Origin of the sequence: Anabaenopsis sp. FSS-46 (assembly GCF_029891665.1) — a bacterium.
Lineage (GTDB): Bacteria > Cyanobacteriota > Cyanobacteriia > Cyanobacteriales > Nostocaceae > Anabaenopsis > Anabaenopsis arnoldii.
The window spans coordinates 1-115,343 of sequence record NZ_JANQDG010000080.1; the positions used below are offsets into that span (position 1 = coordinate 1).

Genomic DNA, 115,343 nt, shown 5'->3' on the forward strand with positions numbered 1-115,343 from the left:
TTGCAGTTGCTCATCCCGCCTTAACTCCCTCACCGCTTGGCGTAATTTATCTTCCCTGCTTCCACCCTGTAAAATTGGTACGAATGGCAATAGGGTTGATATGTTCTGCTCAAACACCAGATTAACATCCACTTCCCACAGATTAATCACCTGGTAATCTTGATGAGCAGTTATCCCTAATATCTCTGATTCGTAACGTTGGGGGATGGTTTGTTTACTACTTGGGGGGAGGATGTTAATTAAGACTGGATATACTCTTAAGTTATAACGTTCTTCTGCTAAAGCTGTATAAGCCCGTATCCTTCGGGGCATTCTCTTATTGTACCGTAACTGTAACTCATTGAGCAGCAAAAATTCCCCTATTTCCGGCGATAGAACCTTCAATAAAACATCACTTTCCCGCTCTATCCACTGAAATTCTGTGTTGAGGATGTCTTGTACTTGTAAGTCACTGCGCTGGGTAATCCACTTTACCCAGGTGTTAGGTGCGAGACTGATTAATCTTTTTCCCCCTATATCTGCTTTTTTCGCCACTGTTTATTATCATTTATAAGTTGTAAGTTCTCAGTATATTTGTTTTGTGTGAACGGCGATCGCGAATGCTACAAGCCGATCGCCCCTTCTTACAGTCAACCGTCAACCGTCAACCGTCAAGACTGAATTTATTTGGTAATAATTTAATTACAAACTCTAGCACTGTCCCAGCCATCTGTAAAGCTTCTTCAGCTTCATACCTTTCCGGCTCAATTGTGTCGCCTGGGTAGCGAAATTCCGTGGCGTAAGGTGTTAGAGTGTCCGCCATATCTTCCAAATCCTGAAAATGTGGTTCAAAAACTGAACACATCTCCACTAAAACGCTCAGATCATGGGTTTTTTTAAATACTACATCTTGATGTGTCAAATAAGCTTTTAATGCTTTCTCAGCACTCTGTTGACAATGATAAACAACAGCATCTAATAATGATACTTCATTTTCAATGAGGATACGGGCAACCTTAATATCTCGCTGACTTTTAATTATCCACTGCCTAACCTCCTCATCCTTAGGACTATCCATAAAGGATTTTACCTTGACTGAGTGCCTGACTAACTAATGAACTTGCTACGGTGGCCTTTCTTTCTACTTCTGCACGGGTCATAACCAGAATATCTTTTGGTATACCAATCCCATGGAGAGCTTTATATGCTTGACGCGCCCGACGATAGCGGGGTTCATCGGAATCGGAGATAATCACCAACAAATCAATATCACTATCTTCCGTAGGTTCACCATAAGCATAGGAACCAAATAAAATTACCTGTTCTGGATTCAGGGCATAAACTAGTCGTTGGGTAATATCATCCAATAACTCGCTTGTTATTATTTTTACAGGTATATTTTCTGTATTCATACAGTCTCTAATACAAAACTAGCAAAAAATGATAATAACGGTTCTAAGTCTTGCAGTTGCTCATCCCGTCTTAACTCTCTCATGGATAACTATCAATTATACCTCCCATATCGAATAGCGATCGCGAATACTACAAGCCGATAGCGCTAGCGCTGCTGCTAAAGCCGATCGCCCCTTCTTACAGTCAAACCTGGTCGGTGAGCGAAGTCGAACCCTCCTCTCAGTCGGTTTTTAACCGACTTTAGCTTTCAGACAGGGAATTTATTCCCTGGCTCTGTGCGGATAACTGTGGATAACTATCGATTATACCTCCTATATCGAAAGGCGATCGCGAATACTACAAGCAGATCGCCCCTTCTTACAGTCAAACCTGGTCGGTGAGCGAAGTCGAACCCTCCTCCCAGTCGGTTTTTAACCGACTTTAGCTTTCAGACAGGGAATTTATTCCCTGGCTCCCCCGTGCGGATAACCATCAATTATACCTCCCATACCCAATACCGATCGCCCCTTAATACCCCCAAACCCGCTGGTTGAGCGAAGTCGAAACCCAGCGTAGTCGAAACCCGGCGCAGTCAACAGTCAACAGTCAACCGTCAACCGTCAACAAATCCGTCAACCGTCACCAATGGCACCTGATCCATCGGTAATTGTCCCATACTTTCCCCATCCTCCTGAGCTAAAACAATCCTCCCAGTAACTTGGGGTAACAAAGCCTCCCACTCTAGGGGGGATAACTTACCAACCACCGAAATTTGTAACCCCTCCTCCTCCTCCTCACATAACTGCTCCGTGAAAGCTTGGGTCAAATGAGGCGGAAACTTACCAGCATTCACCAGTAAAGTCATCTTTCCACAATCGGGATGATTTTCTAAACTACTAATCACCCTTACCAACTCTTCATATATAGACTGTTCCGACTGCTCCGGGTCCGGGAAGATGATAAAATTAGTATCTCGCAGGTGTAAAGATTGTTTGAGGTTTTCCCTTAATTGTAATCTTCTCAGTTGTTCCTGAGTATTTTCTAACAGCAACTGATATTGCTGTAATGCTTGGTATGCTTGCCATAGATTTTTACTATTTATAAAATCTAAATTTTTGGTTATACTATAGAACTCAGTTAAGCTGAAATTATACTTTTGTTGAGCAATATTTAGGATTTGTTCATTTTGTAATAATCTAAATAGTTTTTCCGCTCCCACAGCCCTGATATAATGTAAATTATGTTTTAAATATATAAATGCTTGTTCTAATTTATATTCAATGTGTCCGCTAAAGTTTATGTTTCTAATTTCATTAGAAAATGATTGCTTGAACATTTCTACAGAAACATTATTGAAAATATCCTTATATATTTGATATAATTCAAACTCTGTCCTGGGCTGATTGGCAGGATTCATACAAAGATTAGCTTGATTATCCCTGATTCTATATTTAATTAGCTTTTCAGGCAATATATGTATTTCATACTTTTTCACCAGTTTAATCCACATTTCAAAATCCTGTAACTGGAGTGATGCTAAATTAAATAATCCCGCATCTACAAGTAAATCTCGAATTATAAAGCCGGTAACAGCATTAATGTAATTACAGTTAAAAAACAAATATCTGAGTATTTCTGTCCTGCTCCTATTAGGATGATTAGAGGAAGTCTTACTAATATGTTCACCCAGGTGTATATTGCTGTTATCATCAATAAATTCTACCCATGAGAAAACAATTTTTTGCCCTGAATTTAACAGATAATTATATTGTATTGCCAGTCTATTAGGATAACAAATATCATCTCCAGACATGAAGGCAACATACTTTCCTCTAGAAGCTAAAATAGCTCGATTCAATGCCCTACTGGTTCCTTGATTTTCTTGATAGATATAAGTAATACGCTCATCTTTAAATTGTTGGATTATTTCATGTGTTCTATCATTTGAGCCATCATTGACAATAATTAATTCAAAATTACTGAAAGTTTGGTTAAGAATACTTTCTATGGCTTCACCTATATATTTTTCATGATTATAGGTAGTCATAGTTACGCTAATTATGGGGTTAGATTGTGTCATCTTTTAATACCTTTAATAAAGTTTCAACAACTATTGTAGTCTTTGTTTGCTCTAGATGAGGTCCAATAGGTATGCTCAATATTTGGTTAGATATAGCTTCCGTTATCGGGTAAATGTTTGTTTTCCAGTTTGATTCTAAACCTCCTGTGTAAGCATCTGATAAATGAGGTGGTATAGGATAGTGAATTAAAGTACCCAGTCCAAATTTATCTAAATAATTTTTAAGTTTATCTCTTTGAGGATGACTAACAACAAATAAATGCCATACAGGTGTAACCCATTCCGGTACATAGGGTAGTTTTAAGTCAGTTTGAGATAACCTATCTAAATAGTATTGTGCTGCCAGTTTACGTCTTTCATTCCATTCATCTAATTTAGTAAGCTTCACCCTCAGGAATGCCGCCTGTAACTCATCCAGACGGCTGTTAAACCCCTGGACTTCGTTATAGTACTTTACCCGTGAGCCATAGTTACGCAAGACTCGTACCTGATCTGCTATATATGGATCATTGGTGACCACAGCACCACCATCACCAAAAGCCCCCAAATTTTTGCCGGGGTAAAAGCTGAACCCCGCCGCATCCCCTAACCCGCCAGTGCGTCGCCCCTTGTATCGAGCACCATGGGCTTGGGCAGCATCTTCGATAACTTTTAACCCATAGTGATGGGCTAGATCATTAATTGGATCCATATCAGCCGGTTGACCATAGAGATGTACCGGCAAAATAGCTTTAGTTCGTTCCGTAATCGCCACCTCGATTAAGTCGGGATTAATGTTGTAGGTCATCTCATCCGGTTCTACAGGTACAGGGGTAGCCCCGGCATAGGAAACGGCTAACCAGGTGGCAATATAAGTATTAGCGGGAACAATTACCTCATCCCCAGGGCCAATCCCTAAAGAGCGCAGAATAAGGTGCAAAGCATCTAAACCATTACCAACACCTATACAATATTGCGCCTCACAATAAGCAGCAAACTCTTGTTCAAAAGCCTCAATTTCTTTGCCCAGGATATACCAACCTGAATTCATCACCCGTTGGTAAACTGCATCAAGCTCTTGCTGTAGTTCTAAGTAAGCAGCTTTGAGATCAAGAAACGGAACAATCATGAGTTAGCCTTTACAGCTTGTAAAAATTCATTATGGTCACGGTAGTAGTCTGATTCGTCATAGTAATCAGAGGCTAGCACCATACAAACTGAACCTGATGAAAAATTATTTAAGTCTCCCCAAATCATTGGGCAGACATATAAACCGTAGTAAGAACGATTTAGATGGAAAGTTTTGGTTTTATAACCGTCATCCAAAATCATATCAAAACTACCTGACATAGCTACAAACAGCTGACAAAGTTTTTTGTGACCATGACCAGCTCGCTCTGCACCACCAGGTACGTCATACAGGTAAAAAACACGTTTTATATCGAAAGGGACATGACGACCTGCCTCTAAAAAAGTCAAGTTACCTCGGGGATCTTGAATGCGTGGCAAATCAATAATTCTACAATCGTTCAGGGGCATGATAATTGAAAATAAATACTAGAGGAATTAACCAAAAATCAACCTAGTAATTAACCTGGTTCAAAAACAATTCTTAAAATTATTTATAACAAAAAGCGAGAATACTTTTTCCTAAAATTCAAATACGACTCCTGATCTAAATTAAAATAAAAGTTTATACCATCCTCATTAACTATTTTTGCACCTGTCTTTAAATAAAATTCAATTACTTTTCTATTTTCTTTTCTAGCATCAAAATGACTGCGAGAAAAGTTAAGTTTGTCAAAGGCTAGTTCATAAATTGTTAACAGAGATTCTAAACCAGCAGTTAATGGTGCATCTTTGGTTGTAATCCAACTTCCCCAGCAAAAGGAATCACCAATAAAGTCATACATTCTGATTGTGCCAACGCTTCTTAGATATTTATCTTGAATAATAAAGTAATATTCCTCACCAACTGCCTCTCTTTCTTTATAATTTGATATCCACTTTTTCTGGGCAGCAACACTACCTTCAATAGCTGATAAGTATTTATTTCTATCCTCATTTAAGCGAAGAGAAAGGATAAAATCGGCATCTTCAATATCAACTAATCTAAAAGATATATTTCTTGTGAATTGTAACTTATTAACAAATATAACAGAAGATTCTTTCAAACCATCCAGTAATAAATTACCTAACTCCTCCTTCAAACCATCCACCCCACAGCTACGCACCTGATCCATCGGTAATTGTCCCACACTTTCCCCATCCTCCTGAGCTAAAACAATCCTCCCAGTTAACCGAGGTAACAAAGCCTCCCACTGCATCCGCGATAACTTACCAACCACCGAAATTTGTAACCCCTCCTCCTCTTCCTCACATAACTGCTCCGTAAAAGCTTGGGTCAAATGAGGCGGAAACTTACCAGCATTCACCAGTAAAGTCATCTTTCCACAATCAGGATGATTTTCTAAACTAGTAATCACCCTTACCAACTCTTCATATATGCACTGTTCCGACTGCTCCGGGTCTGGGAAGATGATAAAATTAGTATCTCGCAGTTTTAAACTAGAAATATCAGACTGAGAACTTACAAATTTTTCTAATCTCCCTCCCATCTCCTGAATAGAATTTAGCTGTAAGGCTTTCAAATTTTTGATAACTACTAAATTTACTTCACCTTGAGTTAATGATTGTTGGGAAATACATTTAGCATTATCGTGATATCGATAGGCTGAAATTACCGTATCTATAGTAATTGGTTCGGCTAGTAGGAATAATCGCAGCCAAAAATCAAAATCCATCGCATAATGCAGAGACTCATCTAATAAGCCAGCTAAAGACCACAAATGACGATGCCAAAATGTAGATTGTTGTGGAAACCAGTTTTCCAACCAATTCCAGCATTTGGCATAAGAAATACCAGTTCCAGACTTCATGAACAAAGGAACAGAAATTTCATTGGTTATCTCACACCCCCCAATTAACCAAGTGGGAGTTTGAGAGTTGCTCAGGGTTTTTGCTACTATTTCCAAGGCACCCGGCTTCAAAAAGTCATCAGAATTAATCCAAGCCAAAATGTTCCCTGTAGTCTTTGCAAAGCCTTTGTTAATAGCATGAGATTGTCCCCGATCAGGTTCACTCACCCAATGACACAAAAATTGCTGGTATTTACTAATAATATTCACACTATCATCTGTGCTAGCTCCATCCATAATCATATATTCCAAATTAGGATAACCTTGGAGCAACACGGAACGAATAGTTTCCTCAATAAACTGAGCTTGGTTATAGCTGGGAGTAACAATACTAATCTTTGGCCATTCCCCACCATCCGGCATTGTATCAGCTAATGGTTCGGTTTCTTCAGTCCAAGGCCACCCAGTTTTTCCCGGTGGGGGTGGTGGGAGTTGACTTAAGCTAGGACAACGCATATTCATTCTATCTCATCCAATTGGTAGTATGATATATTCTTTACTTGCAATTCTGCCACACTTTCCCCATCCTCCTGACCTAAAACAATCCTCCCAGTTAACCGAGGTAACAAAGCCTCCCACTGCATCCGCGATAACTTACCAACCACCGAAATTTGTAACCCCTCCTCCTCTTCCTCACATAACTGCTCCGTGAAAGCTTGCGTCAAATGAGGCGGAAACTTACTAGCATTCACCAGTAAAGTCATCTTTCCACAATCAGGATGATTTTCTAAACTACTAATCACCCTTACCAACTCTTCATATATACACTGTTCCGACTGCTCCGGGTCCGGGAAAATAATCAAATTAATATCTCGCAGTTTCAACCCCAGTAAACTTGCATTAATTAAACTCCAGCTTACCACCCGCCCCATTTCCCCCCAGGAAAACTTTTGACTTTGTGCTAAACCCCCACTAATTAACGATTGGCGAACACCGGGCTTTTGTACCTCACATAAAGCATTCGCCATACCATCAATATCATCATCATTCACATATATCACCGCTGTTCCCCCTACCTCCGGTAAAGAAGCATTAGGACAAGTAATTACAGGACAACCACAAGCCATTGCTTCTAATATCGGCATTCCAAACCCTTCATATTTAGAAGGAAACACCAAACACACCGCCCCAGAATAAGCCATTGCTAATTCCTCATCACTCAAGCGCAACAGGTGTACAGCACTCCCAGACGTATATTCTCTTAACTCCGGTGGAAACACCCCCCCAAAACCAGTCATAATCAGATCAAATCCCTCACTGTTAGCTAGTTGAGAGAATGCTTTCAAGAATAACATCCCATTCTTCTGAAGAGAGAAATCACCGGATAACAAAAAGTATGGTTTACCAATCCCATATTTATATTTAAATGCCCTAATTTCTTCTACTGTCCCTGGCGTAAAACTCCGACTAACTCCACAGTGAGCCACCGCTACAGACTCCAGAGCTATCTGGGGAAAATACTTAACCAAATCACGGGCTGTATTGTGAGAAATTGCTATATGTGCAGATGCGTATTCAATAGCATGGTGTTTTTCTCTCCACATCGGGTGATCCAAATCCGCCCCCATTACCTCCGGTATCATGTCATAAGCCATAAATACAGATGGTGTAGTGATGGGTGTGGTGTAATAAGAGGAAATAAATAAATCTGCTTGTTCTTGATTGCAGACTTGCTGCAGCATCTGTTTATCAGCCGCTGTATTCTTATAGTCGTATCCAGGAATCGTCAGGTAACGAATACCACTAACTTTAGGTGCAGTGTTAGCCCTATCCAACACTAAAATATGATCAGCAAACTCCGTATTTGCCCACTTTTCTAACAAACTGCGCCACACCCTGGCTACTCCTGTGTTATAGAGTTGGAAAAATACCCCGTCAATAATAATCTTACGAATAGGCGCTGTTTTAGCTTTTTCCCTCGCTAGTTCGTAAACCTGGATAGTTTCATCAATAAATTTATCCCAACTAAACTTTTCAGCCTGTGCCAGAGATTTTTTAGCTAAACTCTCTCGGTATTCTGGGTGAGAATATAACTTAAACATAGCATCACAAAGCCCGATTTGATCATCAGGGTCAAGCATAATTCCAGCATCTCCCACCACTTCCGGTAAAGAAGAACTATTAGAAGTAATTACTGGGGTTCCACATTGCATTGCTTCTAATGGCGGTAAACCAAACCCCTCATATAACGATACATACATAAATGCTAATGCACCTGAATACAAAGGAGCTAAATCTTCATTGGGAACATAACCAGTAATAATAATTCTCTCCTTTAACTCCTGAGCGTTATCTATTTCCCCAAAAATTTCTCCATATCCCCATCCCTTAGCTCCTACCAGCACTAAATTTAAATCATCAATCTGGCGATTTTTCACCAAGTCCACAAAACAGCGGATAACATGAGCTATATTCTTTCTTGGTTCTAGGGTAGCTAAACTTAACAAATAAGGCCGATCCGGTATCTGATATTTTTCTTTTGTTTGACTAATTAACTGCTGATCCGCACAAGGATAAAATTTTTCTGGGTCAGCAGCTAAATATGTAACAAACACTTGTCCCTCATCAAGGTTTGGCTTGTATTGACATAAATCCTGTTTGGTTGCTTGGGAAATACAACAAACTAAATCATAGTTATCTATATTAGAGATAGCGCGTTTTAGGATATCAGCTTCATTATAACTAAAGTATTCTGGGAATAAAATAGGAATTAAATCATAAATAGTGACAACTCTCACAGCAAAGTTAGGCAGTGGAATATAATAGGGAGAATGATAAATATCTATATTTTGATATTTTAGGTCTGATAGATGAAATAAATAAAGATTTTCATCGGGCAAATTTTCCTGGATATAGGTTTGACAAGCATCAAAAAATTGAGGAGTACTAACACACAGATAAATATCACACTGGGGAGCTTTAATTAATCCTTGTACAAGATGTTCTGTAACTCTAAATATTCCTGTTCTTGCCCTTTTATCCCTCATCCCCATACCTAGTACAGTAATATCTAAGGCGATTTTTATCGGTGTGTTTTGCTCAAATTTTTTCCCCCTATTGGTTAACAATGCTCCTTCAATCACCTCCAGAGTTTCCTCAATCATCCGGTGTTCTTGAAACATTTCCTCTGCTCTGGCTTTGCAAGCTTGACCAATTGACCGTCGTAATTGCGGATTTTCTGCCCACTCTGTAATTGTCGCTACCAGTTCCCTCACCGTCCCTTGGGGGTTAATTTTAGGATCAGGGACTAATTTACCCGTTTCTCCCAATTCTTCAGGAATACCACTCACCGCAGCAGCCACCACTGGTAATCCTTTAGCCATCGCTTCCATCACACATAATGGCATCCCTTCCAACAAAGAAGGAAATACAAAAATATCCCCAGCATTTAGCAACTCAGCCACATCAGTCCTATGTCCCAACAAAATTACCTGGTTGCTAATTCCTAATTCTTTGATAGTGTCTTTAATTAGTTTTTCTAGCTCTGGTTCGTAACACGCACCAGCCCAAACAAAATACAGTTTAGACCATACAGGACTAAACATTAATTGTTTAATTGCCTCTAATTGGTAAATATAGCCCTTTCTTGTTTCTATCCGACCAGCAGTCAAACATACCACACTATCATCAGGAATACCCCATGATTCTCGTAGCTGTTGACCCCTAGCTACATCACGCCCAGTAAAATATTCTGCAGGTCTACCATAATGTATCACTTGTCCCTGATGCTCAGGTAAGCCAAAAACTTGATGTAGTAAATTTAAATTATCCTGGGAAACCGCAATCACTGAATGAGCTAAATTATATTGTCGCGATAGTTCATTTAAATATTCAGGATACCTCTGAGCTAAATCAGGCTCAACCAACCCTTCAATCACAATATATGGTATACCAAACCCCAGAGCTAATTTCTTAATTTTAAAATTTGCCAAGGTATTAATATTACTGCAAATAATTAAATCTGGTTTATGTTCAGCTTGGGCAAACAGTCGCTGTAATCCTAAAATATTATCCTCTATCATCCAAAGATGGTGAATACCTAACTCTTGTTCTTTGGCAATTACATCATTATCAACTGCTTCCGGTTGTAGTGATGTCACTCGATAACCTAATTTAGCTAACGCACACAATAAAGAGTGATTATATTGAGCAACTCCACCCAGACCTGGATCTGCTGTTGATAGTAAAATATGTTGATTCATATTGATTACCCCTGATTAACTTTTTTGACCTGTCATTAATGAGATGAATTATTAACCGATCGCCCCTTAATAGACCCGAAACCCCGCTGGTTGAGCGTAGTCGAAACCCAGCGTAGTCAACCGTCAACAGTCAACCGTCACCAATGGCACCCCATCCATCGGTAACTGTCCCACACTTTCCCCATCCTCCTGAGCTAAAACAATCCTCCCAGTTAACCGAGGTAACAAAGCCTCCCACTGCATCCGCGATAACTTACCAACGACCGAAATTTGTAACCCCTCCTCCTCTTCCTCACATAACTGCTCCGTGAAAGCTTGGGTCAAATGAGGCGGAAACTTACCAGCATTCACCAATAAAGTCATCTTTCCACAATCAGGATGATTTTCTAAACTAGTAATCACCCTTACCAACTCTTCATATATGCACTGTTCCGACTGCTCCGGGTCTGGGAAAATAATTAAATTAATATCTCGCAGTTTTAAACTAGAAATATCAGACTGAGAACTTACAAGTTTTTCTAATCTCCTTCCCATCTCCTCAAGCGGCGTAAAACTCGGAACCACCCGACTGAGATGATCTAAAGCCTCTTTTAATACAGCAACTTTCTCCAGACGTTCTGCTACCTGCGCTAAATACCAAAATACCCGCCAATGATTACAGCCTAAATTAATCGCCTTGGCAAAACATACCAGAGCGTTTTGGGTTTTCCCTTCACTGTCCCAAACTAACCCTGACCATAATTGCAAATAACCATCATCAGGATAAAACATTGCATATTGCACCACTCCCCCCTCCCCTAAACCCAAAAGAGTAGAAGATCCAGCAATTTTCTCATCAGCAGCAAACAATTCCTGAATATCTTCCCCAGTTAAACTAGTAAAAAATTGCGGCGCTGTCTCTCCTAAAGACTCAATGAATGTTTTTGCACCCGCAAACCGGGGGGGAATATCAACCACATCCAGCACAGATACCGGTTCATCTAACAAACTACCATCAACAGGAATACCCCACTGTCTACTGCGCTTCTCCTGCAACATCAAGCGGTGATAAATCGGATTTAACTGTTTAGCCGCATTTTCCGCCCCAAAAATCTGCCGGGCGTATTCCTGAGCATTTTTCCCCAGTCTCAATCTTTCCTGGGGATGATGATAAAGGTATTCTAAAGCTTGGCTATACTCTAACTCACTCTTAACAACCAAACCCGTATAGTTATCAATCACTAACTTTTTAATCCCCCCATAGGGAAATACCACCGGGGGAACACCCGCATACATCACTTCTTGTAAATTTAATTCCGCTGCTGCATAGGTATCTTCACACACCGGATAACCATAAATATCAAATTCCCCAATAGCTCCAGCAATATCCTCCACAAAACCACGAAAGTCAAACTTACCCAGAGAGTTTAATTCTAAAGCCTGTTGTTGCAGTAATGGCACATTACCACCACCACATAAAATAAACTTCACATTGGGAATATCAGCCTTAGCACTCATCGCAATATAACTAGGGTGCATCTTACTAAAAGATAACGCCCCCATGTAACCAACATTAAAAGTATCGTGGGGTTGGGGTTGAATATTCTTCACCCGCTCAAAATCCGCCGCATCATAAACCATCCCTACTTTTTTCTGTCTCATTCCTGCTGCTAATTGTCCCACCACCGGTAAATCATAGGAATGGGGATTGCAAGGAATAGCAAAATCAGCATAGTTAATTAAATCCCGGGTAATTACCTGGGGGGCGTTATCTCCTGAAACATGAAACCAGATAATTAACCGCGAGGGGGGTAATTCTGAATGCACAAATGCAAACATCTGGGGATTATTCCAGTAGTGAATATGCACTATATCTGCTTCGGCGATCAATTCATAACGTGCAATTTCATCTACCGGGTCAATAAATTCCATCCCCCCTAATTTTGCTAATTCTACCGCTTCCGGTTGGGCTGGTTTCAGCGAAATAACCTGATGTTGCACTTGTTGATCCAATTGCTGAGAATATTTAGATATAGCAATCATCGATCGCGCCGCACCACCAAGACATAAAAAATCAATAATATGTAAGATTTTCATTATATAGTCATCCTATTTGACTTGAGAAATTATCAGTGAGGAAAGGGAACAGGGAACAGGGAACAGAAATTGTTCATGAATCATTGAGGATTGCTATAGTTAATTGGGTTAATTGAGGTTGTTATTTTGTTGTTCTATTTTCCCCCCTCCCTGGTCAAAGTGCTAGGAGTGAGGATGTTTCCGATAAATTTTTAATGAAGAAAATAGCCCCGGAATAATTGGTAAATGGGCTTGGGTTTGGGTAGGATCATCGGGATATAACAAAGGTAAATCTATTACTTCGCAATTGTAACTATTTTCCATTAATTCTTCACAAGCTTTTCTAATACCTGGTTCTTTCCCGCCATGATGAAACAAAATTGATGAACTATTTTGCTCATCCAGGGGTGGTAAATAGTCATGAAAAATCATTAAGCCACCAAGAGCAAGTAAAGGATAATAGTTGATAATATCTTGTTTGACACCTTCATAAGAATGATCACCATCCACAAAAATATAAACTGGATAATTACCATCCTGCTCAAAAGTTTGTTGTAATTGACCCAGAGCTTCATGGGAAAACATCTTGAGATGTACAATCTCTGATGGTAAATTATCAAGTACAATTTTTAATTGGGGATGTAGTCCTGGGTCAATTGCCCAACCTTGTAATTTACTATGATTACGGGTTAAAGCATGATAATTGAGGAATAGAGAACTACCAGCAAAAGAACCTATTTCCACAAACCGCAGGGGAGAAGCAGTTACAGGTAAAAATTGACGCAGCCCATAATACAGTTGAAACCGTTCATTTTGAGACATTTGACTTTGAATACCCTGTTTTACAGGATCATCTTGGTGAAATTCTGCAATTAATTTAGGGTCAAATAGGGGATTCACAGCAAATTTATCAGCACAATCAAACCAAACCCCCGTATCATCTATTTGATGCAGATTAAATTTTAACTGACCCTCGGCTTCAAACTCATGTAACGCTTGACGACAACCTTCCCAATGACCATAATTATCTACTTGGACTAATCCATCATTAGAAATGCGATCGTATAGATGAGTCAAAATAGTTTTAGTAGACTCATACCAGTCACCATCCATATGTAAAAGTGCAATCATCCCTACCTGATCTCGCATTTTAGGTAAGGTATCTTGAAAATAACCTTTCACTAACAACACAAGATTACCAACCCCCAGTTTATTGCAGATTTCCTTAACGCTATCCTCCGGTGCGGCGCAAGTCCCCGTACCCCATCCGGTCATCTCTGCCAGGATACCATTAGATTTATCTTCCTGGGTGGGTGCTGGCATTCCATCAAAAGAGTCAAAAGCATAAACCCAACGTGGCTGTTTAGTATAACGTTTAATCACTGCAGCCACAAGAGCAGTAGAACCCCCCGCTGCGACTCCACACTCCACAAAGTTACCGGGGATGTTTTCTATACAAACTTTTTTGATCAGGGTAAACAGAGAATATAACCGCGCCTCACTCAACATCGTATAGGGTTTAATTAATCTATATATTTGTTGAAATTCTGAATCTTGAATCTCACCCACTTGAGGGTATTGATTTAATAATTGATTAAGAAAAACCTCCCCTAAATGATTTTCAGGAAAGTAACGTAATTCTTCATATAATGCTTGAATAGCAGTTGGGGCGCTACCAAATTGTAAAAAACATTTGGCGCGGAGAAAATCTAACCCCATAATTGGCTGTTTTAAAGCCTTAGCATCATTGAGAACCTTAAAAGCCGCTGCAATTTGATTAGTTTCTAACAGATGATTAGCTTGGGCAATAATAGGATGGGCTTGACTATCTAAACCCAGATTTGCGCTTAATTCTTTTTTTAGTCCTATCGCCTTAATATGGGATGGATGATGGTTAAGTAATATTTCTAAACTACCCAGAGCGGCGCTGACATTTCCCATTTTAGCTAAAGTAACAGCTTTACCGTAATTCATCGCCACAGGTACTTTAGCCCCAGAGTTAATTAAGTTTAAAGCATCTGTATGCTGATTGAGATTAATTTTTTCCACAATAGCTACTGGAGAAATGGGAGATATTACATTTAACTCAACTCCAGCAGAACTTTGACTAAAAATTGTCGCCTCAGTAAAATTATCAGCCCCACTATTCCTCTTGACTGCTACCGGATGTTGAAGAGGAAAACCCATAGCTTCCACCGCCATATTAGCCAGGGGACTATCAACCATAGTTGTATGAGTCCCAGATTCACCAAACCCAATATTAGTCACCAAATTCACATGGGGCAAAATACTTAAACCCCCATTCAACCACATACTATATAGCCAAATAACATCCCAAGTATTCAGAACACCATCATATACAGATTCAAATACCTTTGACCACCAACCAGCAGCTTGGTCATTTTCCAACACCTCAGACAACCAACCACTATCCCTTAACCCTGGCCATAGCGCCATACCATGATCATACTTCCTCCAAGCCCGCCGCCAACTAGCCCAGCCCCAAATATGACCATAACGGGAAAAATAATAACTATATTCTGTGCGGCGATCGCCTTGAAAGTTATTCCCAGAAATCATCATAATCCGTTCATCATCATGATATTTCTCCAATAACTCCTCACAGTAACGGAAAAACGTCGGATGAGGTAAACAGTCATCCTCTAAAATAATCGCCCTCTCCACCTGCTCAAACACCCAATCCAAACCACTGCTCACCCTCTCACGACAACCCAAATTCACCTCAGAGTAATTAGTTAAAACCTCACACTCCCAATCAACTTGATTAATAATTGCTCTAGCTTCCTGACATTTTTCCCCCTCCCCTGGTTTATCCCTTCTCGGTCCATCCGCAACAACCAACAACCTCGGCGGTTTAGCCTTCCGAATAGCTGCAAATACCTTTCCAGTCGTTTCAGGGCGGTTAAATATCAGTAACGCCACCGGCGTATTTAATCGCCAACTATCATCATATTCAGCAGTTTTCATCTCCATCGGTTTAGGGTTAGTAATTTGCATACAAGATACACCTAAACAAGACCTTTTATCACTCGGTAAAGAATTAGTTTCTAATATTGCAGTTGACTTAAAAAATACAGAAGTACAATTTTTATAAACATAACCCGGAATTAAACCCCAAAAATCAATCCTTTTATAACCTTGAGATAACAGTAAGCGTAATGATGAATCATAGTGATAAACATCTGTATTATCAAAAATAATCAAACCATCCTCTTTCACTTTGCTTAAACTATTTTCCAAGCACCTATTACGATTAATCCCATCCACAATAATCACATCAAAATATTCATCAGGATACGACAGAATAAAATCCGCGTATTTACCTTCATCGGACTCTAAATTTAACTTCACATTACCCGGCATTTGCTGATTGATTTCCTTAAACCAACCCCCATCACTTTCAACAGAAATTACCTCTTTAACCCTTCCTCCCCACCATAAACTTGAATGTCCCGACCCAAATTCAAATACTAAAAAATCACCCTTAACCTTATCCTCTATAAACTCTATCGCCGGGTAAGTGTACCACGGTATCGGCTGATTATCCCCATTAATAATCTGATTTTGGGAAACAGAATTTAACCATCCAGAAACCTTCAGATAGTTCAATTGATCATTAATATTAAAAGAATTATTCATATATAATAACAAACCCCTGATAATTAACTACAACTAACAATCTCCTGTGTTTGCCTTAACCAGAATTAAACTAGGGTAAAATCCCCTCCCCTACTCCTGACCACCCTCCTTCCCCATTCTCTGCTCCAAAGTCGCCAACCCAGAGCGATAACTTTCCCGCTCAGGATGCAACTCAACCAACCTTTTCATCAACTCCATAGCCCCCTGATTATCCCCCAGCTGTAACCGCAAATTAACCAACTTCTCCAAAGCCAAAATATTATTTGGTTCCCGCTGCAAAACCAACTCATAACCCCGCGCCTGATTTTCTAATTGACTGGTTGGTGACTGCACCACCGGTTGCTCCCGTTGCTTTTCCACCTCAGACAATATGCTTTTAATCCCACCAAACACAATAGAACCAAAAAACCCCCCCACCCCCACTACCGTCATAATTCGTGTTTTGAGCTTGACCTGCTGAGTCCGCTTCGCAAAATATTCTTTTTCAGAAATACTCATATTTAGTGTAGATGTAACATTTTTTATGGGAACAGGGAACAGGGAACAGGGAACAGAGAAGGGAAGAGCGGGAGCGCAAGAGCGTAGTCGAAACCCGGTGGTTGAGCGCACTCGAAACCCAAACCCCGGTGGTTGAGCGCACTCGAAACCCGAAACCCGGTGGTTGAGCGTAGTCGAAACCCCAAACCCCGGTGGTTGAGCGTAGTCAACAGTCAACAGTCAACAGTCAACAGTCAACGGTTCGACTCCGCTCACCGACCACCGTCAACCATCACCCCTTAATCCAAACCAGCAAAAGTATTACCTTGCCAAGCCCTAATAATATTAATCACATCACCATAACGATTACTATTCACACCAACATCAATAGCACGCGCCACCGCCGCCTCCAAAGTATTAGACAAAACTACAGAATCAGCGGTAACATTTGCCCCCAAAATTACCACCTGACCAGAACCTTCACCCACAGAGCCATAATTAATATTCACTTTCACCACACCACTCGGACCCACAACCCCTTGGGGAAACACCGTTTCCACCGCCAAAGTATTATTAAGTCCATTGGGTGAAATACTAGTTACCGCCACAGAAACCCGCGACTCAGCCAGAGCCGGTTTCCCCCAAATAAATGCCCCCGTAAATGACCCTGCAACTGTTAACAAAAATGCCACCACCGACACCCGCGATATGTGCATACAGTTGGCTTTCATCATTGGGACACTCTACTTATTGACCATCCCACTATTCGCCAACCCTCAGCCTCACATCCGGAGAAAACCAGATCGCATATTTAATCTCATCAGCAGTAGAATCATCTTACGTCCCCCTATGGCACATAGGGGGAAAGAATGCAGTTAGTTGACGATTCCTTCAACCGCCAATCAGGAGGAATCGCCGACTTTCCCTAACTAGTCCAAACTAGCAGCTTCCACAATCCCAATAATATCGCCGAAACGAGTTAGCGCTTTAGCCGCATCAATAGCCCGCGCCGTAGCTGCAGCCACTGATTGTACGGTTGTTGTTGGAGTATCACCGACATTCAGGGTCGCGGAACCTAACAACACATTGTCAGGGGCACCATTAGCAGTCACATAGCCAAGCTGTAAAGTCACCGTACCATCAACAATTGTATCTGCTAAAGGCATAACAACTTCTCCAGCGAAGGTGACAGTGTTACCATTACTTAAAATATTGGTCACCGCCACACTAGCACTGTTAGCAGTTTGAGCCTGTGCTGGTTGCGCAGCAATAAAAGAACCTGCAACCGCGCCCCCTGCTAACAGAGAAGCAATAGCCGCAGCTTTGGAGAGTTTTTTTGCGTTTGTATCCATGATTGAAACACCTGATATAAATATTGAGACCAAAGCTAGTAAATACTTACTAACTTAACTACACTGATTAAACACCCCACCAATGGAAACGGGGGTAATCTAGAACAATTCACTACTTGCGGATCATGTGTATTTAAATACACATGATTAAACCTACTGTTGCTAGTGTTGTAAATATAGTTTCAGCTTCACAAGTAGCATTTAAATTATATTGGTATGCAAGCCGATAACATACCTATATTTATACACTGTAATATATAACTAGATAGTTGTCAACTCCATAAATCCTTATTATTTGCATAGAATTTCACAGTAAAAATATTTAGGGTTAATAGTATAATATCAATACATTGATATTGCTTTCACAAACTTAAGGTAATTAGAGACGGTTGACGGTTCGACTTCGCTCACCGATCGCACAAAAAACAACAAAATCTAGTCCCCTCCCCTTACAAGGGGAGGGAGAGGGTGGGGTAAAAGAATATTCGATACAATAATCATGACTTGACAAACATCCTCTTAGGGAACACACCGAACACACCGGAACACACCGTAAAAAAGTATAATCCTATAATATAAATTAATATTCCTTGATATTCCTTTCACAAACTGATGCAAATTGTTGTATAAATATCAATAGGACGATCATCACCCTCAACCGCCCCCACAATTGACCTGTGATGAGGATGTTGATACCAGATCAACTACCAAAAAACCCCCACAGTACCCCTGGTCTCTAACTATGGGGGTGTAGTGCGCTGTCAGCTTTTAGACTCTTAATTCATTCCCCATCAACCGTCAACCCTCAACCGTCAACCCAGTCGGTTTTTAACCGACTTAAGCTTTTAGCCAGGGAATTCATTCCCTGGCCCCCTGTGGATAACCATCGATGATACCTCCCCTGTGGATAACCATCGATGATACCTCCCATCCCCACCTCTTACCTATTCGGTGTGTTCCCTTGATGCGTAAACAAGATGTTGGGATACTTATAACTTTGTGCCTATCCGCGATCCTACCAAACAAAGCGATCGCCCTTACACCACAACCAACCATACCTGGTAGTAATTATCATGACCCACAACCAACAGACCCCAACCTTGAGGAAACATATCTTACCCATTTCCCAGATGCCAATCATACCCCATCGGGAATTTTTCCTGTATCTTACCGTCTCATAGTTAATTTAAACTTCCCCAACCCCCCAGTTAACAATCCAAACCAAACCACACCCACACCCAAAACTAACCCACAACTATTACTAGTACAGAATAGAGAACAAAGACAAACTCAACTCCCCCCAGAACAGGATGACCCCAGATTACCCGTACCCATAGTTCCTGAAGAATTACCCCCTCTACCTATCCCAGAAACACCAGCACCCGAACCCACACCCACACCACCCACACCACCCACACCCCCCACACCAGAAGAAAACAGAAAACTGACCACAGCCTTAGTGCGTAACCTTTTAGAAAGTAGCGCCTCCAGATACCCATACCTAGTCAATACCAGTGATAAACTCGCCATTAACCCCCGCAACTTTCAACCTGCAAAATTTAGCTTCTATTCCAACATCAACTTCAACCTAGGTAAAATTCCCAAAGACGATACCCGGCGAGATTCCTTCATCCAATCAGCCAACATTTCCTCATATCCCCAAGAAAAACAACTTTACTGGGTCTTAGACAATAACCGAGTAGTCATAGAAACCCAAGGTAATCATTTCCATATCGGTTACCAAGGTTCAACCACACACCAAACCACCACACAAACCATCAAAGCTTCCACAACCTTTACAGGGACACAACTAGCTGTAGCTATTCCGATAAACTTTAAAAAGTTAGTAGGAGTCAATAAACTAGAAGAGGTCAACTTTACCGCTGGGGTTGCACAAATCACCCTACCCCCCGGAACCAACCCCGCCAATACCCCAGAGTTCAACCTCAATATCATCAGACCTAATGGTACTGTTACCCAAGAAAGATACTTACTAGATGCAGTTAAGACAGCTACCACCTATGAACCTTTAGGAGGGGGTTCTTTCTTTGAAAACTTAAAATTTGATAATGCTCCTCAATTCTTACAAGGATTCCCCACCATCAATTTAAGTCCCCTATTAAATAACGGTGTCACCTTAGAACCTGGCAGTATTGTCCCACGGGAAAACCTCATCGCTGCGGGTATCACCCCCGGAAATATTTTGACCGGACAAGGCTTTTCATTTCAACCCCAACTTACCTCTAAACCAGGAGTGAAAAATTTACGCCTAGGAGAAACAGACAATGATAGTTTAGTCGCCCTTCTGAGCAATCCTTTTTTAACACAACAAGAAAAAGACGTATATTATCTTAACTCCCTCATGTGGAATAACCTAGGTCAAAGCAGACCACAAGTTACCACATCCACCCAATCCCATGGGAGTGAATATTGGTCAAGATATACACTCACATCCTCCCACAACCGCACATCAATTGACTACGACCCAGAAAAAATTCAATTAAATTACAGCAATGTTTTTAGTAATCCCGGCCTATCCTTAACTAGCGACCCTTGGAAAAATACAGACCTCAATCAAACCATCAACTCCAGCATAGGCCTACTATCCGGGAGCCTATTTAGCCTCATTAATCCCCATAATTTAAACCAAAGTCTGGAGGAAGCAAAAAACAGATATCAAAACCTCCAACCCCTAGGGAGTCTGAATACCAAAGCTACCTCTGGACAAAGAAGACAAATGAATCAACGCCTAAATAGTACCCTAGGTTATGCCGACAGCAATACCAACCTCTCCCAAGTCTCAGGAAGTTACACCTTTACAGGAAACATCACCCCCAACAGTTCCTTATTATCCCAACTCAGAACCGGACTCTATAAAAGAACAGTCCAATTTACCGGTCAAATAGTCAACAATTGGAGTCCAGACCAGAGCTTTGTCATCGAGTCTGTGACCCCTTCCACCCTCAACCCCTTAGCCTACATAGGTATTAATATTAGCCCTCGTAATGTTGGTAATAATAATACTAATAATACTAATAATACTAATAGAACCATCGGTGTCAGCTTTATTCAAGCACAAAACAGTAACGGAGACAATTTATTTAATCAGTTTGAAGTATTCGATTCTAGTGAAATCCTCACTGCTGTTCCCATCCCCGGTGGGGGTAAAACCTTTGCTAGAGGGTCTGGACGCATGGTATTGAGTACCACTCAAGACAGAACAATTGAAACATACTCCTACATAGGAGATGTTTACCTCCCCACCCTGGAACTACTAATGGCTGGGACTGTAGATAAGATCAATTATGCTCTATCAACAGCAATGTGGTTTAATCTCTCCCCAGATTCCGCACCCATAGTCAACACTAACTTAACTAATTCCAATAGTACTGAGGAAACTTCTATGGGGGGTACATTCAAATTTGCTGCCAAAACAGATTTTACCAATGTAGCCTATGACCAAAACAACCAATGGCGGCGAATTATCAGCAACTCACCCTTTATTAACTTTAACTATAACACCAGTCCCAATATTTTAAACCTGTCAACCATTTCCCTAGGCAATGTATTTCAATACAACCAACGGGATTTTAACCTCGTCTTCTATCCCGTCTTAAGTTTTTCCCCTCCCATCCTCAACCCCGGTGTCAACAACGACAACCTAGGTACTCCAGTTAGTTTAGTATCCCTCAACTTCTCCCACAAAAGTAGTTTAAACATCAACGCTTCTGTATCCATGACCGACCAAACAATCTACAGAATGGAAGCCACATATAATGTATTCAGCAACGCCCAAAGTGGAACCCTAACTATGGGTGCTTCCTATCTCAACTCCCCCAACAACCGATACAGTAACTTAGGTCGTAATATTAATAGCGCCATAGAATTACCTGAAATAGATATTCAGTCCAGAAGTAGTTACCTAGGAATGATCGTGCGTTATCAAAGTCCTAACTCTAAAATAGCCATCGACTCTCGCATTCAAAACAGTGAAAGTGGTTGGCGAGGACAACTCAATCTGCAAGTTAAATTATAAAGTGTTGACTGTTGACGGTTGACTGTTGACGGTACCAAGGAGCGATGGTTATCCGCAGAGGAGCCAGGGAATGAATTCCCTGTCTGAAAGCTTAAGTCGGTTAAAAACCGACTGCTCCCTGCTCCCTGCTCCCTGTTCCCCGTTCCCTAAGATAAAAATTACCTGTTTAATACTTTCCAAACAACCTCTAAAGTATTTTAATCTAAAGTAAAAGTAAATGTTCCCTCTCCTGTTGGTAACGGAGGTTGGGGATCAACTAAATTACCATTAAATCTCACCCCTGATTGTAACCCCGTAGTCCCGGGTACATTCACCGACGGTTGGGTAATGGAGATATTTGGTCTTGTCACCCTGGGTAAACTAATGGTAGAGTTAGTGGTTACCGAGGGTCTACCCACAACGGGAGGGTTTACCGAACTACTGGGTACTGTCACCCTGGGTATATTAATTATCGGTCGAGTAGTCACATCAATTTCAGAAATATTCACAACATCCGTTGTAGTACGTTCACTGGGGATAGTCACAGAGGGGGGAGTAACTCGGCGGTTATTAATTGACGGTGAGGTAATATTGGGAACTCTGGGAACCGTCACATTAGGACGGGTGATTGTAGCTGGAACTGTTTGACCCTGAACCCCAGGAGAGATTAACACCCACAGCACCACAGTTAAAACTAAACCCTTCATGGTTTCCCCTCCTTAACACCGCTAATTCTTAAAACATCCCTCATGGTTGCACAGTAGTTTGGCAAACCCCAAATACCAGGATTAATCACATGATCATAACTAAAGTGACGATAGTTCATACAGAATCTATCCCAAGCCGCCATTTGAATGCGAAATAGTGCAATAATTAAGTTAGCTAAACCCAAAGATAGGGGAATGCGAAAATAAATTTTTTTCTGGAGATAGCCGCACACATCCGCCACCGCTTGGTTAGCTGTTAAAGCTGGCTGTCCTAAAACAAACTGACGGGGTTGATTTCCTTGGGGTGGGTAATCTATCAAATATTCTACCACAGTGGCAATATCTTGTCCATGGATAAAATGAAAACTGCCATCTACCTGCAAAAAGCGAATTAGGTTAATATATTTAGTGACTTCTGCAATCCCCCCTGTTAGATGGGAATAGGGCTTAGTCTCATCCCCACCCAAAACTAAGGTAGGGAAAACCTTAGTAATTTTCCCGGCGATTTCTAGCTGGGACATCTTTTGCAGACAATCATATTTAGAACGAATATAGTCAGTACCAATTTCCCCCGCTTCCGGGAGGGGTTGGTTATGGCGGTCTAACACACTAGCTGTGGAAAAATAAATCACCTGTTCACAGCGTTGGGGGTCGAGCATTTTGATTAACTCTAGGGTCTTAGAGACATTCACATCAAAGGTCTGGTCACCTCCCCAAGCGGTAGCGGTCAGGACTGCTGTATCAATTGTGGGTAACAAATCAGCCAATAAGTCAAGTTTTTGCATATCACCCTCAATCACATTGATACCCGATCGCACACCAGTATCAACTTGTAATTTTGCCCGGTTCCTCACCAGTAAATATAACTCGTGACTGGTATTTTCAATTAAAGCTTCTGTGATATAATGACCTATACAACCACTGGCACCAGTGACTAAAATCCGTTTTTTTTGCATATAATTTCTGGTAAATTTTCTTAATAAAAAGCGGCACTATGCCCACCCCCTCAACAGTCAACAGTCAACAGTCAACCGTCAACCGTCAACAGTCAACAGTCAACCGTCAACAGTTAACCTCCCTAAACTCCTACAGCTTTGAGTTGCTTTGCTGTTTCAAAGAAGAAAGCCACATTTTCCTCTGGTGTTTCTGGTAGCACACCATGACCGAGATTGAGGATATGACCCCAATTACCAGCTTTACGCACTGTATCAATAATGCGATCGCGGATGAAATCCTGAGAACCAAATAAAACACCGGGGTCAAGATTTCCCTGAACCTTGACCTGTTTACCCAATCTCGCCCGAGCTTCGGCCATATCCACAGCCCAATCTACGGTGACAATATCAGCACCTGATTTTGGCATTCTTTCCAACACCCCCGCACTACCGCTAACTAACAAAATTAACGGTGTATCAGGATGAGTTTGTTTAACTTGCTCAAACACCCGTTGCTGATAGGGCAGAGCAAAGGTATCATAATCTTGGGGACTGAGTTGACCCGCCCAAGAGTCAAACATCTGCACCACTTGAGCGCCGCAATCAATTTGATAGCGAGTGTAAACAGCGATCGCGTCGGCCAATTTAGCCAACAGCTGATGTAACATAGTCGGGTCTGAGAAGGCCATATTTTTAATTACGGAGTAGGTTTTAGAACCCTTACCCTCCACCGCATAAGCTGCTAAAGTCCACGGTGCGCCTACAAAGCCTAAAACCGTAGACTGATTACCCACTTCCTGACGTAAAGCCTGCAAGATAGTCTTAATAAAGGGTAGACATACTTCTGGTTCTAGGGGACGCAGCTGATCAATTTGCGCTTGGCTCCGTAGGGGGGAATGAATAATTGGACCCTTACCCTCTGCAATATCCATTTCAATACCTAAACCAGGTAAAGGGGTAACAATATCGGAAAATAAAATTACCCCATCTGGGCGGAATGCTTTCCAAGGTTGTAGGGAAACTTCGATCGCCACTTCGGGAATTTCCGAGCGATCGCGGAAAGAAGGATATTTTTCCCTTAAATCTCGATATGCTTTCATATATCGTCCTGCTTGTCGCATCATCCAGACGGGAGGACGATCTACTACTTCACCACGCGCAGCTCGGAGGAGATGAGGAGCCGTTAACGAAACACCCATTTAACACTTCTTCCTAAGTGATTATTTTTATGCCACTGTTTAGCTTATCATTCACTAGATAAGCTTTTTCCAGAGGGTGACCTCTCAGCATAACAGTTAATGCTGTACTTTCATCATTCAATCCATGTTGCATCTACCCCCCCACTCGAAAAATTTCTTAATACCCCCACTGGAAAGACGCAAGTTTTTTCTTCAGTTTACCTTGATCACTATCTGCGGATGGTTTGTAGCTACCATAGCCAGCATAGCTTTAGAAGGGATCATCCTGGGCAATTTAGCTGCTACCGATTCTTTCCCTTGGGTCAAAATACTCAGCACCATCATATTTGCAGTAGTTTTTGCCGCCAATCAAGCCCTTGTCCTAGGTAGCTATATTTCCGGTAGGCTATGGACAGTAGCTACCAGTGCAGGTTGGTTGATTGCCTACACCGCTGCCATGAACTGGGTAAGATATATTTTTCCTGAGTTTGCCATCACAGGACTTTTGTCAACAATTCTTTATATTTGCAGCGGAATCTGGCTAGGACTGTGCCAATGGTTAGTGTTGCGACGCTACGCCAAACCAGCCTGGTTATGGATTTTCCTGCCTTCTGTATGCTTTTTAGGTATCAGTCTTTTTACTGGGTTTCTTTCCCTGGTACGAAATTTGATGCCCCAAATACATCATACTCCTATATTGTATTGGAGTGAACAATCATTTACAGCTATCATTCTCGGAGTAATACCAGCACTTGGCTTATGTAGTTTAAAGAGAAACTCTCATCGCCCAACTAAAATTTCTAGCTCATCTTACCTGAGGAATAGCTAGTGAGTACTTGACCATAGGTTAAACATTAATGAATAAAGACCAAGTTTTAAACAAAATAGTCACACCGCCCATTGCTGAGGAACACCCCCAGGTTTTAGAATTGCATGGCGATCGCCGTCTAGATAAATACTTTTGGATGCGTGACCTAGACCACCCACAACTCATTCCCTATCTAGAAGCAGAAAACGCCTATACAGCAGCAATGATGCAGCATACAGAAGCGCTGCAAACCCAGCTTTACAATGAAATGCTCTCCCGCATTAAAGAAACAGATTTATCAGTTCCATCCCGAAAAGATGAATATTATTATTATTCTCGTACTGAAGCCGGTAAATCCTATCCCATTCATTGCCGGAAAAAAGGTAGTTTAGAAGCACCAGAAGAAATCATCTTAGATGAAAACGAATTAGCTCAGGGTCACGAATTTTTTGATTTAGGTGTATTTGCCATCAGCCCCAATCATCAAATATTAGCTTATTCCTTTGATACTACAGGTTCAGAGGAATATCTGTTGTGTTTCCTTGACCTCAACACACATCAGTTATATCCAGAAACCATTCCCAAAACTTATTTCTCCTTGGCCTGGAGTAACGATAATCAAACAGCATTTTACACTAGAATTGATGATGCTAATCGTCCCTACCAACTCCTAAAACATAAATTAGGAAATTGTCCGCAAGAAGATGTATTGATATATGAAGAAAAAGATGATATCTATCATTTACACGTTGAGAAAACCCGCAGCAAATCATATATATTCATGGTGATGCAAAGTAGCATCACCACAGAAGTTCACTATTTAGATGCTAATAATCCTTATGGTAATTTTCAGATCATTCGTCCCCGGACTACAGGAGTAGAATATAATGTAGACCATCATAATAATAACTTTTATATTGTCACCAACGACGCAGCCACTAATTTTAAATTAGTCAAAACACCTGTAGCTAAACCATCCCTAGAAAATTGGGAAACCATCATTCCCCACAGAGAAGATGTGCTATTATTAGGGGTCAGTCTGTTTGCCAATCACCTGGTAATTTATGAAAGAAAAGGCGGATTGCAAACTGCAAGGGTACAGAACCTATCTACAAGAGAGGAAAATAATATAATTTTCCCGGAACCAACCTATGAATTTTTTGAAGGTAGTAACCCAGAATTTAACACTCAAGTACTGCGGTTTAATTATACTTCTTTAATTACTCCCCAATCTGTTTTTGATTACAACATGGAAACAAATCAGCGGGAATTAAAAAAACAGACGGAAGTTTTGGGAGGATACAACCCCAGTCAATATGAAAGTCAATGGCTCATGGCCACGGCCACGGACGGGACAAAAGTCCCCATCTCCATTGTTTACAAACGGGGAACCAATAAAGATGGTAAAAACCCTTTGTTACTCACAGGATACGGTGCCTATGGTTCCTCTTACCCCCCATCATTTTCATCCACCAGACTAACACTATTAGAGCGGGGAGTAGTATTTGCCATTGCTCATATTCGTGGTGGTGAAGAAATGGGGCGCAAGTGGTATGAACAAGGCAAATTTTTACAAAAAAAGAACACCTTTACAGATTTTATTGCCTGTGCAGAGTATTTAATTAGTCAAGGTTGGACTACGTGCGATCGCCTAGCAATTACCGGGGGTAGTGCGGGGGGTTTATTGATGGGTGCAGTAATGAATATGCGTCCTGATTTGTTTAAAGTAGTTGTAGCTAACGTTCCCTTTGTGGATGTAGTCACCACAATTTTAGATACTTCCCTACCCCTATCAGCAATGGAATGGGAAGAATGGGGAAATCCCAACGACAAAGTTTATTATGACTACATGAAATCCTACTCCCCCTATGATAACGTCGCCGCCACAGATTACCCAGATACATTGATTACCGCCGGTTTAAATGATTCCCGGGTCAAATATTGGGAACCCGCCAAATGGACAGCCAAACTCCGGGAACTGAAAACAGATGATCATCTGCTGTTGCTCAAAACCAACATGGAGGCCGGACATGGCGGCCCTTCTGGACGTTATGAAAGCTTGCGAGAGCTAGCTTTTGAAGACGCTTTTATTTTGGATAGATTGGGTTTAGCATAAACTCATAGGGGCTTTTGAGTCGGTATACCAACAGCGCGGGGAAAACTAGCTGCGGTAGTTGCAACTTTCCGCAAATATAAGCAATGACGCATGCTGTTACTTAAAGGTGTGGTAAATTGATCAACTAATTCAATTACCCCACCTAATTGGCTAACAGCATTTTGCAAAGCTGTAGTTTCCTCTACTGTCCAATTACCACGATAAATTACAGCCAAACCACCCTGTTTAAGTAATGGTAGAGTATACTCCGCACAAACCGCCGCATTACCAACAGCCCTAATTAAAGCTACATCGTAGGTTTTGCGGTGCTGGGGATGATGACCTATTTCCTCCGCCCTCCCAACCACAGTTTTGCTATTGCTAAGAGTTAATTTAGTCAATACCTCGTCAATAAAATTAACTTTCTTCCTGGTTGAATCTACCAGAGTAATTTGACAATTAGGGAGAGCAATTGCTACGGGAACACCAGGAAAACCCGCACCTGTACCAATATCAATTACAGAAGCATTTTCTAAAACAGATGGAATCAATCGCCCTTGTGGTGCAATTCCTCGGAGTGAGTCCCACAGATGTTTTTCCCAAAATTCTTGTGGTTCGGTAATGCGGGTTAAGTTTAATTGCCGATTACCTTCTATAATTAATTCATACAACTGCTGAAATTTTTGTTGCTGCTCTTCCTGGGGTAGCCAATTCAGGGTATGCTGCCATATATGTGCCATTCCTGGCAATGAGTTAGTCATCAGTCATTATTTAACTGTTTTATACAGGTGTTTGGGTTTCTTTAATTTTCGCTTTGAGTATCTCCGGTTCTACTGACTGTAGTTCACCGTGGTTCAGTGTCCAACAACGATCAGCGATCGCCAGCATATCCCCAGCATCATGGGTGACAATCAACAGCATCCAATCTTCTTTGAGTTTCGCTAATAAATTAACTAATTGCTGACGCATTGACCAATCTAAACCTGCTGTGGGTTCATCCAATAATAATATATTGGGTTGACGAATCAATTGCACAGCCAAAGCCAAACGCCGCTGCTGTCCACCACTTAAAGCATGGGGTGCTGCACTAAGGGATAAATGCTCTAACCCCACGGCGCTTAATGCTTGTCTAACTCGCTGTGAACCTAATTCAGGATGTCCTAAACGCAATTCTTCTAAAATTGTACCACCGCAAAAGTGCCGCTCTGGGAACTGAAACACTAACCCAGCTAACTGTTGTAGCTGTTCGGGGATAAGTTCTTGTTCCCGCCAAAAAACTGACCCTGAAGTTGGTTCAGCTAGTCCAGATAAAATTTCTAGTAAAGTACTTTTACCCGAACCGCTAGGACCAATAATCATACCCAGCCGCTGGGGTGCTAATTCTAGATTAATCGATTTCAGAATCGCCACCGGGCTGGCTGTAGGATGATAACTGAGATTTCTAATATAGAGCATTTGTCAGGACTAATAAAAAGTTGGCGAATCACTTGTGATGATAATTTTCCATAGCTTAACCGCTCTTCTCCTTTTCTAGACTCTGACAGACTTCACCTGCAAAAAAGACAAGGGACAACGGGAACCAGCCATGACAACCACAGTCTACCTTTGTACAATATTGAGGTTGAAGTGCGATAAGAATTATAGTTAATTTTCTCGGGATTTTAAGTATTACTGGCCACGATGTTAACAATATTTATTTTTTCAGGGTGACCATGAATAAACGCCTTTCTCAACTCACCAAGTTAGCTCAGACAACCTTTACAGCAGTCATAGCACTTAATTTATGGGTTAATCCCTCTTTAGCCGGAGACCCATTCCGAACCAATGAACCTCGTAATATTGGAGACAATACAGAAGCCGCTTTTCAGGCAATTTTCCAAAAAGGTGATTATCTAGCCGCCCAAAGTTACCTGGAAAAAGCAATATCCAGCGAACCCAACGAACCTTTAGCTTACGCCATGAAGGCCTCTTTAGCCTACGCCAATAAAGATTTAGCCAAACTGGAGACCTATAGCCAGAAAACCCTAGAAGCCGCAGAAAAACTGATTGCTACAGACGAATTACGTGGGAATATATACACCGCTGTGGGACACTTTTTTCAAGGAGCAACAATTATTACCCGTGAAGGTACCCTCAGAGGTGCGCCACAAGCTTTAACTCGCCTGCGTCAAGTATATCAATATTTAGACAGGGCAGAGGCGATCGCCCCTCAAGATCCAGAACTGAATTTACTTAAAGGCTATATGGACTTGATGCTAGCTGTAAATTTACCCTTCGCCAATCCCGATGATGCAATTGCTAGATTAAAGGTCAATGCTGGACCTAAATACCTAGCGGATAGAGGTATAGCCGTTGCTTATCGGGACTTAAAACAGTATTCCCAGGCTTTAGAATATGTCAACAGTGCTTTAAAAACTACATCTGAACATCCAGAATTGTATTATCTCAAAGCTCAAATCCTCAGAGAACAAGGACAACAACTTAAAAGTCAGTCAATCATCCAAGAAGCTGTAGTTAACTTCGACAAAGCCTTGGCTAAAAGATCCCAACTTCCAGCGGATTTGGTCAAACAAATAGAGCGGGAACGTAATAACACCTTTAACACCCTGAATAGTTGGAATAATTAACTGAAAATGCGGAATAATCATATACAGGCGCGATTCGTCGCGTCTCCCCATTCCCTAAAAAGTAACCTAAATATTCCCCCGCGATGCAAATTCAGTTCCGTGAAATTAACCCTTTTGATGTGTGGATTTGGTTAAAGTTCAGTACAATTCCATCTGAAGGTGAAAAGCAATACGTAGAAGAAGTTTTTAACTCTTGGTTCTATCTGGGAAAATTAGGCGCATTTAATGCCGAAAATCTCCAAGTTCAAGAAACAGGACTGGAAATCAGCTATATGAATTATGACTCCCAAGGGTATGATAAAAGCTTATTGGCACTCATGCACAATATGGGCGAGTTTGAGTATGAAGGACAATGGGCCCGTTGTTGGTTTGACATGGGAACCGCAGATGCGATCGCTCTTGACATTTTAATCAATGCTCTCAAACAGTTAAATGAGGAATATGTGACCATAGAAGATTTATATATTGGTGGTGAAAATGAGGATTGGCCTGTGGAGGAGAGTGATAACCCCAATCATTTCATGTATGATAATTAACTCTATCACCTGAACTTGTCCAGATTCCCGGAGATTCTCAAATCAGTAAACTAGGCAAAATTCCAGTATTCAGTTTGATTAGCTGCAGGATTTATCCGGGATGGCGGACGTATTTTTGTTTGTAACAGCGTAGCATGGCTTAAGCTATAGGGGTTTGACAATGTTTATTCGTACCTATCTTTCTTTGACTTAATCACTTTAATCACATCATCATGTTGTTGACCTTCGATGATGTCTTTTAAATGTATTTTTCCTTCAATATATTGAATATGGATGCGCCATCCTGATATTTTATCGATGTCTGCTCTATATATGGCTTGTTTAATACCTGTTACTTTATGGAGTCGGGTTTTAGGAAAGTTTCTGGTTCTATGACACTCATTATCCTGCAATTCCGCCAAAGCTTCCAGAAAATCAAGTTTCAAATCTTGTGGTAAAATCTTAATTGCTTCATGGATGACACCATACTCATCTAAAAGGGGCTTAATTTTTACCATTAGCAAGTAGGAACCTCAATCTCTTGATTCTCTACAGTGAAATCTTGATAAAGAGTTTCTGCAACTGAATTATATGCTTTTGCTGCATCTTCAGCCTTAACTGCTCTAAATAAAGTGATTACAGTTCTGTCAAAAATAGGATCATCATCAATCGTGAGAATAATTCTCAGATTTTCATTAATCCTCAGAGAATAGATAGAAGAATCATAATTTTCCTTGAGTCTGATATTTATTAACTGTGCGCTATGTTTGTAAAACAGATTTTTGTCTATTGAGAGCAACTCAACATAGCTATTCAATTTTTTAATAATCTTAAATTTTTCTGTATTACTAAATTGCTCTAAATCCTGCTCAAAATCCCTTGTAGATTCAATCAGCACATCCATAGCAATAGCTCCTGGGATTAAATCACCTTACTTCAAACTTAACCTAAAGATGGAAAAATTGCAGCGAATAGGGAATAGGGAACTTGGTGTCTACTCCATTAGGATAAAAAAGGCTTAATCACTGAGCATACAGAACCAAAAACCCTATGAAACACAAAAAAAACTCAAAATACTAATCCCCAACCTCTGGTGAGAAGCCAGGGAAATGGGTTTTAACAGCTATCCTATAAAGGACGGTAAACCCGATAGTTGATGTCAGGGAAAATATTATCCATTAATTCCACCTTTTCTAACCAACCACTATCAACCTTACCAATTTTCACATCTTCATAGAGCTTATTAAAACGCATCAAGTGCGATCGCGTTCTGCGTACAGCATAAGGTACCATAGTTCCTGTCCGCATAATAAAAGCCCAGTCAGAAGACTGTGCTAGTAAAAGTTCCCGCGCAGCTTGGTTGAGAGCCTTTTCCTGCAATTGGTCTTCAGCTTCCAAGCGGGATATTTCAATCATGCGTTCCGTTGCTTTGTGTAAATGTGGATAAATCCAAGCATTTGTTTCATTTAACCAATACTCATGAAAACCCTTATAACCCCAACTAGACTGGGAAGGACGACAAACCTGCTGAGTGGGTTCTGCGCGTAAATAGTCAGCTAGATGAGTCATTTTATAAGTTTCTTGATCATACCATGACTTGCGGAACAGGTAATCAATAAACCAGGGACCCTCATACCACCAGTGGCCAAATAACTCTGCATCATAGGGCGAAACGATAATTGGCGGACGACCCATGATACCGTGTAAATGCTCAGATTGCCGCTCACGATTATACATGAAATTCGCAGCGTGTTCTGCCGCTTTTTCCCTTGCCCAATAAGGATCATAAAGTGCCTTGTCGGAAAGTCCTAAACCCCGCCCGGTGATCTTATGATACTTAATGCCGGTATTTTTGCGTTGACCATTGGGCATAATATAGGGCTTAATGTACTCATATTCAGCTTCCCAGCCCAAATCCTTGTAAAATTCCCGATATTCTGCTGCACCCGGATAACCCACCTCAGATGACCATACCTGCTGAGAAGATTCATGGTCTCGACCAAAAGCCGCCACACCAGTTTCTGTAAAAATTGGCGCATAAGTACCAAAGCGGGGACGGGGACGGGCGTATAAAATCCCATGTCCATCCGTGAGGAAATAGCGTAAACCAGCATCCGCCAGCATTCGCTCCACACCTTCATAGTAAGCGCATTCTGGTAACCAAATACCTCTGGGGGATTGGCCAAAGGTTTGCTCATAGTGTTCACAAGCTACTTGAATTTGCGCCCACACCGCTTGGGGGTACATTTTCATTAGTGGTAGATAGCCATGGGTAGCACCACAAGTAATAATTTCTAAGTTATTAGTATCTTGGAATTGCTTAAATGCTGTTACCAAATCACCCTTGTACTTTTCCCATACCTGACGCGCTTCGTTAAACTCAGTGGCGTAGTGTTCAGCTAGGTAACGAAGATGGCCATTATTGATATTATGCTCCGCTTCTAGTTCTGTCAGTTCTTCTAATTTGGCTAAGTGTGCGTCATAGCGTTCTTGCAGTAGGGGGTCACGCAGCATGGACACCAGAGGCGGCGTCATACTCATGGTAATTTTAAAGTCGATACCGTCTCTCTTTAAGCCCTCAAATACTTTTAATAAAGGAATGTATGTTTCGGTGATGGCTTCATAAAGCCATTCTTCTTCTAATACATAGTCACTTTCTGGGTGACGAACGAAGGGTAGATGCGCGTGAAGTACGAGGGCGACGTAGCCGATAGCCATAGTTATTTAAGGGTATTACTGTAAGTTGAAGGAGGAGGGATGAGGGAAATTAACAATATTTTAGGACTTTATGGGATCGTGAGTTGAGTTTTCTGTTTACCTTTACCTTTCACAATATTTGCTCACGGCTAATGATAAAAAACCCTAGTTCTAGAGATGGAGGTAATTTTCCCCCATGCTTCCCAGGTATCTAACTCTTTTGTAAATTCTATTGACTTTTTATAAAGTATTCGTTACACTTGTTTACATAAGTTAGCAAATACCTCAAACCATTTTAAGTAAATCAGTATCAATCAAGTTGCTTTGGACTTGAGCTAAAATTTCGCTTCTTAGTATTGTTGTATCTAAATCGTCATTCTTACTTCTGTGAATCAGAAACCTCAGTTGCCAAGCTGAGGTTTTTTGTTGCTTACTGAGCGTGAATTTAGATTTTGTTGATATTTTGGCATTTTCTTGCGGCTAAATCACGCAGCGATCGCTACATTAGAAAATACATGACGAGATTTATTGATAGGTGACTCACACAAAACCATGAGTGAAAATGTAACGATTTTTCAAAATCCTTTACTTAAAGGTTCTGGCTTACCCCCCTTTCAGGACATTCAACCAGAGCAAGTAATACCAGCCTTCGGGCAGCTACTCGCGGAACTTGACCAGAAGCTAACTATTTTAGAAACTAATATCGAACTTACTTGGAAAGGCATAGTAGAACCACTAGAAAAGCTCACAGAACAGCTCAACTGGACTTGGGGCATAGTTGGCCATTTAATGGGTGTCAAAAATAGCCCTGAACTAAGGACAGCATATGAAAGCGTACAACCACAAGTAGTACAGTTTCTTAACAAGCTTGGTCAAAGCCAATCAATTTACAATGGTCTCAAGGCACTGCGCGCCAGTGAGAACTGGGCTACCTTAGAATCAGCCCAACAGCGAATTGTAGAAGCCGCCATCAGAGATGCCGAACTTTCCGGTGTGGGCTTACAACCAGAAGCGAGAGAGCGTTTCAACACCATCCAAATGGAGTTAGCAGAACTAGCTACCAAATTCTCAAACCATGTCCTAGATGCGACTAAAGCCTTTAGCTTAACCCTGACTAAAAAAGCAGAAATTGACGGCTTACCCGATAGCTTATTGAGTTTAGCAGCACAGGCTGCCCGTGATGCGGGAGATGAAAACGCCACCCCAGAAAATGGCCCTTGGCGGATTACTTTAGACTTTCCCAGCTATGGGCCATTCATGCAGCACAGCACCCGCCGAGATTTACGGGAAAAACTCTATAAAGCTTATATAACTCGTGCTTCATCCGGAGAGTTAAATAATCAGGCACTAATTGAGCGTACCTTGGAGTTGCGCCAAGAATTAGCCACATTACTAGGCTTTGAAAATTATGCTGAGTTGAGTTTAGCCAGTAAAATGGCTCCCAATGTGACAGCAGTTGAGTCACTATTAGAAGAACTACGTCAAGCCAGTTATGATGCAGCCGTTAAAGACTTAGAAGAACTCAAAGCCTTTGCTTCCTCTAAGAAAGCAGCGGAAGCCGATAATTTACAACACTGGGATACCAGCTTTTGGGCCGAACGTCAACGGGAAGAAAAATTTGCCTTCACCGCCGAAGAATTACGTCCTTATTTTCCCCTTCCCCAAGTCTTAGATGGGTTATTTGGACTGGTGAAGCGGTTGTTTGGTGTGACCGTCACTCCCGCCGATGGTCAAGCCCCAGTCTGGCATGAGAATGTACGTTATTTCCAAATTGCTGATGAAAGTGGTAGTCCCCTAGCTTACTTCTACCTAGACCCCTACAGCCGCCCGGCAGAAAAACGCGGTGGTGCTTGGATGGATGTATGTATTAATCGCAGCAAAATAACTGAGAATGGTGTGACATCGATTCGTTTACCTGTCGCCTATTTGGTATGTAACCAAACTCCTCCTGTGGATGGTAAGCCTAGTTTGATGACTTTCTATGAAGTAGAAACTTTATTTCACGAATTTGGCCATGGCTTGCAGCATATGCTCACCAAAGTAGACTATACTGGGGCCGCGGGTATTAATAATGTAGAATGGGATGCTGTGGAACTACCCAGTCAGTTCATGGAAAACTGGTGCTATGAGCGACCCACCTTGTTTGGTATGGCACAGCATTATCAAACTGGTGCAGCCCTACCAGAGCATTATTACCAAAAACTCCTAGCGGCACGTAACTATATGAGTGGTAGTGTGATGTTGCGGCAAATCCACTTTAGCAGTGTCGATTTAGAACTACACTATCGTTATCGGCCTGGTAGTGGGGAAACAGCCGCAGATGTGCGTCATCGCATTGCCAAAACTACTACAGTTTTATCACCACTACCAGAAGATGCTTTTTTATGTGCCTTCGGACACATTTTTGCTGGGGGTTATGCCGCAGGTTATTACAGTTATAAGTGGGCTGAGGTATTGAGTGCTGACGCATTTGCCGCTTTTGAAGAAGCTGGTTTAGAGGATGAACAGGCGATAAAAGCCACAGGGAGACGTTACCGTGATACGGTACTGGCTCTGGGTGGTAGTCAACATCCTATGAAGGTGTTTGAATCTTTCCGAGGTCGTCAACCCAGTACAGCGTCTTTACTCAAGCATACTGGTTTATTACCAGATGCAGCTTAGTGACATCCCGGCAGTTCTTCTCATCTACAAGGCTGTGTTAGCCGATGGCATAACATACCCCCAATACCTGAATTGAGTTAAAAAATGGTAGGTAAATTCTGATCACAAATCCAGATATAGCAATCCTAAATGATTCATGAACAGTTTCTGTTCCCTGTTCGGTGTGTTCCCTTTCCTCACTGATAATTTCTCAACTCAAATAGGATGACTATAGTTATATGAAAATTATTGGCAATACTTAAGTATTGCCAATAGTTGAGAAATATTAACATAGATTATTAAAAAAAATAACTAAGATTATAGTTTATAAACTTTATTACGCTAAATTAAAACTATACCCAGCCTAGTATAAATTTATGTAAATCAGAGCCAAAAAACTCAAGATTAATTAACTATCTGTCACTTTTTCCAGTGACAATGGTCATTAATTAAAAGTTTGTACCGACTTACTGACTAGGTTGTTTGTGCTGAAGTCGAGATGTTCAACTCAGCCAACTAATAAGAGTAAACACCAAAGGAACTTTAACGGCGAGAAGTAACAATGATTGCAAGAATTTTACTAGCAGTTTCTGGCTTAGGCCACGCAGAAGAAATGCTGAAAGTCTTAAAAGAGATGCCCTCAATTAAATCTGCCAAAGTGACGGTTCTCCATGTTGTACCTGCCCAAAGTACTGCGGCTGCTATGACAGATAAATGGGAAGAGGGCGGTAAAATCTTAGCTAGTGCTATTCAATCTCTGAATTTAGACCCTAGTCAGGTGTCTTCCATTCTGCGACAAGGTGACCCCAAAGACCTGGTTTGTCAGGTAGCAGATGAAATTGATGCTGACTTGATTATTATGGGTTCACGGGGACTGAAACGCCTACAATCCATTTTATCTAATTCAGTTAGTCAGTATGTTTTCCAGCTATCTTCTCGCCCTATGTTGCTGGTCAAAGACGACATTTATGTGAAGAGAATTAAGCGCGTTATGGTGGCCATGGATAACTCCGAGCCAGCCAAAAAATGCTTAAGTTTGGCGCTATTTTTGTTACGAGATATCCCCGGTAGTCAGTTAATTTTAACCAATATTACTACAGATTTACGTACAAAACAATCTCAGGTCACTGAAATTACCCCAGATAAAAATTCCAATTTGGCATGGGCGGTGGCTGAAGCGCAAAAGTACGGTGTACAAACTCGTTGTTTCACTAGTAGCGGTAAACCAGGTGAAGAAATTTGCCGCATAGCAGAAGAGTTAAATATAGATTTATTATTGCTCGGTTCTCCAGACCGCCGCCCATCTGTGGCTAAGAGTTTTGTGGATATAGACAGACTCATCGGTGCTTCTTTGTCTGACTATGTTCGAGTTAATGCAACTTGTCCTGTGTTGTTGGCTCGGACTGTCGCCTAACATCAGGTCAATAAAGAACCCCCGCACCTGTGGTGTTGGGGTTCTTGGTCTTATGCACAAATATCAAGAATCTTTTCCACCTTCACGGCTAGCAGTTTGGATGTAAAGAATTATTAAAAACACTGCGGGCACTAGAACGAACAGAATGCTCGCTACGAACCCTAGGTCATTCACTTGCATAGCAAGAAAGCCTCTCTTTAATTTTAGTTTTTAGTGAACAATTTTAGAATAGCATTATCGATGCCAGTGTTACCTCAAATTTTTTTGACGTCGCGTTGGTCTGAAAATTTAAATGTTAAGGTTTGGTGACTACACTCACTGGTCCATTGACTAGGGTTTGACAGGCCAGGCGGTAATTATCAGGTTTTTTCTGAAATTTGCGGTTCTCTACATCTGTGCGGGGGGAAAGATTTTCTATTCCTTCGACTATCTCCACAATGCAGGTGCCACACTGACCATTGCCGCCGCAATTGGTCATTTTACCAATAAATTTATATATGTCAATGCCATTTTGCATGGCTTTGAGCCGAAGATTAGCCCCATCCGCTGCTATTACTTCTTGGTTTTCTTTGACAAATTTGATGTTACCCATGGCTTATTTATACCTTTTTGACTGTAGGCGTTTTTTAATAAAGCTGATTTTGGCATAGAGCGCCCACACTATCTTACTTAATTTCTGGCCAAATATTACAAAATACTAAGGGATATCAAGTTTAGAAAAGAAAAAACTGCCAAATAAATAGGACAGGTAGGATACCTGTCCCAAAAATTGGTCATAGGTTGGCTTACCTGAAACCAACAGCTGCTTGCCATACAAACGCCAGCAACAAGAAAAAGACGGGAATAATGGGGAGAACATCTACCAAAGGATCGAAAATTTGGTAAGCTTCAGGCAATTTGGCTAATAACAATGCTGCTTCCATGTTTGTTTAAATCCACCTATCTAACACAGACTTCATAATTGAAGTGTATCTTAACATGGTTTGGGGATGGGGTATTTAATATTTTTAGATAGCAAAATTCTTTCCTGGGTTCCCATTCCCCATTTTCTCCCTAGTTAAGCCATTGTGCGAATTCCCTGGCAAAGCGATCGCTTAATATTGCTTCACGAATCTTCTGGGTAAAGCGAATTAACTCCGTAATGTTGTGAATACTCAACAACGTGTAGCCTAATATTTCCTGCGATCGCACTAAATGAGAGATGTAAGCACGGCTAAAATTTTGACAAGCATAACAAGAGCAAGTTTCATCTAATGGTGCATAATCTTCACGAAACTTAGCATTCTTTAAATTCCAGCGTTCCCCTTGCACAATTGCTGTACCGTGTCGCGCCCAACGGGTAGGAATCACACAATCAAATAAATCTACACCAGAAGCGATGGCAATAGCCATTTCCCGATAAGTACCCACACCCATCAAATAACGAGGCTTTTCCGGTGGTAATAGTGGCGCTGTAGTGCGCACAATATCAGCCATGAGTTCTGGTGGTTCTCCCACACTCACACCACCAATAGCGTATCCTGGCAAATCCAACTCAGCTAAAGCCTCAGCCGCTTGGACGCGTAAATCCAGATACACCCCACCTTGGACGATACCAAACAAAGCTTGATCACTGCGTTGATGAAAAGAAATACAGCGTTCTAGCCAACGATAAGTCCTCTGAGTCGCCGCTTGTACATCTTGGCGGGTAGCTGGATAAGGGGGACATTCATCAAAAGCCATGATCACATCAGCCCCTAGAGTATTTTGGATCTCTATAGAGCGTTCCGGTGTTAAATGAATAATTTGCCCATCATGAGGTGAGCGAAAAGTTACACCATCTTCAGAAATTTTCCGCATTTCGCTCAAGCTGAATACTTGAAACCCACCGGAATCTGTGAGCATTGGTCCATTCCAGCCCATAAATTTGTGTAACCCACCACCTCCAGCTACAATTCTCTCCCCTGGTTGCAGATGGAGATGATAAGTATTAGAAAGTATCATCTGCGCCCCAGTACTCATTAACTGTTCTGGGGTGACAGTTTTGACATTTGCCAGAGTCCCCACTGGCATAAATCTTGGGGTTTCCACAGATCCATGAGGGGTCATAAACACCCCAGCCCTGGCTTTTGTCTGGCTACATTTAGCCAGGGATTGAAAAGAAAAATTTTGACTCAAAGTAAAAGTAATGCTATTGCGCTAAATGTATAAACAAAAAACCGAAATCCTGGCAATTGATTCTTCATGAACACTTAAGCACTCACAAATAAACCATTACCAATTTTTTGAGTATATGCTAATCAAAAGGAGTCGGAACCATCATCGTCAATTTCCGCATCCCATTTAGCAGAGAAAACCTGCTCCATCATCGCTTCTATGGCCTTGAAATTCAAGTTACGTTCTTTTCGCTCTTGTAAAGGAGTCGAAAGTGGAATCAGCCGTAAACACATATGTTCTTGGAACAAATCAAAGTAAGTTTGTTGTTGCGGGGACTGTTTAAGTTCCAGGTAATCAAAGCTATCAAGATTTAAGTAAAGCGCACAGTTAGCAACGACTGTAGACCTTTGGGGATTAACAAAAACTTCCATCACATCTCCCTCACCCTCGCTCTGTAAGCCTTCTTGGGTGTAGATATAGCGGACTCGCCCTAAATCAGACAGCAATCGTCGCATATCAAGCTTATTTACAATTATTCCCGTATTAACAATACACGGAGCTGGTATCCTGGTGTGCGGTAGATGGTGACTCATAGGAAAATAGGAGATAAGCAAAGGTCAGGTATAAAAAAGCGAAACTGTGACTTTAACAGCTTGTGGCCTGCTTTTGAAAACGTCTAAATTAAGTCTAAGGTAATTTATTAATTGCAGAATGCAAAATTCAATTATTTGTTTTACTAATTGAAGTTGCTCATGTCACCGGTATTCCCTCACGGTCAAAATTTAAAAAAATATACAAAACTTACACGTAATTTTAATTATCAAAATGTATCAACTATTATTGATGTTATGGTGATAATATCTTCTAGATTTGGTGTAGGCTGTTAAAGCGCCTTAGTTTTGGCATGAGAATATGACCAGACAACGTACCTCAATCTCACTTTTCAGCGGTATAGCTGGTTTAGATTCAGGATTGCATAAGGCAGGTTTTGATCCGATTTTTTGTGCTGAAATTGACCAAAACGCACAGGCGACTCTTAAACTGTGGCTGTCAGAACAAGGGATAGAAAGTGTTGTTGCTTCCGATGTGACCCAAATTAACCCACACAATTTGAGAAGGGATTTGGAGTTAATGCCGGGTGAACTCGATCTCTTGGCTGGAGGATCTCCATGTCAATCGTTCTCTCTTATTGGGAGGCGTGGCTCATTAATTGATGAAAGAGGGTTGTTGCTGTTCCAAATGGTGAGATATGCAGAAGCCTTTATGCCCAAAGTGGTGCTTATTGAGCAAGTGAAAGGGCTGAAAAGCGCTCCGTGCCTTAAGAATAAAAAAGGTGGCGTATTAGAAAATCTTATTCGTAATTTTCAAGAGCTTGGATATACAGTTAGTTATGAAGTGCTCAGATCTGCTGATTTCGGCGTTCCACAAATCCGTGATCGATTGTTTTTAGTTGCATCTTTGGAAGGAAAATTTTTCTTTCCTCAGCCTACCTATTTTCGAGCTACAAGCACAGAAGTACCTGGTACATTTTTTGATAAGCTACTGAATCCTTATAAGACTGTTTATGATGCAATACACGATTTGCCTGAACCCGTCCTGAAAGGGCAGAGGGAAAATATATCTAATCACATTGATATTACACCTAACAGAGACAGAGAACGAATTAATGGTGTTCCAGAAGGTCAATGCCTTGCCCGTCAGCTACATTTGCCCCTTGAACAGAGACAACGATTAAACCCGGAAAAGGATACCACCAAGTTTAGAAGATTAGCATGGCACGAACCAAGCTTGACCCTACGAGGTGGAGAAGTTTTTTACCATCCCTCTGAAAACCGTTACTTAACACCGCGTGAATGCCTAAGACTTCATAGTTTTAGCGACGCTCATGTGCTTGTTGGCCCAATACGAGGACGCACTGGTAGCGTCAAAACATTAGATCAGCACAGATTAGTTGCTAATGCAGTTCCTCCTTTACTAGCAGAGGTTTTGGGAAAAAGTATTGTTACTCAGTTTTTTTCAAGATAAACGTAAAACACAAAACTTTGTCTTACAGCCTGACTATTGCTGCCAAATTTCGCCTTAAAATGGACTTAAGCAACTCTTTTTTGTGGGGCAGCGCTTTTGGTAACAAAATATCAACAGCCGCATTATTTTTAGTAAAACTAATTCCTGAATAGTTGCAATAAACTTGCTTGATTTTAATTATTGGTTTGTTTGACCCTAATGAATCGTAAGTCATAGAAATAAAATTGATATTTTCTTGGCTAGCAGTTTCTATTTCTCCTACGGATAATTGGGTTGTTTTTTCAATGTTGCTTAAAAGCTCATCTTGTACAACCCAAAAAGTTTCCCCTCCCCAAGCCTCTGCCAAAGCTGACTTTGCAAATAATTGTGTTGCCATTCTTCCCCAAACCTGCCGCTTGTTAATACCAGGACTTATCGGATCATTGCCGATCATTGCGGCAGTGAAAGCAGATGCAATGTCAGTACCTTTTTCTGTGTTAGAGCCACTGGTACTTGCGGTCATGACTTCAAAAATAATCGGGTGCGAAAGGTCAGGGCTAATATCAAATCTGATCTTAGAACCTGGTATTCTATGACATACACCACTCCGCCTAGCACTTTTTATAATCTCTCTTTTGTCTTGTTCTTCTTGGATTTGGTGCTGAATATAGAATTCTTCTTCGCTTAAATCTCTGATAATCGGGGCAACAATGAAGTCAAAGTGATAGTCAACTTGGCTGTTGGTATCATTATCACCATACTGTAAATAAACTTCTGGCCATATACCAATTTCCTGATCTTTAGGAAGATTCGCAAGGTTTAGAACTTCTCGTTCATGTGGTTGAAGTCCACGATTTACTTCAGGGATTGCTGGAGCAATGTTTTTAAATCCAAGTAATCGTCTTGGGCAAACAACCCAGGTTTCTTGTGTACAGTTTTGCAAAGGAGACTCATCCGCCGTATATTGAATTGAGCAAACAGCGGGAATAACACTTTTTAAGTCTCCATTAAAATAATCACGTAAGGGGTGATTATCACTAAGTTTTATTTTAGTTTGGTTTCTGTTGCCTCCACCATCGCACTGGCTTTCTGTAAAGGGGCAGATAGCTTCATAGAAGATTGTTTTGTCCTCAACAGTAGCAATTGGCTTGCCAAAGATTTCAAAAATTCTGGGCATGAACAGTGATAGTGGAAGGTTATTGTACTCTGTTCTAAATTAAACCAGACTTAGAGGATGTTTGATAAGTTTTCAACAGGTAATTTTTATCTTAGGGAACAGGGAACATGGAACATGGAACACACCCAACACACCGAAACAATCAAATCCAGTCACCTTTGGAAATGTTTCCATTCGATTGATGTCCCCAGCCATTGGGGACTCTTCTCTTACATTTTAAACACATACCCTGTAAGAAGTCTAGAGGCACTTTCCGATAGCGATAGCGTGGCGTTAGCGATGGTTCAGAAAAAGCGATCGCCCTGGACTTTAGCATACTAACAAAACCCCTGAAACCCTTATACAACAAGCAACCGAGGTTAATCGGCACTCGCTAGATTGACGATGTCAAAACATTAGAATCACTATTTCAGCTTTTTTGATTGAACTTCGGTAATAGTTAACTGGTGCATTAAAACAGTATTTAGGCGATATCAAAATGTATCAACCTCAGTGGTGGAAAAGATTATTCTTTCATGTATTTGCCAGTATTACTTTTTATACTGCTATTCCTCTACCTTATGTCAATGGGCTAGACTTCCGCAGAGCAGCGTATTTTGCCCCCCTGGTAGGGGTGATGATTGGCGGTATTTTAGGGCTATGTGATACCGCGATGAATTATCTGGGGATACCATTGCTAACTCGTAGCGCTTTAGTAGTGGTTATCTGGATTGCTATAACTGGAGGATTGCACTTAGATGGGGCTATGGATACTGCTGATGGTTTAGCGGTGGCTAACCCGGAAAAACGCTTAGAGGTGATGACAGACAGCGCTACAGGGGCTTTTGGGGCTATGGCAGCTATGGCAGTAATATTACTCAAAACCACAGCTTTAACGGATATTTTAGACCACCGTTGCCTACTGCTGATGGCAGCTTGTGGATGGGGACGCTGGGGACAACAACTCGCCATCGCCCGGTATCCTTACCTCAAACCCACTGGTAAAGGCGCATTTCACAAACAAGCCATTCGTTCATATCCCGATTTATTACCAGGACTGTTTTTACTCTTGAGCTTGAGTGTGTTAATGACGTTATTCCATAGCCAGTATCTATTTTTTGCCCTCAGTATGAGCGGGGTGGGAAGTGCGATCGCTCTCCTGACCGGTTTATGGTTCCATTATCAATTAGGCGGACACACAGGAGATACTTATGGCGCGGTAGTTGAGTGGACAGAAGCCTTATTTCTCTGTGTTCTCACCATTTTTTAAGATTTTTTAATTACTTCACCGCTTGCAGTTTTGTTACCTTCAGTTCAAAAAGTCCCACCCCAGTTTCCCCAAAGGAGCGGACGCGGATAATATACTTTCCTGTTTCCTGAATGCGGGTAAACAGTAAGGAATTGGTAGTACCATCAGGTCCATCATCATTTTCCGCCACTGTGGCTCCATTAGGTCCCAAGAGTGTAATGACGGTATCAAAACTCTCAGAATTCAAATCAATCACTAGCTTATCACCCTTATTCAGGTTGACTATATAATCCCGGCCAAAGCCACCTTGTCCCGTGGGGATATCTTTTTCTGAAAGGGTATCGGACAGTTCAGTACTGGGAGTTATAGGAATAGGATTATACAATCCGTTTTGAGCATATCCCACAGTTGTATTTATGCCCATGACCAACAAGGTGGTAGGAATCATCATTAGTTCTCTTAAACCCACCAGAAAAGCTTTACTAATCATTAGTGTTCTCACAAAACAGGTCGCCACATTTAGGATAGATGGATGAAAGTAACTTTACCTATCAACTTTGAGGTATTTGTCTTTGACCGCAGTAGTAACAGCGGCTAAACCTAAGACAGGAATACCATCCTGATTGAGTGTTTGCACAGCAGACCTGAGGGTGGCACCAGTGGTATAAATATCGTCAACTAACAATATGGGGACATTTATACGACGACTGTGTAATTCTCTCCCAACGCTAAATGCTGACGCTAAGTTACTTTCTCGTTGCGATGCTGATAACCCAAATTGTGCCTCAGTTTCCTGCACTCTTTTTAAACCATTGGCTAGCAATTTTAACCCAGTTGTTTGACAGAAACTTTCAGCTATGAGTGCAGCTTGGTTATAACCGCGTTTTTTTTGCTTATTGGGATGGAGTGGTATGGGGACGACTACAGGGCGTGGTTTACTTTTCGATACATTTGATAACAACCATGCTTCCCCTAACCATTGACCTAACGGACGGGCAATTTGGGGTTGATTTTCATATTTCATCACCGCGATCGCCCGTTTGACAATACCGCCATAGACTCCCCAACCAAATACAGGTATTGCTTGTTGCCATAAAGCAGCAGGATCCCCGTGCTGGCAGTTTTTAAGTTGCTTAATACAATAGGGGCAAAATTCTCCAGATGTCGTTCTTTGGCATAAAAGACAACTTGATTGGAGAAACAGGTTGAGAAAGTTGTTAAAATTTTGCTTCCAGGTTGGCATTTCCAGAATGGGAGAACTTAGACTTTGATATGGTTAACTTTTACAGACAAAGTATAATTTTACTTGTAAAATTTATTTCATGGCATTTTATGCTTGAGGAGTTATAACCAGTGTGGCATCACTTAACACTAGGAAAGTGACCAGTCCATGTCCACAAGACTGATAACTTGAGTAGGAACATATTATTTGACGCTCCCAAAACTTACACAATCCTCTCACGAATTCAGCTACGTGAGTAAGGTCTGTAATGTTTAAGCTTGAAAAACCCTGCCAAGGTTGCCAGTAGCACTATATACTGTCTACCAGGACTGTAGATATCACTATTATCAGGCATTTTTTAGCCATTCACTAAACCATGAAACTTGAGGATATATATCAATTCTTTGAGGATCCTCCGCCAGCTTATCTCTGTCAGGAACTAGCAGTTTGTTACATTTTGTACGTTTTAATACAACATGAATCCTATGGCACTGAATTGATCCAGCGACTAGAAACTGAATACCCAGACTATCGACTTTCGGATACCGTACTTTATAGTGCGATCAAATTTCTCGAAGACGAAAAGGCTATTACTGGGTATTGGAAGAAACTCGACGGGCGAGGAAGGCCCAGAAGGATGTACGAACTTTCTCCACAATGGCAAGAACAGTCGCAAAAGTTGGCCCATCTTTGGCAAGATTACATAAAGGAAAGGAAAAATTCATGAATATTTGCTCATAAATTCAGTCTCATCCTATGAAAACAATAATAATTTTAGTTATGAATAATGCAATTGTGCCATCTACGCTCTTGCTCACTTTGTTGTTATCCGTGGGTCTATTTTTCTTTATTCGGGCCTCAACCAAAGACCGCACAACAAAAGCAGAACTTGTATCTGAACAAGACGAAGCTGCTTTAATGCCGAAAGTTAAGGAGTATTTTCGCCAGCGTTCTTACCAAGTAGTCGCCATAGATAGAGAAAAGAATCAAGTGATTTTCGAAGGTTTTGTTCAACCCAGCTTATTTTTAGCCCTGTTTTTAACGCTGTTAGCATCTGCTGGTATGGCTTGTCTAGCATTGGTTTTGTCGCTACTTTTTCCGAACTTTGGCAATTGGTTTCTGGGATTGCTACTATTGTCACCTTTAAGCGGTGTATTTTATTGGCAAAAAGCTGGAAGAATTGAGAAGGTATCCTTGCGCATAGAAGAAGCAACCCAGGATAAACTAGGGTTTATAAGTAAACTAACTATAATTGCCCATCGAGATGAACTCATGGAGTTCCAGAGGGCTTTACAGTTAGAATCCGCTGATTGATCACAGCAAGTAGGAAAACCTAACCGGGATATACTTCCCTACGAAATTGGAGCGCAGGGAAAGGATTATATCCGGTTACAGAGCCTCTTCGGCAATCCATTGCAGGAGAAGGCGACTCAAGTCTCAGGGGATGTGTTTTGCTCTATCTCACTCTCCTGTAGAGCATTTGAATAGAAACAAACCTATACAAACCAATGTTTGAGCCGAAGTTAATTTCTCCATACAGTCGAATTAACTGGACTCCATATCGATGTACTAGCAACTTAGTCAGAAACTAAAAAAAAACGAAAATTTTTCATAAACTGAACCACTTTACCAGTTAAATGATTGACGTAACTCACATTCCAAATCTAAAGACAACCATGAAGAATTCAGCGGCTAGCCACAGCCGCTGGCTCCACACCTGTCGGAGATTCTAATGACCGCAGGCTGGGAAACAAGAAATGGTTTTCTTCTACGTATTGAGCACCAAACAGCCCCTTCTCTGCCCAGAAATAACGGTCTGTGGTATGCTCATTTCGCTTGACAAGTAGCAATGCGGGTGGGGCAATGCCTTCAGCTTGAATAAATTTTCTTGCTGCTGTGACAGGTTTTTCTTCGCCACTTTCAATGCTATATTGAGGCACGTGTTCTAGAATCCGTCGTCCTTCTTGACGACGACGACTTTTCCGCTTCCGTCTTCTAGCCAAAGTATTTTCCTCCTCTTTCAAGCTATAGATTGTAGTTATAGCTACAAAATCAGTGGCAATTATATAAGTTCTAGTTTAAAATATCAAGAGTTTTTAAAGTTTCGATACACAGAAGTAAAACATGAAATTTGTAAAGCATATAATTCCCTGGTGCAACCCCTCACCCAAAAGATTTAGTTAAGCTTTATTTAAAGAGGGATAAAAAATAAAGCAATGCTTTTCTATCTTCCCTGAAATTCTGTAATCCTGAGCAAAAGCTAAAAAAATGTTAATGTCTGCCAGTTCAGATTTTGTTGCTCTATGCCGAGAGCAAATAGCACTGCTAGCCGAAGGGCTGGGAGCATCATTATGTGTTGTTTATCTAACAGAAGAACTGGTAGATGCTCCTGCTGGTAAAGCGAAACTCATTCCTGTGGTGGTTTACCCGGAGACTGCAGTATTACCTCGAGGGAAAGAAATGACGGGAGCAAGACTTGGCGATGTTTTGGTCAGACATGACCAACAGGGTAAGTTATTGCCAGAGGGTACAGGATCAAGGATTTCATTAGACGAGACAAGGAAAGCAGATGCACAAAAAGCAAATTTACACGAGGAATCTCGACTCAGTGAACACCAAATTGTCCTACCTCTGATTCATCAAGGTGTGATGATGGGTCTATTGATTACAGGTAGAGAAGATAGGGACTGGAATCAACACGAACAAAGCGAAATTGAAAAAATCCTGCAAACCATAGCCATCGCGTGTTTCCTAGACCAACGTCGAGCCTGGTTACAGCATCAGCTACATCAACAACAAATTCTGCAAGCACAGCAGCGAGATTTGCTTGATAACCTACTACACCAGTTTCGTAACCCATTGACCGCCTTGCGCACCTTCGGCAAACTGCTATTAAAACGCCTGCGTCCAGGTGATCCCAACCGAGACGTAGGAACTAATATTGTCAGGGAAAGCGATCGCCTCGAAGAATTACTGCGACAGTTCGAGCAAGTAATTGATTGGTCAGAGGGTAATTTCGCCCCCTTGTCATTGCCTGAAAACGAAGTATTTGTGGAAGCAACTGTCGAAAAACAACCCAAACCCGTACTCTTATTGCCAGGAATAGGAGAGAAAAACATTGATTGCTTTGTAGTTGACTTATTAACACCATTATTGGTATCAGCTCAAGCAATAGCACAGGAGCGTCATCTAGAACTCATAACCGAAATTCCCGCCCACTTGCCCCCGGTAAAGGCTAACGTCAAAGCATTACCAGAAGTATTCAGCAATATTATTGATAATGCTCTAAAATACACTCCTCATGGTGGCAAAATAGTCATTCAATTAGGGCAAGAAAAACCTAATTTTCAGGGAATCGCTATTAGTAATACCGGCGCAGGAATTCCACCACAAGACCTAGCCCATTTGGGAGAACGCCATTATCGGGGAGTGCAAGCCCAAAGTGAAATTCCTGGTAGTGGTTTGGGACTAGCGATCGCCAAACAATTAATAGAACAAATGGAGGGCGAAATGGAAATTTTCAGCCCTGCAATTAACTCGAGTCTGGTTTCACCCCATACACCGGGCACTACATTTATAATTTGGTTACCAATCACTAATCGCCAATGATTATCTCACCGATTAATGCCCTAAATTTCAGTTTTTCTCCTAGGTATTCAGACAATTTGCGTCATTAAAAGTTCCTGAAATGTTGATTTTTAATCCTGACAATATTAACTATCATTTGTTCTTTAGGGAATAGGGAATAGGGAATTGGTGTTTACTTCATGAGCCTGAAAAAGGCTTTATAGCAGCTAAAAATAAAGCGATCGCCTGCCATATATATTTGCACTGGCTATCGCTCATGGGAAATAATTAAACTCACAGATCAAATATAGTCAATCTGATTACAGGTTTATGACTAAATTAGAATTAAGTCGCAGCGTCAAATCTTGTTCGGGTCTTAAAACGAATGCTTCAACTTGTTGTTTCCGTAGCAATACACTAGCTAAAGCACCAGCAGCAGCACCCCCGATAGGTTCTAAAACTTCAACTCTGCGGTTTCCTGTAATTAGTGAAATTGCAGTAGCTGCACCAGCCCCAATAGCAGCATCTGTTAATACTTTACTGCTATCATTTTTACTAATTGTTTCAGTTCTGGTAATTATCTGAGAGGAAGCATTAATTAATTGCTTAGGACGGCCATCAGTAAAGACTAACTCCCTGGCCACGAACCTCACACCCCTAATATTGTCATTGTTTCTGCTTCTGTTATCGAAATATACGGGTTCTAGCTGTCCTACAACTTCAGTGTTTCTGGGAATTAAGATATTTCTGCGATTATCGATGATGTCATTTGATATTTTCAATGTCAGGTTCAATATTTCCCCACGAACCACAACAACTCTTTCTTTTTCGTGTGTGACAGGAAGACTCACGTTAGCGTTACCTGGAATTGTTACCGTTCTGGTTTGCCCAATAGTATACTGGGCATTAGCAGGAGTAAAGGCCATCATCGGAGTAACAGTACTAGTAATTGCCATTGCTACGAGTGCAGCGGTGTGATATTTCCATTGGTGAAGAGTATTCATAATATGCTTGTGCTTAATGTGTGTGCTGTATGATCTGACGGGCTATTGATTATGATTGTTTCTGGTTGTGTTTTAATGTGACTATAGTTATATATTCAAACAAAAAAAACTTAAGCCAGAAGTTTTTCATATTGTTGCAGCTAGCACTTTTGATACTAGGGACAGGTGAAAATGATGCTATGGCAATAGATAACTCACCAATTGCAGCACTCTTCAAGTAAATAGAATACACATCCTCATATGATCAATCTTGTGCAGTGGCGAGGAAAGTCCCCCCTTGCATAGCGCAGATGAAATGCTTGTAAATATGCATCTGACATTCTTGCTCACCAGATAAAAAAGATTGATTAAGATTTGGTAAAGGAAAATGTTCAAACCATATCAATACAACTCCCACAAGCAGGATGATTTTCTTTTAGGTAAAATTAGCAAAATAATTTGCCTAATATGAAAAATTGCGTCATCATATTGTTAAGTTTAGTAAAATTACGGACTTAAATACTACAATAGTAAGAAGCACATAGCTAAACTATCAAATAGTGCATCTGTACTGCCAAATAGGAAAACACTTAGATGTGGTGCTGTAGCCTCAATGATTCCAGTACAACTTATCCTCAAAAACTTTCTCAGTTACCGTGATGCAAGTTTAGATTTTAGCGGTTTGCATACGGCTTGTATTTGTGGTTCTAATGGTGCCGGTAAGTCTTCTCTGTTAGAAGCAATCACATGGGCAATTTGGGGTGAAAGCCGCGCTGGTGTTGAAGATGATGTGATTCATTCAGGGGCGAAAGAAGTTCGGGTGGATTATATTTTTCAATGTAACCAGCAAAAATATCGGGTGATTCGCACAAGAGTTAGGGGTGCTAGTGGTGTCCTAGAATTTCAAATTGAAACAACTTCTGGGTTTCGCGCCCTAACTGGTAAAGGTGTCAGAGCAACCCAGGACTTGATTTTACAACACATCAAGCTTGATTATGATACGTTTATTAATTCTGCCTACCTGCGTCAAGGTCGTGCTGATGAATTTATGATCAAGCGTCCCAGTGAACGCAAGGAAATTTTAGCAGAGTTATTAAAACTCAATCAATATGATCAACTCGAAGAAAGAGCAAAAGATGCATCTCGCCAGTTTAAAGGTAGGGCTGAGGAGTTAGAGCGTACTCTGGAGTCAAGTCAAATTCAGCTGCAACAACGGGAAGTAACCGCAGCCCAAAAAGCAGAATTGGAAACGCAACTCAACCAACTGCAACAGGTTCAGGCCTTTGAGAAGATTCAATTACAAAGTTTGCAACTTGTCCAGCATCAGCGCCAAAATTGGGAGCAACAACTTAATTTTTATAGGCAACAACAGCAAAATTTAACTCAAGATAGCGATCGACTGCAACAGGAACAATCAGCAATTCAAACTCAGCTATCAGATTTAGAAGCAATATTAAATCAGGAACCTGAAATACATAACGGCTTTAGGCACTATCAAAATCTGGAGTTGCAAGAAGAAGCCTTAGCAACTAAGTTTCAAGAATACACCCGTGCAACGGCACTGCTGCAACAAAAGCAACAGCAACTAACTAGCCAAATTCACGAACTAGAAAGGGAACTACAACAAGTTGAAGGACAATTAGTAGCCTTAGAACCCCAAGAGCGAGAAATTCAGGAAACTCTTCATAAATCTGCTGAAGTAGAAGCTGCTTTAGCACAACTGATATCCGCCCGTCGGCGTTTAACTCAATTAGATCAACTGCAAATGCAAGTTTCTCCTTTGTTACAACAACGGCAAAACCTGCAAACTCAACTGGATAAAGTTCATGCGGGGGTTGTAGCACGTCTAGAACAGTTACAAGCTAGAGAAAACCAACTAAAAAGCTCCTCACAACGTCAACAGCAACTACAACAAGCGGCCAGAGACTTAGAAACCCAGATTTCCCAAATGGAGAAAGATAAAGTTTACCTGCAACGAGTACAGGAAAAAGGACAGGAAAGACGGCACTTTATGGAACGTCTACAAGCTCAAGAACGGGAATATGAAAGATTATTGGGGGAGTTGGAGCAAAAATTGCAAATGCTCCGCACCCCTGATGCAATTTGTCCCTTGTGTGAGCGTCCTTTAGATGAACATCACTGGAATCGTGTCGTAGATAAAACTAAAGATGACTACAAGGATACTGAAGACCAGTTGTGGGTATTCCGGGAACAAAAGGCAGTATCAGATCGAGAAATTCAACTACTCAGACAGGAATATCGGGAAATACATCATAAATTGTCCCCTTATGATAATCTACGAGAACAAAGAGGTCAGTTAGCTGCACAACTGCAATCTATTAAGGACACTGAGCAAGAATTACAACAATTAGCTACTGAAAGGCGGCATTTAGAGCGATCGCTGGAAGTGGGTGATTACGCCCCAGATCAACAGGCGGAACTGCGACAATTAGATGAATATTTACAACAACTGAATTATAATGAGCAAGACCACGCTCTGGCTCGCAGTGAAGTAGAGCGGTGGCGGTGGGCAGAAATTAAACAAGGGCAAATTAAAGACGCAGCCAAGCGACAGGCGCAAATAGCCGCCCGCAAACCAGAATTACAAGGGAATATTGCCCAATTACAAACTAAAATCCAGCAGGATAAAACTGATTCTGACTGTGCGAAACAAATTTCTCAACTTGAGCGTCAGATTGCCGAAATCGGTTACAGTTCAGAGCAACATAACAGCCTGCGCCAAGCTTTACGCCAAGCTCAATCTTGGCAATTGCGTTATCAGCAACTTTTATCAGCCCAGCAGCAGCATCCCCAACTCCAGCAACGATGGCAGGATTTAGACGCTTCTAGGAGGGAAAGATTGCAAGAACGGGAAAAACTCCTGACCCAAATTGCAAATATTACCGAACAGTTAGAGCAATCAGCCAATCCCACGGAGCAAATCAACGCTTTAGAGCAGAAAATTCACACACGCCGACGAGAGCTTGATGATTATATATCACATCTGGGGCGTTTAGAACAGGTGATGTTACAATTGGCAAACCTGCAAACCCAGTATGAGGAACAACAGCAGGAATTACAAACTTGTAAGCAGCAACAACGAGTTTATCAGGAATTGGCGCAAGCATTTGGTAAAAATGGTATCCAAGCAATGATGATTGAGAACGTCTTACCTCAACTGGAAGCTGAGACCAATCAACTGTTATCGCGGTTGAGTGCTAATCAATTGCACGTACAATTTATTACTCAAAAAGCTGGGCGGAGTAGTAACGCCAAGAAGAAAAGCGCCAAGCTGATTGATACCTTAGATATTTTAATAGCCGATTCCAGGGGAACACGAGCCTATGAGACTTACTCCGGTGGCGAAGCGTTTAGAATTAACTTTGCTATCCGTTTAGCCCTAGCAAAATTACTGGCACAGAGGGCTGGTGCAGCGTTGCAATTATTAATTATAGATGAAGGCTTTGGTACACAGGATGCCGAAGGATGCGATCGCCTAATTGCCTCCATTAATACTATCGCCTCTGATTTTGCCTGTATCCTCACAGTTACCCATATGCCCCATCTTAAAGAAGCTTTTCAAGCCCGCATTGAGGTGAATAAAACTCAGCAAGGTTCCCAGGTAAGCTTATCAATTTAACTCTGAAAAAGTTCTGCCCACACCCCTGTGCCTAAAGTACGAGAAACCTAACTACGTTGCTGTTTCTGCCGCGGTTTTCAGCATTTTCATGATAAATTAATCAATTCGTTCCGTATTACCTATTCTTACCCAACCTTCCTGTTGGCTTTGAGTGCGAATTTTTTGCCATCTTTTATCCTGGCTTTCTTCCAAGATAATCAGTTCTTCATTCACCCCCACCCCAGCCACACGGGGAGCATCCAACGTTGGTTCAGCTCGCACACTTAAGCCTTCAGTCCATATCACACGGCCTCGGTAAGCCCCCGGTGGTAATGTTTCCGTGGGAGTTTCCGGGGGAGTTTCCGGGGGAGTTGGTTCAGGGGTGGATATAATATTTACCTCAGTTGTTTGAGGAGCTTCTTGTGGTAAAGACGTACCGTCATTTGCAAAAATAGGTTTAGGCGGGGAGATTAAATTTCGATTAATGAAATAAAATGCAACGGTAACACCGCTACCGATTAAAATAGCGATCGCCATGACAAAGCCGAGTATCAACTTAAGTAAATTAGAAAGCATCCTTATCACCTCATCACCAGTAATCAATAGTCAATAGTCATTTAAGATTAAATACCGACTATTGACTAATTATCATAGCTGTCGCCGAATGTGTGAACCCGGCTTACTATTCGCGGTAGCGTCTCGAAGACAAAGTATCACTCAAAGGATTGTGTTTCGAGGCTAAACGAGCCCTCCCAGATGCAGCCCATTCTTGTAATTGTTGAATTTGCTCCACAGCCGTTCGCGCCAGGGGTATAATCTGGCTCGCAGCTTCCAGAATATCATCAGTAGTAAAATCGCGGTTTTGACTAAATCCAATGTGCATGGCTTCAATCAAAGTTTGCTCAATTTCGGCTCCTGAAAAATCCGGCGTTTCATAAGCTAATCTCTCCACATCGTAACCTTTGATTTTATGGGGGCGCAGTCGGGATAAATGAACGTTAAAAATTGCTTTTCTTTCATCTTGAGTAGGTAAACCCACAAAGAAAATTTCATCAAATCGCCCTTTACGCAACATTTCCGGGGGTAGGGCTTGGATATCATTAGCAGTGGAAACAACAAACACAGGCGAAGTTTTTTCAGCTAACCAGGTAATAAAAGTACCAAACACACGGCTAGTAGTACCTGCATCACCTTTACTACCCAGTCCGGAAAAAGCCTTATCAATCTCATCAATCCACAATACACAGGGGGCGAGGGCTTCTGCTACCTGAATCATTTGGCGAGTCCGTGATTCTGACTCACCCACTAAACCACCAAATAAGCGTCCTACATCTAAACGTAACAGGGGTAAATGCCAGTGATGGGCGATCGCTTTTGCTGTTAAAGATTTACCTGTTCCTTGAATACCTAACAACATTAAACCACGAGGGTGGGGTAATCCGTACTGTCGCGCCTTATCAGTAAACGAGCCACCCCGACGCAGTAACCAATCTTTGAGGTTATCTAGTCCCCCTATATCAGAAATTTGCTCAGTGGCTGGGTAAAAGTCCAGGATTTGGGTTTGGCGGATAGTTTGGCGCTTTTCCTCTAAAACTAAGTCTACATCCTCTGGTTGTAATTCTCCATGGGATGCGATGGCTCGCGCCAAAACCCGCCGTATCCGTTCCATGGACAGACCTTGACAGGAACGCACCAAGTCATCGATAACTTTCACCGATAGGGAATTATTACCAGTGCTTTGTACTAACCTTTCCACCTCAGCTTTAATTTCCGGCGCTGCGGGTAAAGGAAACTCCACCACCGTGAGAACTTCGGTTAAATCGTCAGGAATAGCAACCCGCGGCGACAGCAATACCAGATTTTTCGGTTGGGACTTCAGGAGTTTAGCTAAGTTGCGAAGTTTGCGGGCGATCGCCACATCATCTAAAAATCGATGATAATCACGTAAAATCAAGACAGCAGGGGCAGAAGCTGGCAACTTTTCCACAAATTCCAAAGCTTGCAACGGGTTACGCTTGCCAAACCCTGTATCATTGGGGTTTCCCTGGTAGCCATCCACAAAATCCCAGGTGTATACAGGACGGTTTCCTTGGTTTGCAGCTTCTTCCCGGATTGCGGCTTCTACCCGTTCCTCTTCATAAGTGGGGATATAAATCAAAGGGTAGCGGGCGCGTAGCAACAATTTAAATTCTTCACGAAAGTTCATAATTTTTCAAAACTTAAAAATATTTATTTAAAAAACCCGGCTCTCAGAAACCGGGTGTATTGATCAATGGTTAAACTAATAAATCCCTTTTCAGGCTGATCACAAGCACTACAACTTAAAACATTTACTCACCCCGGAAGTTGCTTTTTTAACGCCTCCAAAGAAGCCCAACGACTATCAACGGGCTTGTCTGAACTATCAACCTTAGCAGTCAAAATACCCGGACAATTGAGGTTACAAAGCTGGCGCTGAGGCAATTCCAAGCACATCTGCTCATATAACCACTCACTCGGATAAAAATAACCATCAGGTGAGAGGGTTTCCAGCAAATCTTCCATCACTACTTCCCTCTCTAAAGGTATATCCTGTATTTGATTAGCAGCTTCATCTAACCAAATAACTTCTTTGGTATTCACTATTAAACGATGGTTATATTGCTGCAAACAGCGGTTACAAGTACAAGTAACAATTGTTTCTGCTTTCCCAGATACTTCTAGGTAATTGCCATGATGCTCTATCCGCAACCGACCACGAACCGGTGTTAAGCTTTCCAGACCAGGGAGAAACTCTTTAACTTCGATTTCCTCTCTCCGCTCCGGGGCTTTGGTAAGTTGGGGAATAAAAATTGCGTCCATAGGATTTCGATATAATCACGAACAGTTATATTTTGCTGTCACAAAAACCATAAAGCCGTCCTAGAAGGACGGGGTTTTTAACCCAAATTTCTCATAACTCTGTTTTAGCTTTTGAACAGAAGAGAAATTTTGTATTGACAAGGTTTTTATGATATAATCCGGTTTAAACCGGATTATTCAACTGTCGGCGCTGGACAGACCACCAAATGACGGTGCGGCTCTCGTCCACGGCTAAAAGTTTGCAAATCTGCAAATTCTTGGAAGAAAGAATGGATTTGTCGCCTTTCAGCAGCACTGAGAGACTTTATTTCTACTTCCCTACCAGAAGCGCGTACCTCCTCCGCTGCTGCTTCTGCCAAAGCGCGAATTTCCCCTTGTCTTTTGAGGCGGTACCCATTCAGATCAATGGTATAAGAGGCTTGTGACCCTGGGGGCTGGTTGAGGTTTAGCACCGAGTTGGCTAAATACTGAATCGCATCTAGCACTGAACCGTTAGCGCCAATTAAAACTTGGATTTGTTTCTGGGTCAGGTTAGTTTCATCAATAGTCAACCAGTAGCTATCTGTTTCTGGGAAATTGTCAAATTGAGAGGGGTCAGTTTCTAAATTCCCTTGAATCTCCGCAGGTGTTCCTGTTAGTCGCAGCAGGGTTTTTAACCACTGCTGCCCTCTGTGCATCCCACTGTCAAGCATCATCAACCTGTAGTCTTTTTCTTAGAACTTTTGGGCTCAAATGGTAAACTTCTCTGTTCTGCTGCGGCTTCTTTCTCTTGGGTGGCTACAATTTGTTGTAGTCCCTCCGGTAGAGGTTCACGGGAGAGAATATAAGTTTGGGCAGTTTGGAAAATATTACCAATCACCATATACATTAATACCCCAGCTGGTAGGGGGAAGAACAAAAACATTCCAGAAAATATAACTGGTGTGATTTTGTTAACTGTATCTTGTTGGGGGTTACCACCACCAGAATTCTGCCCGGAAATCATTTGGCTGACATAAAGGCTGATGCCGAAAAATACGATCATCGAGACAATATCCCAGTGGACTTTACCATCAGGATCTATAGCACCAACTCTACCCAAAGCTTCTATAAACAAAAATCCTTTTTCTGCTGCTAGTCCAGGAATTGAGCCTTGAATGGTCACGTCTCCTGGTTCCAAGGCTTCTATATTGCCCTGGGCATCTATTTTGACCCTCTCTTCCCCTTTCATGACTTTCCATTGAGGAATCAGGTTATTTTCTGGGTGTTCTGCTAAAAGCGCCTGAAATGGTTTACCATCAAGAGTTTGATATTGGATCTTAGTTTTTTCTCCTACGGCTAATTTGTTACCCCCAGGTAGAATGGCAGTGACACGAACGTGCTCTCCATCAGCAATGTAGATGTTTTGGGGAGCGGTAGCAAAGGCCTGGGGTTGAATTCGTTCAATTTGTTCAGCCGGAAAAATTTGCAGGTTAACGCTGTAGTTTGCACCAGCAAAAGGTGAACCCCGCAATGTGGCAAACAGCGCTAATAATACTGGCATTTGCAGCAATAGGGGCAGACATCCTGCTAATGGGTTACCAAATTCTTTTTGGACATTGACCATTTCCTCTTGCTGCTTTTGCTGATCGTCCTTATACCGCTCTTTAATTTCTGCCATCCGCTTCTGCATCAGAGGTTGCACAATTCGCATTTTCCGCATATTACGAATTGAACCAGCACTCAGGGGATAGAGCGCGAAGCGGATTATCAATGTCAAGGCAACGATCGCCAATCCATAGCTAGGCACAATCCCATAGAAAAAATCTATGATTGGCAGCATCACGTTGTTTGAGAGAAACCCGATACCAAAATCCATTATTCTGAATTCAACCTGAGTTACTGTAAACTAATCTGAATGTGACATACTCCTACACTTGTGTGCAGGCCGCCCAGAGAATCCCGCTGTTGCACAGGAGGCTCTCGGCTCTAAGAACGGAATGCCATCCCGATCTATTTTTTATATTTATAGCTTACTAGATTAAAGTAAGTGTTGCCTTCGCTAGTCCCTACTATTTTGTAGAAACGCGACGAATCGCGTCTCTATTACTGCTATATAAAACATAGACAAAGCTAGACTTTACTTTCTACTTCAACGGGAGCATGGGAGCGGTTATCCCTTAGTAGACTTCCACGCCTTAGCCAGACGCGATATTTCTCAAGTTAAGATTTACAAGAAAGACTACCGCTATCATTGCTTGGTTTTCGCGTTGGCAATAGTCTTAATTCAATACTTGATATCGTAGGATTATATATCAATTGGGCGATTTTCTTAACTCACTTATATCAATGCTTGTCAACATAAGTATAGTTTTGTTTATAAAATAGTCAGCTTAGGACTAGCTCATTTTTTGGGAAATGCTGAAAACCACAATATTTTTAGCTCCCATGGGTACTGTGTTTTTATTATACTATACAAGTGTTCGATATTCCTGGACTTTCATATCACCCCCATGCAAAAATTTCCTCTGGTCTTCTTTCTCAGGTGACGTTATATGTTTTCTTTTATCCCCATTCCTTGACTAATTATGGTATATTAAACGGAGTCGTTATGAGTTTATTTAACCCCTATGACTAACCCGACTGTAGAAAATTTGGTAATTATTGGTTCTGGCCCAGCAGGATACACAGCGGCCATATATGCAGGACGAGCAAATTTAAAACCGGTAGTATTTGAAGGTTTTGAAATGGGGGGTTTACCCGGGGGTCAATTGATGACAACAACGGAAGTAGAAAATTTTCCGGGGTTTCCCCAAGGTATTACCGGACCAGAACTAATGGATCAAATGAAGGCGCAAGCTGAACGGTGGGGGGCACAGTTATATACTGAGGATGTAATATCTGTGGATTTGAGCCAACATCCTTTTATAGTGCGATCGCAGGAAAGGGAACTAAAAACCCATAGTATAGTTATAGCCACTGGTGCTACAGCCAAGCGTCTAGGTTTACCTAGTGAACATAAGTTTTGGAGTCGGGGGATATCTGCTTGTGCAATTTGCGATGGTGCAACACCAATTTTCCGCGGTGCAGAATTAGCTGTCATTGGTGCTGGTGACTCGGCGGCGGAGGAGTCTATTTACCTGACTAAATACGGTTCTAAGGTAAATCTACTGGTGCGTTCTGATAAAATGCGAGCATCTAAAGCCATGCAAGACAGGGTTTTAAGTAGCCCAAAAATCGAAGTACATTGGCACACTGAAGCTGTGGACATCTTCGGCGATGGTCAGATGTCCGGGGTAAAAGTACGTAATAATCAAACTGGGGAAGAAAGGGAAATCCACGCCAAAGGTTTATTTTACGCCATTGGTCATAGTCCCAATACAGCCTTATTTAAAGGACAGCTAGAATTAGACGATGTGGGTTATATTGTGACTAAAAATGGTTCTGTAGAAACCAGTGTAGAAGGTGTATTTGCAGCCGGGGATGTGCAAGACCACGAGTTTCGTCAAGCAATTACCGCGGCGGGTACTGGCTGTATGGCGGCCATGTTGGCAGAACGCTGGTTATCATCACGGAATTTAATCACAGAATTTCATCAATCAGCTACAGTAGAGAATGAATTGGAACCCCAAACCACCAATAAAACTGAAGCCCAAGAGGAGGCTGGATTTAATTTACAGGCCACACGCCATGAAGGGGGTTATGCTTTAAGGAAATTATTCCATGAAAGCGATCGCTTGCTGGTGGTGAAATATGTATCCCCTGGTTGTGGTCCTTGTCATACTCTCAAGCCGATATTAAATAAAGTCGTGGATGAATTCACAGGCAAAATTCACTTTGTGGAAATTGACATTGACAAAGACCCTCAGATTGCGGAGAATGCTGGGATAACTGGTACACCCACGATTCAGTTGTTTAAACATCAAGAATTATTGAAAGAAGTCAAAGGTGTGAAGCAAAAGAGCGATTATCGTCAAATGATTTCGAGTTATCTTTAGAGAAAAACTTCACCCGGACTCGCTTCTAAAAGTATAGGGAAGCGGAAAAACTTTGATCGCAGATGGGTTTCAAAGCCTCTACTCTCAAAGAACCTGCTCCTCTTAGCTCTCAGCCAAGAGGAGCGTTTGTTATATCTTGCTTGATGCGTGGGCTCCCTCATGGCCATAAATAAACCTCAGTTACCGAAATTTATCCGTTTCGCCCAAAATTCCCACCTGTCCCAGAAATTAATGGTCATTGGCATCGCCATTACCCTATTGTTCCTGTTTTTAGCATTTTTTGCCCCTGTGTTAGAGGCTTGGGGATGGTTACAAAACCCCAGAGAGTTCCTTTCTAACCCCATCCAAGAACCACCATCAGCTAAATATTGGTTTGGTACGAGTCGCTTGGGACATGATGTATTTTCTCGTACATTATTTGGTGCCCAAGCTGCGCTGCAAGTAGTGATATTAGCTACAGCAATTAGTATGATTATTGGTGTGCCATTGGGGATGGTGAGTGGCTATCTGGGGGGTAAGTTAGATCGGGTGTTGCTGTTCCTCATGGATAGTATTTACACATTGCCGGGGCTACTACTGTCTGTGACACTGGCTTTTGTCGTGGGGCGGGGAATTTTCAATGCGGCGATCGCCATTAGTATTGCCTACATTCCCCAATATTATCGCGTAGTACGTAACCACACTGTGAGCGTTAAGAAAGAGGTATTTATTGAAGCGGCTCAAGCCATGGGTGCTTCCACTTGGGTTGTACTATGGCGCTATCTATTTTTTAACGTCATTCAAAGTGTACCCGTACTATTTACTCTCAACGCCGCCGATGCCATTTTAGTATTAGGCGGTTTAGGCTTTTTGGGACTAGGACTTCCCGAAGAAGTTCCAGAATGGGGACATGACTTAAGACAAGCCTTAGAAGCCCTACCCACGGGAATTTGGTGGACTACTCTCTTCCCCGGTTTAGCCATGACATTAATGGTAGTAGGGTTATCACTACTAGGTGAGGGTTTAAATGAATTTGTCAATCCTCGATTACGGCGAGAAAATAGAATGCGGAAATAGTTACTATTTCCCCTATCTAAAATATTGTTGAAGTTATTACCAAGAGGTTAGAGTGAAAGATAATATTTCTTTAATTGCGGCTGCTACTGGTGGGTTTATGCTATCCGTCGCCCTGTCCGGCTTATTACGGGGTACACCGATGACAGCTTGGTACGACGAACCAAGGAGTTTTCATTCAGTCATGGTTAGTAGTTCACCTATGGACGCACAGAAAACACCAAACCCAGGATTTTTTGTTCAATAAAACCCAAAAAAGCTAAATAATATTTTTTCAGGTGGTTAATTCACAATTAATTGGTATTGATGTGGGGGGGACAGCCATTAAGCTGGGACGGTTCAACCCGGATGGTACTTGCTTAAAATCTTTGACTGTAGCCACTCCCCAACCATCGACACCAAAAGCCGTTGTAGCTGTAATTATAGATGCGATCGCTCAAGTTGACCCATATAATCAAGCTATTGCCATTGGTGTGGGTACTCCCGGTCCAGCTGATAAAAGTGGACGCATTGCCCAAATTGCCATCAACCTACCGGGATGGCTAAATGTACCTTTAGCGGACTGGTTAGAAGCCAAAACAGGTAAACCTACGGTTATTGCTAATGATGCCAACTGTGCCGGTTTGGCAGAAGCTTGGTTGGGCGCTGGTCGCCACTTTGACAATCTAATTTTATTGACCTTGGGAACTGGGGTTGGTGGTGCGATTATTTTCAATGGCAAACTGTTTGTAGGACATGAAGGCGCTGCTGGGGAACTGGGTTTGATTACCTTAAACCCCGATGGGCCTGTGTGTAAGAGTGGTAATTCCGGTTCTTTAGAACAGTATGCTTCAGCTACGGCAATTCGTCGCCGCACTGGACAGGAAGCATGGGAATTAGGCGCGCTGGCTGCGGCGGGAGATAAATTTGCCTTGACTTTCTGGCAAGAATATGGTATGTGTTTGGGTATTGGTCTAACTAGTTTAATTTACGTTTTAACTCCCCAAGCAGTTATTATTGGTGGTGGAGTTAGTGCTAGCTTTGAGTTTTTTTACCCCGCACTGAAGGCAGAAATTGAGCAGCGAGTCATGGCTACGAGTCGCGCAGGGTTAGAAATTTTACCGGCAGAATTAGGGAATTATGCGGGCATGGTGGGCGCTGCAAAGTTGGCATCATTACTTCTTGGGAAGGGGAATTAGAATTACTGCGGTGAATGAGCAAATACCCGACTTCTCGAAGAAGTCGGGTATCTATTTCCTCATCGTTGTATTTATTGAGGTTGAAACTTGTCTGGTGTCTCAACAAGACTTTGAAAATATACTCAAGAAACCTGTACAGGTGTTGGTAAGTTGGATACAGGATGAGTTCTGTTAATAGCGGCTTCCATAAATCCTTGGAATAAAGGGTGAGGAGTGCTAGGACGCGAATGAAACTCGGGATGAAATTGACAGGCTAAAAAGAAGGGATGCTGGGGAAATTCCACAATTTCTACCAAGCGTCCATCGGGGGAAGTTCCACTGATCACATACCCAGATTCTAACAACATCTGACGATAACTATTATTAAACTCATACCGATGCCGGTGGCGCTCGTCAACTACTTCTTGTTGATAAAGACTAGCAGCTAGAGTATTAGGGAGCAAATGACAAGGATAGAGTCCCAGTCGCATGGTACCGCCCAAATCAACTACATCCTGCTGTTCTGGTAATAAGTTGATGACTGGATACTTGGTTTTGGGGTCAAATTCCGCACTGTTTGCACCCGTTAATCCTTGTACGTTTCTCGCCCACTCAATTACGGAACACTGCATTCCTAAGCATAAACCTAAAAAGGGTATTTGGCGATCGCGAGCGTATTGAATAGCTGCAATTTTACCATCCACCCCGCGGATACCAAAACCACCCGGGACTAGAATACCATCCACACCTGCTAAATGAGTTTCCGGCGATTGGGTTTCTAAATCTTCCGAGTTCACCCATCGCAAGCGCAAATCACCATATGTGGCAATAGCTGCATGACGCAGTGCTTCTACTACGGACAAATACGCATCACTTAACTGTACATATTTTCCCACAATGGCAATTTCCACACTGTACTGAGGACTGTATAAGCGTTCTACCATTGTTTGCCAATGGATCAAATTTGGTGGGCGTTGTTCCATTTGCAACAACGCTAATACTTGTTCTGCTAATCCCTCCTGTTCTACAATTAGCGGTACTTCATAAATACTCCCAGCGTCTTGGGCAGTAATGACGCATTCCTCTGGAACATCGCAAAATTCCGACAACTTGCGTTTTAATCCCACAGGTAAGGGGCGATCGCAGCGACAGACTAAAATATCTGGTTGAATGCCAATTGATCTTAATTCCTTGACAGAATGCTGTGTGGGCTTGGTTTTCATTTCCCCGGCCGAAGGTATCCAAGGTACCAGGGTAACGTGCATATACAACACATTTTGCCGTCCCACTTCCTTGCGTAACTGGCGAATAGCTTCCAAAAATGGCAGTGATTCAATATCACCGACAGTCCCACCTATTTCCGTAATTAATACAGATGGATTTGTAGCCTCAGCCACAGTCAGAATCCGCTCTTTAATTTCATTGGTGATATGGGGGATAACCTGTACAGTCCCGCCATTATAGTCTCCCCTCCGCTCTTTATTAATTACTGCTTGGTAAATTAAACCAGTGGTAACACTGTTTAGCCGCGACATAGAAGTATCAGTAAAGCGTTCATAATGTCCCAAGTCTAAATCTGTTTCCGCACCATCTTCGGTAACAAAAACTTCCCCATGCTGAAAAGGGCTCATAGTACCTGGGTCAATATTAATATAAGGGTCCAATTTCAAAATCGACACCGAATAATCTCGCGATTTGAGTAAACGGCCCAGACTTGCTGCTACAATGCCCTTACCAATACTGGAAACTACACCTCCAGTTACAAAGATAAACTTAGTCATAAGTTAGTAGTTAGAATTTTTAGCAACTTCTCAAAAAACATCCCGTCATTGTGCCACATTTGCTGTGGTGAAATATTTTGTGCTTTTGTCGTGAAAAAACTTCTAGGTTTAGTAATATTAGGGTTTATCGTTACCTCCTCTGTAGTCGCATTGGCCAGACCATCACTATTAGTTGTTTATCCCCCAAACAACCACCAAACAAACTCCGAAAAAATCTTTTTCATTGGGACTGCGCCACCAGATGGAAAGGTTCTCATCAATGGTAAGGCAATTAACCGCAGTCAAGCCGGGCATTTTGCGCCCAGTTTCCCTTTGCAGTTAGGAGAAAATCTCTTTACTGTCAGTCACCAAAATCAGCAACTAGAAATTAAAGTTACAAGGCTGGCGACGGTAGCCGAGTTACCTCAAGGATTAGCCTTTGCCAAAGATTCTCTGATTCCTGTAGCTGACATTGCCAAACTACCGGGAGAATTAATTTGTTTTAGCGCCATTGCACCCCCTAACGCCAGTGTATCTGTCAATCTGGCAAATCAAACTATTGCTCTTGTACCCCAACCTCAGCAGATAAGACTACCAAGTAATTTAGCAGCACTTACAGGAAACAACCAGCCTTATGCTGAGTCGATCCCGGTAAGGTATGAGGGTTGCACTACGTTTCAACAAGCTGTTTCCCTAACCCCAATTGATGGTAATAACATGATTGCTGATGGGAAAAGCGTAGATTTGGGGAAACCAGAATTTCAACTAACACTCAACGGCGAGACGATAACTCAACCAGGAACTGGCAAAATTCAAATTCTCTCACCTGCAAACTTAGAAGTTGCCGAGGTAGTAGTAGATGCAGGGGTAGCGCGGACAGGACCAGGTACTGATTATTCCCGACTTACCCCACTCCCCAAAGGTACACAAGCATCAATTACAGGCCGTGAAGGTGAATGGTTACGCCTAGACTATGGTGGTTGGATTCATAGCAGGGAGACTCGTGTTTTACCAGGTGCAATTCCGCCACGCACAACGATTCGCAGTGTCGGATATCGCCGGATTCCTGGTACGACAGAGATAGTTTTCCCTCTACAAGTTCCTGTACCCGTGAGCGTGCAACACAGCGATGATCATTTCACTATCACACTTTACAATACTACAGCCCAAACAGACATAATCCGTTTGGATGATGACCCTTTAATTTCTCGTCTAGATTGGCAGCAGGTAGCTCCAGAACAGGTGAAATACGCCTTTAACCTGAAAAAAAGTCAAATGTGGGGGTATAAGCTCAGATACGACAATACAACCCTGATTTTAGCTTTGCGTCATCCGCCAACAAGGGGACGGAAAAGACGAAAACCCCTATCTGATATCAAGATTCTACTCGATCCCGGACATGGTGGCAAAGAATCCGGTGCTGTGGGTCCAACTGGATATACAGAAAAAGAAGTTAATTTAGTCGTCTCCCAATTATTACGGGATGAGTTGGTAAAATTAGGGGCTACTGTTGTAATGACTAGGGATAGTGATATTGAAGTTTCTCTGGGCGATCGCATGGCTATGATACATCGAGAAGAACCAGCCATCGCCCTTTCCATACATTACAATGCCTTACCCGATAGTGGTGACGCTGAAAACACCAAGGGAATCGGCACTTTTTGGTATCATCCCCAAGGCCACAGCCTAGCTGTATTCCTGCACAATTATTTAGTCAAAAAGCTGAACAGACCCTCCTATGGTGTGTTCTGGAATAATCTGGCCCTGACACGTCCCACAGCTGCGCCATCGGTGTTATTGGAATTAGGTTTTATGATTAACCCCCAAGAGTTTGAATGGTTGACAAATTCTCAGGAACAGAAAAAATTATCAAAAGCCTTAGCTCAGGGAATTGTAGAGTGGTTTAAAAGTAGGGTGGGTTAGACGGCGATCAATTATATTTTCTTGAAAAGGTTTGTACCGTTGTAATATCAATTTACAAAGACTAGCACGTGACCCATCAACGATAACAAGGTGGTTACAGAAATACCGACTCTTGGATTAGCTGGGTTACTGAAAATGAAAAAACCACCCGGACAAGAGCCAAAAATCAAAGGTGAGGTACTCGAATCGCTCAAAACTCAATTAAATTCGTCCGCTGGTTTTGCGAGTTACAAAGAAATTGTGAGTTGGCTCAATGACAATTATGGATTAGATGTAAGTTACCGAATGGTACATTACCTAGTGCGATACAAGCTCGGTTGCAAGCTGAAAGTACCAAGACGATGCAGTGTCAAGCAAGACCCACAAGCAATAGAGACATTTAAAAAAACATTGCACAAGCAGTGATAATTTGGCAAAAACTATTTGGTCAAGGCAAACGGTTACGTTATCTATGTCAAGAAGCTCTTTTTTATGCAGCTTCAATGTAAATTGATATAACCCACCAAAACATTTTAATCATGCGATCGCTTTTAGGATTAATCATTCTTGGTTCCTTCACAACTCCCAGCCTAGCTTGGGCGCAAGAAAACACGCTGAAAATAGTTTATCCGCCAGCAAATCACCAAACTAATACAGATAAAATATTTCTTCTGGGAACCGCACCACCAACAGGACAAGTTTTAATTAATAATCAACCCATTAAGCGCAGTAAATCTGGACATTTCGCCCCTAGCTTTCCCTTGGATGTGGGAGAAAATCGGTTTACTGTGACTTACGACAATCAACAACTGCAAATACAGGTAACTAGAGTTGATAATCAGCCTAAAATCCCCCAAGGATTAGCCTTTGGAGAAAATACCCTTACGCCCCAAGTTGATATTTATCGACTACCAGGAGAAGAAATTTGTTTTAGTGCGATGGCTTCGCCCGCCGTAGGCATCGCCTCTCCTAATGCTAATGTAAGCGTAAGATTGGGAGAGCAAACTGTTAAGCTATCACCGCAACTAAAACAAATATCTCTACCCAGTAATTCAGCCATATATATAGATGGTAAAAATCAACCCATCACTCAAATTATCCCAGGGAAATATCAGGGATGTACAAAATTAGGAATATTACCAGATGGAAAAAAACCAGAATATCAATTAACTCTCAATAGCGAGACAACAACTCAAGTCAGTTCTGGTAAGATTCAAACCCTTTTACCAGCCAAACTTCCAATAGTAGAAATCATAGCTGAGGCTGGTGTGGCGCGGACAGGCCCCAGTACCACTGATTCACGGTTAACGCCTTTACCCCAAGGTGTGAGAGCATCTGTTACAGGTAAAGAAGGTGATTGGTTGCGTTTAGACTATGGAGCTTGGATTCATAGTCAAGAAACTCGGATGATTCCAGGTGCAATTCCACCACACTCGATGATTCGCAGTATAATTTCGCGGGAATTACCGAAAACAACAGAAATAGTCTTTCCTTTGCAAGTTCCTGTCCCTGTCACTGTAAAACAGGGGGATAAAACTCTTACCCTGACTTTACATAACACCACTGCCCAAACAGACACAATTCGCCTAGATGATAACCCTTTAATTTCTCGTCTAGATTGGCAGCAAATAGCTCCTGGCAAGGTGCAATATACTTTTAACCTCAAAACAAATCAACAGTGGGGATATAACCTGCAATACCGAGATACAAGCTTAGTTTTAAGTTTGCGTCATCCTCCGGTTCTTACCCGCAGACAAACACAACCTTTATCTGGGGTAAAAATTCTGCTGAACGCCGGACATGGTGGGGAAGAATTAGGCGCAGCAGGACCAACAGGTTATTTAGCGAAAGATTTAAATTTGGTAGTGACAAAACTTTTGCGGGATGAATTGCGGCGACGAGGTGCAACAGTGGTAATGGCTAGAGAAGATGACCGGGATTTGTCTTTGGTGGAACGTCAGAAAATGATAGAAGAAAATGAACCTGCGATCGCACTGACTTTTCATTATCGATTTTTGGCTGATGATGGTGATGCGGAAAATACTAAGGGAGTTAGTAGTTATTGGTATCATCCCCAAGCGCACAGTTTAGCTGTGTTACTGCAAAATCGGTTAGTGCAAAATTTGGGTAGGTCTTCTTTTGGGGTGTATTGGAATAATTTAGCGCTAACACGTCCCCATTCTGCGCCATCGGTTTTATTGGAGTTGGGTTTTATGAGTAACCCTGATGATTTTGAGTTGGCGATGGATGTTCAGGAACAAAGGAGGTTAGCGAGGGTTTTGGCTGAGGGTGTTGTGGAGTGGTTTAAGAAATGATTTTTATCACGCAAAGGCGCAAATTCGCAGAGAGAAAGAGGAGTTGGGATTTTAGGTTGGTTCATCATTCAAAAAATCTGGATTATTCATAATTCCGTAATTGTACGTATGTAATTTGGCTTGTTGGTTTAAAATCAAGCGAGTGTAAATGTAATGTCAAGTCAAGCAGACTCTCCAAATCTCTGCTACTCTGCGTGAAATAAACCCCCAAACCAGTATAAAATTAGAAAATGTATAGCGATCGTAACTAACCCGAAACTGATATGCTTTACAGACATGGTGACTGACTTGACGCATTGAACAATAATGTCTTGTTCATGTGGTAACTATCGGTGAGCTTCTTTTTTAATTCTATGCCATTGGCTGCTGAAATTTGTCCGTTTACCTTGTTGCCAACCGTGCAGAAGCGGCATAGTAAATAAACCCCAAGCCAAACCCGTAATTAACCCAAAAGGTGTAACTAAATAATTATTAAAATCCCACAACCCAAAAACCTGGGCCGCTAATTCCAAGGGGTAAGCCATCATCAAAACGCTAGCTAAGGCTGCACCATTCCAGCCGTATTGACTTAACCAGTAAAAACCTTTACCACCGGTTACCCCATACAACAAGCGAGTCACTAGCAACCCCGTCACAGTACCATAGCAGCGCATACACACAGCCATAATAAACGGGGGTGCTAAATCTAGTCCCATATCAGGTTGCGGACAGACATGATTACCCATGAAGTAAATAATATCCGCAATCCTGCCGAGCAAAGACACATCAGACGCAGCCAAGAAAGGAGCAAGAGGGGGGCCAAAAACCATCCCCACCAACAGGAAATCAGCAATAAAACTCACCCAATTAATCTGTACATCTTGCTGAAACACTACTCTGGACATCTTCTTCTTTGCGCCTTTGCGACTTTGCGTGCAACATTTCTTAACCTACACTAGCTACATAGGGACTTGTCAACTTATCCAACTGCTGAATTAACAGACTCAGGAATAAACCCACATCTGTCACTACACCTACTGATTCTACAGAACCGCGATCGCTTAGTTTAGTCACTACAGCCGGATTAATATCTACACAGACCATTTTCACCCCAGCCGGAGTCATATTTCCCACCCCAATAGAGTGCAGCATACTAGATAGCATTAAAACCATCTCCGCACCTTGAATGAGTTGGGCGTATTCCTCCTGGGCTTTAATCAAATTCATTTGGGTATCAGGTAAAGGTCCGTCATCCCGAATCGAACCAGCTAGGCTGAAAGGTACGTTATTAGTGACACATTCATACATTACACCACTGGGAATCACTCCAGCAGCCACAGCCTTGGCAATGCTGCCATAACGGCGGATAGTGTTAATTACCTTCAGGTGATGGCGATGTCCCCCCAGGACGGCGACACCTCGTTTCATGTCCACACCCAAGGAAGTTCCCATCATGTTTTGCTCGATGTCGTGGACGGCGATCGCATTCCCCCCTAAGAGCGCCTGTACATATCCTTCCCGAATTAACCGCGCTAAGTGTTCACCGCCCCCTGTGTGAATCACTACTGGGCCTGCCGTGACAACTACTTTACCACCAGCGTCCCTAATTTTACGTAACTCCCAGGCTACTTGCTCCACCACTAATTCTACACGTCTTTCGCTGGAAACCCCCGAAGACATAAAGGTAAATTCTTGACCGTGACGCTGTTCCCGTGATTCAGCTTTGCGAATGCTACGGATACCTTGCACATCTACAACTACCCTGTCGCCAATCTCCAACTCACGTAAAAGTTTACACCGAGCCACTAAGCCATTGGGAGTTTGAGTGATGGCGATCGCGCCATCCATGCGCTGATTGTGCACCTTCACCCACTCACCATTAATCCGTACTTCCGTGGGATAAATAGTACTGACGTAGAAATCATCAGGAGCCACCCCGGCTTGAATCACAGGGCCCAGTTTAGCATCCCGTTCATCTTGGGGTAAATCCACAGCCCCCAAATCAATTAACTCAGAGATGATTTCTTCCATCACCTCATGGGAGGGGGCTGAAACTCTCACCTCAGCTGCTGATGTACTCTGGCGTTGTTCTCCCAAGGTGAAATTCATCACTTGGAAACTACCACCACCATCTACAATTAAATCTAGAGCCTGGTTAATCACACCAGAGTCCAGTAAATGCCCTTCTAACCGAATCATCCGGCTTTCTACGGAAACATTAGCATGAATATTAATATCTATTGGCTCAGTAACACGTAGGGTCAGACATTTAGCAGCACCACCGGCCTTGAGAAATTCTGTCAGTGGCGTTTCAATAACTCGGAAGCCCGCCTCTGCTAAACTTGTTTTTAAAGCATTGCTGGCTTTATTCATAATCACAATGCTTTCTACATTCACCGCATTACAGGCAAAGTTGACAGCATCAGCTTCGGTAATTGCTATGCGCTTTTCTGGTGCAACCCGCATTTCAATTAAACGGTTAGAATAGGCATCAAAAGCACCAGGATAATATAATAAATAGCCGTTAGCTAAAGGACAAAAGCAAGTATCTAAGTGATAGAAACGCTCATCAGTTAAACGCAGGGATAACACCTCAATATCTAACCATTTAGCTAAATAAGGGTGAGAATCTAATTCCGAACGAAAACCATATCCCGCCCATAACCAACGTCCTTCCCGATCTAACAGTGCATCTCCAGCACCTTCAAAGGGTAAGTCTTTAGGGAGTAAATGAACTGTGTAACCGTTTTCTTCAAACCAAGTTTGGAAGAAAGGCTCCTCACCCTGACGTTCTTTGTGCAGAAATCGGCTGAGGACGACATTTTCCCCCAAGACTAACCCAGCATTGGCGGTAAACACCATGTCAGGCCAACCTATTTGGGGGGTTACTAAATCTACGATAGCGTGTTGTTTAAGGATGTTATACAGTTTGTGCCACTGTTCCACAGCGCGATCGCGCGAAGACTTATGAATATTCCCTTCCATCCAGGGATTAATCACATAATCTACATCGTAGTGGTCAGGAGCGCACATCAAAAAACGAATCAGGGAAGTCATAAAAATATTACCAGTGTTGAGATCCTACAAGCCTACTTCAAAGATAGTTTTTTGTCCTTTTAATTTCTCTAACGACCAGAAATTAATGAAAGTCTTTCTTGAGGTGGTCAGCATTCTATCGGGAAATACAGATACAGCAACTTGCACCGAATGTCAAGTACAGATTGAATCATAAAACTTATGTGGGGTAGGCATCTTGCCCGCCCTTGTACCTACTCAGATGAAATATGCTGTAAGTTAGCACACAGACTTTAAACCTATTCTATTCACAGGATCAAGATTAGGGGGACACCAACAAGATGAAATTGCCAAAATGGCATAAAGTTGACCCATGGAAATAGACTAAGATAAATAGGCTAGTTTTTTTGAGGAATGCCCTATTTGGTGATTACGTTTTTTTAAGCTTACGTATAGTCTAGCTTCCTCCTCCCTGGCAAGAAGTGGTAAGATTACCAGGTAACTGAGAATAAGTGGCAATAGGCTATGAGTTTTTCTGGCATTACCTTAGAATATCGTTCACAAGAAGTTAAGACTCTCAAGTATTTTCTGATTTATAGTCTCATTGGTTCTCTAGTACTTCATATTGGGGTACTGTCATCACTGTTAGCTTATCTCCTGCGGAGTACCCCGCACCTAGAAGATCAACCAATAGAAGTGGTGATGATTGATTTTCCCATTCCAGAAGTAGAAAAACCATCTGCACCAATTCCCCAAGCAGAGACATTACCAGAACCTCGCCAGATTATTACCAGTAACGATACCTCACCCAGTGCAGCTAGAAATCAGACTGTAAACCAGTCTCAACCAGAAATTATCCAACAGCAACCTATAGTTACACTCAGACCAACCCCAATCACCCCACCACCTGTAAAAGTCGAAAGTGTCAAAACTCCCCCAGTTTCACCGCCAACACCAACAACCACAGCTACCACAAACACCCCACAAGTCTCACGCCAAGCAGCTGTATCTAGGCTAGAATCTGTACTGAGTTCACAAACATCAGAAGCAATAACTGCTACTCCCCCCACTCAAACTAGTGAAAAAAATCCAGGGGTATTGACTGGTACAAGAGATTCTAGAGCTACACAGGGAAATAGTGATAGTGTTAATAGGGGAGAGTCAAATCAACCAAGTGGCACAAGTTCAGTCTCCACAGCAAATACTGGCACGAACAGCAATAATAAAGTATCAGTACAGCCTTCCACACCCCCAGCTAATAGCAGATCAGAACGTACTAATCGTCGTGGTAATTCCCGCAGATCATCTACTGGACGTGCAGCTTGTGTTAGATGTAATACTAACTATCCAGAATTTGCCAGACGGCAAGGTATCGAAGGCAGAGTAGAAGTTGCTGTTGATATTGATGCCAAAGGTGATGTTACCAATGTCCGTATTCTCAGGTCAAGCGGTAACAGAAGATTGGATGAAGAAATCAGGAAACAAGCGAATAATTGGAAATTACAACCGTCCGAAGGCGGGAGAGAAGGGATATCAATAGCTACTGATTTTACCCTGGAAGGTTCACAGCGACACCGCCAAGTCCAAGAACGGAAAAAAAAGCAAGAAACCAGCCGTTCCAGGGAAACAAGTCGCCAAACAGAATCATCTAGTTCCAGTCCTACACCGACTACCAGCACTCCCACCAGGTCAAACCCAGTTAGACGCGTCAGACGAAAACCTCAGACTGATCAAAACACAGCCGCGGGTTCATCCTCTGGACAAGGAAAGACCCCTACACCGGGAAATGTGAGAGATTCTTTGCGCAATACCCGCAGTCAGGAAACCTCTACTAATTCTGTCACACCAGCAGGGGAAACAAGTACAAATCCCCCGCTGACCACAAACAATACTTCTTCTAGTCAAAATCGGTTACGAGACGCTTTACGCCGTAGTCGCCAACCTGCTGAATTACCCCAGTCCACCTCATCACCAGAGTCGCAATGATGAGTAGCAAATGAACAGTTTTTGTTTTATTGCCATAGAATAGAAATAAAGTTTATATGCTTAACCTTGACTCAGCATCATTGCCCATGATTACTTCTAATCGCCGTTACCATATCATTACTTTCGGTTGTCAAATGAATAAAGCTGACTCAGAGCGCATGGCTGGTATTTTAGAAGACATGGGCTTTGCATGGTCGGAAGACCCTAATGATGCAGATTTGATTCTTTACAATACTTGTACAATACGAGATAACGCTGAACATAAGGTATATTCTTACCTCGGTAGACAAGCGAAACGTAAACACGAGCAGCCGGATTTAACCTTGATTGTTGCTGGTTGTGTTGCCCAGCAGGAGGGAGAAGCCCTGTTACGACGAGTGCCAGAATTAGATCTGGTCATGGGACCACAACACGCTAACCGTCTCAAAGATTTGCTCACCTCGGTATTTGATGGTAATCAAGTGGTGGCTACTGAGTCGGTTCACATTATGGAGGATATCACCCAACCTCGAAGAGATAGCAGTGTCACGGCTTGGGTGAATGTCATTTATGGCTGTAATGAACGCTGCACCTATTGTGTGGTTCCTAATGTCCGTGGTGTGGAACAATCTCGCACTCCGGAGGCTATCCGCGCAGAAATGGAAGAACTAGGGCGACAAGGTTACAAGGAAATTACCCTCCTGGGGCAAAATATTGACGCTTACGGTCGAGACTTGCGGGGTAAAACTCCCGATAGTTTGCGGAGCGTACCTATAGGTCGTCATCTGTATAATTTCACGGATTTACTTTATTATGTCCATGATGTCCCAGGTATTGAAAGGTTGCGATTTGCTACTAGTCATCCCCGTTATTTTACGGAGCGATTAATTAGGGCTTGTGCTGAATTACCCAAGGTGTGTGAACACTTTCACATTCCCTTTCAGTCAGGGGACAATGACGTGTTAAAGGCAATGTCACGAGGTTATACTCAGGAGAAATATCGCCGGATTATTGATACTATTCGGCAGTATATGCCGGATGCTTCTATTAGTGGTGATGCTATTGTGGGCTTCCCCGGGGAGACGGAGGCACAGTTTGAAAATACCCTGAAGTTGGTAGAAGATATTGGTTTTGACTTGTTGAATACAGCTGCTTATTCCCCCCGTCCCGGTACACCAGCTGCTTTATGGTCTAATCAACTCAGTGAAGAGGTGAAAAGCGATCGCCTACAAAGATTAAACCATTTAGTTAATATTAAAGCATCCGAGCGATCGCAGCGTTACATGGGACGCATTGAAGAGGTTTTAGTAGAAGCCCAAAATTCCAAAGATACCACTCAAGTCATGGGACGTACTCGCGGGAATCGTTTAACTTTCTTTAATGGGGACATAAATACATTAAAAGGGCAAGTCGTCAAGGTAAAAATTACTGAAGTTCGGGCTTTTAGTTTGACAGGTGAACCCTTAGAAGTGCGGCAAGCAGTCGCTGTGTAATTTAAGACTTACTCCTGGTCTCCTAATGTTGTCAATTAGGTAGCACTGTCCTGCACTAATTGGTCTAACTCTTCCTGCATCTGATTGACAACTAATTCATAGCAATGATTGACATACTTATGATCGCTAGCTGCTTCCCGACCGTAGCGTTCAAATACAATGGGTTTACATACCCTCGTATGAATAGAGATCGGCAATGGGATATTAGGAAGAGGCCCAATTGCTAATCCCCAGGGTAATCCCAAATAAATAGGAAATACTACCGGGTCAACTCCAAACAACCAAGGCATTCCCCATTTATGGAGTTGCTCTAGAATTTTATACAAGTCAGCTAACACGATTAAGGTATCATGAGCGCCCGTAGAAATCACAGGTACAATCGGTACATTTTCCCGCAGAGCTAACTTGATGAATCCTTTCCGTCCGGCAAAATAAATTTTATGGCGCAAATAATGCGGTCGAAACACGTCTTGTGCTCCACCAGGGTAAACCAGTAGGCTCGCACCGGAACGCAAAGCGGAGTAAGCCATTTTCGGGTGAGCTATCACGGCTCCAGTCTTGGCAGCAATTTTTGCTATTTCTGGGCTGAGTTCCCATACTTTGGGGTGCATGAGTCCGTAAACCGGTTTCTCACACCCAAATTTTCGGAACCAGTCGTACATGATCATTGACATATCAGGGGTCGCCAGTCCTCCATTGTGAGAACCAACAAACAGTACTTTCTCTTCCGGTGGAATATGCTCCCAACCACTGGTTTGAACTCGAAAGTAGTAATGATATAAAAAACTCAGCAATGGCATGAGATTGGCGATGAAATTTGGGTCTCGTTCATCTAATGACCAGCCTATTTTTTTTTCGCTTTTATGTTTCGCTTGTAACATCTATGAATATTAACAGATTTAGTAAAAATGTAACTACAGCAACTATCCTAGTCAAATGAGACTAGTATTGACACCTATATTTTAATCTATATCCATAATATATCTTAAGGAAAACAGTTTCCCTTGAATTAGGGCTGCTACTCTTGTCTTACCACTTCTGATCAGCATTATATAGGTTTTTTTCATACAGATACATCTGATCACAAGAAAATCGCAAAAAAGGCACGGAAGCCACTTGGCTTTAGACATAGGCATCCCCCTGTGCCAGTTGCGTAAGTCCTAAATTTCATAAGTTCAAGTATTTTTCTAGCTAGGAATAATAAAAGAGGTTTGGCTGATGGCCAAACCTCACTATAAATCCAGTGCATAACAACATCCCGGATTAATGTACCTGTTATTTTTGTAGTTAGTCATCTTCCTATGGGATCTGTCCAAATTTAATAAAAGCTGATATGGCTGGAGTGGAATTTTTGGCCATACATGGGAAAAACGATAGATATGAGATATTGGTCACACTAAAAGTCTGGCTATGACAGAGAATAGTCTTAGCGGCTACCCCCGCTCCCTATTTGTGCCAGTTGCGTAATTCCTGATACATATAGTCATCCTATTTGAGTGGTTTATTACCATACTGATAAAAAGTAAACAGTTATGGTGTGGTTTTATTAATTAATAAATTAACTCCAATCATAATAGCAAGTATATTTGGCAACCATAGGCAGGAAAAAGAGACAACATCTGATATAATGAGAATACCGGATATTATTTGAACAGCATCGTAAATTAAAATAATTCCTAGAGTCAAAGCAAAGCTATTATATCTAACTCTGGGTTGTAAATTAATGCCGATCGCCCCACCCAAAAAAGCAAAGACAGTACAGGAGACAGCAGAACTAAATCGCTTGTAAATGTGAAACTTGAGATTGAGGAACTCACGGCGATCGCCTGCTGTTTCCAGAACAGACAATCGCTGATAAGCTTGATATATATTCATTTCTCGGTCATCAAGCTTTTCTCTGTCTGCTTGAAACTGTGAAGATATATGAGGCAGATATAAGGGCATAGTATCAAACATAACCCTTTGACCATAGGAGCCATCAGCATTAATCAGACTGTGGGAACCATGATAAAAATAGCAATATTCTTGTTGCTCATAGCATTGGGCAAAACTAGAAGTAATAATTATCTTCAGTCTTTGCGCATCGCGAATTAATAGAGTGACTGATTGCAGCTTGCCATCAATAAACTTATCTGCATAAAATAGATACTTAAGAGACCTTTGATTCTGTTCTCCAACATAATCTTGATAAAACTCCTTGTAAAAGATATCAGAGTTTTTCAGGTTTGACCTATTAATATTTAGAGAAGTTTCTAAAGTGATCGCAGCTTGATAATTAGCGGGGGGAACAAATATTTCATTAAATGTAAATTGGATGAACGTTACCAACAAACCGGTAATAATAGCGGGATAAGTTAACCTGTATAAACTGACTCCACAGCTTTGTAAAGCAATAATTTCACTATTGCTAGAGAGTTTCTGATAAGTAAAAATAGTTGCCATTAAAGTGGCAATAGGTAAAGCCAATACAATAAACTCAGGTAATTTAAGGATATGTAGATATATTAAAACTGGAAAAGATAACTGTTTATTAATTAGAAATTTAAACTGCTCAAAGGATATGCCAATAGACTCAGCTACCACAGTCACAATGATAATGCTAAATAATAAGGGGCGAATCAACTCAGAAATTAAATAATAGTTCAATAATGATATTTGAGGAAAAAAGCTGATTTTTTTCATTTATCATTTTGTTGGTTATGTAATATTGGAATCAGCCAGGGAATGAATTAAGAGTCTCATAGCCGATTATCTAGATAATCAGCTATTGTGGTTTTTTGGCGTAGGTTAGCTTCCCCTTTGGGTCAAATTAATTAGAGATAGCGGGTTAAGATACCCGCACTACTACATAGAATCGCTGTTTTAGTTAGAAGTTTTGATCCTTCCACCTTTGCGCACCTTAGCGTTAAAGAATAGTATTGAAAAAAGTTTGATGGGTGTGTGAGTAAGAAATCCTAGTCTTTAGTTTAAATTTAAGGAACCCCACGCAGATCAAGATCACAATTTAAGCTAGGATCGCCAATCCTAGCGCAATCAGCGTAAGTATCTGCCGCATTTTGTCGCAACAGATTACGATAAGCATCATTAGATCCAGTAGATGAATTTCCATTTGCAGATGTTGCTCTTAGATATTCATCTTGAGCTTGATTCCATTGCTCTCGCTGTTCACTGGTACATAGAGAATAAGAGGAGAGGTTATTTTTCAAATTGTCACATCGAGATAAATAACTTTGTAAGGATGGAGGAGGAGTAACCGTGGTATTAGATGTGTTACTAGTATTACCCCCACCACCGCTATTATTATTACCACCACCTCCATTAGAAGTGTTACTAGAAGTACCGTTAGGACAAGCAGTAATCATTAAACCAATGAGTACAAGCCCAAAGATTCTGGGAGTAGAAAAAATCGCTGACATAAAGTTAACCTGAAAAACGTTCTACTTATTACAAGAAGCTGGAAGCAAGTTTTCGCAGGTTAACTGATAGAAATTAGTTATTCTATGCTAGTAATCTATAAATAATCTAAATATCGAGCGAGTTTACGAATTTGGTTGATGGTTGACTGTACCAAGGGGCGATCGCCCTTAAGGGAGCCAGGGAATAAATTAAGAGTCTCATATTTTTATCTTGAAAATGAACCACCTGAGCAACCTAGAGAGTAAGCTCCTTTATAGTGATATGAAGGTTTCAGCAGATTCGCCTTGCGCGTAACGACTGCGAAGATGCAAGGTGATTTCCGTATCTAGTCGCTTGAGGAAAATCAGCAGTTTTCCCTCGCTGAACCGTTGAAATTCTCCTTTCATTAAATGAGATACTTCTGGCTGGGTAATACCGAGAAGTTCGCTGATTTCGCGCTGTTTGAGGTGGCGTTGTTTCAGAAGGCGAAGTACCTGAATCCCTATCTTTCCCCTAGTAAAAAGTTCATCTGCATTCGATAAACCCAGATCAGCGAATACGTTACCACTGCTTTCTTCAAAAACGGAGTCTTGTGTCATTGTTGTTTCTCTCTTGCTACCGCATCCTGATAACGTTGTTTAATGAGGTCAACATCAGCCTGTGGGGTTTTAATTCCCTGCTTTGATTTCTTTTGAAAAGCGTGTAGGACATAAATTTTTTTTCCAATCTTTACTGCATAAACAGCCCTGTAAGTATCGGTATCGTAACGTTTGACGATCTCATACACGCCACTACCAACCCCCTTAAAAGGCTTGGTATCCATTGGTGTTTCCCCTGCTTGTACCAATTGCAGCGCATAGCCTAGTGATGCACGCACCTCTTCAGGAAATGATCGGATATTTTTCAGAGAGTCTCCCATCCAAACAAGAGTTCGTAGAGGAATTTCCATAATATCCTGGTCTTCGTCCATTTTATATAAAATTTCCTATAAAACCAATCGGAGATTACCGTAAAATGTCCACCACGCCACCTCAGAGGACAATAAAATATATCAATCATAAATAGCAAAGTGGGTTGACCCCAGCCTCACCCACCATTGCATGAATTTGATTGATCACCCAATCAGATTAAGAACATCTAGACATACAGTTTGGATCAGTACTAGCCAGACAATTGTCCATACAGCCAGATACCCTCCGATACTCTGCGTTTTCTCTTTCGCTATCGGCTCTTTGTTGTTCCAACCACTGACTGTTGACAGTTGATGGTTGACGGTTCACAGTGGGAGTTGACTGTTGACGGTTCACAGTGGGAGTTGACGGTTGAATATAACTAGAAGTATAGCCACGACAGGAAGTAATCATTAAACCAATGAGTACAAGCCCAAAGATTCTGGGAGTAGATAAAATCGCTGACATAAACTTAACCTGAAAAACGTTCTACTTATTACTAGAAGCTGGAAGCAAGTTTTCGCAGGTTAATTGATAGAAATTAGTTATTGTGTGCTAGTAATGTATAAATAATCTAAATATCGAGCGAGTTTACGAATTCGTTATAGATAATTGGCTATTGTGGTTTTATTGACGTAGGTAAGCGTCCCCTTTGGGGTTAAATTAATTAGAGATAGCGGGTAAGATACCCGCACTACTAAATAGAATCCCTGTTTTAGTTACAAGTTGTGAGCCTTCCACCTTTGCGCACCTTAGCGTTACCTTAGCGCCCCTTTGCGTTAAAGAATAGTATTAAAAAAGTTTGATGGGTGTGTAAAAATTGGAAGAACTCCCAGGAGCATTACTGTTTAATTAAACGAATTCCTGTTTGTACATTTACCAAACCTTCCTCTATAATTTCATATTTCCTGGTACCAGATAACCCTGATGAAGTTCTGACTTCAACATAAATAAAGTTCCCGCTACGTCTCCATCTACCTCGTACATCTACCTGGCGTGTGCGCGGACGAGTATAACCACTGTTAATAAAAGATGTACATTTTTCTACTAAGTCACCACTGTCATAAAAGTAATGAACACAGCTTTGGTCTATCCCTACTTGGCGATCGCTCTTTTGAGAAGTAAATGCTGCGAGTAATTCAGGGCTATTTTGTGCGGGAGCTAGGTTCATATTCCCGCCAAATATAAATACTGTGGCGGTGGTAGTCATAAGTAATTTATGCAACTTGTTCATAGTTACCTCACCAGAGGGTAATTGTTAACTTCTAGTTATTACTAGAAGCTGAAACCGAGTTTTCGCACCTTTAAGGATTAGTATTACTTATTAAGTAAGATGATTTATATAAGATATACATATAAAAATAACTGCGAAAAATAGCTGTCAGCGTCCCATAGATAAATGTGTGGGTTAAACGAAAATACATATTTAACCTTATGTACTACATTCAACCTGGAAAACTTGTTTATGAGTGATATCAATGAAAAACTATGTCAACTGATTAATGAGGCGATCAGATTACCCCCAAAAAGCAAACAAAAGTATCAAAAAATCAATGAAATATACCTATTAGTAACCGCATCTGGGGAACTTTGGCGAGAATATAAACCCTACTATGAAGACGCATTACAGGACATGTGGAGATATTGCTGTCAAAATTTACATGAATATGATTCTACACAAACCCAAGTAATTACCTGGTTCAACAGACATTTAAAAAATGCTTTGGCTAGATATCGACATAATGAAGAAATCAGAAACAAAAAAATCTATCCCCTGATTAATAAACCATTATCTCACAAAGACATTGAACCATCACTGGATATATGGGAGGAAACTGCTAAATGGGTAAAAAATGACCCTGAACAAGTATTACGTAATGTCCATTTTCCCCATCATCCAGCAATTACGGCTCAAGTGATTATTTTACGGAGATTACCCCCTCATATTCCTGCTTGGAAAGAAATCGCCCAAGAGTTTAATTTAAACGATGCTGAAAGCAAAAATTTACCGAAGTGGTATAGCCGTAATTGCTTACCTTTATTACGGAAATTCGGTAATGAGCAAGGGTATATCTAAAAGTAGATTTTAGTAAATCTCCCATCCAATTATGAAAATTACAAGGTAGATAACAACTATGTCCAATCAAAGTTATGTGCAACAAGCAAATATTGCTATCCCATTAATTATTACTCAACAAGCAATTAATACTGCTGTAAAATTTGCTCAACAACAGCCTAATCTTAAAGCACAGCAAGTTTATCTCAATACTTTAGCTGTGTACTTAGTAAATAATTACTTAGGTATTATGGGAATTGAGACGGATTTAACAGCGGGAGATAGTTGGAATCCGGTGGTACGTTTCGCTGCTGATGTTGCTGATTTAGAAATTACAGGTGTGGGGCGTTTAGAATGTCGTCCCATAACTGGTAACCAGGAAAAATGTCCTATTCCTTTAGAAGTCATGGATGAGAGAATCGGTTATGTAGTAGTTGAGATTAATCTAGAAGAAAGTTCGGCGCATTTACTGGGGTTTACCCCAGAAGTGACAACAGAAGATATATCTGTTAATCAGTTACTACCAATAAAAACGTTATTTGAGCATATCAGTCAATTAACATCAGAAACCCCTATGGTTCAACTCAGTGACTGGTTAAATCATGTTTATGAATCTGGTTGGGAGTTATTGGAAAATATTTTCACCGATCCTGTCCATCAATTGAGTTTTGGTTTTAGAGATAGCAACACAATTATTAGGGGTAAAAAGTTAGATTTTATTCAAGGTGAGCAGGGGGTGACGTTATGTGTAGCGGTGACTCCAGTATTTAACTCAGAAATGGCGATATCTATAAATTTGTATTCCTATATACAAAAAAAATTACCTTCTGGATTGCGGTTAATGTTATTTGACGCACAGGGAAAATTAGAAATGCAGGTAGAATCTGGGGAGAATGATCAGTTTCTCCGGTTTCAATTTCATGGGGAAATACAAGAAATTTTTAGTATTAAAATTTGTTTTGGAGAGCTAGAGATTACAGAGGAGTTTATTGTATAATTATGAGTCAAGTGATGAAAGCACCACCATGAGTAAAGTAGTAACTCTTGACTTGAATGGTCACCTAAAACAGGGATTTCACGTGAGTTTGGAGATTAAGGAGGAGGGTTACAGCACCATTATTTGTGGTCGCCAAGGAAACTTACCTCCTGCTCCAGAACTACACCAGGGATGTGAATCTCACTGGAAAATCTACCGGAGTTTAGCAGCATCCTATCGCATTAAAAATAAGCAAATTATCACTCAAACATATGTACAATCATGCTTAGAACAGTGTCATCAATCTAGTATTGAGTTAAAAAAGAGTTTAAATCAATGGGTGAAGTCCGAAGGGTTTCGGGAAATTCATGATTGTATTAAAGAACAGTTAAGCCCAACTGAACCGGCGCGATTTTTGATGCGTGGTCATGATGAATGTTTACAAAAGCTACCTTGGTATGAATGGGATATGTTTAAATCCTATCCCTACGCCGAATTGGGTTGGAGTTATGGAAATTACCAAGCAACTAAATGCATAAATACCAATCCTGGAAAAGTCAAAGTTTTAGTAATTTTGGGTAGTCCTCAAGGTATTGATATTAATATCGATAAAAATATATTACAGGGTTTACCTGATGTTGATGTATGTTGTTTATATCAACCCCAACGCCGGGAAATTAATGACCAGTTGTGGGAAGATCAATGGGATATTATCTTTTTTGCCGGACATAGTAGAACGGAATCCCAAGTAGGTAAAATTGATATTAATCCTGATGATAGTATGACTATTGATGACCTATGTAAGGGATTAAGGAAGGCAATTGACAGAGGTTTAAAGTTAGCAATCTTTAACTCCTGTGATGGATTAGGATTAGCTAAAAGTCTTTTTCAGTTGCAGATTCCTCAAATAATAGTGATGCGGGAGTTGATTCCTGATGCAGTAGCTCATAAGTTTGTGGAATACTTTTTACAAAATTTGGCTGGGGGTAATTCTCTATATCTTTCTCTCAGAGATGCTAGGGAGAAATTACAAGGGTTAGAAGATAAGTTTCCCTGTGCAACTTGGTTACCGATGATGTTTCAAAATCCGGGAATAGTACCACTAACCTGGGAGGATTTACGCGGAGAAAAAACCCCCACCCGAAAATTACACAGGGTGAATGTTATCCAATTATTATTAGCCAGTTTTGTGTGTACTGGGTTAGTGATGGGGGTGCGATCGCTTGGTTGGTTACAGGATAGGGAACTCAAAACTTATGATCAAATGATGGGGATGGGAAGGGAGGAAAAAGCAGATACTCGTATAGTAATTGTCAAAGTCACAGATGAGGACATGAAAAATTTTCCTGGTTTATTCAACACATCTAAAATCACCGATGAATTATTATTAAAAGCGTTACAAAAAATTAATCAACATCAACCCGCAACCATAGGTTTAGATATCCTCCGGGATATTCCCACCTACTCAGTTAATCAAGTAGATATTTATCCCCAATTAACTAGTTATTTGCGAGAAAATTCCCATATTTTCCCCATCTGTAAAGTTGGTGAACACATAATTACCACCTCTGATGATTACGGTTATTCTCCACCCCAGAACAGCAGAAAAAATAATCTTAGCTTTAATGACTTTGTAGTTGATGGCGATCGTGTCCTGCGTCGCCATCTTATTTATATGGACCCCCCTGATAGTTCTGTTTGTCAAGCTCGCCATGCTTTAAGTTTACAACTAGCGCGGAACTTTTTAAGCAAATCAGCAGGAATAAAATTAGAAGTTATACAAACTCCCACAGGTAAGTTATTCCAACTGGGTCAGGTAATTTTACCGGAGTTAAACAACAAAGTCGGCTTTTATCAAACAATAGATGATGGTGGTTATCAAATATTATTGAACTATCGCTCTACCCAAAATATAGCTACAGAAATCAGTTTACACAGGGTAATTAATCATGATTTTCCTGCGGATTTCTTCCAAAATAAAATCGTTCTGGTAGGTTATATATCCAGAGCCAAAGGTAATGATTTCTATGCTACCCCTGTGAGTGATAAACCTGGTGAAGAGATGGCCGGAGTCCAGATTCATGCACATATGACTAGTCAATTAATCAGTATTGCTTTAGGGGAGAGAAAACTATTGACCTTTTTACCTTGGTGGGGTGATGCTGCTGCAATTTTACTGATTACTTTCATAGGGGGTATACCTATTTTATATGGAGGAAAATCATTATCTGTAATCATCATGCTTGGGGAAATTATCATCATAACCGGTATTGGCTATTACGTTTATATTACAGGTCCATTCATCCCCACGATCATCGCATTAGTTTTCATCACAATTTACGCCTATGTTTCACCAATTACCAGAATAAATCATGTTAAGGAAAATAAGTAAAATTAACTATAGATATATCTCAGTATTAATGCTGGGCTTAATCAGCTTCCCACTGATATTACTGAAAGTACAAGGGGAATCTCCCCCCAATCAGGTTTCATTAATTCAATTCCTGCAAAAAAAAGACGAACCACCCCCAGATTTAGGAGACAAAGGCGCACCAGTGGGTAGGGTACAAGGAGGTCCACGTAGTCCTAACAATTGTCCTCACATCCAACCCCCCCTAACTGCTATAGTACCCAGTATTCTTGAACCCAGTCTTTTAACTCTTGTGTGGGGAACAACTATAAAATCATCACCCAGTCTCTGGTTTTATGTTCCCTACTCACCTAGAGATGTGGAGAGCAGTAAATTAATTATCTGGGATGGGGTTGCAGATAGACGAAAACATCAACCAGTTTATCAAGGTAATGTTACCTTAGAAGCAACTCCCGGAATTATTCGCCTATCCCTGGTAGACAAAATCAAACTAGAGGATAATCAGAAATATCATTGGTATTTGTCAGTTTCTTTGAAATGTAATCCCCAAGATGACATTGGTGTGAATGGGTGGGTATGGATAGACAAAGAAAAACTCAATGCTTTAACCCCAACCTTAGCGGGTAAGTCGAAACAAGAGCAGGCTTTTATTTTAGCCCAAGAGGGTATTTGGCAGGATGCTTTTACTTTAGCGGTGGAAAATTCCCCAGCAGATTGGCAAAAATTGTTAATGGATATTGATTTACATGATATAGTTAGGGAAAAGGTAGTAGATTGTTGTAGCCTGGTGGAGTGATCAAGCTATAACCAGTTTCCCACCAAAACAACGTTACCCCAATCACTGGGTGAGAAGTTGTTATTTAAAAGATATAACTGTGCTTTTTGCAGAGCTTGGGCTTTGGTCAAATCAGGATAATTAATTAATTCCTGATAGAATCCTTTGATTAAGACTGCAGTTGATTGATCATCTACTGTCCATAAAGTCGCTAAAGTGCTACGTGCGCCAGAACGGACTGCTAACCCTGCTAATCCTAAAGCTGCGCGGTTATCTCCTGTGGCTGTTTGACAAGCACTCAGAACTAGTAGTTCAATATTCTCAGATGTTAGTGGCTCTCTATTTGCTAATAAATCCCTTAATTCATTAATATTAACAGGTTCATCCCAAGCATATATAACAGTGTCTTGAGGATTAGAGCTAAATTGTCCATGAGTTGCTATGTGAATAATCTGGGGACGAGTTTGACTAACTTTCAGTTGTAAGTTCTTTTTAGTGAACTGTTCCTCACGCAGTTGCTCCCCTGGGAATAAAGACTTGATCTGATCGAGTTCTAACCTGACAAATGGTAAGGGTCCCAAGTTATTTTCATCTGGAAAACTGGGAGCTTGATCTGTACTGATTCCAGCAGATAAGGTAATTGGGGACTGTTGTTTGAGGGTTTGGGGCTGAAGTAATTTTAAACCAGGACTGTAGGCGATCGCATATTTTTGGATTAAATACTTTTCTCCATCATCCAAAACCGCCATCGGAACATTACGTAAGTATCCATCTACAACAAACACCACAGTCTGAATATTATTTGCTGTTAACACAGGATCAACCTGAGCAAACAACCACTGATAAACCTGTTGAGATAACCGGTTTAACTGGGGATCTGGGTAAGATTTTTTGACAATTTCCTGTAATTGTTCTAATTTACTTTCCCATCTCTCCTGAGTAATTTCCGTAGTATAGTGTAATAAAGGTTGTTCAGGTAGAGTGACAATCACCTCTAGGCGTTGGGGTAAAATAATCCCATAAAATATAGCTGTAGGTGATTTAGCTTGGGCTGATTGCTGGACAAAATCATCAATATTAACGGTATTATCTTCTATACAAGCATCTCTAAAAAAGTTTTCTAACTCTGCTAATTGCAAAGACTCAATCACATCACGGGCTTTTCTTAAATCATCTTGACTGGGATGGTCGGTTAAAAGTAAATCTATATATTTCCGATATACTGGTTCAACACTTTCCCTAAAATCATACTGTACATCTGGATTCAAAGTTACCAAATCACTACGCAAATTTTTCAGGTAATTAACCGCATTACCATAAGCTGTGATTGCTGCTGGTTTTTGATGGAGTTGAAGATATAATCTACCTAACTGCCATTGGATTTGATAATCTAGTAGAGAAATATTAAAAGCTGTTAATTGTTGAGTGATATCTAAAGCTAACAGAGTATATTCTTGGGCTTTTTCCCATTCTCCCAGTTGCTCATATACCCTTCCCACCAGAGCTAAAGTATGAGACTGGGTGCGTTGATCTCCTAATTCTGCTGCTGTCTGAGCTATGTCAATTAGTTTTAACAATGTTCTGGAAACTAAATCTTGATTCCAATTATTCTTGGGATCATTTTCCTCCCTGGGTTGCAGACAGGTTAACTTTGTTGCTTCCTGACAGAATTGATATTCAGTTAACTTAATTTCTGCATATAGCCTAGATTGACTCAAGGGTACATTACCAATCAGTTTTTCAGCTTCCTGAATTGGGGATATATCTTGAGATAATTCTATCTGATTGAGAATTGCCTCTAGTTTAATCTGTCCTACTGGTGCTTGACTAGCTGCTTGGCGGTAATCTTGCTGTGCTGGTTGACAAAATTTATCTTGGTTTTCTTCACATAAACTGCGTTTGGTATTACCTAAACTCAGTAAAATATAACTTTCATATTCAGGAAAAGAACCTTGGACAAGGTGCTGTGTCATCTCTAAAACCCCTTGAGACGCAGCCAAATTACCCACACCTCTCAAAGCATTGCCTAAACTATGTAATCCTTTAACTTGAATCAAGTTAACATGATCTAAACTAGGGATTAATGTTTGTAAATTTCCCTGGCAATTTTCAGCATTGATCTGAAAAGCAGTGAGTAAAATCCGACAACTCCTCGGATAAAAGCCCAACTTTTGCATCCCTTGGGCTTGATTGACCTGATTAGCAAATAATAACCCTGATTCACCAATCTCACCATAAATTTTAGCAGCATCTTGCCAACTTTCCACAGCCCGTTCTGTTTGACCGATCATTAACTGATGCTGTCCTTGAATATCCCAAGTTTGGGCTAAAATTCGCTGTTGTTCAGTTGTCTGTTCCAGAGTACCTAGAATATTTAAACTTTCATCTATATATATTGCTGATTTGGGCCAATTTGCTAATTGTTGATAAGTTAAAGCCAGATTACCTAATACCATAGCTCGATTGAGTCTATCTCCCTGGACAGCATAAGCATAATCAGCTTGTTTCCACTTACTTACCGCTGCGGTAAATTCTCCCTGTTGGTATAAATCTTGAGCTTGTTGGACTATTGCTAAGGGATTATTTTGACTCTGAGCAACCACGGGGGAAATGGTCATGGATGTGATAAATAGTAATACTGTTATCAATCCCATATTTTATTAGCACCACAAAATATTACAAAATATTAATATAAATGTAAATGATCATACATCCAGGCGATCGCCAACAAATCACTTTCAGTAAAACCAACTCTTTATGAACAACTTCCTGGTAAATTGATATTATTTCCTGGCCGTTGTAACCCCCTATTCCCAGGGTCATAACCAACCAAGATCACACTACCATCCTGATTAACCACCATACCCCTAGCTGGGACAATTTCCCGGCGATATTTTTTGAAATTGGACTGAGAAACCACTCTCACAGGAGAACTGACCACCGGTTTAACTAACCCCACATCAACAGTATGGGTTTCTAAAACCTGATTGGGAGTCACAGGTAAACCACCCCTACCAGTGCGGTAAAATTCGCTATCACTTCCCTGATAACAGACATTTTCAGCAATTAACCTACTCCCATCTACTATAGTTTCCGGTAGTTCAATTAACCCTTGAGTCGAGTCTACCCCCAGAATCTTAGTTTCAACCACTCCATCAATACCCAATTGTGAACTAGCGCTAATCATACTTTCCGGGGTAAAAAATAGGCGGTTAGTGGTAATTTGAATATTACCTCCATTACCCTCAACAGCATTAGCACTAATTTGACTATTATTTCTCCCCACTAAAAAGCCAGCATTAATATTGATATTACCACCATTTCCCGTACCACCTGCTGCAGTGGTAATCTCACCATTATTCAACCGTAAAAGATTATCAATATCCAAAATAATATTCCCACCCTCACCGCTAAATGTCCCAGCAGACAAAGCCGAACTATCATTAACAGTCAGATTTCCCGCCCTTAAATTAATATTACCAGCATCTCCCCTACCCTCACTACTAACCCCAATTCTAGAACCATTATTTAAGGTAAAAAACATGGGGTCTATGAGAATATTACCCCCCTCTCCTGTAGAGTTAGGGGTTGTAGTTGCTAAAATATTACCCTGATTCAGGTTAATACTTTCAATAATATTAAGGACAATATCCCCAGCCTTTTGCTCACCTTCAGTAACAGATAAAATACGCCCATCTTCCTTAATCTCCAGCTGACGAGCATTCATCACAATATTACCAGCTTTACCTGCTCCCAAGGTGCTAGCATTAATTTCACTACCATTACTCAAAGTCAACACAGATGTATTCACCTCAATATTACCAGCATCCCCTCTACCCGTAGGTTTCACCACAGTAAATACACCACTTACTTGCTCCCTACTTCCCCCCTCAAAAACTACCTGGTCACTAGCAATAATTCTCACATTTCCTGAGTTTCCCTGTCCCCCAGTACTAGCAACCAGTTGAGCCTGATCTGTAATAGTCACCGATGGCGATATAATTATGATATCATTGCCATTTCCCACTGCTCTTGGTTCTACATTAGTGGAAATATTAGCTTTACCGGAAACTTCCACCCCAGCACCAGCATTAATTTCTACCTTACCCGCGTTTCCTTGTCCTCCGGTTTTAGCTTCTATAACCCCATTGTCGGACATTCTGAAAAAACTAGTTGTGATCTGAATATCACCACCATTTCCCGTACCATTTAAAATATCAGAAGAAACCCGACCTAACTTTTGAATATCAACATTATTAGCAGCATTAATAATTATATTTCCCGCCTTTCCTTTTCCCAGGGTAGCTGTAGTTAAACCGCTAAAAGTGCCGATATTTAAAGAATTTGTATTAATGATAATATCACCAGCATTACCCACCCCAGTCAGACCGACATTACTAGATGCACCTGTCAGCGCTCCATTAGCAAATGTTACCTGTTCTCTGGCGTGAATATTGATATTTCCCCCATTACCTTGTCCCGATGTAGAGGCGTTGAGATAGGCATTATTTGTCACTTCTAAAGACCCAGTAGCAATATTAATATTACCTGTATTTCCTACCCCAGTAGCAGAAATCAGATTTTCAGCTACACTCCCAAAACCATCAAATTTCACTAAATTATCAGCATTAATATTAATATTTCCCCCTTGACCCTCCCCTCCTAAGCTAGCTAATAAACTAGCACCATTTATCACCTCTAAAGACCCAGTATTAATATTAATATCACCTGCATTTCCCCGACCCAAGATACCTGCTCTGGGAAAAATTCCGATGACATTTCCTATTGCGGTTCCCACACCGTCAACCTTCATAGTTTGGGTATGAAAATTTAGATTTCCACTATTACCTACACCAAAACTATTAGCTTGAATTTGAGAACCATTAGTAACCTCTAGGGAGTTGGTTTTAATGGTAATATCCCCACCGCTACCTCTAGCTTGACTATTGACACGACTAGAAATTAAACTATCATCTATGCGAGTAGTACCATCGGCGAGAATCTCAATATTACCAGCATTACCAATACCCGATGTACTAGCAGATATTTGAGACCCCTCTGTAATATCTATATGAATGCTGGTAAGATTAATCTTACCAGCATTCCCTATACCAGAAACACCAGCATTAAACACAGAAGAATTGTTGATAGTTAATTGATCAGCGATAACATTAATATTACCCCCATCACCAACCGTATTAGGTTGAGTATAACTCCTCAAATCGCTATAATCGAAAGTAATATTATCCTTGACTGTGAGATTAATATTACCAGCGTTTCCCCTACCTTGATTATTTTCTAAATTAATCTCAACATTTTTAGCTACTAAGGAGCCATTCTTGACACTAATATTTACATCCCCTGCTTTACCTTGCCCATTAGCTGTATAAATGCCAGTATAAATTACCGGTGAATAACCGGTATTCTCAAAAATCACATCTCCTCTTAAAGCCAGAATATTTATGTTACCCGCATTTCCATGACCACTGGTGCTAGTATCAAGATAAGCGCTATCTTTGACAGTTAAAGAACCTGTGGTAATATTAATATATCCGGCGTTACCTGTACCTAAATCTCTCACCAGATTATCAATAACACTGAATCTACCAACTAAATTAATTTGATTTGTATTATTAATTTGAATATTTCCTGCTTGAGTATCTACTGAACCCGAACCTGATGCTATTCCCCCACGCAGTTGACTACCTCTGGTAATATCTAAGTTGCGGGAATTAATGGTGATACTTCCACCACCACCCCCAGTAACATTGACCTGAGCGCCATTGGTTAAACTGACATTTCCTTTGGTTATATCTATATCTGCGCCACCTGAGCTATCAGGAAAACTCAGACGCAAACCCTCATCTAAATTAACTGTACCCGTTTGGGTTAAACCACCTAACTCTACCTGAGTTCCCGGTGATATAATCCTGGCATTATCAATGCTCACATTACCACCGATTAAAGCTAAGGTTTTACCTTCAGGAATGGTGAGATTTGAATTATTCAGGCTAATATTACCAGGATTGTCCCGAAATCTTAACCCTCTGGGAATATTAATATTTAATAAAGGTGGCTGTGTGGGATTAGTAGTATTAAACTCATAATTATCAAATATAACTTTATCGGCTGTAGAGGCCACAAAAGAACCTTTTACATCTAAATTAGCATTAGCTCCAAAGGTAATACCATTGGGATTAATTAAAAATAAGTTCGCATTTCCCAACACTCCCAAAGTTCCCAAAATATTGGAATGACTGATCCCAGTCACCCTGGTTAAAATATTACTAATATTATCTGGGTTGCTAAAATACACCCCCTGGTTTGCACCAACGTTAAAATCTGTAAAACTGTGGAATAAATTAATACCCCTAATTACGCCTCCTTCAATAATATCACTGCTATTTCCTTTGATTGTCTCATTCCTCACAGAAGAATTGAGGGTGTTATCTGGTATCAGTTGAGCTTTAACTAACCGAGGATTTACAGTTGTAATTAAGCTCAAGATGATTGGTAAGATCAATTGACAACTAGAGTATTTTTTGCAACTGTTCATTTTCATAACTTTGAACCCATGGCGATCGCAATACAGATCCCCGACTTCTCACGTCATGATTATACTCTCATCTAATTTAGCCAGAAGTTGGCGCAAAACTCAAGTAAAAAATAGGGTGTTCTGGTGAGTTCACCGCTAAGAGGATGTTTGTCAAGTCATGATTAGTGTATCGAATATTATTTGACCCCTCCCTAAACCTCGCCTTGTAAGGGGAGGGGACTGGATTTGATTGTTTTTTGTGTCTTCCCTGTTCCCTCAGATAAAAATTATAGCATTTCCCATGCTCGTGAGGTACAATTTTTTTTAGTTTGAGGGAACACCGGAACAGGGAATAGGGAATAGGGAATTGGTGTGTACTTCATGAGCCTGAAAAAGGCTATATCAAACATCCTCTTAGTCTGGTTTGATGAGTGTAGATCAGGGCGATCGCCAAACTACCAGTACTGTATCAATTAATTAATACAAGTATTGATTAATTCCTCAACCCCAGCAACTGGCAAAATTTTTGTATTTAATTTTGCAGCTACCTCAGCAACACTCATATCATCTAAAAATATTAATTCCCCATGTTTTAACATCACCTTTGGTAATAAAATTCCATCTCCTAAATCCTTTCCCAGAAGATTTAAAACTAGGTCATGACCCGTAATTAACCCAGTGACAGTAATATTTTGTCCCCAGTAATCACTTGCTAAAGCCTCCATCTTCACTTCTAAACCCTCAACAGTATTGAGGCGTTGTAAAATCGGTTGGAATGCTTGTTCCACAGCATTACCCACCACCCAAGTCAATTTTTTCGGTTCATCTAGCTTTGACGGTAACAACTGCGCTGCGGTAGATGCAAATTGCTGAATAAATAAACGAATGGAACCCACACCGTTATCAATCTGTGGATACTCTTCATATTCTGCTGCGCTGGGTAATTCCTCACCCGCAATCAAAAACCACTCATCTGCTAACCAAGCAAAACCCGATCCCAATTGGTGGCGAAATTTCTGGGACATGGTTTTGACTTGGGAAATCACTTCTTGAGCCTTTTCCCTTGTTACCGGTATCAGCTCATCTGCTGCGGGGCGAAACCGCGTCAAACCCAGGGGAACTACTGCTACTGATGCCACAGCGGGTAATTCTCCAGTATGAAATACTGCTAAGTCTTTCAGTGTTTGTTCTAGGTGTTGACCATCATTGATCCCAGGACAAACAACTACTTGAGCATGAATTTGTAGTCTGCGGTCTTGGAACCATTTAATTTGTTGTAAAATTTTGCCTGCACGTTGATTTTTTAGCAGTCTAATTCTGATTTCCGGTTCCGTAGCATGAACAGAAACGAACAAGGGAGACAGGCGCATTTGTTCAATCCGCAGCCATTCTCTTTCGGGTAAATTGGTCAGGGTTAAATAGGAACCATATAAAAAGCTCAGACGGTAATCATCGTCCTTTAAGTACAAGCTGGAACGCTTACCGGGTGGTTGCTGGTCAATAAAGCAAAAGGGACAACGGTTATTACATTGAATTAAACCGTCAAATAAAGCAGTTTCAAATTCTAGCCCCAAGTCTTCATCGTAATCTTTTTCTATTTCAATGTGATGAGTTTTTCCAGATGGGTCTAAAACTTCTAGTTCTAGCACTTCGTCAGCACAGAGAAACTGATAATCAATTAAATCACGGGGTTGTATGCCATTGATGGCAACTATAGCATCCCCCGCTTCAAAGCCAATTTCTGCGCCTATAGAATCGGGTAATACTCTGGTGATTTGAGCGGGACGGATGGTAGACATGATGAGAAACCCGGAACCAATGAATATCAACTATTGTTCAACAATCCGGTGCTAATTGCACCTAAGATTGCTACACCAAAGGCTAGGCGATACCAAATAAATACCCAGGTGCTTTGGGTTTTTAGGAATTGTATCAACCCAGCGATCGCCATATATGAAAATATCCCAGATGAAATGACTCCGACAACCATAGGAACCATACCCACATTACCTACACCCACTGCTAAAAAATCTTTCAACTCCACTAATCCTGCTAGGGTAATGGCGGGAATTCCCAGCAAAAACGAAAATCTTGCAGCTGTATCCCGCTCTAAGTTCATAAATAGTCCACCAGTCATAGTGGAACCTGAACGAGATACCCCAGGTATTAAAGCCAAGCATTGAACTAAACCCATCCATAACCCATCTTTCATGGTCAGATGCTCAAAGTCACGTTGACGTTTACCCAGTTTTTCTGCTATTCCCAATAACAGCGACATGAATATAGAGGCTATGGCGATCGCTGCTAGACTTCTCAGGGGTGAATTATCGTAGTCTGGGATTAATCCTTTAATTAACAGTCCTAAGAAGATAATCGGGACTGTTCCCAAACTAATTCCCACAAATAGCTTGAAGTCATGGCTTTGGTAGTCTTTGACGGCGATCGCTTTTGCTGCTCCCTTGATGATTTGGGTCATATCACCCCAGAAATACCACAGCACAGCCACAATACTACCCAGTTGAATAATCGCCGTAAAAGCTACCCCCGGATCCCCCCAACCCAGCACTACAGGTACAACCTTTAAATGTGCTGAACTGCTGATGGGAAGGAATTCAGTCATTCCCTGGACAAAGCCTAAAAAAATAGCTTGCAGGATATTCAGTTGCTGTACCTCCCCTGACCCCAGGAGAGTTTCGGTACTTAAAACCTTTGCTGGAAATGCTGCAACCGAGTAAATAGCAGATGCTGCACTTAGGAATACGAACCATTGCCGTTTTGATAAAACCATTTAATTTATTTGTGATAGCCAAGCGCTAGAACCAATTATAAAAACATCTGTTTGGGCCACTTGCCAGGAAAAAGTCATCAGCACAGTTTACCCTGCTGCTAGTCAATTTATGCAAAAATTAGGTAAACTAAAAATCCCCCCCCAGGGCATTTTTAACTGTGATATCTTAATTAACATAAAGTTTAGTAACAAATATTAAAAACTTTGATTAACAATACTTTGTCTTCCTATGGCTGCACCACGCCAGCCATCACTACTCCCCAGACTCCTATAAATACTGATTTACCCCCCATTGACCAGGGGCAAAATAGTATCCATAAGTTAGAATCTACACTTGGCTTATCTGCTTCCCTACTCATATCTACGACCAAGGGACAGACTTGGTTAATCTTGGCTGCGGCTGTGTTTTTGGTATCAGTACCAGTATTTATAGAAGCGCCATTAGTGCGATCGCTACCAGTGCTAAGTGTAGCCCTGACAGGATTTTGGGTATGGCTGAGTTTTATTTTAATGTCGCGTCCTCAAACTTATATATGGGGAGATTTGCTTTTTGGCTTTAGCTGGAGTTGGTTAGCAGGAGCCATTTACTGGGGTTGGTTACGTTGGGAACCTTTATGGCATTTACCAGTAGAATCAATCGGTTTGCCATTTGCCGCTTGGTGTCTCCTTAAGAATTGGGGGCCAATTGGTAACTGGTTTTATTTAGGTTCCTTACTCGGTACAGCTTTGACTGATGTATATTTTTATATAGTAAACTTGATGCCTTATTGGCGGCAAATTATGCAGGTAGACCCGAATAACGTGTCACCAATATTACAAAATGCCTTAATCCAAGTACAAACGCCCTGGGGACAAGGCTGGGCAGTAATGGGGCTACTAATGCTATTAACCGCAGGGGTTTTACCCTTACGTACAAAATCAAAACATTGGTACGCCTTTAGTGGCGCAGTTTTAAGTACAATTTTGGTAGATAGCCTGTTCTTAATAGCTGCATCTGCCGCTTAAAAATTCTCTCAATATGTTGCTAGTATAGAAAAAACCTATCTATAGGTTTTGCCAAAATCCCAGTCATCTAGATAACTTTTTGTAAACATCAGACCCAACCCAGTAGCAGCAAATATTGGGGGTATTAATACACTGTATATTAGTTTTTGATGACTGCTATGTGCTGACTAGGCTATGAAGCTCCAATTTCAGGTAAAGGAAGATCATGACGATCATATAGATATACTCAACCTATCTATGGTCAAGAACCGAAGATGAGACGCTGACCAGTATTCAACGGTATGCTTGACATCTTTGGCCTGAATTCAGCTTATAGTTGATAGCATTTAGCAAAACATGATTATCTTATTTTCATGGAAAGAGGGAGAAAAATTGTGAAAACATTGGTGCGTTTATTAACAGTATTTAGCTTGGTAGTCGGATCCTGGGGATGGCTGGGAACAACTCAGATAGCTGCGGCTGCTAATATAAACAGTGTGACTTTTAGTCCAGTGGCAGTTTTGGCGGTGACACGGCAGAATAGAGCAGATGCTAAGTTAGGCACAGAATTTGGTCAAAAAGTTGATTTGAATAACACCAACGTGCGAGCTTTTCAACAGTATCCAGGTCTGTACCCCACCCTAGCCAAAAAAATCGTACTCAATGCTCCTTACGATCAGGTGGAAGATGTCTTGAATATTCCGGGATTAAGCGATCGCCAAAAAGAACTTTTACAAGCTAACTTAGATAACTTTACAGTCACCGAATTAGAAACCATCTTCAACGCTGGAGACGATCGCTTTAACAACGGCATCTACAGATAACTGTCTCAACAGTTAAGCTAACTAAATATACTCAATAGCAGCCAACTTCCTAATTTTAGGGAGTGGCCGCTTTTTCTCAAAATGGGAGAGACCCGTCCCACTACTCCCTAATTAAAAGCCCCTGCTACCCAAATTAGACTTTGCTGCAAATAGATATTCCTAGCCAATTTGATGTTTTAGTAGTCGGTGCTGGTGCTGCTGGACTATATACAGCACTGTGTCTACCAGAGAAATTGCGAGTTGGCTTAATTACCAAAGAAACTGTCTGTTTATCTGCCAGTGATTGGGCCCAAGGAGGTATTGCGGCCGCCATCGCCCCAGAAGATTCGCCTTCATTACACATTGAGGATACATTACACGCAGGTGCAGGCTTGTGCGATCGCACAGCCGTAGAATTCCTAGCCCAAAGAGCAAGTGAGTGTATTCAATCCCTGGTAAACTTGGGAGTAGCCTTTGACCGTAACGGTCAAGCTTTGGCTTTAACTTTAGAAGCCGCCCATTCTCACCCCCGCGTTCTCCATACCGCCGATAGTACAGGTAGGGAAGTCACCACCACCCTGACAGCACAAGTATTGCGTCGCCAAAACATTCAAGTGATCCAGCAAGCTTTGGCTTTGAATTTGTGGCTAGAACCCCAAACCGGCAGATGTCAGGGTATCAGCCTATTCTATCAAGGTAAAATCACACCCATCAGAAGCTCTGCCGTGGTTTTGGCAACCGGTGGCGGTGGCCAAGTCTTTGCCCAAACAACTAACCCAGCCGTCAGTACAGGGGATGGGGTAGCTATGGCCTATCGAGCCGGGGCTATTCTGCGAGATTTAGAATTCGTGCAGTTTCACCCCACTTCCCTCACCTTACCGGGTGCAGACCACTTTCTGATTAGTGAAGCTGTACGTGGCGAAGGCGCACACTTGATTGATGACACTGGACGGCGTTTTGCTTTTGATTATCATCCCGCAGGTGAACTAGCACCCAGAGATGTAGTTAGTAGAGCTATTTTCAGCCATCTTAAACACACCGCCGTTGATCTTGCTACCGCCCACGTCTGGTTAGATATGCGCCCCATATCTCCTGAGAAAATTCGTCATCGCTTTCCTAATATCATTAAAGTTTGTCAATATTGGGGAATTGATGTCTTCCACGAACCCATTCCTGTAGCCCCAGCTGCCCATTATTGGATGGGTGGTATTGTTGCTGACTTAATGAATCGCACCAACATTCCCGGTTTGTACGCAGTGGGAGAAAATGCCAGTACGGGGGTACATGGTGCCAATCGTTTGGCGAGTAACTCTTTGCTGGAATGTATTGTTTTCGGAGCCCAGATGGCAAATATTGATCTCCAAGATATGACACCATCCTCAGAAGTGCCAATAGTGCCAGCAGAAGAATTCAGCCTCGATATCAGTGAATGGCAAAGCCAAAAAACACAGCTAGAAATACTGAGAAAAAATTTACCAATTTTGCTGTGGCAAAGTGCGGGAATTTGTCGGGAGCAGTCAGGTTTAGAATCAGCCATTGCCATTGTAGAATCTTGGCAAAAAGATTTTGCCGCTTTACCTTTGAGTCAATTCCTAGTTTCTTTGAGTCCTAATCAATCGGTGAGTTTCCAGATCACAGATGTGGAACAGCAATTGCGACTTTGGGCAGAAACCCGGAATTTATTAGATATAGCGCATCTGATTCTCAAAAGTGCCGCATTTAGAACTGAAAGCCGGGGTGGTCATTACCGCCTAGACTATCCTCAACCAGACCCAGATTGGCAAGTCCATACTCTAGTACAAAAATCCCAATACCATAAATCTATGATTTGGAAAGATTAGTCATTTTCCATGGCAAAAAAAAGTCAACAATAATGTTGACTGTTGATTTTTGATGGGTGTTGATTTGACAGTCAGTACTAACAGCCAACCTTGATCAATCATCGAAAATACTGAAAGTTCTTAGGTCCAGTGTAGCCGGAAATTCTAGCCAGTTCGTCGAGGTTTTGAACCCCGCTATAGACTTCACCATTAATGATCCAAGTAGGGAAGCCTTTAATGTTGGCAGCTTGACACACTTCTGGTTGACCTTTAGGGCTGTCAGCAGCACACTCCACCATAGTATTGTTCTGTTCAAGAATCTTGTAAGCTTCTTTACCGAAAAGTTGCTTTTGTTCATGACAGTGAGGACACCAATAGGCAACATATTCCTTAGCATCTATGGTTGTTAGGTGTCTTGCTAGTTCAATTTCTGCCTCACCAGATGTAGTGGTGATTTCCCAACCAAAAGCTGGGTCAGGATTTACTTGGGGTGTAAACCTAATTCTTTGAGGTTCTCCAGAAGTTGTACCTGAAGAATTCACCCCAGCATACACACCCAAAGTACCAATCAGTGTGATCATGGCCACAATAATAGCGGTAAACAAAATTTGCCCCCAGTCCTCCCAAGGCCGACCGATAATGGTCAAAACTAAAAGACTCACAGAGAACACAGCGGAGGCAATACAGTAATAACAAACAGCTTGGATTTGGAATGCCAGTAGGTACATTAAATAGCCACTGAAAACAGACATAGCCACGGATACTACCAACAGTAGCCACCCAGTTGAGTTTTCCAGTTGTTTGACAGTATTTTTATCACTTGGTTTCCAAGCTAAGGGAGCAACAGCCAAAATCACCATACTCACATACGCTAAAAGCCCAAATAAGGCTAAGGGCGCAGACAGGTTAAGAATGGTGATGGTTGCCCAAGGACTGGAAAGGACATCATTACAGCCCCTGGCACCAGCTTGGGCTACACAAGCGGCACTGCCTCCTGTTAACTTTTCTATGGTGATGTAACCTGTGGTCAAGGCACCAAATCCAGCGATCGCGGCCATCAATGGACGCGACCATTTATGAATCCAAGGAGTAGAACGGCGGCGAATCATAAACTGCTAATTGGTGATTGGTCATTGGTGATTGGTCATTAGTCATAGTCTGGGAAAATTACTTCCCGAACCTTCCCTTGGAGTCTCCTAAGAATGTATTTTCACAGCCCCAGAAATAGACTGAATCTTGCCGTTGGGATGCCAACGAGTATGGGCAGCTTCCACAAATTGACTGACGCGAATCGGGTCAATTGGTTGCTCGATGCGACCATGGCGCTTCAGGGAACTGGAAACAATCACCCCATTTGCTGCCTGCATCAGTGTAGCAATATTTTGCCAGTTCGCTCCACTACCTATAAACACTGGAGTGCCATTTGCCTCTCCAATAGCTAGTTCCAGGTCTTCTTGGTTAGGAGGACTACCAGTAGCCCAGCCAGACAAAATTATGGCATCTGCTAAACCTCTTTCAATGGTGTCTTTCACGGCAACTGTGAGATTAGGGGAACCCAAGGGGCGGGCATGCTTCACCAACACATCAGCTAGAATTTTGACATCACAGCCTAATTCTCGGCGATAACGCAGTAATTGATGAGCTTCACCTTCAATTAATCCTTGATCCGTTGCCATCACCCCTGTCAATACATTGACGCGAATGAATTGTGCTTGGGTGGCGTAGGCGATCGCCATTGCACTTTTGCCGTCATTGCGCAAAACATTTAAACCAATGGGCAATGTCACTAAATTTTTGATTCGTTGTACCACCACAGTCATGGCACTTACAACAGCTGGATCAACTTGGTTTTTGGTAAAAGGCGCGTCAAAAAAGTTTTCCACAATAATGCCGTCTACTCCTCCACTGGCCAGGGCTGCTGCTTCTTGTTCGGCACGCTGAATTACCGCTTTGAGATTACCTCCCCAACGGGGCGAGGTGGGTAGTGGTAGTAGATGAACCACACCAATAATTGGTGTTCGAGTTTTAAATAACTGATATAAGTCCACGTCTTAGTTTTATACCTAATATTTGGGGTGCTTTGCGGGGTCTAGTGTCCACCAGTCTAGAGTCTATAATTTATTTGACTGTGCCAATTTTAGATTTTGGATTCCTCAATTTCGGATTTGTCCATTTCAGTTTTTTGAGATTTTCAATCTAAAAACTCAAAGAAAATTCTTTGATTCCCTCCGCCCAGCCGCTTTTGGTCCGCACAAATCTCAAATCCTCAACGTCTCTACTACCCTCTACCTTGACCAGAGTCAACCTCATAGGGTGGTAGTGCGGGGTGGCATAGGAGAAGGTAAATCTCATATCCTTAACCTGTATGCCCTTGTGGGTGCAGTCAATCTAAAATTGCCAATCTCAAATCCAAAATTGTTTGACTGTTGACTATTGAACGCCAGTCACCTGAAGTCCGGGAACCCGATCATGGCGCTGGCTCCTCTTGACTTTTAACTAACTAGTCAAGTGTTTTTTGAGTTGGTTGTCTTACTACCTCTTCCCTAGGTTGGAAATTATCGTAAAACCTCCTCTAAGATATGTTAAGATAAAAATAGGCTAGAAGAGGAGTTTGCCACTCACAAGACGCAAGGCAACTTCCCCCGGTTTATGCGCCCCGCCCACGCACCGTCGTCGGCAAAGCCTGACCGTCAGGGTAGGTTTACTGCTTTATTAGGCGTTGTCTCGTACTCCTGGGTCCTAATCACCTACCCAGAGAGCGCGGTTTCCCTGAGGGTAGCGACTTTTCAAAACCAGCCATTTGGGCGGCTTCCCGACGGGTAAATTAACACAGGCGCTGCGGTAATCAAAAATACCAACAGACAAGTTAAAAAAATATAAGTGTTAAACATACTCAAAGACACTTAACCTACCCTGGGAAATAGACTAAGTAGTACATATATAATAACATGGCCGGAAAATCTCCTATGGCACTGCACCCGCGGGCAGTAGGTGGCAGTGAAAAACTGTTGTTCTAGCCCCTGACTGTGTAAAGGTGTATATCACAAGAAGCGAAACCATCGCTGCTTGTTTATCCGACTAGAAAAAACGGAAAATGTTTTCAAAATATGGGTGAAAAGCCAACCATTGCCATTTCGCACCTGGGTTGCGAGAAAAATCGAATTGATACAGAACATATGCTAGGACTGCTTGTAGAAGCAGGCTATGGTGTAGATACAAATGAAGAGTTAGCAGACTATGTTATAGTTAATACTTGTAGTTTTATAGAAACAGCAAGACAAGAATCTGTCAGAACTTTAGTAGAACTGGCAGAAGCCAACAAGAAAGTTGTGATTACTGGCTGTATGGCCCAACACTTCCAGGAACAATTATTAACAGAGTTGCCGGAAGCAGTGGCACTAGTAGGCACAGGTGATTATCACAAGATTGTAAGTGTAATTGAGCGTGTAGAACAAGGAGAGCAGGTCAAAGAGGTTAGTCCAGAGCCGACCTACATTGCAGACGAGACCACACCGCGTTATCGCACTACAACTGAAGGCGTTGCCTACCTGCGAGTGGCCGAAGGATGTGATTATCGTTGTGCATTTTGTATTATTCCCCATCTGCGAGGGAACCAGCGATCGCGTACTATTGAATCTATAGTTACTGAAGCAGAGCAGTTAGCCAGTCAAGGCGTGCAGGAAATTATTTTAATTTCCCAAATCACCACCAATTACGGCTTAGATATCTATGGACAACCAAAGTTAGCCGAATTGCTTCATGCTCTAGGTCGAGTAGATGTACCGTGGATCAGAATGCACTATGCATATCCCACCGGGCTGACCCCAGATGTCATAGAGGCAATCAAACAAACCAAGAATGTATTACCATATTTAGACTTGCCCCTACAACATTCTCATCCAGATATTCTGCGCTCAATGAATCGTCCCTGGCAAGGACGGGTAAATGATGGGATTATTAAACGCATCAAAGCAGCCCTACCAAACGCCGTACTCAGGACAACATTTATAGTTGGGTTTCCCGGAGAGACAGAGGAACATTTTGAGCATCTACTAGAATTCATCAAGCGCCACGAATTTGATCATGTGGGTGCATTCACCTTTTCGCCGGAGGAAGGAACACCCGCCTACAAGCTAGCTAATCAGTTACCCCAAGAGGTGATGGATGAGCGCTGGCATAGATTAATGGCGCTTCAAGAGCCAATTGCCGCCAAAAAAAATCAACAGGAAATCGGCAAAATCGTTGATGTGTTGATTGAACAAGAACACCCTGAAAGTGGAAAGCTCATAGGTCGCTCTGGCAGATTTTCCCCAGAAGTCGATGGTCAGATATATGTCGATGGGGCGGCAAAATTGGGAACCATTGTGCCAGTAGCGATTCACGGTGCTGATACATATGACCTCTACGGTGAAGTTGTCAGTAGTTAGCACAAGTAGAAGTAGCTTTCACTGAGTGCAGTACTGCCATCTCCCAGGGTATCGACTAGAAGAGAAGTCATGTCAGAGCGGCAAAGGGTATCGCTGAGTCTACTTTCCAGAGTATCCCTCGGCGTTAGTTGACTGCGTAGCATCCTCACCTAAAAGAGGGTTGCAGACACTTTTTTTAAATCTGGCAAACCAATACAACTGCCGTCAGATTTACCAAACCAAAACCAAAAAACAAAATCTAGGAGAATTAATGACTCTTTCGTTCCAAGAATTAGGTATTTCACAAAAACGTGTTGAGCAATTAGAAAACATTGGCTTTACCACACCTACTAATATTCAAGCCCAAGCCATACCCCAACTGCTAGCAGGTCGGGATGTAGTCGGTCAATCCCAAACTGGAACAGGCAAAACAGCAGCATTTTCTCTGCCAATTTTAGAGCAGCTAGATGTGAATCACAAAGCCGTACAAGCGATGGTATTGGCACCAACCCGTGAGTTAGCAATTCAAGTTCACGATGCCATCAACCAATTCGCAGGTAACGAAGGATTACGGATTCTGGCAATTTATGGTGGTCAGTCCATTGAACGCCAAATGATGCAACTAAAACGTGGTGTTCACATGGTTGTAGGTACACCAGGGCGGATGATTGACTTACTAGATAGGGGTTGTTTAAAACTCGATCAAGTCAAGTGGTTTGTCTTGGATGAAGCCGATGAAATGTTGAGCATGGGCTTTATTGATGATGTGATCAAAATCCTATCTCAAGCCCCCAAAGAGCGGCAAACAGCTTTATTCTCAGCAACCATGCCACCGTCAATTCGCATGATTGTTAATAAATTCCTGCGAAACCCCGCCACAGTCACCGTTGAGCAGCCAAAAGCCACACCCAACAAAATCAATCAAGTAGCTTATCTTATCCCCCGCCACTGGACAAAAGCTAAAGCATTACAGCCAATTCTAGAAATGGAAGATCCAGAAACAGCTTTAATCTTTGTGCGTACCAGAAGGACGGCGGCGGAACTCACCAATTTACTACAAGCAGCCGGTCATAGCGTGGACGAATACCACGGCGACTTGTCTCAACAAGCACGGGAGCGATTATTGACCAGATTCCGTAATCGTCAAGTGCGATGGGTAGTAGCTACTGATATTGCAGCACGGGGTTTAGATGTCGATCTGCTCTCCCATGTCATTAACTACGACTTACCAGATAGCGCCGAAACCTATGTTCACCGCATTGGTCGTACCGGTCGCGCTGGTAAAGAAGGTACAGCAATTTCATTAGTACAGCCCTTTGAGCGGCGTAAACAACAGGTATTTGAGCGCCATAACCGCCAAAATTGGCAATTGTTGTCCATTCCTACACGGGCCCAGATTGAAGCGCGACATATCCAGAAATTACAAGAACAAGTTAAAGAAGCCTTAACTGGCGAACGCCTAGCTTCATTCTTGCCCATAGTTAGCGAACTACTTGAAGAATATGATGCTCATGCGATCGCCGCAGCCGCATTACAAATTGCTTATGATCAAACTCGTCCGGCTTGGTTGCAATCAGGGGTAGACCCCCAAGATGATGAACCGTCCTCCTCCAAACCGAAGTTAACCAAGCGTCGTAGTGGTGAATATTCCGGTGAGAGAAACCGCTCCTCCTGGAACAAATCGGACAGCAATGGTGGAGACGAAGGTAACCGAGGGACTCCCAAGCCCAAGCTGCGAACCCGCCGTGACGCTTCTGTGTCATCCTCAAATGCACTTAGAGAGTAAGGTTGATTAACTCAACCAAGGACGACTGACCTGTTCTAGTTGTCCAATTTCATCGGTGTTTAATCTCCAGCCCAAAGCGCCTGCATTTTGTTTGACATGTTGGGGAGTCTTTACCCCAGCAATGGGAATCACATTTCCTTGAGCAATTAACCAATTCAGGGCTACTTGGGCAGGAGTGCGACCATACTTTTCTCCCAGACTGTTGAGTAAAGAAATGACTGGAGCAATTTTCTGTAAACCTTCTTTACTAAACCGCGGATCCATCTTCCTCACACCACTGGGAGTTTCGGCGCACTCAGGTGTGTATTTACCTGTCAGCAATCCCTGAGCCAGGGGACTATACGCCAAAATAGTCACGCCCAATTCTTGGGCTGTGGCTGAAATTCCATTAGTTTCAATTTGGCGGCTTAATAAAGAGTAGCGGACTTGGTTCACAACTAAAGGTATTCCCCGGGACGCTAATATTTGATGGGCTTCTCGCATTTGAGTAGCTGAATAATTACTTACCCCCACCGCCGCAATTCTACCCCGCTTCACTTCATCGGCTAGGGTATTCATCAAAGTTTCTTGACTTAAAAAGAAAGCAAAGGGCCAATGGACTTGATAGAGTTCAATGCGCTCTAGTTGTAACCGTTTGAGACTCTCCGTTAAAGCATCTGAAACAGACTGACTTGTAAACCGCCAAGGTAAAGGGCCGAATTTCGTAGCTATTTGCACAGGTTTTGATGCTGTTTGCATGAATTGCCCTAATAATTTTTCTGACAGTCCCATTCCATAAACTTCAGCAGTGTCAAAGAAAGTCACACCAGCCTCCAATGCTGCTGTAAACGCTCCTTCCAACTCTTGGGTACCGTAGCCATTGCCATAATTCCAGAAAAGTTTATCACCCCAAGCCCAAGTGCCAATACACAGGGGTGTAACACTCGGTCCATTTTGTCCTAATGTGATGTTTTCCATGTTGAATATTTATTTTATTTACATTTCTTTACTTCTTTAGTTTACCGTCACAATATTTTTTCAACAGACTATTGGCGGTTTTGAAATGAAAATCCTTGCGTTGATCAGCAACTTTTTTATGTTGCCTACTCAAACCAATGTTTAGCTGTGAGATCATGTGAATGCAATGGCAGTATTATGAAATCGTTTATGAGATTCTAAACTGTGTAACCCATCTTGAAAAATAGCTATGGCAAGCGGCGAAGTATTTGATTCTCAAACCAACTCCCAGATTGTACCTAAAGTTAATGTACTGACCATGTTTCGGTTAGGCTTATTTCAAATGGGATTGGGCATCATGTCACTTCTAACTCTGGGGGTGCTGAATCGAATTATGATTAAGGAATTAGCACTTCCAGCCACTTTGGTAGCTGGAACTATAGCCATGCACCAACTGGTTGCACCCGCCAGACTCTGGTTTGGTCAAATGTCTGATGCAAAACCTTTATTAGGATATCATCGCACCGGTTACATTTGCTTGGGCGCGGCTGTATTTGTCACTACATCTTTTTTAGCAGTACAAGTAACTTGGCAATTAGGAGCCAGTTTTTATGCTCAGGGTTGGACATTACCAACCTATGGTTGGGTGGCTTTGCTGGGGGGGATTTTTGCTTTCTATGGATTGGCTTTGAGTTCTAGTTCTACTCCTTTTGCGGCTTTGTTAGTAGATGTTTCCGACGAGGACAATCGCTCTCAATTAGTGGGTGTTGTCTGGTCAATGTTAATGGTGGGTATTGTCATTGGTGCAATTATCAGTTCTGTGTTATTACCAGCACCAGGCAATGAGGCACAAGTGTTAGACACAACTTTAACATCTCTGTACAGTCAACCTGAACAGTTAGCAGCATTACAAAACTCAATTAACCGCCTATTTTTCATCCTCCCATCTGTGGTTTTTGGTTTAGCTGTATTATCCACATACAATGTGGAAAAAAAATATTCTCGTTATGGCTTGCGTTCAACTGCGATCGCACGAGAAGACAAAATTACTCTGCAAACAGCATTTAAGGTACTGACTGCTAGTCGCCAAACAGGTTTATTTTTTAGCTTTTTGTTGGTTCTCACCATCAGTTTATTCATGCAAGAACCTGTGCTTGAACCTTATGGTGGTGAAGTTTTTGGTATGTCTGTGGGGGAAACTACTAGACTTAATGCTTATTCGGGAGTAGGGACGCTCATTGGTCTGGGTTCTACAGGATTCCTAGTTGTACCACGCTTAGGTAAACAAAAAACTGCTAAGTTGGGGTGTTTTTTGGTGGCATTTTCCTTTGTATTGATCATTTTAGCGGGATTTACTGCCAATCAAAAACTACTTCAAGGCGCGTTATTTTGTTATGGTCTCACCTCTGGTATGACGACAACCGGGGCGATTAGTTTAATGTTAGATTTAACCGCAGCAGAAACAGCTGGGACATTTATCGGCGCTTGGGGTTTAGCACAAGCAATTTCCCGCGGTGTGGCTACTGTGAGTGGCGGTGCTGTGTTGGATTTGGGGAAAGGAATTTTCTCACAAACATTAATGGCTTATAGTTTAGTTTTTGGAATCCAAGCACTGGGAATGCTGCTGGCTGTGTGGTTTCTCAACCGCGTTAATGTTAGGGAATTTCAAACCAATGCCAAACAGGCGATCGCCTCGGTTTTAGAAAGTGATTTAGACTAAATATTGGTTGAAGGAACGCCTTGGGGTGAGAATTAATTCATGAATGATTTTTGGACAGCAATTCTGGACTTTGCCGAAACCACCACTACCAGAGTGGGAAAGCAACTTATGCAAGATTTTGGGAAAGTGCAGGCTTCCCAAAAAGCTGACGGTAGTTTAGTTACCCAAGCCGATAAATGGGCTGATCAGGAAATTTGTGATGCGATCGCTTCTCATTTTTCTGGTTATGGTATTTTAAGCGAAGAGAGTGACAAAGTTTTTCCCGATACAGAATGGTGTTGGGTCATAGACCCTTTGGATGGCACTACTAACTTTACTAGGGGTCTTCCCATCTGGTCAATTTCCATGGGTCTCCTGTATCGAGGTACACCCATATTTGGGTATGTTTACGTCCCCCCACTAGGTCAAGCTTTTCATGGTTTCTGGGCAGGTTCCTCTGGATTAGTCACACCTTCAGGGGCTTTCCTCAACCATCACCCTATCCATAGCAGTAGTGATGATGCTACTAAAAATCACTTTTTTAACCTCTGTTCCCGTAGCACTTCCGTGATTCAAAGGGATTTTCCCTGTAAAATTCGGATGCTGGGTGTAGCTAGCTATAATTTCCTCACAGTCGCTACAGGGGCTGCACTAGGTGGTATTGAGGCTACACCCAAGGTTTGGGACATCGCCGGGGCTTGGGTGATTGTACAGGCTGCGGGTGCTAGCTGGGTACCTCTCCAGGATGAGCCTTTTCCTTTGTCATCAGGGCAAGATTATAGCGATCGCTCTTTTCCTACCCTGGTTCTCAGTCGCCGGGAATTAGTACCGCTATTTACCCCATTTCTGGAAAAGTTAAAACTTTAAGTATAAATCGTATTTATACTTATTTTAATGGTAGTTTATCTTTCATTCCTTACCAGAAAAGCCTACTTTTTTTGGCAGATGGTCAAAATTACTTAAGCACAGATTAAGTAATATTATAAACTGTCTCGTCTTCTTTTCGCCATGCCGGATCAACAATACAAATAAATACCAACGGTTCAACACCACAGTTGCGGATAAATTGCCTGGTATTGGGAGGAATATACACCGCATCCCCTGAACTGACTATTTGAGTTTCATCATCAATGTGCATTTCTCCCTGTCCACTGAGAATATAATACACTTCTGAAGTTGTCAGGGAGTGGGGTTGAGAAGTTTTCCCCACTGGTAAGGTTGCATGAGCTAAACTATACCTTAATGCCAGGGGTTGTTTATCAGGGTGTAGCAGTTCCCGCAGAATGGTATTATCTCCGGCAATGAATTCTTGACAGTCTTTGAGGTTTTGAACTAGCATAAATTAGCTTTTTCTCATGGGCGGTTTTCCCTTGCCTATTTTAGTAAAGCATGGGATTAGTTTTTGGTTGATAGTCAGAACAATCAATAGCCTCTTCTGTACTGGCAGTAGAAGGGTGTACAGTACATTTTAGGCGGTAATTATTGGTAAAAAATTGGCAGCTAGGGCAGGGGATTTGATGCATTTGTTTGGCTGTGGTCACACTATCTCGAGCTGCTGACCAAAGACTCCAAGCAAACAGAATAATTACAGTCCAAGCGGTAACAAAGCAAATAGGGATTAATAATGGTTGAATCCCCCGAATGCAAAGATTTATTAACTCTAACACGGTAACTCCTGATCATAATTAAGAGTTAGAAGTATATTAACTCCTAACCCATCATTTTTTCCCCTGGCTAGAGAAACTAAATGCCAGCATGGCCCAGAGCTATACCAGCCACCAACATTCCCAAGACTAGGAAGGGTTGGGCGCTGGCTTGGTATTTAACGTCATTTTTCAGAGGGTCACGCAGGAAATACATATCTTGGAAGGTGATTTGGGGGATGATTAACAACAGTAAAATTGCGGCATACAAGTTTTCATGAATAGTAATCAGGTAAACTGCAATCACCGCTTGAAAAACATCAATCATGGCTGCACAGACCCAAGCGGCTCTGGTGACACCAAACATCACAGGTAATGATTTTAATCCGAACTGGCGATCGCCTTCCACACTCTTAAAATCATTAACAATAGCAATACCCAAACCAGCCAAGCTGTAAACCACAGTGATCACGACAATTTTCCAATTCAGTTCACCAAACAACGCATGACCCGTACACCAAGGAAAAGCCATATAGCTAGCACCAAGAGCATAACCGCCTAACCAACCGTTTTGTTTGAGCTTTAATGGTGGTGCAGAATAAATATAAGCAATAAAAGAACCCAGAATAGCTATAGTTGTGATTGTGGGAAATTCATTACCAGCCCACACATCTAATACAAAAGCCAGAGCATTACCAGAGATTAACAATACCCAAATTTGGGTAATGACTTGGGGTAAGGGAATAGCACCAGAGGGAATCGGGCGGTAGGGTTCATTTACCGCGTCAATTTCCCGATCATAGTATTCATTGAGAGTTTGGGTATAACCGGCGAGTAACGGACCCGAAAGCAACATACAAGCCGCGGATTTCAAGACATTTTCCCAAGTCCAGGTGTAATTACCCGCAGAGGCCGCACCACAGACCACCCCCCAAATCAGGGGAATCCAGGTGATGGGTTTCATCAGTTGTAAGCGGATTTTCCAGATGGACTTTTCCCCCGGTGCTGCGCCTTTCATCCCCAGTAATTGGCGAGTTTTGGCGCTGCGGTCAGCAACTGCTGTCATTTCCTGGTTGGGTTTAACTGAATCTATAGCCTCTGCTGGCTGGGAATTAGGTTTAATAGGGGTTGGTTCTGACATCAGACTTACTTATGAATGGGAAGAGGGACTAGGGAATGGGGAATAGATGGTTTTGATTACCCAATTCCCAGTACCCAGGACTTAAAAAGAAATTATCAAATAATTATTCTGAAATTTGGCTCCCGTTACCTGTCTACCAGTTAGGGACGGGGGTAGGAAGAGATTACGCCGTTGGTCTCCTGCTTCCACTGTAACTTCTGGTCCATATTGGGTAAGTTTGACTTGCTTTTTGTCAAATCCTGGCAAGAATAGGCGGACTTGACGGTTATGGGTGTCGATTTCCATGGGTTTGGGAGCCTGTAATGCTTGTTCTACAAAGTTGGGTAGAGCATCTATTAAAGGTTGCCATTCCCCTGTGGGAGAATCTGGAACAACGCTCACCGTCAGAGGTCTAAATTCTTCCGAGAGGTTGACTTGATCTGTGGGTGACACCACCATCACACCACCCACGGTTAAACCGATTTGTTGAGCGCTACCCCACAAATAACGAGCAGTTGCTACTTGTAGGGGGTCTGGTGTAGTCACTAAGAAGGCCGCCACGTGATGAGGATCTGCAAGAGCTGCTTTTCCCTTGTCTAAGAAATTATTCACCTGGTTGGTGGGTAGAGCAAAGTTATCTGCTGTCCAGTTGACATTAAAAAAGCTGCTAATTAGCGGCTGAATTAAGGGCGATTCCGCAATCGTTTTCCCTAAATCGGAGTTGACAAATAATTGCTGAAATCGCCGCACATACCAACTCAGAGATTCTGGCATCCCCAACATTCGCAAGGTAAAGGAATCACCTGTGCCATCATAGATAATCGCGTCATATTTGCCACTGGCATCATATTCGCGGATCGCATTCAAGGCTAGGGCGCTGTCCATCCCTGGTAATACTACCAGTTCTTGACCATAAACATCTTTGAAGATGGGTGTGCGGAGGTATTGCGCCTCCAGTTTTTTCACTTCTTCCCAGCTGCGTTCTAGCAATACAGAGGATTTAAATTGCACTACCTGTAAATTGGGGGCAATTTCCTGGGGGTCAGGGGTTAGGGTTTGCTCCAGTAACATGGGTAAAACTGGTTCTGTTAACCCTGCTAGAAGTACCCGCTTACCTTGGGTTGCCAATAACTTGGCGGTGGCGATCGCAATTTTAGTACGCTCTGTACCGCCTTTGCCCAAAAATGTCAATATCAGGGACATTAGTTGATTCTCTTTTTCCCGGCAATCTGTTCTACTCCAACTTAGCACTAGGCAAATACTCTTAGCTTCTGCTTTGAGTTCTATCTATTACACTGGTTTGACTTCATCTTCAAAAAACCAAGTAGATGAATTGTCGTCAAACAGTACCACTACACCAATTCCACAGCCATCAGCGACTTTGTAGCCTTGAATAATGCCGATTTGTCCGAGTTTTTTGGCAATACTAGCAGACACGCGATCGCGCAAACGAAAAACTTTTACCTTTTGTCCAATTTCCATACTTAGTCACAATGCAATAAACCAAGTCTCAGTTTACCTGAATCAGTGACCCGGCGGTAATAGATTTGGGTCATGATGGAAAAGAGTTTGCATACTGAGGGTCAATAAAAAGTCACAACCCAACCCACAAGGATCTGATAGACTAGAAGAGTATCTGAGATCCCAAGGCATAGACCCCAACAACCTACCAGAGAGAAGGTAGCCATGACCACCACAGTATTTAATCCCCAAATAGAATATCCTAGTTCCGACGGAGAACCCTTGGCAGAAACTTATACACATCTGTATGCAATTCTGACTACCCTAGAGGTGATTAAACAATACCTCGCTGGTCAACAAGCCACAGTCTTGGCTGATCAATTTCTCTATTATGCTCAGGGATTCCCTAAACTCAGAGTCGCCCCAGATGTAATGGTGATTTTTGATGTGGCTCCTGGAGGTCGGGATAATTATAAGCTGTGGGAAGAGGGTCAAGTACCCAGTGTAGTGTTTGAAATGACCAGTAAAAGCACTCAGAAGCAAGACCAGGAACAAAAGAAATTACTATACGAACAGTTAGGGATTTTAGAATATTGGTTATTTGACCCCAAAGGTGAATGGATTACAGAGCAATTAAAGGGTTATCGTTTACAAGATGAGGTTTATCAACCCATCAGCGATCGCATATCTCAACCTTTGCAGTTGCGGTTAGAAGCAGAAGGGGAACTGTTACGGTTCTATCGCTTAGATACGGGAGCTAAGTTACTCATACCTACAGAATTAGCAGATTTAGCCGAACAGGAACGCCTACGGGCCGAACAGGAAAATCAAAGAGCTGAACAAGAACGCCTACGGGCTGATAGACTCGAAGAGTATCTGAGATCCCAAGGCATAGACCCCGATAATTTATTCGGACATGATATTAGTCCACTGTAGGTAGACTTGGAGCTTTTACACCTATAAATATATCAAAAAATATCAAAAAATATATCATATATCAAAACATTCCATGAGAAGGGATTCTATTTTTTACAAACTATTTAAGCAATTTCCGGGTTTATTGTTTGAACTAGTAGAACCACCCCCAGCAGCTAGTAATTATCAAGAGTCTGTGGAAGTCAAAGAAACTTCTTTCCGCATTGATGGAGTATTTTTACCCCCACTGGCTCAAAACCAAAGCGATCGCTACAAGAAAAGAACTATCACAAAGATAATGTAATCAAAACCGATGAGATATTACTGATGTTAAAAAGACTAACTATTCATAACTTTAAATCTTGGCAGAATACAGGGGAGATGCCATTAGCATCTTTAACGGGATTATTTGGTACTAATAGCTCAGGAAAAACTGGTATTATCCAACTGTTATTAATGCTCAAACAAACTGTAGAATCTCCAGACAGACAACGAGTATTACATACAGGGGATGATAAAACTTATATTGATTTAGGAACAATTAACGATGTCATATATCAGCATGAAATACCTGGAGAAATTGAATTTTCTTTAACTTGGCAACTACCAGAAACTCTGGATGTTATTAATCCAGAGGGGGAATTAGAAGATATTATTTTTTCAATTTCATCTTTATCATTTAATGCCAACATTGAAGTTACAGCAGAAAGCCTGAGTGTAAAAAACATCTTCTATAGCTTTGATTATGACAATAAAAAGTATTTATTTGGCATGGAGCGACAAGATAATCAAAATAATAAAGGTAAAAGTGAATATAAACTATCACATGAAAATTACAACTTAAGACGCTTTAAAGGTAGAGTATGGCCACTACCACAACCAATCAAAAGTTATGGGTTTCCAGATCAGGTAAACTCTTATTATCAAAATGCCTCTTTCTTGGCAGATTTTGTACTAGCCTTTGAAAGACTTTTTGAAAATATCTATTATCTTGGACCATTGCGAGATTATCCACGTCGTAGCTATACATGGGCTGGATATCAACCTCAAGATGTAGGAAAAAAAGGGGAACAAGCTGTTCCTGCTTTATTAGCTTCTAGAACTCACATTAACCAGGAAAATATAGAACAACGGATAGCAAAATGGTTACGGGAATTAGGACTAATATATGATTTTCAGTTAAAACCAATTGCCGAAAATCGTCAAGAATATGAACTGCGTGTACGACGCACTCCCAATTCTTCCGAAGTATTAATTACAGATGTAGGTTTTGGAGTTTCTCAAATCTTACCAGTTTTAGTCCTTTGTTATTATGCACCCAAAGGTTCGACACTGATTTTTGAACAGCCAGAAATTCATTTACATCCATCAGTCCAAGCAGATTTAGCAGATGTATTTATTGATGTGATGAAAAATCGAAATATGCAAATCATCATTGAAAGTCATAGTGAACATTTACTGCGGCGATTACAGAGACGTATCGCTGAAGAACAACTCCAAGAAAATGATACTGCATTGTATTTCTGTCAACTAAATGAGCAAGGAAACTCGGAATTAATTCCTTTAAAATTAGATGCTTATGGGAACATTAATAATTGGCCTCTAGGATTTTTTGGGGATGAAATGGGAGAATTATTAGCGATGACAGAAGCAGCGATGAAACGTCAAGAAAGGGAGTAGGGGAGATGGGGGACGAGGGGAAGGTAGAGGTGAGATGATTGTTTTATTGTTGCATTCAGATAAATACTTTCAATAATATCAGTAGGGAGAATCAAGCAGAGTAATGTCCTATTATGTAGTAAATACCAATGTTCCCATAGTAGCCAACCGAAAATCAAATCAAGCGTCACATACTTGTGTTTCACAGGGAACAGGGAACAGGGAACAGGGATTAGGGATTAGAGAACACACCGGAAGAAACAAAATCAAGTCCCATTCCCTTGTGAAGGGAATGGGGAGGGTGGGGGTAAAACAATATTTGATACACTAATCATGACTTATCAAACATCCTCTAACACTCAGTCGGATTTATCCGACTTAAGCTATTAGACAGGGGTTTCTAACCCCTGGCGGGGTGGGCGATAGCGAAGCGCTGCTGCAAGCAGATCGCACTGATTTGCAAATATGGTTACAGTCTCATCTGTAGTTGACTAGTCAGATACCCGATTTCTCATAGAAATCGAGTATCTTAGGCAGTATAATCAGAAAACGCTATCGGTAACCAGTTATGAGTAAGGATTAATTAGTGGGAATTATGGGACACCCAGGGAAGCTGAGGAATATACTGCCAATAAATCAGCAGTTAAAGGCTAAGTTCGATTTACTCAGAACTCTAGTTAGACGGGATTTAGAAGCCCGGTATAAGGGGTCAATCCTGGGGAATTTGTGGCCATTGGTAAATCAGCTTTCACAGTTACTGATTTATACTTACGTATTTTCCATTGTCCTAAGGGTCAAGTTAACCCTCACCAGCCTTCCGGAAAATAATTTTACCTTTGGATTGTGGTTATTTGCGGGTTTGCTTCCCTGGATTGCTTTTTCTGGGGGACTAATCCAGTCCGCTGGTTGCGTGGTAGGACAGCCAAATTTAGTTAAAAAGGTAGTATTTCCCCTGGCTTTGTTACCCTTGGTACCAATTTTATCTACTTTCATTGAAAGTTCTTTTGGTTTAATGGCGTTGATTGTATTTGTGGCTATACAAACTCATACTTTACATACTACCCTGGCGCTGTTACCATTGATTTGGTTAACGCAATTACTGCTAAC

The 115,343-nt window shown here is 41.6% G+C and carries 94 protein-coding genes and 3 pseudogenes (1 of these 97 running past the window's edge); 37 read left to right on the forward strand and 60 right to left on the reverse strand.

Features of this window, described 5'->3' with window-relative positions:
- The 13 genes and pseudogenes from NWP21_RS09110 to NWP21_RS09170 all read right to left on the reverse strand — a co-directional run.
- Positions 1-534: pseudogene (locus tag NWP21_RS09110) on the reverse strand (hypothetical protein); the annotation flags it as partial.
- Positions 535-643: 109 nt separating this feature from the next.
- Positions 644-1,057 carry a HEPN domain-containing protein gene (locus NWP21_RS09115; protein ID WP_280792442.1) on the reverse strand — a complete coding sequence of 138 codons (414 nt, stop codon included), beginning with the start codon at positions 1,055-1,057 and terminating at the stop codon, positions 644-646.
- The gene (locus NWP21_RS09120) at positions 1,050-1,391 is read right to left on the reverse strand and encodes a nucleotidyltransferase domain-containing protein (RefSeq protein WP_280792443.1); all 342 of its coding nucleotides are present in this window, start codon (positions 1,389-1,391) and stop codon (positions 1,050-1,052) included. Before NWP21_RS09120 ends, NWP21_RS09115 begins: the two co-directional genes overlap by 8 nt.
- Positions 1,392-1,984: 593 nt before the next feature.
- Positions 1,985-3,451 (reverse strand): glycosyltransferase, encoded by a 1,467-nt coding sequence (locus NWP21_RS09125; RefSeq protein ID WP_280792444.1) that lies wholly within the window; start codon positions 3,449-3,451, stop codon positions 1,985-1,987.
- Complete coding sequence (locus tag NWP21_RS09130; RefSeq protein WP_280792445.1) at positions 3,438-4,559, reverse strand: DegT/DnrJ/EryC1/StrS family aminotransferase; 1,122 nt, start codon at positions 4,557-4,559, stop codon at positions 3,438-3,440. Before NWP21_RS09130 ends, NWP21_RS09125 begins: the two co-directional genes overlap by 14 nt.
- Positions 4,556-4,969, reverse strand: coding sequence for an FdtA/QdtA family cupin domain-containing protein (locus tag NWP21_RS09135; RefSeq protein ID WP_280792446.1), 414 nt, complete (start codon positions 4,967-4,969; stop codon positions 4,556-4,558). Before NWP21_RS09135 ends, NWP21_RS09130 begins: the two co-directional genes overlap by 4 nt.
- Positions 4,970-5,052: 83 nt before the next feature.
- Positions 5,053-6,870 carry a GNAT family N-acetyltransferase gene (locus tag NWP21_RS09140; RefSeq protein WP_280792447.1) on the reverse strand — a complete coding sequence of 606 codons (1,818 nt, stop codon included), beginning with the start codon at positions 6,868-6,870 and terminating at the stop codon, positions 5,053-5,055.
- Positions 6,867-10,610 (reverse strand): glycosyltransferase, encoded by a 3,744-nt coding sequence (locus tag NWP21_RS09145; RefSeq protein ID WP_280792448.1) that lies wholly within the window; start codon positions 10,608-10,610, stop codon positions 6,867-6,869. The genes NWP21_RS09140 and NWP21_RS09145 overlap by 4 nt, the downstream gene beginning before the upstream one ends.
- 123 nt (positions 10,611-10,733) lie before the next feature.
- The gene (locus NWP21_RS09150) at positions 10,734-12,686 is read right to left on the reverse strand and encodes a glycosyltransferase (protein ID WP_280792449.1); all 1,953 of its coding nucleotides are present in this window, start codon (positions 12,684-12,686) and stop codon (positions 10,734-10,736) included.
- A gap of 162 nt (positions 12,687-12,848) precedes the next feature.
- Positions 12,849-16,325 (reverse strand): TylF/MycF/NovP-related O-methyltransferase, encoded by a 3,477-nt coding sequence (locus tag NWP21_RS09155; RefSeq protein ID WP_280792450.1) that lies wholly within the window; start codon positions 16,323-16,325, stop codon positions 12,849-12,851.
- 90 nt (positions 16,326-16,415) lie between these two features.
- On the reverse strand, positions 16,416-16,823 hold the full coding sequence (locus tag NWP21_RS09160; RefSeq protein ID WP_280792451.1) for a bacterial transcriptional activator domain-containing protein: 408 nt from the start codon (positions 16,821-16,823) through the stop codon (positions 16,416-16,418).
- Positions 16,824-17,101: 278 nt separating this feature from the next.
- Positions 17,102-17,536: a TEK-like protein gene (locus NWP21_RS09165; RefSeq protein WP_280792452.1), complete on the reverse strand. Its 435-nt coding sequence runs from the start codon at positions 17,534-17,536 to the stop codon at positions 17,102-17,104.
- Positions 17,537-17,731: 195 nt separating this feature from the next.
- Positions 17,732-18,154: a TEK-like protein gene (locus tag NWP21_RS09170; protein WP_280792453.1), complete on the reverse strand. Its 423-nt coding sequence runs from the start codon at positions 18,152-18,154 to the stop codon at positions 17,732-17,734.
- A gap of 889 nt (positions 18,155-19,043) precedes the next feature.
- On the opposite strand from NWP21_RS09170, the gene NWP21_RS09175 reads away from it, so the two are divergent.
- Entirely contained in the window at positions 19,044-22,190 is a 3,147-nt protein-coding gene (locus tag NWP21_RS09175; RefSeq protein WP_280792454.1) for a hypothetical protein, read from the forward strand.
- Positions 22,191-22,387: 197 nt separating this feature from the next.
- Here the strand turns inward: NWP21_RS09175 and NWP21_RS09180 are convergent, their stop codons facing one another.
- The 3 genes from NWP21_RS09180 to hemE form a co-directional block, all read right to left on the reverse strand.
- Positions 22,388-22,876 carry a hypothetical protein gene (locus NWP21_RS09180; RefSeq protein WP_280792455.1) on the reverse strand — a complete coding sequence of 163 codons (489 nt, stop codon included), beginning with the start codon at positions 22,874-22,876 and terminating at the stop codon, positions 22,388-22,390.
- Positions 22,873-23,832 (reverse strand): NAD(P)-dependent oxidoreductase, encoded by a 960-nt coding sequence (locus NWP21_RS09185; protein WP_280792456.1) that lies wholly within the window; start codon positions 23,830-23,832, stop codon positions 22,873-22,875. Before NWP21_RS09185 ends, NWP21_RS09180 begins: the two co-directional genes overlap by 4 nt.
- Positions 23,833-23,954: 122 nt before the next feature.
- Positions 23,955-25,010 carry a uroporphyrinogen decarboxylase gene (gene hemE, locus NWP21_RS09190; protein ID WP_271732598.1) on the reverse strand — a complete coding sequence of 352 codons (1,056 nt, stop codon included), beginning with the start codon at positions 25,008-25,010 and terminating at the stop codon, positions 23,955-23,957.
- A 124-nt stretch (positions 25,011-25,134) separates the two neighbouring features.
- On the opposite strand from hemE, the gene NWP21_RS09195 reads away from it, so the two are divergent.
- On the forward strand, positions 25,135-25,818 hold the full coding sequence (locus tag NWP21_RS09195; RefSeq protein WP_280792457.1) for a hypothetical protein: 684 nt from the start codon (positions 25,135-25,137) through the stop codon (positions 25,816-25,818).
- A 28-nt stretch (positions 25,819-25,846) separates the two neighbouring features.
- Positions 25,847-27,913: a S9 family peptidase gene (locus tag NWP21_RS09200; protein WP_280792458.1), complete on the forward strand. Its 2,067-nt coding sequence runs from the start codon at positions 25,847-25,849 to the stop codon at positions 27,911-27,913.
- A gap of 2 nt (positions 27,914-27,915) precedes the next feature.
- Here the strand turns inward: NWP21_RS09200 and rsmG are convergent, their stop codons facing one another.
- Positions 27,916-28,653, reverse strand: a complete 738-nt coding sequence (gene rsmG, locus NWP21_RS09205) for a 16S rRNA (guanine(527)-N(7))-methyltransferase RsmG (protein ID WP_280792459.1) — start codon at positions 28,651-28,653, stop codon at positions 27,916-27,918.
- Positions 28,654-28,672: 19 nt separating this feature from the next.
- On the reverse strand, positions 28,673-29,347 hold the full coding sequence (locus NWP21_RS09210) for an energy-coupling factor ABC transporter ATP-binding protein (RefSeq protein ID WP_280792460.1): 675 nt from the start codon (positions 29,345-29,347) through the stop codon (positions 28,673-28,675).
- A gap of 257 nt (positions 29,348-29,604) precedes the next feature.
- Here NWP21_RS09210 and NWP21_RS09215 point away from each other — a divergent pair, with 257 nt between their 5' ends.
- Together NWP21_RS09215 and NWP21_RS09220 are read left to right on the forward strand one after the other, a co-directional pair.
- A complete protein-coding gene (locus NWP21_RS09215) occupies positions 29,605-30,519 on the forward strand; it encodes a Sll0314/Alr1548 family TPR repeat-containing protein (RefSeq protein ID WP_280792461.1) in 915 nt (304 codons plus the stop codon).
- A gap of 83 nt (positions 30,520-30,602) precedes the next feature.
- On the forward strand, positions 30,603-31,055 hold the full coding sequence (locus tag NWP21_RS09220) for a DUF3531 family protein (RefSeq protein WP_271732589.1): 453 nt from the start codon (positions 30,603-30,605) through the stop codon (positions 31,053-31,055).
- Between the two features lie 164 nt (positions 31,056-31,219).
- On the opposite strand, the gene NWP21_RS09225 is transcribed toward NWP21_RS09220, so the two are convergent.
- From NWP21_RS09225 to NWP21_RS09235, 3 genes are all read right to left on the reverse strand, one after another.
- A complete protein-coding gene (locus NWP21_RS09225) occupies positions 31,220-31,552 on the reverse strand; it encodes a hypothetical protein (RefSeq protein ID WP_271732588.1) in 333 nt (110 codons plus the stop codon).
- Positions 31,552-31,938 carry a hypothetical protein gene (locus NWP21_RS09230; RefSeq protein WP_280792462.1) on the reverse strand — a complete coding sequence of 129 codons (387 nt, stop codon included), beginning with the start codon at positions 31,936-31,938 and terminating at the stop codon, positions 31,552-31,554. The genes NWP21_RS09225 and NWP21_RS09230 overlap by 1 nt, the downstream gene beginning before the upstream one ends.
- A 224-nt stretch (positions 31,939-32,162) precedes the next feature.
- Positions 32,163-33,752: a glycoside hydrolase family 57 protein gene (locus tag NWP21_RS09235; protein ID WP_280792463.1), complete on the reverse strand. Its 1,590-nt coding sequence runs from the start codon at positions 33,750-33,752 to the stop codon at positions 32,163-32,165.
- A 531-nt stretch (positions 33,753-34,283) separates the two neighbouring features.
- Here NWP21_RS09235 and NWP21_RS09240 point away from each other — a divergent pair.
- Complete coding sequence (locus NWP21_RS09240) at positions 34,284-36,392, forward strand: M3 family metallopeptidase (protein ID WP_280792464.1); 2,109 nt, start codon at positions 34,284-34,286, stop codon at positions 36,390-36,392.
- A gap of 541 nt (positions 36,393-36,933) precedes the next feature.
- A complete protein-coding gene (locus NWP21_RS09245; protein ID WP_280792465.1) occupies positions 36,934-37,785 on the forward strand; it encodes a universal stress protein in 852 nt (283 codons plus the stop codon).
- Between the two features lie 63 nt (positions 37,786-37,848).
- Here the strand turns inward: NWP21_RS09245 and psbM are convergent, their stop codons facing one another.
- The 5 genes from psbM to NWP21_RS09270 form a co-directional block, all read right to left on the reverse strand.
- Positions 37,849-37,965: a photosystem II reaction center protein PsbM gene (psbM, locus tag NWP21_RS09250; RefSeq protein ID WP_271731637.1), complete on the reverse strand. Its 117-nt coding sequence runs from the start codon at positions 37,963-37,965 to the stop codon at positions 37,849-37,851.
- A 115-nt stretch (positions 37,966-38,080) separates the two neighbouring features.
- Positions 38,081-38,377: a 2Fe-2S iron-sulfur cluster-binding protein gene (locus tag NWP21_RS09255; protein ID WP_280792466.1), complete on the reverse strand. Its 297-nt coding sequence runs from the start codon at positions 38,375-38,377 to the stop codon at positions 38,081-38,083.
- 193 nt (positions 38,378-38,570) lie between these two features.
- On the reverse strand, positions 38,571-38,708 hold the full coding sequence (locus NWP21_RS09260) for a photosystem II reaction center protein K (RefSeq protein WP_010995059.1): 138 nt from the start codon (positions 38,706-38,708) through the stop codon (positions 38,571-38,573).
- Positions 38,709-38,838: 130 nt separating this feature from the next.
- The gene (gene tgt / locus NWP21_RS09265) at positions 38,839-39,942 is read right to left on the reverse strand and encodes a tRNA guanosine(34) transglycosylase Tgt (RefSeq protein ID WP_280792467.1); all 1,104 of its coding nucleotides are present in this window, start codon (positions 39,940-39,942) and stop codon (positions 38,839-38,841) included.
- A gap of 122 nt (positions 39,943-40,064) precedes the next feature.
- The gene (locus NWP21_RS09270) at positions 40,065-40,514 is read right to left on the reverse strand and encodes a hypothetical protein (protein WP_280792468.1); all 450 of its coding nucleotides are present in this window, start codon (positions 40,512-40,514) and stop codon (positions 40,065-40,067) included.
- Between the two features lie 319 nt (positions 40,515-40,833).
- Between NWP21_RS09270 and NWP21_RS09275 the strand changes: the two genes are divergently transcribed.
- The gene (locus NWP21_RS09275; RefSeq protein WP_280792469.1) at positions 40,834-41,946 is read left to right on the forward strand and encodes a DNA cytosine methyltransferase; all 1,113 of its coding nucleotides are present in this window, start codon (positions 40,834-40,836) and stop codon (positions 41,944-41,946) included.
- 22 nt (positions 41,947-41,968) lie between these two features.
- Here the strand turns inward: NWP21_RS09275 and NWP21_RS09280 are convergent, their stop codons facing one another.
- Together NWP21_RS09280 and NWP21_RS09285 are read right to left on the reverse strand one after the other, a co-directional pair.
- On the reverse strand, positions 41,969-43,102 hold the full coding sequence (locus NWP21_RS09280; protein ID WP_280792470.1) for a hypothetical protein: 1,134 nt from the start codon (positions 43,100-43,102) through the stop codon (positions 41,969-41,971).
- A gap of 142 nt (positions 43,103-43,244) precedes the next feature.
- Positions 43,245-43,418 carry a hypothetical protein gene (locus tag NWP21_RS09285; RefSeq protein WP_280792471.1) on the reverse strand — a complete coding sequence of 58 codons (174 nt, stop codon included), beginning with the start codon at positions 43,416-43,418 and terminating at the stop codon, positions 43,245-43,247.
- 162 nt (positions 43,419-43,580) lie between these two features.
- Here NWP21_RS09285 and cobS point away from each other — a divergent pair, with 162 nt between their 5' ends.
- Positions 43,581-44,351, forward strand: coding sequence for an adenosylcobinamide-GDP ribazoletransferase (cobS, locus tag NWP21_RS09290; RefSeq protein ID WP_280792472.1), 771 nt, complete (start codon positions 43,581-43,583; stop codon positions 44,349-44,351).
- A 10-nt stretch (positions 44,352-44,361) separates the two neighbouring features.
- Here the strand turns inward: cobS and NWP21_RS09295 are convergent, their stop codons facing one another.
- Positions 44,362-44,820, reverse strand: a complete 459-nt coding sequence (locus NWP21_RS09295) for a PPC domain-containing protein (protein ID WP_280792473.1) — start codon at positions 44,818-44,820, stop codon at positions 44,362-44,364.
- A 54-nt stretch (positions 44,821-44,874) separates the two neighbouring features.
- On the reverse strand, positions 44,875-45,573 hold the full coding sequence (locus tag NWP21_RS09300; RefSeq protein ID WP_271731626.1) for a ComF family protein: 699 nt from the start codon (positions 45,571-45,573) through the stop codon (positions 44,875-44,877).
- Between the two features lie 355 nt (positions 45,574-45,928).
- Here NWP21_RS09300 and NWP21_RS09305 point away from each other — a divergent pair, with 355 nt between their 5' ends.
- Together NWP21_RS09305 and NWP21_RS09310 are read left to right on the forward strand one after the other, a co-directional pair.
- On the forward strand, positions 45,929-46,279 hold the full coding sequence (locus tag NWP21_RS09305; protein ID WP_271731624.1) for a PadR family transcriptional regulator: 351 nt from the start codon (positions 45,929-45,931) through the stop codon (positions 46,277-46,279).
- A gap of 53 nt (positions 46,280-46,332) precedes the next feature.
- A complete protein-coding gene (locus NWP21_RS09310) occupies positions 46,333-46,866 on the forward strand; it encodes a cofactor assembly of complex C subunit B (protein ID WP_280792474.1) in 534 nt (177 codons plus the stop codon).
- Between the two features lie 371 nt (positions 46,867-47,237).
- Here the strand turns inward: NWP21_RS09310 and NWP21_RS09315 are convergent, their stop codons facing one another.
- Positions 47,238-47,555, reverse strand: a complete 318-nt coding sequence (locus NWP21_RS09315; protein ID WP_271731621.1) for a DUF3155 domain-containing protein — start codon at positions 47,553-47,555, stop codon at positions 47,238-47,240.
- A 265-nt stretch (positions 47,556-47,820) separates the two neighbouring features.
- Here NWP21_RS09315 and NWP21_RS09320 point away from each other — a divergent pair, with 265 nt between their 5' ends.
- On the forward strand, positions 47,821-49,161 hold the full coding sequence (locus tag NWP21_RS09320) for a HAMP domain-containing sensor histidine kinase (RefSeq protein ID WP_280792475.1): 1,341 nt from the start codon (positions 47,821-47,823) through the stop codon (positions 49,159-49,161).
- Positions 49,162-49,439: 278 nt separating this feature from the next.
- Here the strand turns inward: NWP21_RS09320 and NWP21_RS09325 are convergent, their stop codons facing one another.
- Positions 49,440-50,123, reverse strand: coding sequence for a conjugal transfer protein TrbI (locus NWP21_RS09325; protein ID WP_280792476.1), 684 nt, complete (start codon positions 50,121-50,123; stop codon positions 49,440-49,442).
- A 592-nt stretch (positions 50,124-50,715) separates the two neighbouring features.
- On the opposite strand from NWP21_RS09325, the gene NWP21_RS09330 reads away from it, so the two are divergent.
- Complete coding sequence (locus NWP21_RS09330; protein WP_280792477.1) at positions 50,716-53,742, forward strand: SMC family ATPase; 3,027 nt, start codon at positions 50,716-50,718, stop codon at positions 53,740-53,742.
- Positions 53,743-53,838: 96 nt separating this feature from the next.
- On the opposite strand, the gene NWP21_RS09335 is transcribed toward NWP21_RS09330, so the two are convergent.
- From NWP21_RS09335 to yidC, 5 genes are all read right to left on the reverse strand, one after another.
- Entirely contained in the window at positions 53,839-54,297 is a 459-nt protein-coding gene (locus tag NWP21_RS09335) for an SH3 domain-containing protein (RefSeq protein WP_280792478.1), read from the reverse strand.
- Positions 54,298-54,403: 106 nt separating this feature from the next.
- Entirely contained in the window at positions 54,404-55,927 is a 1,524-nt protein-coding gene (locus tag NWP21_RS09340) for an AAA family ATPase (RefSeq protein WP_280792479.1), read from the reverse strand.
- Positions 55,928-56,055: 128 nt separating this feature from the next.
- Complete coding sequence (locus tag NWP21_RS09345) at positions 56,056-56,562, reverse strand: YceD family protein (RefSeq protein ID WP_271733434.1); 507 nt, start codon at positions 56,560-56,562, stop codon at positions 56,056-56,058.
- 173 nt (positions 56,563-56,735) lie between these two features.
- A complete protein-coding gene (locus tag NWP21_RS09350) occupies positions 56,736-57,254 on the reverse strand; it encodes a R3H domain-containing nucleic acid-binding protein (RefSeq protein WP_271733450.1) in 519 nt (172 codons plus the stop codon).
- A 2-nt stretch (positions 57,255-57,256) separates the two neighbouring features.
- Complete coding sequence (gene yidC / locus NWP21_RS09355) at positions 57,257-58,399, reverse strand: membrane protein insertase YidC (RefSeq protein WP_280792480.1); 1,143 nt, start codon at positions 58,397-58,399, stop codon at positions 57,257-57,259.
- A 751-nt stretch (positions 58,400-59,150) separates the two neighbouring features.
- Between yidC and trxB the strand changes: the two genes are divergently transcribed.
- From trxB to NWP21_RS09375, 4 genes are all read left to right on the forward strand, one after another.
- The gene (gene trxB, locus NWP21_RS09360; protein WP_280792481.1) at positions 59,151-60,518 is read left to right on the forward strand and encodes a thioredoxin-disulfide reductase; all 1,368 of its coding nucleotides are present in this window, start codon (positions 59,151-59,153) and stop codon (positions 60,516-60,518) included.
- A 159-nt stretch (positions 60,519-60,677) separates the two neighbouring features.
- Positions 60,678-61,574 carry an ABC transporter permease gene (locus NWP21_RS09365; protein ID WP_280792482.1) on the forward strand — a complete coding sequence of 299 codons (897 nt, stop codon included), beginning with the start codon at positions 60,678-60,680 and terminating at the stop codon, positions 61,572-61,574.
- 52 nt (positions 61,575-61,626) lie between these two features.
- A complete protein-coding gene (locus tag NWP21_RS09370; RefSeq protein ID WP_271731240.1) occupies positions 61,627-61,818 on the forward strand; it encodes a hypothetical protein in 192 nt (63 codons plus the stop codon).
- A 31-nt stretch (positions 61,819-61,849) separates the two neighbouring features.
- Entirely contained in the window at positions 61,850-62,749 is a 900-nt protein-coding gene (locus NWP21_RS09375) for an ROK family protein (protein WP_271731239.1), read from the forward strand.
- 122 nt (positions 62,750-62,871) lie between these two features.
- Here NWP21_RS09375 and NWP21_RS09380 read toward each other — a convergent pair whose 3' ends face one another.
- On the reverse strand, positions 62,872-64,509 hold the full coding sequence (locus tag NWP21_RS09380; protein WP_280792483.1) for a CTP synthase: 1,638 nt from the start codon (positions 64,507-64,509) through the stop codon (positions 62,872-62,874).
- 90 nt (positions 64,510-64,599) lie between these two features.
- On the opposite strand from NWP21_RS09380, the gene NWP21_RS09385 reads away from it, so the two are divergent.
- From NWP21_RS09385 to NWP21_RS09395, 3 genes are all read left to right on the forward strand, one after another.
- Complete coding sequence (locus tag NWP21_RS09385; RefSeq protein ID WP_280792484.1) at positions 64,600-66,411, forward strand: N-acetylmuramoyl-L-alanine amidase; 1,812 nt, start codon at positions 64,600-64,602, stop codon at positions 66,409-66,411.
- A 135-nt stretch (positions 66,412-66,546) separates the two neighbouring features.
- Positions 66,547-66,816, forward strand: coding sequence for a winged helix-turn-helix domain-containing protein (locus NWP21_RS09390; protein ID WP_280792485.1), 270 nt, complete (start codon positions 66,547-66,549; stop codon positions 66,814-66,816).
- A gap of 113 nt (positions 66,817-66,929) precedes the next feature.
- On the forward strand, positions 66,930-68,705 hold the full coding sequence (locus NWP21_RS09395) for an N-acetylmuramoyl-L-alanine amidase (RefSeq protein WP_280792486.1): 1,776 nt from the start codon (positions 66,930-66,932) through the stop codon (positions 68,703-68,705).
- Between the two features lie 326 nt (positions 68,706-69,031).
- On the opposite strand, the gene NWP21_RS09400 is transcribed toward NWP21_RS09395, so the two are convergent.
- Complete coding sequence (locus NWP21_RS09400; RefSeq protein ID WP_271731228.1) at positions 69,032-69,589, reverse strand: DUF2085 domain-containing protein; 558 nt, start codon at positions 69,587-69,589, stop codon at positions 69,032-69,034.
- 40 nt (positions 69,590-69,629) lie between these two features.
- The gene (locus NWP21_RS09405; protein ID WP_280792487.1) at positions 69,630-71,741 is read right to left on the reverse strand and encodes a TIGR00300 family protein; all 2,112 of its coding nucleotides are present in this window, start codon (positions 71,739-71,741) and stop codon (positions 69,630-69,632) included.
- Between the two features lie 483 nt (positions 71,742-72,224).
- Here NWP21_RS09405 and NWP21_RS09410 point away from each other — a divergent pair, with 483 nt between their 5' ends.
- Complete coding sequence (locus tag NWP21_RS09410; RefSeq protein WP_280792488.1) at positions 72,225-73,685, forward strand: energy transducer TonB; 1,461 nt, start codon at positions 72,225-72,227, stop codon at positions 73,683-73,685.
- An 86-nt stretch (positions 73,686-73,771) separates the two neighbouring features.
- A complete protein-coding gene (miaB, locus tag NWP21_RS09415; RefSeq protein ID WP_280792489.1) occupies positions 73,772-75,157 on the forward strand; it encodes a tRNA (N6-isopentenyl adenosine(37)-C2)-methylthiotransferase MiaB in 1,386 nt (461 codons plus the stop codon).
- Positions 75,158-75,192: 35 nt separating this feature from the next.
- Here miaB and NWP21_RS09420 read toward each other — a convergent pair whose 3' ends face one another.
- The 7 genes from NWP21_RS09420 to NWP21_RS09450 all read right to left on the reverse strand — a co-directional run bounded on the left by NWP21_RS09420 (position 75,193) and on the right by NWP21_RS09450 (position 80,737).
- A complete protein-coding gene (locus NWP21_RS09420) occupies positions 75,193-76,038 on the reverse strand; it encodes a lysophospholipid acyltransferase family protein (RefSeq protein WP_280792490.1) in 846 nt (281 codons plus the stop codon).
- A 649-nt stretch (positions 76,039-76,687) separates the two neighbouring features.
- Positions 76,688-77,839 carry an LptF/LptG family permease gene (locus NWP21_RS09425; RefSeq protein ID WP_280792491.1) on the reverse strand — a complete coding sequence of 384 codons (1,152 nt, stop codon included), beginning with the start codon at positions 77,837-77,839 and terminating at the stop codon, positions 76,688-76,690.
- A gap of 290 nt (positions 77,840-78,129) precedes the next feature.
- On the reverse strand, positions 78,130-78,573 hold the full coding sequence (locus NWP21_RS09430) for a hypothetical protein (RefSeq protein WP_280792492.1): 444 nt from the start codon (positions 78,571-78,573) through the stop codon (positions 78,130-78,132).
- Between the two features lie 252 nt (positions 78,574-78,825).
- Positions 78,826-79,152 (reverse strand): XRE family transcriptional regulator, encoded by a 327-nt coding sequence (locus NWP21_RS09435; protein WP_280792493.1) that lies wholly within the window; start codon positions 79,150-79,152, stop codon positions 78,826-78,828.
- A complete protein-coding gene (locus NWP21_RS09440) occupies positions 79,149-79,523 on the reverse strand; it encodes a type II toxin-antitoxin system RelE/ParE family toxin (RefSeq protein ID WP_280792494.1) in 375 nt (124 codons plus the stop codon). The genes NWP21_RS09435 and NWP21_RS09440 overlap by 4 nt, the downstream gene beginning before the upstream one ends.
- A 157-nt stretch (positions 79,524-79,680) precedes the next feature.
- Positions 79,681-79,971: a hypothetical protein gene (locus NWP21_RS09445; protein WP_280792495.1), complete on the reverse strand. Its 291-nt coding sequence runs from the start codon at positions 79,969-79,971 to the stop codon at positions 79,681-79,683.
- Between the two features lie 373 nt (positions 79,972-80,344).
- Positions 80,345-80,737, reverse strand: coding sequence for a hypothetical protein (locus tag NWP21_RS09450; RefSeq protein ID WP_280792496.1), 393 nt, complete (start codon positions 80,735-80,737; stop codon positions 80,345-80,347).
- A gap of 231 nt (positions 80,738-80,968) precedes the next feature.
- Between NWP21_RS09450 and NWP21_RS09455 the strand changes: the two genes are divergently transcribed.
- From NWP21_RS09455 to NWP21_RS09470, 4 genes are read left to right on the forward strand one after another with little or no spacing between them, the layout of a single operon-like run.
- Positions 80,969-81,580, forward strand: coding sequence for a sigma-70 family RNA polymerase sigma factor (locus NWP21_RS09455; protein WP_280792497.1), 612 nt, complete (start codon positions 80,969-80,971; stop codon positions 81,578-81,580).
- A gap of 58 nt (positions 81,581-81,638) precedes the next feature.
- On the forward strand, positions 81,639-82,556 hold the full coding sequence (locus NWP21_RS09460) for a DUF1822 family protein (protein WP_280792498.1): 918 nt from the start codon (positions 81,639-81,641) through the stop codon (positions 82,554-82,556).
- A 28-nt stretch (positions 82,557-82,584) separates the two neighbouring features.
- Positions 82,585-84,927: a CHASE2 domain-containing protein gene (locus NWP21_RS09465; protein WP_280792499.1), complete on the forward strand. Its 2,343-nt coding sequence runs from the start codon at positions 82,585-82,587 to the stop codon at positions 84,925-84,927.
- Positions 84,908-85,702 (forward strand): DUF928 domain-containing protein, encoded by a 795-nt coding sequence (locus tag NWP21_RS09470; protein ID WP_280792500.1) that lies wholly within the window; start codon positions 84,908-84,910, stop codon positions 85,700-85,702. The genes NWP21_RS09465 and NWP21_RS09470 overlap by 20 nt, the downstream gene beginning before the upstream one ends.
- Positions 85,703-85,707: 5 nt before the next feature.
- Here the strand turns inward: NWP21_RS09470 and NWP21_RS09475 are convergent, their stop codons facing one another.
- The 4 genes from NWP21_RS09475 to NWP21_RS09490 all read right to left on the reverse strand — a co-directional run bounded on the left by NWP21_RS09475 (position 85,708) and on the right by NWP21_RS09490 (position 95,004).
- The gene (locus NWP21_RS09475) at positions 85,708-88,299 is read right to left on the reverse strand and encodes a CHAT domain-containing protein (RefSeq protein WP_280792501.1); all 2,592 of its coding nucleotides are present in this window, start codon (positions 88,297-88,299) and stop codon (positions 85,708-85,710) included.
- A gap of 137 nt (positions 88,300-88,436) precedes the next feature.
- Positions 88,437-92,186, reverse strand: coding sequence for a filamentous hemagglutinin N-terminal domain-containing protein (locus tag NWP21_RS09480; protein WP_280792502.1), 3,750 nt, complete (start codon positions 92,184-92,186; stop codon positions 88,437-88,439).
- Between the two features lie 503 nt (positions 92,187-92,689).
- Positions 92,690-94,015: a TIGR03279 family radical SAM protein gene (locus NWP21_RS09485; protein WP_280792503.1), complete on the reverse strand. Its 1,326-nt coding sequence runs from the start codon at positions 94,013-94,015 to the stop codon at positions 92,690-92,692.
- Between the two features lie 26 nt (positions 94,016-94,041).
- On the reverse strand, positions 94,042-95,004 hold the full coding sequence (locus NWP21_RS09490) for an undecaprenyl-diphosphate phosphatase (protein ID WP_280792504.1): 963 nt from the start codon (positions 95,002-95,004) through the stop codon (positions 94,042-94,044).
- Positions 95,005-95,208: 204 nt separating this feature from the next.
- Between NWP21_RS09490 and NWP21_RS09495 the strand changes: the two genes are divergently transcribed.
- From NWP21_RS09495 to nadB, 3 genes are all read left to right on the forward strand, one after another.
- A complete protein-coding gene (locus NWP21_RS09495; RefSeq protein WP_271731829.1) occupies positions 95,209-96,009 on the forward strand; it encodes a DUF3120 domain-containing protein in 801 nt (266 codons plus the stop codon).
- Between the two features lie 374 nt (positions 96,010-96,383).
- Positions 96,384-96,812, forward strand: a complete 429-nt coding sequence (gene psbU / locus NWP21_RS09500) for a photosystem II complex extrinsic protein PsbU (protein ID WP_271731828.1) — start codon at positions 96,384-96,386, stop codon at positions 96,810-96,812.
- 140 nt (positions 96,813-96,952) lie between these two features.
- Positions 96,953-98,632: an L-aspartate oxidase gene (nadB, locus tag NWP21_RS09505; protein WP_280792505.1), complete on the forward strand. Its 1,680-nt coding sequence runs from the start codon at positions 96,953-96,955 to the stop codon at positions 98,630-98,632.
- 98 nt (positions 98,633-98,730) lie between these two features.
- Here nadB and NWP21_RS09510 read toward each other — a convergent pair whose 3' ends face one another.
- Together NWP21_RS09510 and btpA are read right to left on the reverse strand one after the other, a co-directional pair.
- A complete protein-coding gene (locus tag NWP21_RS09510) occupies positions 98,731-99,720 on the reverse strand; it encodes a vitamin K epoxide reductase family protein (protein ID WP_271731824.1) in 990 nt (329 codons plus the stop codon).
- 87 nt (positions 99,721-99,807) lie between these two features.
- Positions 99,808-100,659, reverse strand: a complete 852-nt coding sequence (gene btpA / locus NWP21_RS09515) for a photosystem I biogenesis protein BtpA (protein ID WP_271731823.1) — start codon at positions 100,657-100,659, stop codon at positions 99,808-99,810.
- Positions 100,660-101,718: 1,059 nt separating this feature from the next.
- Here btpA and rimO point away from each other — a divergent pair.
- Positions 101,719-103,038: a 30S ribosomal protein S12 methylthiotransferase RimO gene (gene rimO, locus NWP21_RS09520; RefSeq protein ID WP_280792506.1), complete on the forward strand. Its 1,320-nt coding sequence runs from the start codon at positions 101,719-101,721 to the stop codon at positions 103,036-103,038.
- Positions 103,039-103,288: 250 nt separating this feature from the next.
- Positions 103,289-104,803 carry a DEAD/DEAH box helicase gene (locus NWP21_RS09525; RefSeq protein ID WP_280792507.1) on the forward strand — a complete coding sequence of 505 codons (1,515 nt, stop codon included), beginning with the start codon at positions 103,289-103,291 and terminating at the stop codon, positions 104,801-104,803.
- 6 nt (positions 104,804-104,809) lie between these two features.
- Here the strand turns inward: NWP21_RS09525 and NWP21_RS09530 are convergent, their stop codons facing one another.
- Positions 104,810-105,760, reverse strand: a complete 951-nt coding sequence (locus tag NWP21_RS09530; protein WP_280792508.1) for an aldo/keto reductase — start codon at positions 105,758-105,760, stop codon at positions 104,810-104,812.
- Positions 105,761-105,812: 52 nt separating this feature from the next.
- Positions 105,813-105,893, reverse strand: a pseudogene (locus NWP21_RS09535) (RNA-guided endonuclease TnpB family protein); the annotation flags it as partial.
- 96 nt (positions 105,894-105,989) lie between these two features.
- On the opposite strand from NWP21_RS09535, the gene NWP21_RS09540 reads away from it, so the two are divergent.
- Both NWP21_RS09540 and NWP21_RS09545 read left to right on the forward strand, forming a co-directional pair.
- Positions 105,990-107,459, forward strand: coding sequence for a BCD family MFS transporter (locus NWP21_RS09540; protein ID WP_271731817.1), 1,470 nt, complete (start codon positions 105,990-105,992; stop codon positions 107,457-107,459).
- A 39-nt stretch (positions 107,460-107,498) separates the two neighbouring features.
- A complete protein-coding gene (locus NWP21_RS09545) occupies positions 107,499-108,305 on the forward strand; it encodes an inositol monophosphatase family protein (RefSeq protein WP_280792509.1) in 807 nt (268 codons plus the stop codon).
- Positions 108,306-108,408: 103 nt separating this feature from the next.
- Here NWP21_RS09545 and NWP21_RS09550 read toward each other — a convergent pair whose 3' ends face one another.
- The 5 genes from NWP21_RS09550 to NWP21_RS09570 form a co-directional block, all read right to left on the reverse strand.
- The gene (locus NWP21_RS09550) at positions 108,409-108,777 is read right to left on the reverse strand and encodes a cupin domain-containing protein (RefSeq protein WP_280792510.1); all 369 of its coding nucleotides are present in this window, start codon (positions 108,775-108,777) and stop codon (positions 108,409-108,411) included.
- Positions 108,778-108,817: 40 nt separating this feature from the next.
- Positions 108,818-109,105: a hypothetical protein gene (locus NWP21_RS09555; RefSeq protein ID WP_271731814.1), complete on the reverse strand. Its 288-nt coding sequence runs from the start codon at positions 109,103-109,105 to the stop codon at positions 108,818-108,820.
- A gap of 76 nt (positions 109,106-109,181) precedes the next feature.
- Positions 109,182-110,222 carry a chlorophyll synthase ChlG gene (gene chlG, locus NWP21_RS09560; RefSeq protein WP_280792511.1) on the reverse strand — a complete coding sequence of 347 codons (1,041 nt, stop codon included), beginning with the start codon at positions 110,220-110,222 and terminating at the stop codon, positions 109,182-109,184.
- Between the two features lie 81 nt (positions 110,223-110,303).
- Entirely contained in the window at positions 110,304-111,404 is a 1,101-nt protein-coding gene (locus NWP21_RS09565) for an ArsA family ATPase (RefSeq protein ID WP_280792512.1), read from the reverse strand.
- A gap of 87 nt (positions 111,405-111,491) precedes the next feature.
- Entirely contained in the window at positions 111,492-111,683 is a 192-nt protein-coding gene (locus NWP21_RS09570; RefSeq protein ID WP_271731811.1) for a DUF2862 domain-containing protein, read from the reverse strand.
- A gap of 204 nt (positions 111,684-111,887) precedes the next feature.
- On the opposite strand from NWP21_RS09570, the gene NWP21_RS09575 reads away from it, so the two are divergent.
- The 4 genes and pseudogenes from NWP21_RS09575 to NWP21_RS09590 form a co-directional block, all read left to right on the forward strand.
- Positions 111,888-112,598, forward strand: coding sequence for a Uma2 family endonuclease (locus tag NWP21_RS09575; protein WP_280792513.1), 711 nt, complete (start codon positions 111,888-111,890; stop codon positions 112,596-112,598).
- A 73-nt stretch (positions 112,599-112,671) separates the two neighbouring features.
- Positions 112,672-112,827, forward strand: a pseudogene (locus tag NWP21_RS09580) (DUF2887 domain-containing protein); the annotation flags it as partial.
- 77 nt (positions 112,828-112,904) lie between these two features.
- Positions 112,905-114,257 (forward strand): DUF3696 domain-containing protein, encoded by a 1,353-nt coding sequence (locus NWP21_RS09585; protein ID WP_280792514.1) that lies wholly within the window; start codon positions 112,905-112,907, stop codon positions 114,255-114,257.
- Positions 114,258-114,831: 574 nt separating this feature from the next.
- Positions 114,832-115,343, forward strand: partial view of an ABC transporter permease gene (locus tag NWP21_RS09590; protein ID WP_280792515.1) — the 5' portion only. Its footprint extends 322 nt past the window's final position; the window shows 512 of its 834 coding nt (coding positions 1-512); its start codon is at positions 114,832-114,834; the stop codon falls past the right edge of the window.

Bases quoted from the DNA above. Each gene is read 5' to 3' on its own strand.
- NWP21_RS09115 (WP_280792442.1), bottom strand. From the start codon at position 1,057: ATGGATAGTCCTAAGGATGAGGAGGTTAGGCAGTGGATAATTAAAAGT.
- NWP21_RS09120 (WP_280792443.1), bottom strand. From the start codon at position 1,391: ATGAATACAGAAAATATACCTGTAAAAATAATAACAAGCGAGTTATTG.
- NWP21_RS09125 (WP_280792444.1), bottom strand. From the start codon at position 3,451: ATGACACAATCTAACCCCATAATTAGCGTAACTATGACTACCTATAAT.
- NWP21_RS09130 (WP_280792445.1), bottom strand. From the start codon at position 4,559: ATGATTGTTCCGTTTCTTGATCTCAAAGCTGCTTACTTAGAACTACAG.
- NWP21_RS09135 (WP_280792446.1), bottom strand. From the start codon at position 4,969: ATGCCCCTGAACGATTGTAGAATTATTGATTTGCCACGCATTCAAGAT.
- NWP21_RS09140 (WP_280792447.1), bottom strand. From the start codon at position 6,870: ATGAATATGCGTTGTCCTAGCTTAAGTCAACTCCCACCACCCCCACCG.
- NWP21_RS09145 (WP_280792448.1), bottom strand. From the start codon at position 10,610: ATGAATCAACATATTTTACTATCAACAGCAGATCCAGGTCTGGGTGGA.
- NWP21_RS09150 (WP_280792449.1), bottom strand. From the start codon at position 12,686: ATGAAAATCTTACATATTATTGATTTTTTATGTCTTGGTGGTGCGGCG.
- NWP21_RS09155 (WP_280792450.1), bottom strand. From the start codon at position 16,325: ATGAATAATTCTTTTAATATTAATGATCAATTGAACTATCTGAAGGTT.
- NWP21_RS09160 (WP_280792451.1), bottom strand. From the start codon at position 16,823: ATGAGTATTTCTGAAAAAGAATATTTTGCGAAGCGGACTCAGCAGGTC.
- NWP21_RS09165 (WP_280792452.1), bottom strand. From the start codon at position 17,536: ATGATGAAAGCCAACTGTATGCACATATCGCGGGTGTCGGTGGTGGCA.
- NWP21_RS09170 (WP_280792453.1), bottom strand. From the start codon at position 18,154: ATGGATACAAACGCAAAAAAACTCTCCAAAGCTGCGGCTATTGCTTCT.
- NWP21_RS09175 (WP_280792454.1), top strand. From the start codon at position 19,044: ATGATACCTCCCCTGTGGATAACCATCGATGATACCTCCCATCCCCAC.
- NWP21_RS09180 (WP_280792455.1), bottom strand. From the start codon at position 22,876: ATGAAGGGTTTAGTTTTAACTGTGGTGCTGTGGGTGTTAATCTCTCCT.
- NWP21_RS09185 (WP_280792456.1), bottom strand. From the start codon at position 23,832: ATGCAAAAAAAACGGATTTTAGTCACTGGTGCCAGTGGTTGTATAGGT.
- hemE (WP_271732598.1), bottom strand. From the start codon at position 25,010: ATGGGTGTTTCGTTAACGGCTCCTCATCTCCTCCGAGCTGCGCGTGGT.
- NWP21_RS09195 (WP_280792457.1), top strand. From the start codon at position 25,135: ATGTTGCATCTACCCCCCCACTCGAAAAATTTCTTAATACCCCCACTG.
- NWP21_RS09200 (WP_280792458.1), top strand. From the start codon at position 25,847: ATGAATAAAGACCAAGTTTTAAACAAAATAGTCACACCGCCCATTGCT.
- rsmG (WP_280792459.1), bottom strand. From the start codon at position 28,653: ATGACTAACTCATTGCCAGGAATGGCACATATATGGCAGCATACCCTG.
- NWP21_RS09210 (WP_280792460.1), bottom strand. From the start codon at position 29,347: ATGCTCTATATTAGAAATCTCAGTTATCATCCTACAGCCAGCCCGGTG.
- NWP21_RS09215 (WP_280792461.1), top strand. From the start codon at position 29,605: ATGAATAAACGCCTTTCTCAACTCACCAAGTTAGCTCAGACAACCTTT.
- NWP21_RS09220 (WP_271732589.1), top strand. From the start codon at position 30,603: ATGCAAATTCAGTTCCGTGAAATTAACCCTTTTGATGTGTGGATTTGG.
- NWP21_RS09225 (WP_271732588.1), bottom strand. From the start codon at position 31,552: ATGGTAAAAATTAAGCCCCTTTTAGATGAGTATGGTGTCATCCATGAA.
- NWP21_RS09230 (WP_280792462.1), bottom strand. From the start codon at position 31,938: ATGGATGTGCTGATTGAATCTACAAGGGATTTTGAGCAGGATTTAGAG.
- NWP21_RS09235 (WP_280792463.1), bottom strand. From the start codon at position 33,752: ATGGCTATCGGCTACGTCGCCCTCGTACTTCACGCGCATCTACCCTTC.
- NWP21_RS09240 (WP_280792464.1), top strand. From the start codon at position 34,284: ATGAGTGAAAATGTAACGATTTTTCAAAATCCTTTACTTAAAGGTTCT.
- NWP21_RS09245 (WP_280792465.1), top strand. From the start codon at position 36,934: ATGATTGCAAGAATTTTACTAGCAGTTTCTGGCTTAGGCCACGCAGAA.
- psbM (WP_271731637.1), bottom strand. From the start codon at position 37,965: ATGCAAGTGAATGACCTAGGGTTCGTAGCGAGCATTCTGTTCGTTCTA.
- NWP21_RS09255 (WP_280792466.1), bottom strand. From the start codon at position 38,377: ATGGGTAACATCAAATTTGTCAAAGAAAACCAAGAAGTAATAGCAGCG.
- NWP21_RS09260 (WP_010995059.1), bottom strand. From the start codon at position 38,708: ATGGAAGCAGCATTGTTATTAGCCAAATTGCCTGAAGCTTACCAAATT.
- NWP21_RS09270 (WP_280792468.1), bottom strand. From the start codon at position 40,514: ATGAGTCACCATCTACCGCACACCAGGATACCAGCTCCGTGTATTGTT.
- NWP21_RS09275 (WP_280792469.1), top strand. From the start codon at position 40,834: ATGACCAGACAACGTACCTCAATCTCACTTTTCAGCGGTATAGCTGGT.
- NWP21_RS09280 (WP_280792470.1), bottom strand. From the start codon at position 43,102: ATGCCCAGAATTTTTGAAATCTTTGGCAAGCCAATTGCTACTGTTGAG.
- NWP21_RS09285 (WP_280792471.1), bottom strand. From the start codon at position 43,418: ATGCTAAAGTCCAGGGCGATCGCTTTTTCTGAACCATCGCTAACGCCA.
- cobS (WP_280792472.1), top strand. From the start codon at position 43,581: ATGTATCAACCTCAGTGGTGGAAAAGATTATTCTTTCATGTATTTGCC.
- NWP21_RS09295 (WP_280792473.1), bottom strand. From the start codon at position 44,820: ATGATTAGTAAAGCTTTTCTGGTGGGTTTAAGAGAACTAATGATGATT.
- NWP21_RS09300 (WP_271731626.1), bottom strand. From the start codon at position 45,573: ATGCCAACCTGGAAGCAAAATTTTAACAACTTTCTCAACCTGTTTCTC.
- NWP21_RS09305 (WP_271731624.1), top strand. From the start codon at position 45,929: ATGAAACTTGAGGATATATATCAATTCTTTGAGGATCCTCCGCCAGCT.
- NWP21_RS09310 (WP_280792474.1), top strand. From the start codon at position 46,333: ATGAATAATGCAATTGTGCCATCTACGCTCTTGCTCACTTTGTTGTTA.
- NWP21_RS09320 (WP_280792475.1), top strand. From the start codon at position 47,821: ATGTTAATGTCTGCCAGTTCAGATTTTGTTGCTCTATGCCGAGAGCAA.
- NWP21_RS09325 (WP_280792476.1), bottom strand. From the start codon at position 50,123: ATGAATACTCTTCACCAATGGAAATATCACACCGCTGCACTCGTAGCA.
- NWP21_RS09330 (WP_280792477.1), top strand. From the start codon at position 50,716: ATGATTCCAGTACAACTTATCCTCAAAAACTTTCTCAGTTACCGTGAT.
- NWP21_RS09335 (WP_280792478.1), bottom strand. From the start codon at position 54,297: ATGCTTTCTAATTTACTTAAGTTGATACTCGGCTTTGTCATGGCGATC.
- NWP21_RS09340 (WP_280792479.1), bottom strand. From the start codon at position 55,927: ATGAACTTTCGTGAAGAATTTAAATTGTTGCTACGCGCCCGCTACCCT.
- NWP21_RS09345 (WP_271733434.1), bottom strand. From the start codon at position 56,562: ATGGACGCAATTTTTATTCCCCAACTTACCAAAGCCCCGGAGCGGAGA.
- NWP21_RS09350 (WP_271733450.1), bottom strand. From the start codon at position 57,254: ATGCTTGACAGTGGGATGCACAGAGGGCAGCAGTGGTTAAAAACCCTG.
- yidC (WP_280792480.1), bottom strand. From the start codon at position 58,399: ATGGATTTTGGTATCGGGTTTCTCTCAAACAACGTGATGCTGCCAATC.
- trxB (WP_280792481.1), top strand. From the start codon at position 59,151: ATGACTAACCCGACTGTAGAAAATTTGGTAATTATTGGTTCTGGCCCA.
- NWP21_RS09365 (WP_280792482.1), top strand. From the start codon at position 60,678: ATGGCCATAAATAAACCTCAGTTACCGAAATTTATCCGTTTCGCCCAA.
- NWP21_RS09380 (WP_280792483.1), bottom strand. From the start codon at position 64,509: ATGACTAAGTTTATCTTTGTAACTGGAGGTGTAGTTTCCAGTATTGGT.
- NWP21_RS09390 (WP_280792485.1), top strand. From the start codon at position 66,547: ATGAAAAAACCACCCGGACAAGAGCCAAAAATCAAAGGTGAGGTACTC.
- NWP21_RS09395 (WP_280792486.1), top strand. From the start codon at position 66,930: ATGCGATCGCTTTTAGGATTAATCATTCTTGGTTCCTTCACAACTCCC.
- NWP21_RS09400 (WP_271731228.1), bottom strand. From the start codon at position 69,589: ATGTCCAGAGTAGTGTTTCAGCAAGATGTACAGATTAATTGGGTGAGT.
- NWP21_RS09405 (WP_280792487.1), bottom strand. From the start codon at position 71,741: ATGACTTCCCTGATTCGTTTTTTGATGTGCGCTCCTGACCACTACGAT.
- NWP21_RS09410 (WP_280792488.1), top strand. From the start codon at position 72,225: ATGAGTTTTTCTGGCATTACCTTAGAATATCGTTCACAAGAAGTTAAG.
- miaB (WP_280792489.1), top strand. From the start codon at position 73,772: ATGATTACTTCTAATCGCCGTTACCATATCATTACTTTCGGTTGTCAA.
- NWP21_RS09420 (WP_280792490.1), bottom strand. From the start codon at position 76,038: ATGTTACAAGCGAAACATAAAAGCGAAAAAAAAATAGGCTGGTCATTA.
- NWP21_RS09425 (WP_280792491.1), bottom strand. From the start codon at position 77,839: ATGAAAAAAATCAGCTTTTTTCCTCAAATATCATTATTGAACTATTAT.
- NWP21_RS09430 (WP_280792492.1), bottom strand. From the start codon at position 78,573: ATGTCAGCGATTTTTTCTACTCCCAGAATCTTTGGGCTTGTACTCATT.
- NWP21_RS09435 (WP_280792493.1), bottom strand. From the start codon at position 79,152: ATGACACAAGACTCCGTTTTTGAAGAAAGCAGTGGTAACGTATTCGCT.
- NWP21_RS09440 (WP_280792494.1), bottom strand. From the start codon at position 79,523: ATGGACGAAGACCAGGATATTATGGAAATTCCTCTACGAACTCTTGTT.
- NWP21_RS09445 (WP_280792495.1), bottom strand. From the start codon at position 79,971: ATGTCAGCGATTTTATCTACTCCCAGAATCTTTGGGCTTGTACTCATT.
- NWP21_RS09450 (WP_280792496.1), bottom strand. From the start codon at position 80,737: ATGAACAAGTTGCATAAATTACTTATGACTACCACCGCCACAGTATTT.
- NWP21_RS09455 (WP_280792497.1), top strand. From the start codon at position 80,969: ATGAGTGATATCAATGAAAAACTATGTCAACTGATTAATGAGGCGATC.
- NWP21_RS09460 (WP_280792498.1), top strand. From the start codon at position 81,639: ATGTCCAATCAAAGTTATGTGCAACAAGCAAATATTGCTATCCCATTA.
- NWP21_RS09465 (WP_280792499.1), top strand. From the start codon at position 82,585: ATGAGTAAAGTAGTAACTCTTGACTTGAATGGTCACCTAAAACAGGGA.
- NWP21_RS09470 (WP_280792500.1), top strand. From the start codon at position 84,908: ATGTTAAGGAAAATAAGTAAAATTAACTATAGATATATCTCAGTATTA.
- NWP21_RS09475 (WP_280792501.1), bottom strand. From the start codon at position 88,299: ATGACCATTTCCCCCGTGGTTGCTCAGAGTCAAAATAATCCCTTAGCA.
- NWP21_RS09485 (WP_280792503.1), bottom strand. From the start codon at position 94,015: ATGTCTACCATCCGTCCCGCTCAAATCACCAGAGTATTACCCGATTCT.
- NWP21_RS09490 (WP_280792504.1), bottom strand. From the start codon at position 95,004: ATGGTTTTATCAAAACGGCAATGGTTCGTATTCCTAAGTGCAGCATCT.
- NWP21_RS09510 (WP_271731824.1), bottom strand. From the start codon at position 99,720: ATGATTCGCCGCCGTTCTACTCCTTGGATTCATAAATGGTCGCGTCCA.
- rimO (WP_280792506.1), top strand. From the start codon at position 101,719: ATGGGTGAAAAGCCAACCATTGCCATTTCGCACCTGGGTTGCGAGAAA.
- NWP21_RS09525 (WP_280792507.1), top strand. From the start codon at position 103,289: ATGACTCTTTCGTTCCAAGAATTAGGTATTTCACAAAAACGTGTTGAG.
- NWP21_RS09530 (WP_280792508.1), bottom strand. From the start codon at position 105,760: ATGGAAAACATCACATTAGGACAAAATGGACCGAGTGTTACACCCCTG.
- NWP21_RS09540 (WP_271731817.1), top strand. From the start codon at position 105,990: ATGGCAAGCGGCGAAGTATTTGATTCTCAAACCAACTCCCAGATTGTA.
- NWP21_RS09545 (WP_280792509.1), top strand. From the start codon at position 107,499: ATGAATGATTTTTGGACAGCAATTCTGGACTTTGCCGAAACCACCACT.
- NWP21_RS09550 (WP_280792510.1), bottom strand. From the start codon at position 108,777: ATGCTAGTTCAAAACCTCAAAGACTGTCAAGAATTCATTGCCGGAGAT.
- chlG (WP_280792511.1), bottom strand. From the start codon at position 110,222: ATGTCAGAACCAACCCCTATTAAACCTAATTCCCAGCCAGCAGAGGCT.
- NWP21_RS09565 (WP_280792512.1), bottom strand. From the start codon at position 111,404: ATGTCCCTGATATTGACATTTTTGGGCAAAGGCGGTACAGAGCGTACT.
- NWP21_RS09570 (WP_271731811.1), bottom strand. From the start codon at position 111,683: ATGGAAATTGGACAAAAGGTAAAAGTTTTTCGTTTGCGCGATCGCGTG.
- NWP21_RS09575 (WP_280792513.1), top strand. From the start codon at position 111,888: ATGACCACCACAGTATTTAATCCCCAAATAGAATATCCTAGTTCCGAC.
- NWP21_RS09585 (WP_280792514.1), top strand. From the start codon at position 112,905: ATGTTAAAAAGACTAACTATTCATAACTTTAAATCTTGGCAGAATACA.